This window comes from Bordetella sp. 02P26C-1, assembly GCF_009763255.1.
Taxonomy (GTDB): Bacteria; Pseudomonadota; Gammaproteobacteria; order Burkholderiales; family Burkholderiaceae_B; genus Bordetella_A.
The window spans coordinates 1-115,343 of record NZ_WSJB01000005.1 but is presented as its reverse complement, the minus strand read 5'-3'; the positions used below and the strand labels follow the sequence as shown (position 1 = coordinate 115,343).

93 protein-coding genes, 2 tRNA genes, 1 pseudogene and 2 riboswitches (1 of these 98 running past the window's edge) are annotated in these 115,343 nt (G+C 61.2%); of the genes and pseudogenes, 63 read left to right on the top strand and 33 right to left on the bottom strand.

The features are described from left to right. Window positions 1-56, bottom strand: the beginning of a protein-coding gene (locus GOQ28_RS03780; protein WP_160355484.1) for a 2Fe-2S iron-sulfur cluster-binding protein. 244 nt of this gene lie to the left of the window's left edge; the window shows 56 of its 300 coding nt (coding positions 1-56); it begins with the start codon at window positions 54-56; its stop codon lies off the left edge, out of view. Between the two features lie 256 nt (window positions 57-312). On the opposite strand from GOQ28_RS03780, the gene GOQ28_RS03775 reads away from it, so the two are divergent. The 4 genes from GOQ28_RS03775 (at window position 313) to GOQ28_RS03760 (ending at window position 4,131) form a co-directional block, all read left to right on the top strand. Further along, the gene (locus tag GOQ28_RS03775) at window positions 313-1,041 is read left to right on the top strand and encodes a TenA family transcriptional regulator (RefSeq protein WP_160348753.1); all 729 of its coding nucleotides are present in this window, start codon (window positions 313-315) and stop codon (window positions 1,039-1,041) included. A 94-nt stretch (window positions 1,042-1,135) separates the two neighbouring features. Next, the gene (locus GOQ28_RS03770) at window positions 1,136-2,593 is read left to right on the top strand and encodes an aldehyde dehydrogenase family protein (protein WP_160355483.1); all 1,458 of its coding nucleotides are present in this window, start codon (window positions 1,136-1,138) and stop codon (window positions 2,591-2,593) included. A 38-nt stretch (window positions 2,594-2,631) separates the two neighbouring features. Further along, entirely contained in the window at window positions 2,632-3,108 is a 477-nt protein-coding gene (locus GOQ28_RS03765; RefSeq protein WP_160348751.1) for a GlcG/HbpS family heme-binding protein, read from the top strand. Between the two features lie 27 nt (window positions 3,109-3,135). Next, entirely contained in the window at window positions 3,136-4,131 is a 996-nt protein-coding gene (locus GOQ28_RS03760) for a 2Fe-2S iron-sulfur cluster-binding protein (RefSeq protein WP_160355482.1), read from the top strand. A gap of 97 nt (window positions 4,132-4,228) precedes the next feature. On the opposite strand, the gene yghU is transcribed toward GOQ28_RS03760, so the two are convergent. From yghU to GOQ28_RS03735, 5 genes are all read right to left on the bottom strand, one after another. After that, window positions 4,229-5,107 carry a glutathione-dependent disulfide-bond oxidoreductase gene (gene yghU / locus GOQ28_RS03755; RefSeq protein WP_160355481.1) on the bottom strand — a complete coding sequence of 293 codons (879 nt, stop codon included), beginning with the start codon at window positions 5,105-5,107 and terminating at the stop codon, window positions 4,229-4,231. Between the two features lie 130 nt (window positions 5,108-5,237). After that, the gene (locus tag GOQ28_RS03750) at window positions 5,238-6,296 is read right to left on the bottom strand and encodes a phosphotransferase family protein (RefSeq protein ID WP_160355480.1); all 1,059 of its coding nucleotides are present in this window, start codon (window positions 6,294-6,296) and stop codon (window positions 5,238-5,240) included. After that, window positions 6,289-7,482 (bottom strand): acyl-CoA dehydrogenase family protein, encoded by a 1,194-nt coding sequence (locus tag GOQ28_RS03745; protein WP_160355479.1) that lies wholly within the window; start codon window positions 7,480-7,482, stop codon window positions 6,289-6,291. The genes GOQ28_RS03750 and GOQ28_RS03745 overlap by 8 nt, the downstream gene beginning before the upstream one ends. 10 nt (window positions 7,483-7,492) lie before the next feature. Then, window positions 7,493-8,239 carry an SDR family NAD(P)-dependent oxidoreductase gene (locus GOQ28_RS03740; protein ID WP_160355478.1) on the bottom strand — a complete coding sequence of 249 codons (747 nt, stop codon included), beginning with the start codon at window positions 8,237-8,239 and terminating at the stop codon, window positions 7,493-7,495. 137 nt (window positions 8,240-8,376) lie between these two features. Further along, a complete protein-coding gene (locus GOQ28_RS03735) occupies window positions 8,377-10,242 on the bottom strand; it encodes an ABC transporter ATP-binding protein (RefSeq protein ID WP_442862074.1) in 1,866 nt (621 codons plus the stop codon). Between the two features lie 127 nt (window positions 10,243-10,369). Between GOQ28_RS03735 and GOQ28_RS03730 the strand changes: the two genes are divergently transcribed. The 5 genes from GOQ28_RS03730 (at window position 10,370) to GOQ28_RS03710 (ending at window position 15,809) form a co-directional block, all read left to right on the top strand. After that, window positions 10,370-11,281, top strand: coding sequence for a dihydrodipicolinate synthase family protein (locus GOQ28_RS03730; protein WP_160355477.1), 912 nt, complete (start codon window positions 10,370-10,372; stop codon window positions 11,279-11,281). A gap of 27 nt (window positions 11,282-11,308) precedes the next feature. Beyond that, complete coding sequence (locus GOQ28_RS03725; RefSeq protein ID WP_160355476.1) at window positions 11,309-11,965, top strand: ABC transporter ATP-binding protein; 657 nt, start codon at window positions 11,309-11,311, stop codon at window positions 11,963-11,965. Continuing rightward, entirely contained in the window at window positions 11,962-12,762 is an 801-nt protein-coding gene (locus GOQ28_RS03720) for an ABC transporter permease (protein WP_160355475.1), read from the top strand. The genes GOQ28_RS03725 and GOQ28_RS03720 overlap by 4 nt, the downstream gene beginning before the upstream one ends. 167 nt (window positions 12,763-12,929) lie before the next feature. Continuing rightward, window positions 12,930-14,417 carry an amidase gene (locus GOQ28_RS03715; RefSeq protein ID WP_160355474.1) on the top strand — a complete coding sequence of 496 codons (1,488 nt, stop codon included), beginning with the start codon at window positions 12,930-12,932 and terminating at the stop codon, window positions 14,415-14,417. A gap of 72 nt (window positions 14,418-14,489) precedes the next feature. After that, window positions 14,490-15,809 (top strand): MFS transporter, encoded by a 1,320-nt coding sequence (locus GOQ28_RS03710; protein WP_160348740.1) that lies wholly within the window; start codon window positions 14,490-14,492, stop codon window positions 15,807-15,809. A 101-nt stretch (window positions 15,810-15,910) separates the two neighbouring features. On the opposite strand, the gene GOQ28_RS03705 is transcribed toward GOQ28_RS03710, so the two are convergent. Next, window positions 15,911-16,891, bottom strand: coding sequence for a tripartite tricarboxylate transporter substrate-binding protein (locus GOQ28_RS03705; protein ID WP_160355473.1), 981 nt, complete (start codon window positions 16,889-16,891; stop codon window positions 15,911-15,913). Between the two features lie 354 nt (window positions 16,892-17,245). Here GOQ28_RS03705 and tssA point away from each other — a divergent pair, with 354 nt between their 5' ends. From tssA to tssH, 10 genes are all read left to right on the top strand, one after another. Then, a complete protein-coding gene (gene tssA / locus GOQ28_RS03700) occupies window positions 17,246-18,313 on the top strand; it encodes a type VI secretion system protein TssA (RefSeq protein WP_160355472.1) in 1,068 nt (355 codons plus the stop codon). A 44-nt stretch (window positions 18,314-18,357) separates the two neighbouring features. Beyond that, complete coding sequence (gene tssB, locus GOQ28_RS03695; RefSeq protein WP_160355471.1) at window positions 18,358-18,912, top strand: type VI secretion system contractile sheath small subunit; 555 nt, start codon at window positions 18,358-18,360, stop codon at window positions 18,910-18,912. Between the two features lie 18 nt (window positions 18,913-18,930). Then, on the top strand, window positions 18,931-20,433 hold the full coding sequence (gene tssC / locus GOQ28_RS03690; protein WP_160355470.1) for a type VI secretion system contractile sheath large subunit: 1,503 nt from the start codon (window positions 18,931-18,933) through the stop codon (window positions 20,431-20,433). Between the two features lie 86 nt (window positions 20,434-20,519). Next, on the top strand, window positions 20,520-21,005 hold the full coding sequence (locus GOQ28_RS03685; RefSeq protein WP_160348735.1) for a type VI secretion system tube protein TssD: 486 nt from the start codon (window positions 20,520-20,522) through the stop codon (window positions 21,003-21,005). Between the two features lie 162 nt (window positions 21,006-21,167). Further along, on the top strand, window positions 21,168-21,983 hold the full coding sequence (locus tag GOQ28_RS03680) for a type VI secretion system accessory protein TagJ (protein ID WP_160355469.1): 816 nt from the start codon (window positions 21,168-21,170) through the stop codon (window positions 21,981-21,983). After that, window positions 21,983-22,543 carry a type VI secretion system baseplate subunit TssE gene (gene tssE / locus GOQ28_RS03675; protein ID WP_236844208.1) on the top strand — a complete coding sequence of 187 codons (561 nt, stop codon included), beginning with the start codon at window positions 21,983-21,985 and terminating at the stop codon, window positions 22,541-22,543. Before GOQ28_RS03680 ends, tssE begins: the two co-directional genes overlap by 1 nt. Continuing rightward, on the top strand, window positions 22,543-24,447 hold the full coding sequence (tssF, locus tag GOQ28_RS03670) for a type VI secretion system baseplate subunit TssF (RefSeq protein ID WP_160355468.1): 1,905 nt from the start codon (window positions 22,543-22,545) through the stop codon (window positions 24,445-24,447). The genes tssE and tssF overlap by 1 nt, the downstream gene beginning before the upstream one ends. Window positions 24,448-24,477: 30 nt before the next feature. Further along, the gene (locus GOQ28_RS03665; RefSeq protein WP_160355467.1) at window positions 24,478-25,134 is read left to right on the top strand and encodes a DUF3540 domain-containing protein; all 657 of its coding nucleotides are present in this window, start codon (window positions 24,478-24,480) and stop codon (window positions 25,132-25,134) included. Window positions 25,135-25,259: 125 nt separating this feature from the next. Then, the gene (tssG, locus tag GOQ28_RS03660; RefSeq protein ID WP_236844217.1) at window positions 25,260-26,279 is read left to right on the top strand and encodes a type VI secretion system baseplate subunit TssG; all 1,020 of its coding nucleotides are present in this window, start codon (window positions 25,260-25,262) and stop codon (window positions 26,277-26,279) included. Between the two features lie 15 nt (window positions 26,280-26,294). Next, window positions 26,295-28,955 (top strand): type VI secretion system ATPase TssH, encoded by a 2,661-nt coding sequence (gene tssH / locus GOQ28_RS03655; protein WP_160355465.1) that lies wholly within the window; start codon window positions 26,295-26,297, stop codon window positions 28,953-28,955. Window positions 28,956-28,968: 13 nt separating this feature from the next. Here tssH and GOQ28_RS18570 read toward each other — a convergent pair whose 3' ends face one another. Beyond that, the gene (locus GOQ28_RS18570; RefSeq protein WP_236844207.1) at window positions 28,969-30,093 is read right to left on the bottom strand and encodes an FHA domain-containing protein; all 1,125 of its coding nucleotides are present in this window, start codon (window positions 30,091-30,093) and stop codon (window positions 28,969-28,971) included. 200 nt (window positions 30,094-30,293) lie between these two features. On the opposite strand from GOQ28_RS18570, the gene tssJ reads away from it, so the two are divergent. Genes tssJ through GOQ28_RS03620 form a run of 6 tightly spaced genes read left to right on the top strand, consistent with a single transcriptional unit; the run spans window position 30,294 to window position 39,509 of the window. Further along, window positions 30,294-30,848, top strand: a complete 555-nt coding sequence (gene tssJ, locus GOQ28_RS03645; RefSeq protein WP_160355464.1) for a type VI secretion system lipoprotein TssJ — start codon at window positions 30,294-30,296, stop codon at window positions 30,846-30,848. Window positions 30,849-30,905: 57 nt separating this feature from the next. After that, the gene (gene tssK / locus GOQ28_RS03640; protein WP_160355463.1) at window positions 30,906-32,240 is read left to right on the top strand and encodes a type VI secretion system baseplate subunit TssK; all 1,335 of its coding nucleotides are present in this window, start codon (window positions 30,906-30,908) and stop codon (window positions 32,238-32,240) included. Window positions 32,241-32,261: 21 nt separating this feature from the next. Beyond that, window positions 32,262-33,545 (top strand): DotU family type VI secretion system protein, encoded by a 1,284-nt coding sequence (locus GOQ28_RS03635; protein ID WP_370519863.1) that lies wholly within the window; start codon window positions 32,262-32,264, stop codon window positions 33,543-33,545. Beyond that, entirely contained in the window at window positions 33,542-37,150 is a 3,609-nt protein-coding gene (gene tssM / locus GOQ28_RS03630) for a type VI secretion system membrane subunit TssM (protein ID WP_160355462.1), read from the top strand. Before GOQ28_RS03635 ends, tssM begins: the two co-directional genes overlap by 4 nt. A 12-nt stretch (window positions 37,151-37,162) precedes the next feature. Beyond that, complete coding sequence (tagF, locus tag GOQ28_RS03625) at window positions 37,163-37,870, top strand: type VI secretion system-associated protein TagF (protein ID WP_160348727.1); 708 nt, start codon at window positions 37,163-37,165, stop codon at window positions 37,868-37,870. A gap of 28 nt (window positions 37,871-37,898) precedes the next feature. Further along, the gene (locus tag GOQ28_RS03620; RefSeq protein ID WP_160355461.1) at window positions 37,899-39,509 is read left to right on the top strand and encodes a hypothetical protein; all 1,611 of its coding nucleotides are present in this window, start codon (window positions 37,899-37,901) and stop codon (window positions 39,507-39,509) included. A gap of 64 nt (window positions 39,510-39,573) precedes the next feature. On the opposite strand, the gene GOQ28_RS03615 is transcribed toward GOQ28_RS03620, so the two are convergent. Continuing rightward, window positions 39,574-40,401, bottom strand: a complete 828-nt coding sequence (locus tag GOQ28_RS03615) for a winged helix-turn-helix domain-containing protein (protein ID WP_160355460.1) — start codon at window positions 40,399-40,401, stop codon at window positions 39,574-39,576. Between the two features lie 284 nt (window positions 40,402-40,685). Between GOQ28_RS03615 and GOQ28_RS03610 the strand changes: the two genes are divergently transcribed. Both GOQ28_RS03610 and GOQ28_RS03605 read left to right on the top strand, forming a co-directional pair. Further along, window positions 40,686-41,207: an META domain-containing protein gene (locus GOQ28_RS03610; RefSeq protein ID WP_370519866.1), complete on the top strand. Its 522-nt coding sequence runs from the start codon at window positions 40,686-40,688 to the stop codon at window positions 41,205-41,207. Between the two features lie 71 nt (window positions 41,208-41,278). Beyond that, a complete protein-coding gene (locus tag GOQ28_RS03605; RefSeq protein WP_160355459.1) occupies window positions 41,279-42,034 on the top strand; it encodes a sulfurtransferase in 756 nt (251 codons plus the stop codon). 73 nt (window positions 42,035-42,107) lie between these two features. On the opposite strand, the gene metG is transcribed toward GOQ28_RS03605, so the two are convergent. Together metG and GOQ28_RS03595 are read right to left on the bottom strand one after the other, a co-directional pair. Beyond that, complete coding sequence (gene metG, locus GOQ28_RS03600) at window positions 42,108-44,183, bottom strand: methionine--tRNA ligase (RefSeq protein ID WP_160348722.1); 2,076 nt, start codon at window positions 44,181-44,183, stop codon at window positions 42,108-42,110. 182 nt (window positions 44,184-44,365) lie between these two features. Continuing rightward, window positions 44,366-44,653, bottom strand: coding sequence for a hypothetical protein (locus tag GOQ28_RS03595; RefSeq protein ID WP_160348721.1), 288 nt, complete (start codon window positions 44,651-44,653; stop codon window positions 44,366-44,368). Window positions 44,654-44,748: 95 nt separating this feature from the next. On the opposite strand from GOQ28_RS03595, the gene apbC reads away from it, so the two are divergent. The 11 genes from apbC (at window position 44,749) to gcvP (ending at window position 62,763) form a co-directional block, all read left to right on the top strand. Next, window positions 44,749-45,855 carry an iron-sulfur cluster carrier protein ApbC gene (gene apbC, locus GOQ28_RS03590; protein ID WP_160355458.1) on the top strand — a complete coding sequence of 369 codons (1,107 nt, stop codon included), beginning with the start codon at window positions 44,749-44,751 and terminating at the stop codon, window positions 45,853-45,855. 3 nt (window positions 45,856-45,858) lie between these two features. Then, a complete protein-coding gene (locus tag GOQ28_RS03585) occupies window positions 45,859-47,751 on the top strand; it encodes a BamA/TamA family outer membrane protein (RefSeq protein WP_160355457.1) in 1,893 nt (630 codons plus the stop codon). Further along, a complete protein-coding gene (locus GOQ28_RS03580) occupies window positions 47,748-51,605 on the top strand; it encodes a translocation/assembly module TamB domain-containing protein (protein WP_160355456.1) in 3,858 nt (1,285 codons plus the stop codon). Before GOQ28_RS03585 ends, GOQ28_RS03580 begins: the two co-directional genes overlap by 4 nt. 85 nt (window positions 51,606-51,690) lie before the next feature. Beyond that, window positions 51,691-52,254 (top strand): dCTP deaminase, encoded by a 564-nt coding sequence (dcd, locus tag GOQ28_RS03575; RefSeq protein ID WP_160348717.1) that lies wholly within the window; start codon window positions 51,691-51,693, stop codon window positions 52,252-52,254. A gap of 167 nt (window positions 52,255-52,421) precedes the next feature. Then, window positions 52,422-54,680, top strand: a complete 2,259-nt coding sequence (locus GOQ28_RS03570; RefSeq protein ID WP_160348716.1) for an arginine/lysine/ornithine decarboxylase — start codon at window positions 52,422-52,424, stop codon at window positions 54,678-54,680. A 90-nt stretch (window positions 54,681-54,770) separates the two neighbouring features. After that, window positions 54,771-55,973, top strand: a complete 1,203-nt coding sequence (locus tag GOQ28_RS03565; protein ID WP_160355455.1) for an NAD(P)/FAD-dependent oxidoreductase — start codon at window positions 54,771-54,773, stop codon at window positions 55,971-55,973. Window positions 55,974-56,296: 323 nt separating this feature from the next. Next, a complete protein-coding gene (locus GOQ28_RS03560) occupies window positions 56,297-56,911 on the top strand; it encodes a superoxide dismutase (RefSeq protein WP_160355454.1) in 615 nt (204 codons plus the stop codon). A gap of 37 nt (window positions 56,912-56,948) precedes the next feature. Continuing rightward, window positions 56,949-57,842 (top strand): ZIP family metal transporter, encoded by an 894-nt coding sequence (locus GOQ28_RS03555; RefSeq protein ID WP_160355453.1) that lies wholly within the window; start codon window positions 56,949-56,951, stop codon window positions 57,840-57,842. Window positions 57,843-57,959: 117 nt separating this feature from the next. Beyond that, a riboswitch (glycine riboswitch) is annotated at window positions 57,960-58,062 on the top strand. 32 nt (window positions 58,063-58,094) lie between these two features. Next, a riboswitch (glycine riboswitch) is annotated at window positions 58,095-58,207 on the top strand. Window positions 58,208-58,288: 81 nt separating this feature from the next. After that, complete coding sequence (gene gcvT / locus GOQ28_RS03550; protein ID WP_160355452.1) at window positions 58,289-59,389, top strand: glycine cleavage system aminomethyltransferase GcvT; 1,101 nt, start codon at window positions 58,289-58,291, stop codon at window positions 59,387-59,389. Window positions 59,390-59,451: 62 nt separating this feature from the next. Next, the gene (gene gcvH / locus GOQ28_RS03545) at window positions 59,452-59,829 is read left to right on the top strand and encodes a glycine cleavage system protein GcvH (protein WP_160348711.1); all 378 of its coding nucleotides are present in this window, start codon (window positions 59,452-59,454) and stop codon (window positions 59,827-59,829) included. A gap of 60 nt (window positions 59,830-59,889) precedes the next feature. After that, on the top strand, window positions 59,890-62,763 hold the full coding sequence (gcvP, locus tag GOQ28_RS03540; protein ID WP_160355451.1) for an aminomethyl-transferring glycine dehydrogenase: 2,874 nt from the start codon (window positions 59,890-59,892) through the stop codon (window positions 62,761-62,763). Between the two features lie 143 nt (window positions 62,764-62,906). Here gcvP and GOQ28_RS03535 read toward each other — a convergent pair whose 3' ends face one another. From GOQ28_RS03535 to dctP, 11 genes are all read right to left on the bottom strand, one after another. Beyond that, window positions 62,907-64,883, bottom strand: a complete 1,977-nt coding sequence (locus GOQ28_RS03535; RefSeq protein ID WP_160355450.1) for a DUF945 family protein — start codon at window positions 64,881-64,883, stop codon at window positions 62,907-62,909. Between the two features lie 226 nt (window positions 64,884-65,109). Beyond that, window positions 65,110-66,435: an aspartate aminotransferase family protein gene (locus tag GOQ28_RS03530; RefSeq protein ID WP_160355449.1), complete on the bottom strand. Its 1,326-nt coding sequence runs from the start codon at window positions 66,433-66,435 to the stop codon at window positions 65,110-65,112. A gap of 180 nt (window positions 66,436-66,615) precedes the next feature. Continuing rightward, the gene (locus tag GOQ28_RS03525; RefSeq protein ID WP_160355448.1) at window positions 66,616-67,290 is read right to left on the bottom strand and encodes a GntR family transcriptional regulator; all 675 of its coding nucleotides are present in this window, start codon (window positions 67,288-67,290) and stop codon (window positions 66,616-66,618) included. Between the two features lie 206 nt (window positions 67,291-67,496). Beyond that, window positions 67,497-68,495: an asparaginase gene (locus GOQ28_RS03520; RefSeq protein ID WP_160355447.1), complete on the bottom strand. Its 999-nt coding sequence runs from the start codon at window positions 68,493-68,495 to the stop codon at window positions 67,497-67,499. 17 nt (window positions 68,496-68,512) lie between these two features. Beyond that, complete coding sequence (locus GOQ28_RS03515) at window positions 68,513-69,487, bottom strand: CobW family GTP-binding protein (RefSeq protein WP_160355446.1); 975 nt, start codon at window positions 69,485-69,487, stop codon at window positions 68,513-68,515. After that, entirely contained in the window at window positions 69,484-69,804 is a 321-nt protein-coding gene (locus tag GOQ28_RS03510) for a hypothetical protein (protein ID WP_160355445.1), read from the bottom strand. Before GOQ28_RS03510 ends, GOQ28_RS03515 begins: the two co-directional genes overlap by 4 nt. A gap of 8 nt (window positions 69,805-69,812) precedes the next feature. Next, window positions 69,813-71,240 carry a dihydroorotase gene (locus GOQ28_RS03505; RefSeq protein WP_160355444.1) on the bottom strand — a complete coding sequence of 476 codons (1,428 nt, stop codon included), beginning with the start codon at window positions 71,238-71,240 and terminating at the stop codon, window positions 69,813-69,815. Window positions 71,241-71,325: 85 nt separating this feature from the next. Further along, on the bottom strand, window positions 71,326-72,225 hold the full coding sequence (locus GOQ28_RS03500; protein WP_160355443.1) for a polysaccharide deacetylase family protein: 900 nt from the start codon (window positions 72,223-72,225) through the stop codon (window positions 71,326-71,328). A 234-nt stretch (window positions 72,226-72,459) separates the two neighbouring features. Continuing rightward, window positions 72,460-73,770, bottom strand: a complete 1,311-nt coding sequence (locus GOQ28_RS03495) for a TRAP transporter large permease subunit (RefSeq protein ID WP_160355442.1) — start codon at window positions 73,768-73,770, stop codon at window positions 72,460-72,462. After that, window positions 73,763-74,326 (bottom strand): TRAP transporter small permease subunit, encoded by a 564-nt coding sequence (locus GOQ28_RS03490; protein ID WP_160348699.1) that lies wholly within the window; start codon window positions 74,324-74,326, stop codon window positions 73,763-73,765. The genes GOQ28_RS03495 and GOQ28_RS03490 overlap by 8 nt, the downstream gene beginning before the upstream one ends. Window positions 74,327-74,392: 66 nt before the next feature. Then, window positions 74,393-75,397: a TRAP transporter substrate-binding protein DctP gene (gene dctP, locus GOQ28_RS03485; RefSeq protein ID WP_160348698.1), complete on the bottom strand. Its 1,005-nt coding sequence runs from the start codon at window positions 75,395-75,397 to the stop codon at window positions 74,393-74,395. A 605-nt stretch (window positions 75,398-76,002) separates the two neighbouring features. On the opposite strand from dctP, the gene GOQ28_RS03480 reads away from it, so the two are divergent. Beyond that, the gene (locus GOQ28_RS03480; protein ID WP_160355441.1) at window positions 76,003-77,427 is read left to right on the top strand and encodes an aminotransferase-like domain-containing protein; all 1,425 of its coding nucleotides are present in this window, start codon (window positions 76,003-76,005) and stop codon (window positions 77,425-77,427) included. A gap of 17 nt (window positions 77,428-77,444) precedes the next feature. On the opposite strand, the gene GOQ28_RS03475 is transcribed toward GOQ28_RS03480, so the two are convergent. From GOQ28_RS03475 to GOQ28_RS03465, 3 genes are read right to left on the bottom strand one after another with little or no spacing between them, the layout of a single operon-like run. Then, on the bottom strand, window positions 77,445-77,933 hold the full coding sequence (locus tag GOQ28_RS03475) for a dihydrofolate reductase (protein WP_160348696.1): 489 nt from the start codon (window positions 77,931-77,933) through the stop codon (window positions 77,445-77,447). 34 nt (window positions 77,934-77,967) lie between these two features. Continuing rightward, window positions 77,968-78,939, bottom strand: a complete 972-nt coding sequence (locus GOQ28_RS03470) for a thymidylate synthase (RefSeq protein WP_160355440.1) — start codon at window positions 78,937-78,939, stop codon at window positions 77,968-77,970. Between the two features lie 43 nt (window positions 78,940-78,982). Further along, a complete protein-coding gene (locus GOQ28_RS03465; RefSeq protein ID WP_160355439.1) occupies window positions 78,983-79,423 on the bottom strand; it encodes an OsmC family protein in 441 nt (146 codons plus the stop codon). A gap of 189 nt (window positions 79,424-79,612) precedes the next feature. Between GOQ28_RS03465 and coq7 the strand changes: the two genes are divergently transcribed. The 10 genes from coq7 to GOQ28_RS03415 all read left to right on the top strand — a co-directional run bounded on the left by coq7 (window position 79,613) and on the right by GOQ28_RS03415 (window position 92,525). Next, on the top strand, window positions 79,613-80,290 hold the full coding sequence (gene coq7 / locus GOQ28_RS03460) for a 2-polyprenyl-3-methyl-6-methoxy-1,4-benzoquinone monooxygenase (protein WP_202109615.1): 678 nt from the start codon (window positions 79,613-79,615) through the stop codon (window positions 80,288-80,290). A gap of 779 nt (window positions 80,291-81,069) precedes the next feature. Continuing rightward, complete coding sequence (locus GOQ28_RS03455; RefSeq protein ID WP_160348693.1) at window positions 81,070-82,164, top strand: glycosyltransferase; 1,095 nt, start codon at window positions 81,070-81,072, stop codon at window positions 82,162-82,164. 82 nt (window positions 82,165-82,246) lie between these two features. Then, complete coding sequence (gene tviB / locus GOQ28_RS03450) at window positions 82,247-83,521, top strand: Vi polysaccharide biosynthesis UDP-N-acetylglucosamine C-6 dehydrogenase TviB (protein WP_160355438.1); 1,275 nt, start codon at window positions 82,247-82,249, stop codon at window positions 83,519-83,521. An 11-nt stretch (window positions 83,522-83,532) separates the two neighbouring features. Beyond that, on the top strand, window positions 83,533-84,558 hold the full coding sequence (locus tag GOQ28_RS03445; RefSeq protein ID WP_160355437.1) for an SDR family oxidoreductase: 1,026 nt from the start codon (window positions 83,533-83,535) through the stop codon (window positions 84,556-84,558). Window positions 84,559-84,570: 12 nt separating this feature from the next. Next, entirely contained in the window at window positions 84,571-85,932 is a 1,362-nt protein-coding gene (gene murJ / locus GOQ28_RS03440; protein WP_160355436.1) for a murein biosynthesis integral membrane protein MurJ, read from the top strand. Then, complete coding sequence (locus GOQ28_RS03435) at window positions 85,929-87,065, top strand: glycosyltransferase family 4 protein (RefSeq protein WP_160355435.1); 1,137 nt, start codon at window positions 85,929-85,931, stop codon at window positions 87,063-87,065. The genes murJ and GOQ28_RS03435 overlap by 4 nt, the downstream gene beginning before the upstream one ends. Before the next feature lie 45 nt (window positions 87,066-87,110). Beyond that, a complete protein-coding gene (gene asnB, locus GOQ28_RS03430; RefSeq protein ID WP_160355434.1) occupies window positions 87,111-89,039 on the top strand; it encodes an asparagine synthase (glutamine-hydrolyzing) in 1,929 nt (642 codons plus the stop codon). Then, complete coding sequence (locus GOQ28_RS03425) at window positions 89,036-90,160, top strand: glycosyltransferase family 4 protein (RefSeq protein WP_160355433.1); 1,125 nt, start codon at window positions 89,036-89,038, stop codon at window positions 90,158-90,160. Before asnB ends, GOQ28_RS03425 begins: the two co-directional genes overlap by 4 nt. After that, window positions 90,121-91,395 (top strand): glycosyltransferase family 4 protein, encoded by a 1,275-nt coding sequence (locus GOQ28_RS03420; protein ID WP_160355432.1) that lies wholly within the window; start codon window positions 90,121-90,123, stop codon window positions 91,393-91,395. Before GOQ28_RS03425 ends, GOQ28_RS03420 begins: the two co-directional genes overlap by 40 nt. Beyond that, window positions 91,392-92,525, top strand: a complete 1,134-nt coding sequence (locus GOQ28_RS03415) for a glycosyltransferase family 4 protein (protein ID WP_160355431.1) — start codon at window positions 91,392-91,394, stop codon at window positions 92,523-92,525. Before GOQ28_RS03420 ends, GOQ28_RS03415 begins: the two co-directional genes overlap by 4 nt. A gap of 108 nt (window positions 92,526-92,633) precedes the next feature. Here GOQ28_RS03415 and GOQ28_RS03410 read toward each other — a convergent pair whose 3' ends face one another. After that, window positions 92,634-94,034: a phosphomannomutase/phosphoglucomutase gene (locus tag GOQ28_RS03410; RefSeq protein ID WP_160355430.1), complete on the bottom strand. Its 1,401-nt coding sequence runs from the start codon at window positions 94,032-94,034 to the stop codon at window positions 92,634-92,636. 212 nt (window positions 94,035-94,246) lie between these two features. Here GOQ28_RS03410 and GOQ28_RS03405 point away from each other — a divergent pair, with 212 nt between their 5' ends. Then, window positions 94,247-95,662 carry an FAD-binding oxidoreductase gene (locus tag GOQ28_RS03405; RefSeq protein WP_160348684.1) on the top strand — a complete coding sequence of 472 codons (1,416 nt, stop codon included), beginning with the start codon at window positions 94,247-94,249 and terminating at the stop codon, window positions 95,660-95,662. 75 nt (window positions 95,663-95,737) lie between these two features. On the opposite strand, the gene fahA is transcribed toward GOQ28_RS03405, so the two are convergent. Further along, window positions 95,738-97,051 (bottom strand): fumarylacetoacetase, encoded by a 1,314-nt coding sequence (fahA, locus tag GOQ28_RS03400; protein WP_160355429.1) that lies wholly within the window; start codon window positions 97,049-97,051, stop codon window positions 95,738-95,740. A gap of 10 nt (window positions 97,052-97,061) precedes the next feature. Beyond that, entirely contained in the window at window positions 97,062-98,363 is a 1,302-nt protein-coding gene (hmgA, locus tag GOQ28_RS03395) for a homogentisate 1,2-dioxygenase (protein ID WP_160355428.1), read from the bottom strand. Between the two features lie 154 nt (window positions 98,364-98,517). Here hmgA and GOQ28_RS03390 point away from each other — a divergent pair, with 154 nt between their 5' ends. Further along, the gene (locus GOQ28_RS03390; protein WP_160355427.1) at window positions 98,518-99,426 is read left to right on the top strand and encodes a LysR family transcriptional regulator; all 909 of its coding nucleotides are present in this window, start codon (window positions 98,518-98,520) and stop codon (window positions 99,424-99,426) included. A 33-nt stretch (window positions 99,427-99,459) separates the two neighbouring features. Here GOQ28_RS03390 and GOQ28_RS03385 read toward each other — a convergent pair whose 3' ends face one another. The 4 genes from GOQ28_RS03385 to mutM all read right to left on the bottom strand — a co-directional run bounded on the left by GOQ28_RS03385 (window position 99,460) and on the right by mutM (window position 103,472). After that, complete coding sequence (locus tag GOQ28_RS03385; RefSeq protein WP_160348680.1) at window positions 99,460-99,657, bottom strand: DUF2783 domain-containing protein; 198 nt, start codon at window positions 99,655-99,657, stop codon at window positions 99,460-99,462. An 11-nt stretch (window positions 99,658-99,668) separates the two neighbouring features. Beyond that, window positions 99,669-101,354 carry an FAD-dependent oxidoreductase gene (locus GOQ28_RS03380; RefSeq protein WP_160355426.1) on the bottom strand — a complete coding sequence of 562 codons (1,686 nt, stop codon included), beginning with the start codon at window positions 101,352-101,354 and terminating at the stop codon, window positions 99,669-99,671. Between the two features lie 109 nt (window positions 101,355-101,463). Further along, window positions 101,464-102,417: an MBL fold metallo-hydrolase gene (locus tag GOQ28_RS03375; protein ID WP_160355425.1), complete on the bottom strand. Its 954-nt coding sequence runs from the start codon at window positions 102,415-102,417 to the stop codon at window positions 101,464-101,466. 227 nt (window positions 102,418-102,644) lie between these two features. Continuing rightward, a complete protein-coding gene (mutM, locus tag GOQ28_RS03370; RefSeq protein ID WP_160355424.1) occupies window positions 102,645-103,472 on the bottom strand; it encodes a bifunctional DNA-formamidopyrimidine glycosylase/DNA-(apurinic or apyrimidinic site) lyase in 828 nt (275 codons plus the stop codon). On the opposite strand from mutM, the pseudogene GOQ28_RS03365 reads away from it, so the two are divergent. The 9 genes and pseudogenes from GOQ28_RS03365 to GOQ28_RS03325 all read left to right on the top strand — a co-directional run bounded on the left by GOQ28_RS03365 (window position 103,471) and on the right by GOQ28_RS03325 (window position 111,333). Beyond that, window positions 103,471-105,368, top strand: a pseudogene (locus tag GOQ28_RS03365) (tetratricopeptide repeat protein). The gene mutM and the pseudogene GOQ28_RS03365 overlap by 2 nt on opposite strands. Continuing rightward, window positions 105,365-105,937 carry a lipoprotein insertase outer membrane protein LolB gene (gene lolB, locus GOQ28_RS03360; protein ID WP_160355423.1) on the top strand — a complete coding sequence of 191 codons (573 nt, stop codon included), beginning with the start codon at window positions 105,365-105,367 and terminating at the stop codon, window positions 105,935-105,937. Before GOQ28_RS03365 ends, lolB begins: the two are co-directional and overlap by 4 nt. Then, window positions 105,937-106,869: a 4-(cytidine 5'-diphospho)-2-C-methyl-D-erythritol kinase gene (gene ispE / locus GOQ28_RS03355; RefSeq protein ID WP_160355422.1), complete on the top strand. Its 933-nt coding sequence runs from the start codon at window positions 105,937-105,939 to the stop codon at window positions 106,867-106,869. Before lolB ends, ispE begins: the two co-directional genes overlap by 1 nt. Before the next feature lies 1 nt (window position 106,870). Further along, window positions 106,871-106,947 (top strand) — tRNA-Gln (locus GOQ28_RS03350). A 148-nt stretch (window positions 106,948-107,095) separates the two neighbouring features. Further along, window positions 107,096-108,046 (top strand): ribose-phosphate pyrophosphokinase, encoded by a 951-nt coding sequence (locus GOQ28_RS03345; protein WP_160348674.1) that lies wholly within the window; start codon window positions 107,096-107,098, stop codon window positions 108,044-108,046. Between the two features lie 127 nt (window positions 108,047-108,173). Then, on the top strand, window positions 108,174-108,779 hold the full coding sequence (locus tag GOQ28_RS03340; protein ID WP_160348673.1) for a 50S ribosomal protein L25/general stress protein Ctc: 606 nt from the start codon (window positions 108,174-108,176) through the stop codon (window positions 108,777-108,779). 117 nt (window positions 108,780-108,896) lie between these two features. Next, entirely contained in the window at window positions 108,897-109,493 is a 597-nt protein-coding gene (pth, locus tag GOQ28_RS03335) for an aminoacyl-tRNA hydrolase (protein WP_160355421.1), read from the top strand. A 5-nt stretch (window positions 109,494-109,498) separates the two neighbouring features. Further along, entirely contained in the window at window positions 109,499-110,248 is a 750-nt protein-coding gene (locus tag GOQ28_RS03330) for a CPBP family glutamic-type intramembrane protease (protein ID WP_160355420.1), read from the top strand. Between the two features lie 131 nt (window positions 110,249-110,379). Further along, window positions 110,380-111,333 (top strand): ABC transporter substrate-binding protein, encoded by a 954-nt coding sequence (locus GOQ28_RS03325; RefSeq protein WP_336603730.1) that lies wholly within the window; start codon window positions 110,380-110,382, stop codon window positions 111,331-111,333. An 80-nt stretch (window positions 111,334-111,413) separates the two neighbouring features. Here GOQ28_RS03325 and GOQ28_RS03320 read toward each other — a convergent pair whose 3' ends face one another. Then, window positions 111,414-112,097 carry a hypothetical protein gene (locus tag GOQ28_RS03320; protein WP_160348670.1) on the bottom strand — a complete coding sequence of 228 codons (684 nt, stop codon included), beginning with the start codon at window positions 112,095-112,097 and terminating at the stop codon, window positions 111,414-111,416. Between the two features lie 204 nt (window positions 112,098-112,301). Here GOQ28_RS03320 and GOQ28_RS03315 point away from each other — a divergent pair, with 204 nt between their 5' ends. The 3 genes from GOQ28_RS03315 (at window position 112,302) to GOQ28_RS03305 (ending at window position 115,184) form a co-directional block, all read left to right on the top strand. Beyond that, window positions 112,302-112,757 (top strand): YkgJ family cysteine cluster protein, encoded by a 456-nt coding sequence (locus GOQ28_RS03315; RefSeq protein WP_160355419.1) that lies wholly within the window; start codon window positions 112,302-112,304, stop codon window positions 112,755-112,757. A gap of 154 nt (window positions 112,758-112,911) precedes the next feature. Beyond that, window positions 112,912-115,017, top strand: a complete 2,106-nt coding sequence (locus GOQ28_RS03310) for an AsmA family protein (protein ID WP_160355418.1) — start codon at window positions 112,912-112,914, stop codon at window positions 115,015-115,017. 91 nt (window positions 115,018-115,108) lie between these two features. Then, window positions 115,109-115,184, top strand: a tRNA-Lys gene (locus tag GOQ28_RS03305). Window positions 115,185-115,343 lie beyond the last annotated feature (159 nt).

Here is a 115,343-nt window from a genome sequence, read left to right as displayed (position 1 = left end):
GTCTTGATTTCGTCTTCGAACGTCTGGCCGTTTTTGTGAAAGATGACTCGTGGCATGTGGTGACTCCCAGCCGATAAAGCGTGAACGTTTGGATACTGTATACTAAATCTAACGAGATCGCCAAGCGGTCCACGCGGCCCAGAATGTACAGGCCTGACGCCGCCTTGATTTATAGGGGATTTTGCTAGAAGTGGGGTTTTCCCCTAAACCCAAAGCGTTGACTGGCAGTCTATTTGGTATACAGTATTCACATCGTCGCATTCATCGGCATTCTGAACTTGCGGCGTCCTACCCACAACCGAGGTAATAGTCATGACTCAACTGTTGAACCGCGACGAATTCCGCACCGCTCTGGAAAACGCCATTACGGGCAAAAGCGCGAACAAGGCTCCCTTTAGCATCGCTTGGGCCGAAGGCAAGTTGACCCGTGCGCATCTGGCCCGCTGGGCAGAGAACCACTATCACTATGTCGGCCCCTTCGCCGACTATCTGGGCTACCTGTATGCACGTACGCCCGACCATATGACCGAGGCCAAGGACTTCCTGCTGGCCAATATGTATGAGGAAGAAATCGGCGGCGATCGCCATACCGATCTGCTGATCCGTTTCGCCGAGGCATGTGGCACGACGCGCGAGCGTGTGGTGAATCCGGACAATATGTCGCCGACCACGCGCGGTCTGCAAGCCTGGTGCTACACCGTTGCCATGCGCGAAGACCCGGTGGTAGCCGTCGCGGGTCTGGTGGTTGGCCTGGAATCGCAGGTGCCCGCCATCTATCGCAAGCAAACGCCCACGTTGCGCGAAAAGTACGGCTTTACCGACGAAGAAATCGAGTTCTTCGATCTGCACATCGTGTCCGACGAAATCCACGGTGAACGCGGCTACCAGATCGTACTGGAGCACGCCAACACACCGGAGCTGCAACAGAAATGTCTGCGCATCTGCGAGATCGGCGCGCAGATGCGTCTGCTCTATACGACGGCGCTGTACTACGACTACGTGGCCAACGACGTTTCGCGCGAAGAGCTCGCAGTGGCTTGAGCGATTGAGGCGCCAGCAGGCGCTTCGCTGAGAGCGTCCCGACGGTCATTTGCGCGGGACGCGACTCCCCATCCTTCTTTCTCCGAGCAGCGGCATGACTGATTCCATCAAGCATTACGACAACTACATTGACGGCCAGTGGCAGCCTTGCCAGTCCGGCCGGACGTTCGACAATATCAACCCCGCAGACACCGATATGGTGGTCGGGCGGTTTCAAGCGTCGGGCGCAGCAGATGCGGAACTCGCCGTATCCGCTGCGGCGCGGGCGTTTGCAAGCTGGCGCGCGACGCCGATTGGTAAGCGCGCGAAGATATTGAACGATGCCGCTGCGTACTTGGAAGCGCATGCCGCGCGCTTTGCGGAAGATCTGACCCTCGAAGAAGGCAAGGCGTTGAATCAAGCGCGCGATGAAGTGATGCGCAGCGCGCAAACGCTGCGGTTCTATGCGGTCGAGGGGCAGACGTTTGGCGGAGAAACGTATCCGCAAGATGACCCTTCGCAATATGTGTACAGCCATCGCGAGCCGCTGGGTGTTGTGACGGTCATATCCCCTTGGAACTTTCCGGCTTCCATTCCCGCGCGCAAGATCGCGCCGGCGTTGATCACGGGCAACACGGTGGTCTTCAAGCCTTCGTCGGATGCGCCGTTAAGCGGCCTGCACCTGGTCGAGGCGCTGGTGCATGCCGGCATTCCTGCGGGTGTCATCAATTGCGTGACGGGGCGGGCTGGCGATGTGGGGCCGGTCATCACCACGTCGGAAGCCGTGCGCGCGATTTCGTTTACCGGGTCGACCCAGGCTGGCGAACATATTCAGCGCAGCGTGCATCTGACGACGCGGCTGCAGATGGAATTGGGCGGCAAGAATCCGCTGATCGTGATGGAAGATGCGGACCTGGACGCCGCGGTCGATCTGGCGATCAAAGGGGGCTTCTCGCTGACCGGGCAAGCTTGCACGGGGACCAGCCGCATCATTGTGATCGCCGAGGTCAAGCAGGCTTTTACCGAGAAACTGCTCGAACGGGTCAAGACGCTGAAGATCGGGCCGGGGATGACCTCGGGCATGGACCTGGGGCCACTGGCCACGGCCAAACAACTCGATACGGTGCTGCGTTACATCGACATCGGGCGCGGTGAAGCCAAGCATTTATACGGCGGCGAACGGCTCAAGGGCGGTGATTATGACCGTGGCTATTATGTGTCGCCTGCTGTCTTTACCGATGTGACGCAGGATATGCGCATCGCGCGCGAAGAAATATTCGGCCCGGTGCTCGCCATTATCGAGGCACGCGATTTCACCGATGCCATGGCCAAGGCGAACGACACCGAGTATGGGCTGTCGGCCGCAATCGCGACGCAGAACCCGCGTTATATGCACCAGTTCGCTAATGACATCGAGGCGGGCACGGTGAAGATCAATCGCACGACGACAGGCAATCTTGTGAACGCGCCGTTCGGTGGTCTTAAACATTCCAGCACGTCGACCTTCCGGGAATCGGGACGTGCCGGCCTGGATTTCTTTACGCAGATCAAAACCATCTATCGCGGCATCTGAGCCGTCGGTCATCACTCTTATTCGAAACGGATCGATCCATGAAGAACGCATTGAAACTGGAACTGAGCGAGGCTCGCATCATGGCTGCCGCTGCGTTGAAAAAAGCGCAGGAGATCGGTGTGCCCGAAACCGTTTGCATTACCGACGAAGGTGGTTTTCCCCTCGTGATGGAGCGCATGGACGGCGCGCGCGTGACGGGGCCGCAAATCGCTTGGAACAAGGCATTCACCGCTGCGGGCCACAAGCGTTCGACGCACTTGTTCAATACGCCGCCTAACGGTCCGGCCTTGCCGGGCAACGAAGCCTTTGGCATTCAATGGAGTTTCGATGGCAAATTCGCGGTATTCGTGGGTGGTTATCCTATTGTGGTCAACGGTGAAGTGATTGGCGGCGTGGGTCTGTCGGGTGGCAACGGCGAACAGGACACGGCCTGCGGCGTGGCAGCGCTGGAGGCCCTGCGCGAGCATCTGCAAGGCACGGCCGAAGTCGTCGTGCAGGCGGACATCAAGAAGTAATCGCCGCAGGCAGACAGGAGAGCGCACATGGCACATCGCGTCTTGTGGCTGCAAAGCCAGCAGCAATTCGAGGTCGGCGACGGAGAGACGTTGTTGGAAGCAGCGAGCCGTCAGGGCGTGGAGTTGCCGCACGAGTGCACGTTTGGAGGTTGCGGTACCTGCCGCATTCAAGTCCTCGAAGGCAGGGTCGATTATGAAGAGCTGCCGCTGGCCTTGACGGAAGAGGAACACGCGCAGGGCGTGGGGCTGGCGTGCCAGGCCCGTGCGATGTCTGATCTCGTGATCAGCGTGGAGCGTTCGACTGGATGCTCCGACCCGACGCTGCTGGAAGCGGAAGTGGCCGATGTGCGACTGTTAAGCCATGATGTCTATCATCTGCAGCTGCGGTTGCCGGATGAGCACGGTATTGTTTACCGCCCCGGACAGTATCTCAATATTCATCTTGATGATGCGTCTCACCGTAGTTTTTCCATGGCGAATCCGCCCGATGCAGGACGAGTGGATTTGCAGATTCGGCGTATCGCGGGCGGCTACTTTACCGACAGGCTATTGAGCCAGATGCAGCCGGGGCATCGGCTCAGTGTGGAGATGCCGCATGGCGCGTTTTACTATCGGGCACAGGATTATCGGCCGATGGTGTTTGCCGCGACCGGCACGGGTATTGCACCCATCAAGGCGATTCTTGAATCGCTGCTCGACGACGATGATTGCCCGCCGGTGAGTTTGTATTGGGGCATGCGCAACGAGTTGGATCTTTATCTGGCAGAGCAAATCGAAAGCTGGCGAGATCGCCTCTATGAGTTCGAATTTGTTCCTGTGCTGTCGCGCCCGTCGGGGCAATGGCAAGGTCGCAAAGGCTATGTGCAGGACGCCGTGTTGCAAGACCTGCCTGACCTATCCGAGCATTCAATCTATCTTTGCGGATCGCCGCTTATGATTCAGGATGCGAAGACGCGGTTCGTGGGCGCGGGCGCCGAGGCAGCGCATTTGTACAGCGATAGCTTTATCTTTCAGTCGCGCTGAGGCGCGACGAACGGCACCGCCTAGGCAGATTTTTGTACAGGCCTATGCGGTGCAGTTCTAGGATCATTCTCGTTATCAGGCTGCGTAAAACATCCCGTTAGCCTTGATTGGCATCGAGTTTGTCCTGCGTCTTGGTGTCAAAATCGCTGGCGTCGTGGCGTTCGCGCAATTGCTCATGCGGCTCGCCGCTCAAGCGATTGACCATACGGCCACGCTTGACGGCGGGGCGGGCATAGATCTTCTCGGCCCAGCGTTGAACGTTCTTGTATTCGTGCACGCTCAGGAATTCCGCGGCACCATACTGCCATCCCATGACGAGCCCACCGTACCAGGGGAACACCGCGATGTCGGCAATGGTGTATTCGTCGCCGGCCAGATAAGGGGTTTCGCCTAGTCGGCGGTCGAGCACGTCGAGCTGGCGCTTGGCTTCCATGGCGAAGCGATCGATGGCGTATTCGATTTTCACCGGCGCGTAGGCGTAGAAATGGCCAAAGCCGCCGCCCAGATAGGGCGCGCTGCCCATTTGCCAGAAGAGCCAGTTCAGGGTTTCCGTCCGTTGCGCCAGATCCTTGGGCAGGAACGCGTCGAATTTCTCGGCCAGATACAGCAGGATCGAACCCGATTCGAACACGCGGATGGGCTTGTCGCCGCTGCGATCCATCAGAGCTGGGATCTTGGAGTTCGGGTTCACGTCGACAAAGCCGCTGCCGAACTGGTCGCCATCGCGAATGTTGATCAGCCAGGCGTCGTACTCGGCGCCCTTATGCCCTAATGCCAACAGCTCTTCGAGCATGATGGTGATCTTGATGCCATTAGGGGTGCCTAGTGAGTAGAGCTGCAGCGGGTGACGTCCGACCGGGAGTTCTTTTTCATGCGTGGGGCCCGCGATGGGGCGGTTGATGCTGGCGAAGTGTCCGCCGCTAGGCTGGGTCCAGGTCCATACTTTTGGGGGGGTATACTCGGGAGTATCTGCCATGCTGGTCTCCGTGTGGCCATAAGGTCGATCCGCGCACGCCGAAGCGTGCGCGCTTAGATGATCGATTCTAGTGGAATGTTCGCGGATGGCCGAGTGCGATGTGAGACCTGCTGCCGGTATAAAACCTCATTCACAAAGAGGTTACTTGAGACCAGGCAATGTCGGCGACGCGCGCAAATCGGTTGCCCATGTCCTCGGCATTCCCGTTGGCAGCCGTGCCTCGCAGCACGCGCCCTTTGATGCCATGCAAGATGGCCGCAAAGCGGAACATGTTGAAGACGATGTAGAAATCCAGGTTGGGGATTCTCGTGCGTTCTGTGCGCTCGCAGTAGGCCTGCACATACGCGCTCTCGTCGGGCAAGCCAGCCGCTTGCAGGTCCAGTCCGGCAATGCCACCCAGGATATCGGGTGGCATGCGAAACATCATTGCGTGGTAGGCGAAATCCGCCAACGGATCGCCTAGCGTGGACAGCTCCCAGTCCAGCACGGCTAATACACGCGGCTCCGTCGGATGAAAAATCATATTGTCCGCGCGAAAGTCGCCATGCGTGAGCGCGACGGATTCGGTATCGGGGAGATGGGCGGGTAACCACTCGATCAGCTTATCCATCGAGGGGTGACGTCCCGTCAACTCATCGTCGAGATATTGGCGGGTCCAGCGGTCGATCTGGCGCTTGATATAGCCGCCCGGACGTCCATAGTCGGACAGGCCGATGGCCTGGTAGTCCACGCGATGCAACGCGGCTAGCGTGGCGTTCATCGCATTCATGTATTGTGCGCGGTCCTCTCGCGGTACGTCGCAGAAGCTCGCGTCCCAGAATATCCGGCCCTCGACCATGTCCATGACGAAGAACCAGCTGCCAAGCACGCTCTCGTCGGTGCACAGGCCATGCACGCGTGGAACGGGATAGCCCACTTGGGCCAGTGCCTGCATCACGCGCGCCTCGCGTTCGATGGCGTGTGCGCCCTTGAGTAAAACGCCGGGAGGTTTGCGCCGCAGGACATAGTTGCGGCTTGGCGTGCGTAGGCGATAGGTGGGGTTGGATTGGCCGCCCTTGAATTGATCGATGCTTAGCGGGCCCTCGAAACCCGGGACATTGGCTTGCATCCAGGCGAGCAGGGCATGTGCATCGATGCGATGTTCGGCGCGCACCGGCATGGTGCCGGCATAGGTATTGGCGTCACCCATGCGTGGCTCCTTGCATTGCATCACGCTTGATTTTTTTGGCCAGGGACCATTTGTGTACTTCAGTGGGGCCGTCGTAGACGCGAAATGCCCGGACTTCGCGAAAGACTTGTTCCACGACCGTATCGCGCGACACGCCCGTGCCGCCCATGATCTGTACACACCGATCCGCGACGCGAAAGAGCGCGTCGGAGACAGCGACCTTGGCCATGGAGCTCTCTGTCGTGGCTTGCGACCCGGCATCCAACACATCGGCGCACCAATCGATCATGAGCGCCGCTTGCTGCAGATCGATCTGGTTATCCGCCAGCATGAAGCCCACGCCCTCGTGATCGATCAGCGCTTTGCCAAAGGCTTGTCGCTTGACGGCGTAAGCCGTGGCGATTTCGTTGGCGCGTACCGCGGCACCGAACCAGCGCATGCAATGCGATAGGCGCGCGGGCGCGAGGCGTACTTGCGCATAACGGAAGCCTTCGTGGGCTTGGCCCAAAACGTCTTCGTCCGGCACGATAAGATTGTCGATGGCGATCTGTGCGTGCCCGCCGGGCATTGAGCTATCGATGGTGTCGAGAACCCGCTCGATACGGATGGCGGGATGCGGTAGCGCGACGAGGAACATCGTGGCCTGAATCTTTTCGCCGGTGTTGCTGCGGGCCATCACGATGCCGACTTCCGCGCCGTCAGCTCCCGTGATGAACATCTTGCGCCCATTGACGACCCAATGCCCGTCTTGGCGGACAGCCGTGGTCTGCAGCATCGACGGATCGGATCCCGCGCCGCCTTCCGTAGCGGGCTCGGTCATGAAAAAGGCGGAGCGCGCGTGGCCGCTGACGAGTCGATTGAGATACTTCGCTTTCTGTTCGGGGGTGGCCACTTTGCCTAGCAGAAACATATTGCCCTCGTCGGGCGCCATGGTGTTGACGGCGATAGGGCCTAGCGGTGACAGCCCGGAGCGTTTGAGCACGGCGGCGGTTTCGCGCTGCGTCAGGTGAGTGCCATCGTCAAGAATATGCGGCGTCATGATGCCTGCCTCGCGCGCGCGCGACCGCAGTTCTTGCACCAGTGCCTGGGCGGGACCATGGCTGGTGCAGCGCGGGTCATTTTCGTAGGGCACGACCACGTTACGGACAAAAGCCTCGACGCGTTCTCCGATCTCGCGGCTGCGGTCGCTAGGGTAGGGCGTATACATGGCGATTCCCTTAAAGTGTATTGACCAGATGGCCACCATCGACTGCCAATACGGAGCCAGTCATATAACGCGACGCATCGCTGCACAGCAGGAGGATAGGCCCGTCGAGATCGGTGAGTTGTCCGAGCCGACGTTGCGGGATACGGTTAATGAGCGCCTGCCCGGCTTGCGTGGGCCAAAAATCCGCGTTGAATTCGGTTTCGATATACCCTGGCGCGAGGGTGTTGACCCGCACGCCATAGCGAGCCCATTCCAGGGCGAGTGTCTTGCTCAGCTGAATCACCCCGGCCTTGGAGACGGCGTACGAGACCACCCCGCCCGCTTGGCGCAGGCCCAGAATCGAGGCAATGTTGACGATGCTGCCGCTGCTTTGACGCAGTGCCGACAAGAGCGCCTGGGAGAGAAAGAATATGCCGTTCAGGTTGGTGTCCATCACGGCATTCCAGTCTTCGGCGCAGTGTTCGGCAGCTGGTCCCGGCCGCACAATCCCGGCGTTATTGATGAGTACGTCCAGACTATCGATACGGGCAGCGAGGTCCTGGCGGCTGGTCGCATCCGTGACATCGAATCGGATACAGACCGGCGCCACTTCGCCATCCAGCGTATCGGCAAAGGCTTGCAACCGGTCCAATCGGCGCGCCGCGAGGATGAGGTGAGCACCTTCGCCGGCGAGCAATCGCGCAAAATGCTGACCGAGTCCGCTGGAGGCCCCCGTGATGAGGATGCGCTTGCCTTTGACGGATAGATTTGACGCCATACCGCTAGTCTCCACTATTGATCACGGCGTCTGTAGTTAGCGGCCGTGGTTCGAATTTTTTTGGGGTAAGGCTGCGACTGCTTCATTGATTGTAGGATGCTTTGTCGGCACCCGCTTGCCCGCGCGCGCACGGCGATTTACGTGGCGGGCTCCTCCTCATCCTGACCTAGAAAGCCGCCACTCTGATGCTCCCACAGTCGCGCATACACGCCGTTTTTCTTCAACAGTTCGGCATGACTGCCCTCTTCGATGATGCGGCCCTGATCCAGCACGATCAATCTGTCCATCGCGGCGATGGTGGACAAGCGGTGGGCGATTGCGATGACGGTCTTGCCCTGCATCATTTCCGTCAGGCTTTCCTGGATAGCGGCTTCGACCTCGGAGTCAAGCGCGCTGGTGGCCTCATCCAACAGCAGGATGGGTGCGTTTTTCAGCATGACGCGAGCGATCGCGATGCGTTGACGCTGACCGCCCGAGAGCTTCGCGCCGCGCTCGCCCACCTGGGTGTCGTAGCCCGTGCGGCCTTGCAGATCGCTCAATCGCTGAATGAAATCATGGGCCTGCGCGTGCATGGCGGCGGCTTCGATATCCGCATCGGTCGCGTCGGGCAAGCCATAGGCGATGTTGTCGCGGATACTGCGATGTAGCAACGACGTGTCCTGGGTCACCATGCCGATGGCCTGACGCAGGCTGTCCTGGGTCACCTGCGCGATATTCTGCCCGTCGATACAAATGCGTCCGCCGTCCACGTCATAAAAGCGCAGCAGCAGGTTGACCAACGTGGATTTACCCGCGCCGGAACGCCCGACGAGGCCGATCTTTTCGCCCGGCTTGACGGTCAGGCTCAGGCCATCGAATACCTGACGCTTGCCGTTGTAGTTGAAGGTGATCTGGTCAAAGACGACTTCGCCCTTGGTGATCCGCAGCGGCACGGCGTCGGGGCGGTCCAGAACCTTGGCTTTGCGCGAGAACGTCGCGATACCATCGTGCACGGTGCCTATAGCCTCGAATAGCGAGGTCATCTGCCACATGATCCAGTGCGACATGCCGTTCACGCGCAAGGCCATCGCGGTGACGGCGGCCACGGCGCCGGGTCCCACCGCGCCGCCGTGCCACAGGTAAAGTGCATAGCCTCCGGCGGATAGGATCAGGCCCACCACGAGAATCTGGTTGACGACTTCGAACTGGCTGACCAGACGCATCTGGCGGTAGCCGGTGAGCTTGAAGTCTTCCATCGCGGCGCGAGCGAACTGGGCCTCGCGCTGCGTGTGCGAGAAGAGTTTGACCGTCATGATGTTGGCATAGGCGTCCGTGACGCGGCCGGTCATGGACGAACGCGCATGCGCCTGTTCCTGAGAGACTTTCGCCAGGCGTGGGATGAAATAGCGCATGGACAGACCGTAGAGAACGATCCATCCCAAGAATGGCAACATCAGCTTGGCATCGAAGCCGCCGGCCAGCGCGATGATCGTGACGAAGTAGATTCCGATGCCCAGCACGATCTCCGAGAAGGTGAACAACACTTCGCGCACGGCCAGCGCCGTCTGCATGACTTTGGTCGTCACGCGGCCGGCGAACTCGTCGGTGAAGAACGACAAGCTTTGCTGCAGCATCAGCCGGTGAAAATTCCATCTGAGACGCAGTGGCAGATTAATGGCCAGGATCTGATGCTGAATGATGGTGCGCGCGGCGACCAGGCCAATACTCGCCACCAGTACGATGCCGATGGTCCACAGCACGCGGCTTTCATCGGTCGTGATGGCGTCGCTCTGCCAATCGGACAGGAGATCGACGATCTGACCCAGGAAGGCGAATAACCATGCTTCGTAGATGGATACCGCCGCGCTAAAGAGCGCCAGTAGCGCTAAATAGCCCCTTGCGCCTTTTGAGCAGGCCCATAGAAAGCGCAACAGCCCCTTGGGCGCCGTGGCGGCAGAGGTGGCTGGGAAGGGATCAAGACGGTCTTCGATCATCGTGGGAGTTGCCGGTCGGCGGATCGGCATATGTGATTCAATTTTTATATCATTGCATACCTTCTTGGGATTGGACGCGCGGCGGCTGAACGTGTTCAATCTGACCGGAACCTGTCTGGCTGTCACAGACCGGTCGGCAACCTTAGTGAGAGAGACAATGAGTCAAGCCCCCACCGCGCTACGCAATGCGCTCAATGGAATTTCCGGTATTTTGGTCACCCCGTTCGATAACGAGGACAAGCTCGCGCCCGCAAGGCTCGCGCCTATCGTCGATCGCGCCGTCAATGCCGGCGTGCACGTGCTGGTGACCAATGGCAATACCAGCGAGTTTTATGGGCTGACCACGCAAGAGGCCGAACAGATGGTGCACGCCGCGGCTGAACAGGTCGGCGGACGGGTGCCGCTGGTGGCGGGCGTGGGACGCAGCTTGCATGACGCGCGCGCGCTGGCGCGGGCCTCGCGTGCGGCAGGTGCCAGCGCGCTGATGGTGCACCAGCCGCCAGATCCGTTTGTCGCTCCGCGCGGCGTGGTGGAATACGTCAAGCGCATCGCCGAAGCGGGCGACGGGCTGCCACTGGTGCTCTATCTGCGCGATGACGGTATTGGTTTCGATGCGATTGAGGCATTGTGCGCGATCCCGGGCGTGGTTGGGGTGAAGTGGGCCTCGCCCACGCCGCTACGCCTGGCCGAGATGATAGAGCGCACCCGCGAGCGCGATCTTGCATGGGTGGGGGGGCTGGCCGAACATTGGGCGCCGCCCTTCTATGCCGTGGGATCGCGCGGATTCACCTCGGGCTTGATCAATGTGCTGCCCGAACGTTCGGTGGCCATCCATGCCGCGCTGGAAGCGGGTGACTATCCCCAAGCCATGACGCTGATTCGCGGCATGGCGGAATTCGAGGCCCTGCGCGCGCTGGAGCGTAACGGTACGAACGTGACCGTGGTCAAACGCGCATTGCAGCTATTGGGCGATGACTGCGGCGCCGTGCGCGCGCCGGGCGCTTGGCCGCTGTCGTCCGAGGCCGACGAGACGCTGCGTCGACTGCTGAACCAATGGGGTCTGATCTGAGGGCGTCGCAAGGCGCTGATAGTTGCTATGCCCAAGTTGCCTGAGTCGTCGGTGTCCCGCTACGCGGGCGAGGTGGGGGACGGGAGTGAGCCTGTCTTAAGGCTGCGCGGGCTTGGCAGCGCGAGGCTCGCACCCGTGTCCTTGGAGATTGCCGCGGGCGAGTGTGTTGCGATCGTGGGGGCTTCCGGTTCCGGGAAGTCCCTGCTTTTGCGGCAGATCGCCGATCTGGATCCTGGCTCCGGGACGGCCGAGCTGAAAGGACGCGATCGCGCCGCGATGCGGGGATACGAATGGCGACGACACGTCGTGTACTGCCAGGCCGAGGCGGGCTGGTGGGACGAATCGGTGGCCGCCCATTTCGCGGACGTGCCGGCCGCGGGCATCATCGCTCAACGGCTGGATGTGTCCCCCGCGAAGTTGCAGGCTGCGGTGCGCGAACTATCCACGGGTGAGCGGCAACGTCTGGCGCTGGTACGCGCATTGACGCTCTCGCCCGCTATCCTCTTGCTGGACGAGCCCACGGCCGCGTTGGACGAGGCAGCCACACAACGGGTCGAACAGGAATTGCATCGGTTCCTCGAGCGAGGCGGTGCGATTGTGATGGTCACGCATAATCCGGCGCAGGCCGGGCGATTGGCGCAACGGATGTTCCGCATGCGCGCCGGTTCATTGGAGGTCGCATGAACGTGATCGCATTACATGCCTCGGACCTCGCGATTGCCTCTTGTCTGGTGCTGCTCTGCGCGGCAATTTCGTTGGTACTGCGTCTGAATCTTCAGAAACAGATCCTATGGTCGGCAACCCGCACGATTGTTCAGTTGTTGTTGGTCGGACAGTTGCTGCGGGTGGTGTTCACCCATGCCAGCGCGGGATTGACCTTGCTCATCATCACCGTGATGATGGCACTGGCCATCCGCGAGGTGGCAGTGCGTCCCAAAGCGCGTCTGCAGCGGCACGGCAATCTGGTGATCAGCGCGATGGCCGTTGCTTCGGCAACCTTGATCTGCGTATTCTTCATCACCAATACGGCAGTGGAGCCCACGCCTTGGTATGACCCGCGCTATGTGGTGGCACTGGTGGGCATTGTGTTGGGCAGCGCGTTAAACGCGGCGAGTCTGGCTTTAGATACCATGCTCACGGGCGCTACGCGCGAGCGTTTGGCGATCGAGGCGCGCATTTCGCTGGGCGCGCCGGCACGCCAGGCATTCGCGGGACTGCTGCGCGAGTCGGTGCGGCGCGGCATCGTGCCTAGCATTAATCAGATGGCCGCCGCGGGCATCATCACTTTGCCGGGCATTATGACGGGGCAAATCCTCGCGGGAATGGACCCGAGTGAGGCCGCGAAGTATCAGATCCTGTTGATGTTTTTATTGTGCGGCGCCAGTACCTTGGCTGCGATGGGGGCGGCTTTCGGGGCGATGCGTCATTTGAGCGATGAACGCGGCCGGCTGCGTTTGGATCGACTGCGAAACCCCTCTTGATCTCCGTTCTGACCAACGGCCTGTCGGGCACGCGTGGCCGCCGACGAACTTATCCTGCGATGTGTGGCAGGCATGGATTGTATACGGAGTTTCCCTAGTTAAGGCGTATAAAGCCACTTCTACCCCGTTATTTATGTATATAGTATACAAAACGGGAGGGAAGCAACGTGGCATTCGCAAGTCCGACGAGTGTGATCGAGGCGACAGCCGGGGTCGATGACGCCGAGTCGCTATGCTATTGGCCCCTATGGCGTTTAACGCAAGCGCTACAGACGCAAGCACTGTCGGCGCAGACGCTGTTGGATGCCTGCGAGGCCGCCTTCAAACGCGATCATGAGACCGTCCACGCGCTGGTGATACATGACCACGCCGCGGCGCGAGCCGAGGCTTGTCGCATCGACGCGGCGCGGCGCGCGGGCGAAGCGCTGGGCCCGCTGGCCGGGATTCCCTTTTCGATTAAAGAGTCATTCGATGTCGCGGGCTGGCCTACGACATGTGGCGATTCGGCGCATGCGCACAACATCGCTGATCAGGATGCAGCGGTCATCACGCGACTGCGTCGTGCGGGTGCGGTCTTGCTCGGCAAGAGCAATGTTCCGCTGCATTTGCGTGATTGGCAAAGCCATAACGCCGTGTATGGCACGACGCGCAATCCGCATGCTCCCACCCGCACCCCGGGGGGCTCGTCGGGCGGTAGCGCGGCAGCGGTCTGCGCGGGCATGAGCGTCTTCGATGTCGGTTCGGATATCGGTTCGTCGCTGCGCAATCCGGCGCACTACTGCGGCATTTTTTCGCATAAAAGCACGCATGGGCTGATCTCGCTGGCCGGTCATGGCATACGCAGTGATGATCCGACGCCCGATATCAATGTGGCCGGGCCGCTGGCGCGTTCCGCTAAAGACCTGGAAATCTTGCTGCGTGTGTTGGCGCAAGACGGCCGTGAGCTGCGCGCGCCGCGTCCGGTGCAATTGGATCACTGTCGTATTGGCGTGCTGTCCAGTCATCCGTTCGCGCCGGTCGATAGCGAAGTGTCCACGGTGATCGAATCATTGGCGCGCAGGCTGGAGCAAAGCGGCGCGAAAGTCACGATGCAGTCGATGCCGTCGATTGAGGCCGAGGAGCTGTGGCGCACGTATGTGCTCATGCTGCGTGCGGCGACCTCAATGTACATGAACGACAGCGCCTATGCGCAAGCGCAAGAGCGCGCGCGCGAATGCGATCCGCATGACTTGAGCTATGCGACCCTGCAGCATGTCGGGACGGTGTTGGATCATCGGGCCTGGCTGCAGCTGGCCCAAGCCCGTCGGCGTTTCGCGCGGGCTTGGGATGACTATTTTCAGTGGTACGACGTGCTGTTATGCCCGGCGGCGGCCACGCCTGCGTTCGAACTGAACCAGGCTGGCGAGCCTTGGCAGCGCATGTTGTCGGTCAATGGGCGGCCCCAGCCCATGACCACGCAGTTGTTTTGGGCTGGGTTCTCGGGTCTGTGCGGCTTGCCATCGACGGTGGCGCCAGCGGGGCTCAGCACAGAAGGGCTGCCGGTTGGCGTGCAGATTATCGCGGGGCATGGTGAAGATTTGACTTCCTTGCGCGTGGCGCAGTGGCTCGAGGACCTGGGCTATTGCTATCGACCGCCGCGTATGCGCAGGCAGTAGTAATGACACAGGGGCAGTGTCTCTTGACGCCCCGCCGATTTCCATAACGCAGCACAACTGAGGGGAAAACCGATGTTCAGTTGGTTTAAAGAGTTGACGAAGATGGAGCGCAAGGGGTTCTATGGCGCGTTCCTGGGACATGCTGTCGATGTATTCGACTTCATGATTTATTCGTTCCTGATTTCGACGCTGCTCACGCAGTGGAATATGAGCAAGTCGGAAGCCGGTGCGATTGTGACGTATACGTTGGTGTCGTCGCTGGTGGGCGCGATTGTGGCGGGTATGCTCGCCGACCGTTATGGTCGTGTGCGTGTATTGCGCTGGACGATTGTGGTCTTTGCCGGCGCTTGCTTTCTTTGCGGGCTGGCGACCTCACCCGAACAGTTGATGCTGTTTCGCATCATTCAGGGTCTGGGCTTTGGAGGCGAATCGTCGCTGTGTATGGTGCTGGTGACGGAGATGATCCGCAATCCCGCGCACCGTGGCAAATATTCAGGTTTTACCGCCAGCAGCTATTCGTTTGGCTGGGCGGCCGCGGCGCTGGCGTATGCGCTGATGTTCAGCATCTTGCCGCCGGAGCAGGCATGGCGCGCGTGTTTCTTCCTGGGCGTATTGCCGGCCTTTGTGGTGGTGTATCTGCGCCGCAATCTGGTTGAACCCGAGGTCTATCTGAAATCGCGCGATAAAGCACAGGCCGTGCCTCTGACCCAGAACCTGTCTCGCGTATTCAAGACGCCCTTGCTGGGCAAGACCATCCTGTGTAGTTTGCTGTCCGGCGGCATGTTGGGTGGCTATTACGCGATTGCCACTTGGTTGCCGACCTATCTGAAAACGGTGCGTGGTCTGTCGGTGTTTGGCACCAGCTCGTATCTGGTGGTGCTGATCCTAGGTTCGTTCCTGGGTTATGTCGCCGGCGCCTATGCCACTGACCGTCTGGGCCGTCGTGCAACGTATGCGGTGTTTGCGATCGGTGCGTTGACCATGGCGCTGTGCTACATGATGATCCCCATTTCCAACACCGCCATGCTGTTCCTGGGCTTGCCGTTGGGCATCCTGATGCAAGGCATGTTCTCCGGAATTGGCGCGACGATTTCCGAGTCGTATCCTAGCAGCGTGCGCGCGACAGGCTATGGCGTGTCGTATAACGTAGGCCGCGTGATTGGCTCGTTTTTCCCGCTGGCTGTGGGGGCTCTGAGCTCGGGCTCGTTGGGGCTGGGCATGTCCATCGCGGTCGTCGCCGGGGTGGGCTACGGCATGGTGATTATCGCCGCGATCTTGCTGCCCGAGACCAAGGGGCTGGATCTGAATCAGATCGAGGATACTGCGCCGGCTCCCGCCGCGTCGGGGGGGACGGCCTCCGTGGCGCCTGCCAATCCGGTGGCTGGGCAGTAAAACAAACGTCGCGGGTTCGAGAGGACGCGCGACGAGTTCTTTATTCAAAATTGCCGGTCCCTGAATCCAGGGGGCCGGCAAGTGTTTTATTGCTGCAGTACTTAATTGACGTTTATCCCTTCGGCTTTCAACACCGGGGTCCACTTATTGATTTCGGACTGGACCCAGTTCTGCAGGGATTCGGGTGTCTGCCTTTCTTCGGAAACGATTTCCGCACCGAGGTCAGCCATCTTCTGCTTGAACGCCGGCGAGTTCAATGCGGTCTTTAACGCGTTGTTGAATACCGCGACATCCTGAGCGGGAGTGCCCTTGGGCGCGTAAATCCCGTGCCAGACTTTGACGTCGAAATCCTTGAGCCCTTGCTCGTTAAGCGTAGGTGCATCGGGCAGTTTCGAGATGCGATCCTTCGTCGTCACGCCATAGAACTTCACGTTACCGGCCTGGATATGCGGAATGGTCTGCGTGGTCTGGTCGCACAAGACATCTACCTGGCTGCCCAGCAACGCTGTCATGGCCGGACCCGTGCCTTGGTAGGGAATAGTGGTGAACTTCAGACCGAGGGCCTGTTGCAGCAGGGATCCGCAAAGTTGTGACACGGCGCCGGGACCCGCGTTCGCGAGATTGATCTTATCGGCGTTCGCCTTCGCATACTCGATGAATTCCGCCATATTGTTGGGGGGGAAGTCTTTACGAGCCAACAGCGTCATGGGGACATCGACGACTTCGCCGACATACTCAAAGCTTTTCAGCGGATCGTATTTCAGCGAAGAATATAAGGCCGGGGCGGTCGCCATGCCGTTGTGGTGAATCAAATACGTGTATCCGTCCGGCTGCGCATTCGCGACATGAGCAGCGGCGACCGTGCCGCCAGCACCCGTGCGATTTTCCACGACGATAGGTTGTTTGAGTTCTTTGCCCAACTCTGCGCCTAATGAACGCGCCACGACATCGGTAGGTCCGCCCGCAGCGAAGGGCACAACAAGCGTGATGGGCCTTGAAGGATAGTCTGCTGCCATGGCGGCAGAGGCCATCGTCAGAGTCATGGTTGCGATAGCAACATATAGTGGGCGATGAGTAGCCATATTGTCTCCTGTTAGCACACGATATGGTTTCGCATTTGCCGGCAGAGAACAATTCGGCTTTGTGAAAGCGACGCTTCAAGCAATAGAAAGCAGGGGAAACCCTAGGGTTTGAGCTTCAAGCATTCGTCGTGGGTTTTTCCGAGGCTAGGCAGTATCTATGTTTCAAGTATTGTCGGCCACTAGGGAAAAGAATGTTGGTAAACATGAACGCATGTTAATCAACCGTAAAAAGAGACAGAGGCTGTTAGCGGTGATCGGATGCGCGCGTGGTATGCCTAGAATTCCGATTTCGATGGGTCTTGCTCGACGTTAGCCTGAATTGGCCATGGGTAAACCCGGCTATGACCGTAAAACATGGAATTTGCCGACATCCTGACCGCGCTCGATCCGCAGTTGCCTTGTGGCGAGGATCTCGAATACGACCTTGAGTTTCTGCAGTTGCAGCAAGCCGCGGTGGAGCGCAGCGAGCAGCAGTTCGGCTCGACGATCATTCCCGCGCAGCCTCCTGATTGGCGTGAAGTCGAGCGCCTGGCGCGCGGATTGTTAGAGCGCACGCGCGATATCCGCGTCATGGCGTACCTCACGCAGGCCTGGACCGAAGTGCGAGGGCTGCAGGGCTATGCGCAAGGCGTGACGCTGGTGGCCGATACGCTGGAGCGCTATTGGGAAGCGGTCCATCCGCGGCTCGACAGCGACGGCGATTACGACCCCATGCCGAGGATGAACGCATTGTCGTCATTGGGCGCACATGCGGGCTGCGCGCCTAGCGTCCGTTCGAGCCGACTTGTCAATGGCGTACATGGGCAGCTGACTTTACGCGATGCCGAATCCCTCTTGGATGGCAGTCGTGCCGACCCCGAGTTTTACCCGGGTGGCCGCGCGCGGTTGGTTGAGCATCTGCGTCAGGCATGGATGCAGCAAGACAGTGCGTTGGTGGCGATCGCCACAGCGGATGAGGGCTTGCGCCGTATTCAGCGCTTGGTGGCGGACAAGCTGGGGCGTGATTGGGTGCCCGACTATACGGCTATGTATCGCACGTTGAACGTGGTCTTGCAGGCACTGGGAGACAGCGTAGCCCAGCCGGCGCCGGTCGCACCCGGTACGGAAACGATACCGTCCGCGTCCGAGGTGAACGTTATGGATTCCCAGCATTCGCACACGGGGAACGTCGCTGCCCAGCCTGTCATGCGCTGGCAGGACGCGCAGATTCAATCGCGCGAGGAGGCATCGGCCATGTTGGCCAAAGTCTGCGCCTATTTCGAGGTGCATGAGCCTAGTCATCCCGCGCCGTATCTGATTCGTCGTGCTCAGCAACTGATTTCGATGAGCTTTCACGACATCATCAAGAACCTGGCGCCGCAAGGCCTGGAGCAATTCGAGACCTGGCTGCCCAAAGACGCCGATGGCGGCTCTGGCAACTGAGGTGACGACATGCTTGGCATAAATCGCAGCATAGGAGCGTAAACATGGCAACGACACTGAAGGGCAGCGGGCAGAAGTTCATCGCGCGCAATCGCGCCCCGCGCGTGCAGATCGAATACGACGTGGAAATCTATGGCGCTGAGCGCAAGATTCAGCTGCCCTTCGTCATGGGCGTGCTGGCGGATCTGGCGGGCCAATCGACGCAGGCCCAGCCGGATGTGGCCGAGCGCAAATTTCTGGATATCGACATCGATAATTTTGATGAACGCATGAAGTCGATCCAGCCGCGCGCGGCGTTTCACGTGCCCAATACGCTGACAGGCGAGGGCGAGCTCAACGTGGACATTACCTTCGAGAGCATCGATGACTTTTCGCCCGCTACCGTGGCGCGCAAGGTGGACGCCCTGAATCAACTGCTGCAGGCGCGCACACAGCTGGCGAATCTATTGACCTATATGGATGGCAAATCGGGTGCCGAAGAGCTGATCGGGAAAGTGCTCAACAACCCCGCGCTCATGAACGCATTGGCTGCAGCCCCCAATCCCGATGCATCCGCCGATGCACCCAATACGCCCGACTCGGATCCGGCCGCTAAATAACCGAACACGGAGGTCGCGATGACTGCAGTAGCCAAACACGAAGACGCGCAGAGTCCGCAAACGCTCGAAGCCGACGGCCTGTCGGCACTACTGAAAAAAGAGTTCAAGCCCAAGACTGAGCAGGCGCGCGAAGCGGTCGAGCATGCGGTGCGCACGTTGGCGCATCAAGCTCTGCAAAATAGTGGCGTGGCGGTGTCGACCGATGCCTATCGCACCATTCAAGCCATCATTGCAGAGATCGATCAAAAGCTATCGGATCAAATCAACCTGATTCTGCACCATTCCGCTTTCCAGCAGCTGGAAGGCGCGTGGCGCGGACTGCACTACCTCGTCACCAATACGGAAACAGACGAGCAGCTAAAGATCCGCGTGATGTGCATGTCGAAAAAGGAATTGGGCCGCACGCTCAAACGCCATAAGGGCGTGGGTTGGGATCAGAGCCCGATTTTCAAGCGCGTGTACGAAGAGGAATATGGTCAGTTCGGCGGTGAGCCGATAGGTTGTCTGGTGGGTGACTATCACTTCGATCACAGTCCACCGGATGTGGAGTTGCTGACCGAGATGGCGCGCATCGCGGCGGCCGCGCATTGCCCTTTTATCGCGGGTGCCTCGCCCAATGTCATGCAGATGGATTCATGGCAAGAGCTGGCCAATCCGCGCGACCTGACCAAGATCTTCACGAACACCGAGTATGCCGCCTGGCGCAGCCTGCGTGAGTCGGAGGATTCACGATATATCGGTCTGGCAATGCCGCGATTCCTCGGCCGGCTACCCTATGGCGCGCGCACGAGCCCCGTCGATGAATTCGATTTCGAGGAAGACACCGACGGTGCGAATCACGATCGCTACACCTGGGTCAATTCCGCGTATGCGATGGCGGCCAATATCAATCGCTCTTTCAAGCTCTATGGCTGGTGCACGTCGATACGTGGGGTGGAATCGGGCGGTGCGGTAGAGAATCTACCTTGTCACACGTTCCCGACCGACGATGGTGGTGTAGACATGAAGTGTCCCACCGAGATTGCCATCAGCGATCGCCGGGAGGCGGAGCTTGCCAAGAACGGCTTTATGCCGCTGGTGCATCGCAAGAACTCCGACTTCGCTGCGTTTATTGGCGCGCAGTCGCTGCAGAAACCGCATGAATACTACGACGCCGATGCGTCGGCCAACGCCAAGCTGTCGGCGCGCCTGCCCTATCTGTTCGCTTGCTGCCGCTTCGCGCATTACCTGAAGTGCATCGTCCGAGACAAGATCGGCTCGTTTCGCGAACGCGACGATATGGAGCGTTGGTTGAACGACTGGATCATGAATTACGTTGACGGGGATCCCGCCAACTCGTCCCAGGAGACCAAAGCGCGCAAGCCCCTGGCGGCCGCCGAGGTCCAAGTGCAGGAAATCGAGGACAACCCAGGGTACTACTCTGCGAAGTTTTTCCTGCGGCCGCATTATCAGCTCGAAGGGCTGACTGTGTCGCTGCGTCTGGTGTCCAAGCTGCCGTCGCTGAAAAAGAACGATGGTTGATGGACGTGTTGCCACCCGGCCGCAGTCAGGCAAGGAGGCATGGATCGCGGCACAGAGTGCCGTGACTGCAACTTAGGGAGAGCAAAGTGTCTGTAGACATGTTCATGAAAATCGATGGCGCCAATGGTGAGTCCAGGGATGCTAATCACAAGAACTGGACCGATATCATTTCGTTCTCGTGGGGCGCGACCCAGCCGGGCAATATGTCCAGCGGCGGCGGTCTGGGTGCCGGCAAGGCCAGTTTTAATGACCTGCATGTCGTGGCGCGCATCGACAAGGCCGCGCCCGCAGTGATGAAGCACTGCGCGAGCGGCAAGCACTTGAGCCGGATCGAACTGTCGGTGTGCAAGGCGGGTGGCCAACAAGTGGAATACACCAAGATCACGCTCGAGGATGTACTGGTTTCGTCTGTGCAGTTGTCTGGCGAAATGAATTCCGAGGCGGTGACCGTGAACTATGCGTTCCAGGCGGCCAAGGTCAAACAGCAATACTGGGAGCAAACCGAGCAAGGCGGCAAGGGTGCCGAAAGCCTGGTGGCCTGGGATATCAAACAGAACAAAGAGGTGGGCTGAGCCTGCTCTTGGCGGCGCGCGTCGATGGCGGCATCCTGGCCCGTTTTGCCGGGGCAGAGATGCTCAGGCGAGCCCGCCCGTCGTGACGCGAACCTCACCTCATGACGATGGGCGATGTGCGGGTCGGCCATCTGCTTTCGATTTACTCCGCGGGAATCGTTCATGAGCAAATCAGCTATCGCCTTGCGCGAAAGCAGCCTGGCCGAGCATTTGGAGGCTGTCCAGACCGAGATTCGCCGTCATCCCGCCGATGCGGATCTGCGCGCACAGCTGTTTCAACTGATGGCGGTGCAAGGCGATTGGGCACGCGCACTCGAGCAGATAAAGCTCGCCGCGCAGTTGAACCCGCAGGCGCAGCCGTCGGCCATTTTGTATGAACAGGTCATCGCCGGCGAAGCCCAGCGCGAACGCGTGTGGGCCGGGCTTGAGCCGCCCGCCGGCTTTGGCCATGCACCTGGCTGGTTCGAGGATCTGACGCTGGCCTTGCAGCGCGATGCCGATGCGCCTGAACAGGCGGCGGCATTGCGTGCGCAGGCCTATGAGGCGGCTCCGGCGACCGCTGGCGAGATCGGGGTGGCAGTCGAGGGCGTGGCCACTACGTTTGCCTGGATCAGTGATGGCGACAGCCGGCTGGGCCCCGTAATGGAGTTCATGATGGGTTCGCGCTATGGCTGGCTGCCCTTCGCGGCGTTGCGCAATGTGCGCATCCTGGCGCCGGAGGGTTTGGCAGATCTGGTGTGGGCGCAGGCCGAGATCACGACCACGGACGGACGCACGCACTACGGGGCGATTCCGGCGCGCTATCCGGCCTTGCCAGGGCAACAGTTCAGCGAATTGCCCGATGGCGTAAAGCTCGGCCGCATGACGGATTGGCACTGCTTGCATGAGGATATGTATGCGGGCATCGGCCAGAAGATGTGGATGACGGATCAAGGCGAATACGCCTTGCTGGATATCCGGACGGTGGAGATGGCTTGATGGCGGTTTACGAGTCGATGCGTCAGTCGCGGCAGGGGGATCCGCTGCCACGCAACGAACGCGTGGCGAAGGACCGCTTGCAGCCGTCGTTACTCGATCGTCTGATCGACCATGAACCCGCGAAAGGCGTTGAGCCGCGCGAAGCCTCGATGCTCACGCAGGCCGAGTTGCGCAACGCCGTGCTGCGCGACCTGCGCTGGTTGCTCAATACGGTGAACCTGCAGACCACGCACGATCTGTCGGCCTATCCACGCGTCATCGATTCCAGCTTGAATTTCGGACTGCATGCGATGGCCGGCAAACGCATGTCCGAGATCGATTGGATTGACGTGGAAGAGTCGATCCGCAATGCGATTGCCGCGTTCGAACCGCGCATCCTCGATTCCTCGGTGGAGGTCCGCTGTGTGACTGACACCGGCACGCTCGAGCACCACAACATCCTGAGTCTGGAAATCAAGGGCATGCTGTGGTGCGTGCCGCATCCGATGGAGTTCCTTTTTCGCACCGATATCGATCTGGAAAGCGGGCACATGGACCTGCGCGATCTGGGGGGCGGCTAATGGACGCGCGATTGCTGGACTACTACAACCGCGAGCTGGTGTATCTGCGTGAGCTGGGCGCCGAGTTTGCGCAGCAGTATCCCAAAGTCGCGGGCCGGCTGGGGATGAACAGTACCGAGGTCGCGGACCCGTATGTGGAACGGCTGCTAGAAGGCTTTAGCTTTTTGACGGCGCGCATTCACCTCAAGATGGATGCGGAGTTCCCGAGGTTTTCGCAGCGGCTGCTGGAAGTGGTGTACCCGAATTATCTGGCTCCCACGCCTGCCATGGCGGTGGTGCAGTTTGCACCCAGCATGAACGAGGGGACGTTAGCTCGCGGCTTCGATCTGCCGCGCGGCACCTTGCTGCGAGGTCGCATTCCGCGCGGCGAACAGACGGCTTGCGAGTTCATGACTGGACATGCCGTGCGATTGTGGCCGTTGCGGGTCACCGAGGCAGCCTTTACCGGCCCGCCACCCGACCTGCCTTTGACGCGATTGGGCTTGGGTGGGCGTAATGGCCGGGTGCTCAGTGCGTTGCGCGTGCGCATCGAGATCGGTGGCGGCGTGCGGCTCGAGGATATGGATCTGGACCAGTTGATGTTTCACCTGGCCGGTCCCGATCTGCAGATGCAGCGGCTGCTGGAAATTTTGATGGGCCATACGGTGGCGGTCCTAGGGCACGATACCGCGCGCCCGTTAAGCTGGATCAACAAGCTGCCGCCTTCAGCGGTGCGTCACGAAGGCTTTGACGACGACCAAGCTTTGTTGCCCGCCGATTCGCGTGTGTTTCAAGGGTATCGGCTACTGCAGGAGTATTTTGCGTTTCCTCGTCGCTTTCTTTTCTTCAGCGTGAATGATTTAAAGCGCGGGCTACGGTCGACGGTGCGCGCGGCCGATGCGCGACCCGATACACGCAGTTTTGAACTCACGTTCCTGTTTTCCGTGGCGGCGCCGGAACTCGAGGGCGCGGTTGCTGCCGAGCATCTGGCCTTGCATTGCGCGCCGGTCATCAACTTGTTTCCCAAGCGCGCCGACCGCATCGCGGTGACGCCTCGCACGAGCGAATACCACTTGGTCGTCGACCGGACCCGGCCCTTGGACTACGAGGTCTTCAGCGCGACGCAAGTCGTGGGGCATGCCTCGGCCGAGCGGCCTGAACAGGAGTTCCGACCTTTTTACGGCACACTGGGCAGCGACCCGGACGATTATGGGGCGTACTACTCCCTGCGCCGCGAGCCTCGCATGTTGTCGGAGCAAGCCAGACGTAACGGGACACGCACGGGCTATATCGGCAGCGAGGTGTTTATTTCCTTAGTGGATCGCAACGAGGCGCCGTTCTCGGGGCAACTGAGGCATCTGACGCTGCAGACCTTGTGTACGAACCGCGATCTGGCCATGTTGTTGCCATTGGGCACCGACACGGACTTTACGCTGCGGGTATCGGCGCCGGTGGGTGCGATCAAGGTATTGCATGGGCCGACGCGGCCGCATGCGGCCTTGGCCGAGAACGCGGCGACGTGGCATCTCATCAGTCATTTGGGCTTGAATTATTTAAGCCTCGTCGACCTGAACGCAGAGCAGGGCGCCCAGACGCTGCGCGAGATGTTGAATGTTTACGCCAAACTGGCCGACCCGGTGGTGCGTAAACATATCGCCGGTGTGCGGCATGTCAGCGCGGAACCCATGCATCATCGATTGCCCGTGCCAGGTCCCATCGTCTATGGCCGTGGTGTGCGTATCGGTCTACAAGTCGATGAGGCGGCGTTCTCGGGCATCAGTCCTTACCTGTTCGGCGCGGTGTTAGAGCAGTTTTTCGCGCGTCACGTCTCGATCAACATGATGTCCGAGCTGGTGTTGTCTACCCTGCAGCGTGGCGAAATTGCACGCTGGACGCCTCGCATGGGCGCGCGGCCCGCGGTGTAGGGCGATGAATTACGGAAAGAGGAATCTGTCATGAAACACGCGGCGAAACGTCAGTATCCTGCTTACGACCCGGTGCATCTGATCGGCACGGTGACGCAACGCGGCGAGGCGGGCGCGTACGTGGTCGAATGCGACGGCCGCCCGTGGACGGCGAGGCGGGCGGCAAGCTGCCTGCTGACGCCGCAGCTGGGCGACCAGGTGATGATCAGCGGCCCTGATGCGTCGCGCGTCTATCTCATCGCCGTCGTCGAACAAGCCGAGCCAGCCCATAGCGCGCTGGAAACCGCCGGGGATATGGTGCTGCGCGCCGGATCCGGCAATCTGACGCTGGAGGCGCCGCAAGCATTGCGGTTAAACGGCAAGGAGGAGGTAACGGTAGAGACCCCCAGCCTGCGACTGCAGGCGCAGGCTGCCGATTTCACGGCAAACACCTTGACCTACATTGGCAACGAGGTGGCCGCCACGGTGGGCTCGACGAGGCTGGTGGGCAAGGTCTACGAAGCCGTCATGGATCGCTTGTCGCTCTTGTCGCGCATCACTTTTCGCGTGGCCGAAGAGGTCGAGCATGTGCGCACGGGCTCGCTGGATTATCGCGCCGATAAAAGTGCGCGTGTGCACGGCGCCTATACGATGATCACGGCGGATAAGCTCGTCAAGGTAGACGGCAAGCAGATTCACATGGGATGAGCATGGCCGACACTGTGACGCATGACGGGGAACATGCCGCGCCATCGACCGCATCCACGGCGAAGGATGTGGGCGGGGCCCAAAATCAGTCCAAGGAAGGAGTTGCCATATCGGCGCGGCCGGCCATGCCAGCAGAGTTCTGGCATGCGCTCGCACAGAATCCCTATGCGCACGATCTGTTTCATACGCTGCGCTGGATCGATGCGCGTGCCCCGGGCCGTGTGCCGCTGGGCCGCGAATCCGTGCCACGCAACGAGCCAGTCCGGCTGCGGCAAGAACCCTCCATGGCGTTCGCGCCATCGACGCTGGCCTCCGTGGACGCCGGGCGCGACGGCCGTCCGCCCGAGATATCGATCTACAGCTTTGGGTTGTTTGGGCCTAATGGCCCGCTGCCGCTGCATTTGACGGAGTTCGTGCGCGAACGTATCCATCATTATGGGGATCGCACATTGGCCGGATTCGCCGATGTGTTCCATCACAGGTTGATACTGCTGTTCTACCGCGCTTGGGCCGACGCACAAAGCACGGCCAGTCTCGACCGCAAGGAGGCCAGCTTTACGCGGTATATCGCAAGCCTGCTCCATATGGGCATGCCGTCGCTCGCTCGACGCGACACGGTGATGGATCATGCGAAGTTCTTCATGGCCGGGCATCTGCTGCGTCAGACGCGCAATCCGGAAGGACTCAGGCACATTTTGCAGACGTTTTTCGCCGTTCGGGTGCGCATTGAGGAATACGTACCGCAATGGATACGGCTGGAGCCTGCGCAACGTTTAGGCTTATCCGGATCGATGGGGCTAGGTCGCGACACGATCCTGGGGCTTGCCGTGCGCGATGCGCAGCACAAGTTTCGCATTGAACTCGGGCCGCTCTCGCATGACCAATACACCAGTTTTCTGCCCGGGGGCCATCGTGCGCGGCAGCTGTTGCACTGGGTGCGAGATTACATCGGCGTGGAGTTTGCCTGGGACGTACGGCCGGTGCTCAAACACGATCAAGTGCAAGGCATCAGACTTGGCGCCGCGCAGCCGCTGGGATTGTCGTCCTGGGTGGGAAAACGGCGCGCGCGGCAGGGCGATGCGCGCGACTTGTTGCTCGATTATGAAAGCCGCGAGCGCCGCGCGCGCGCAAGCGCCTCACACTGAACCGTAGAACACAACATGTCCGACATCGGCCGCATCGATCTTTTTGGCAAACTCGATCCTCTGCTGTATCAGTCGCTCGAGGGGGCGACGGCGTTTTGTAAATTGCGCGGAAATCCCTATGTCGAGCTGGTGCATTGGATCCATCAGATCGTGCACATGCAGGACAGTGACCTGCACCGTATCGCGCAGAGATTCGATCTGGACATGGGCCGTCTGCAGGCCGACCTTACCGCCGCGCTGGATCAATTGCCGCGCGGGGCCAGCTCGGTATCGGACCTGTCGGAACATATCGATTCCGCGGTAGAACGAGCGTGGGTGTTGGGTTCCTTGCGCTATGGGGCCCAGCGCATCCGCGGCGGGCATTTGCTGGCAGGGCTGGTAAAGACCTATGCATTACGCAATGTGCTGGTGGGGATGTCGGATCAGTTCACCCGTATCGTGCCGGATCTGTTGCTAGAGCAACTGATGCAGATTGTGCAAGGCTCGCCTGAGGATGCTGATGCAACCGCTGTGGCGTCTGCTGCCGGGCAGGACCAGGCGGTGCCCGGTGGGCGTTCAGCACTGGCGCAGTATGCGGTCGATCTGACGGCGCGTGCGCGGGCGGGAGAGATCGATCCGGTTTCGGGCCGGGATGAGGAGATCCGCCAGATCGTCGATATCCTGATGCGGCGCCGGCAGAATAACCCTCTGCTCGCGGGCGAGGCGGGTGTCGGCAAGACGGCGGTCGTGGAAGGACTGGCATTGCGGCTGGCCTCGGGCGATGTGCCGCCGCCGCTACGAGAGGTGGCGCTATGGCTGCTGGATATCGGCCTGCTGCAGGCCGGTGCCGGGGTCAAGGGAGAATTCGAACAGCGGCTGCGCGCCGTGATCGACGAAGTGCAGTGCAGCCCGCGTCCTGTTGTATTGTTCATCGACGAGATTCATACCCTGATCGGCGCGGGCGGTGCGGCGGGTACGGGTGACGCCGCGAATTTGCTCAAGCCTGCATTGGCGCGCGGCCAGCTGCGCACGATCGGCGCGACAACTTGGTCCGAGTACAAAAAGTATATTGAGAAAGACCCCGCGTTGACGCGGCGGTTTCAGGTGGTGCAGATTCACGAACCGTCCGAGCCGCGCGCCGTCGGGATGCTGCGCGGTTTGGCCGCCACGCTGGAGACGCACCATCAAGTGTTGCTGCTGGACGAGGCGATCGAGGCGGCGGTGTCGCTATCGCACAGGTATATCCCGGCGCGTCAACTGCCGGACAAGGCCGTCGCCTTGCTGGACACGGCGTGCGCGCGCGTGGCCATCAGTCAGCATGCGGTGCCTGCGGAGCTGGAAGCGGTGCGCAAGCGTATCGAGGCCTTGGAGATCGAGCTGCGTATTGCGAAGCGCGAAGCACATATTGGCGTCGGAGAAAGCCTGCGTGTGGATCAGGTGATGGCCGATCTCGCACAGGCGCGCGATGCGCAAAGCCATCTCACGCAACGCTGGGAAAGCGAACGTGACCTGGTCGAGCGGGTGTATACGTTGCGTCGCGAGCTGGAGGACATCGCGGCCTCGTCTACGGCAGAGTCCTCCGACACGAGTGAGCAAGATGTCCAGCGCCTGCGCGGCGAACTTAAGCAGGCACAAGCCGAACTCTCGGAAAGGCAGGGCGAGCAGGCGTTGATCTATCCCGCTGTCGATGCGGCCGCCGTGGCGGCGGTCGTGGCCGATTGGACGGGTATCCCCGTGGGCCGCATGGTGCGCGACGAAGCTCAGTCGGTATTGCGATTGGCCGATACGCTGGAACAGCGGGTGATCGGTCAGCGCTATGCCCTGGAGACGATCGCGCGCCGTATTCAGACTTCGCGCGCCAAACTCACCGACCCGAATAAACCCGTAGGCGTGTTTTTGCTGTGTGGCCCGAGCGGCGTGGGGAAAACGGAAACGGCACTCAGCCTGGCTCAGGCACTGTTCGGCGGTGAACAGAATCTCATCTCCATCAATATGAGCGAGTTTCAGGAATCGCACACGGTGTCCACCCTGAAAGGGGCGCCTCCTGGATATGTTGGCTATGGCGAAGGCGGCGTATTGACCGAAGCGGTGCGCCGCCGCCCCTATAGCGTGGTGTTGCTCGACGAAGTCGAGAAAGCGCATCCCGATGTGCACGAGATATTTTTCCAGGTGTTCGACAAGGGTTGGATGGAGGATGGCGAGGGTCGCTACATTGATTTCCGCAACACGGTCATCATCCTGACTTCCAATGTCGGGACGGATCTGATCACTGCATTGTGCAAGGATCCCGCTTTGATGCCCGAGCCCGAGGCGTTGGCTACCGCACTGCGCGAGCCTTTGTTTAAGGTCTTTCCCCCGGCGCTGTTAGGACGGTTAGTTGCCGTGCCGTATATGCCGCTATCGGATGCGATGCTCGCGCGCATCGTTGAGCTGCAGTTCGACCGGATCGGTCAGCGTCTGCAGGACCAACATGGCATCGCATTCGAGGTCAGCCCCGAAGCGAACGCATTGGTGGTGGCGCGCTGCACAGAGGTGGAATCTGGTGGTCGCATGATTGACGCTATTTTGACCAACACCGTATTGCCTGAAATTAGCCGCGAGCTGTTGATGGCGGCGATGGACGGGCGGCGCATGCAGTCTGTGCGCGTGGGAGCCAACGGCGTGGAGTTTGATTATCACTACGACTACAGTGGTTGACGCTACGGCACGATTATTTGGTCCTGCCGGAGGGGGGGCGAGCCGGCGGTTGCTCGTGCTTGGCTTCCCGCGCGTGTTCGGGCGTTGCAGACTTGACGCGGCTGGGGCGCAGAAAGCCGCCGGTTTCACGGGTGTGATCGCGTGCGGTCCACTGGTCGTGCGCGGGCTCTTGTTTCGGATCGAACGTGTCACGCAACGGGTCCATGCGATGTGGCGCGAGCGGATCGTGCGCGGGCAAGGTCGAAGGGGTGGGGTCGGAAAATACATGCTCGACATCGGGCTCCTCGTGCGGGTCAAGCAGGTCCAGCGGATCGCGCGCGGGGCCGCTCACGTTCGCGTCGCCGCGGGGCAATTGTCGCAATGGGTCTTCGGGGTTACGTTCTCCGGCAGATTCCATGTCGAACGGATGCGTGCTCACATCTGGCACGCTGCCTACGGGCAGGGTACCGGGGCCGAACAGACCGCTGAAGACGTCGTCACTCTGCGCTGGTGTCTCGGTGTCGGATGCTTGAGACGATTCGGCTTGCGGCGCATAAGCCTCGACGCCTGCTCCGGCATTTTCGGCGAGCTCGATGTTCGGTATCTCGGCGACACGGTCTTGGGACAGCGTGTCGCTTTGTGCAGCGCGGTCGGTCACAGGTTCCGCGATCGCTTCGGGCACCTCTTCGGGCTGTGCGGTATCAGGCATTGCCGAGGCATGCTCGAACTCCGACCCCGGCGTTGCGGTGTCGAGCAAGGGGCTTTCCAGCAAAGGATCCGGCTCGGGCTGCAGCAACGGCGTAGTCGCGGCGGCGCTGACCGCCACGCCCGCCATCGCTTCAATGTCCGGGTCTTGCGCCAGTATGGTGTAGGGGCCGATTTGCAATTGATCCCCCGAGGTGAACGGCAGCTCTTGATCGCGCTCGATCTGACGTCCATTCAGTCGAACTTCGCTCATGCTGCTGAGGTTCACCAGATAGCACGCATCGTCGGTGATACGCACGGCCGCTTGCACTCTGCAGATACCGCGTTTCGGATCGGGCAGACGCAAAGCGTTATCAGGCGAGCGGCCGATAGTGCCACCCGGCGCGTGAAAGACGGTGGACCAGGGTGCGATCAAACCCGACTCATCCGGTCGTTGCTGCACGGTAAGTTTCATGCCGGCGCCTCCTATGCGAGATTCGATGATAACGACTGCGGGAGGTCGATACGATGACGGCTAGTTATGAAGTTTTATCTACGCGCCGGTTTTTCTCCGCACGGCGTAACAGTGGTAACTCTTTCTTTTTTCGCACGACAAGATTTTTGTTTTCCCTTGTCATAAGCGGTTTGTTACCCGCTAGAGGAGGTGCTGCGTAAATGGGGACTTTCCGTCATACCTTTATCGCGGTTGGCAAAGGCTTATGCCTCGGATGGTTGGCTCTGCTGATGCTCGTGATCGCAGGATGTTCCTCTACTGCACGCCGCGTCCCCGTGCCCTATGCGATCGAATTGGCTGCGGATAAGCAGGTGAATCCCGATGCGAACGGACGCCCCTCGCCCGTGCAAGTCACGATCTACGAGTTAAGTTCGTCGACGGCTTTTGGCTCGCGAGATTTCTTCGCCCTGCAATCCGATCCGCAGGCAGCGCTAGGGAAGGAATTGCTGAACACGGATCAGGTGGTGTTGCGTCCTGGTGAGACAAAGACGCTGCAATACCCTGGCAGCAGCGAAGCGCGCATGGTCGGCATCGTCGCCGCCTATCGCGATCTGGAGCACAGCCAGTGGCGGCTGGTAGTCGAACTGCCCGAAGCGCAGAACACCAATATCTTCAAGATATGGCAGTTCTCGCCGAACGAGGAAACCATCAAGGTCGCCGTCAAGAATCACGAGGTCATCGTGACTGATCGAGACCGATCATGGTGGCCATTTTGATAGCAACCTCCTCGCTGCCTCGGGACGACGCATCGAATCCTACACTCAAGCATAGCTATGGCAGAGAAGAATAAAGTCATCTGGTCGGAGGGGATGTTCCTGCGACCCCAGCATTTCCAGCAGTTCGAGCGCTATATCGAGAACACGCTGGCGCAGCGCACGGCCGCACTGCATGGGTTTTACTGGGGGTTTAGACATCTCGCTTTCGATCGTGAAGCGCTGGCTATCGGCAAACTCGTCGTGACCGAGGCACAAGGGGTACTGCCTGATGGGACCACGTTCGGCTTTGCCAACCCTGACGATGCGCCCGGCGCGCTGGAGGTGCCCGCGGCCGCGCAGGATGTGCGCGTGATGCTCGCGCTGCCTCGCGTGCGGCCCGGTGCGACGGAGGTGCAATACGAGGACGAGCCCGATTCCTTGGCGCGATATCTGGTGCGGGAGACCGAGGTCGAAGATTCGGGTGCGATTGGCATGGAGCCTGCGTTGTTGCAGGTAGGACGTTTGCGACTGCGTATGATGCTCGAAACCGATATGGGCGATGAGTGGGTCGGCATCGGCGTGGCGCGCGTGATCGAACGTCGTGCCGACAATCGCGTGGTGCTGGATGAACGCTATATCCCTCCTTCGCTATCGTTTGGCGAACAGCCTCTTTTGCTGGGCTTTGCGCAAGAGCTGTATGGCTTGCTGCAAGCCCGCAGCGAGGTGCTGGCCGCGCGATTGTCACAACCGGGGCGAGGCGGTGTGTCGGAGGTCGCTGACTTCATGCTGCTAGAGACTGTCAATCGCTACATCGGCGCGTTATGGCATATGCGTCAGGCTGGCTGGTTGCACCCGGAACGGCTCTTTCATGACTGGTTGATGCTGGCTTGCGATCTCGCCACCTATACATCGGCGAGCAGGCGCCCCGAAGTGTTGCCGGTATATGAGCATGATGATTTGCAGGCCACTTTTGGCGCTTTGATGGATGAGTTGCGCCGATCCCTTTCGGCTGTGCTGGAGCAGCACGCCTTGCAGATCCCGCTGCAGGATCGTGGCCAGGGCGTGCGGGTGGCGCAGATCCCGGATCTGGATCTCCTGCGTACAGCGGGTTTCGTGCTGGCCGTGCATGCGGATATGCCTTCGGACACGGTGCGCGCGCGCTTTCCCGCGCAGGTCAAGATTGGGCCGGTCGAGCGGATACGCGATCTGGTGCATCTGCAGCTGCCGGGGGTGAGGGTGCGCGCCTTGCCCGTGGCCCCCAGGCAGATCCCGTATAGCGCCGGGCATATATATTTCGAGCTGGATAAAGGTGGCGATTTCTGGAAGCAGCTGGAGCGTACCGGCGCGCTCGCGCTGCATCTGGCCGGTGAGTTCCCCGGCCTGACCATGGAGTTCTGGGCAATACGCGATTAACGGTGGCCCGCCAATCACGACATGCACGCATCTGACACCGCATTTCCCGGGCCCATGGGCACCGGTTTTCCAGAGGGAGGCGCGACGGCGTCGGACCGTTTGCGGCCGCACGAGTATGTGATCAGCGGCTCGAATCCCTTGGTGGCTGCAGCGAACCCTTTGTTGGATTTGATCCCGCAGATTCGTGCCACCACCTCGCATCCATCGCCGGCCATGTTGCGCGAGCATTTGCTCGACGAGATTCGTCAGTTCGAATTGCGCGCGCAGCAGGCCGGCATCCCGAACGAAACCATTTTGGGTGCCCGTTATTGCCTGTGCACGGCGCTGGACGAGGCCGCGGCGTTGACGCCATGGGGCGGCAATGGCGTATGGTCGGCGCATAGTCTGCTGGTGACGTTTCACAATGAGACCTGGGGCGGGGAGAAATTTTTCCAACTGTTGGCCAAGCTGTCGCAGAACCCGAGTCAGCATTTAGACCTGCTGGAACTGCTGTACTACTGTCTGGTCCTCGGATTCGAGGGGCGCTATCGCGTTCTGGACAATGGTCGCTCGCAACTGGAAACGCTGCGTCAGCGCTTGCTGCGTATTCTGCGCAGTGCGCGGGGCGAGTATCCGCGCGCATTGTCGCCGCATTGGCAGGATGTGCCCGCCCAAACACAGCTGCGGCGCTTGCCCGTGCCGTTATGGGTATTCGGTGCGCTGGCCGCGGTGCTGGCGCTGGCGATCTACTGGGCCTTGGCATGGCATCTGAGCCGTCAGTCTGACGCGGTGTTCGCAGCCATCAGCAATGTGAGTCCGCCCAAGGTGCAGATCGCGCCAACGCGCCAACCTGCCGCAGCCCCGCGTCTGGCGGTGTTCTTGTCGCCCGAAATCCGTGATGAATTGGTCTCCGTGCGCGATGAGGTCGACCGCAGCGTAATCGTGCTACGGGGCGACGGGCTGTTCGAGTCGGGCTCTGCCTCGGTGCGAGATCAGTACCTGCCTGTGTTGTCGCGCGTGGCCGACGCCCTGCGGCAAACGCAAGGCGAAATCCTCGTGCGTGGCTATTCCGACAATATCCCGATTCGTAGCGCTCGCTATCCGTCGAACTGGCATCTGTCGCAGGCACGGGCCGATGCGGTCAAAACACTGTTGGAGCAGCGACTCGATCAGCCGCAACGCGTGCGGGCAGAAGGACGGGGCGACGCCGATCCGGTGGCGCCCAATGATACGGCGGCTGGCCGCGCGCGCAATCGCCGTGTTGAGATCACATTAATGGTGCCGCCCGTCCCGAGAGGCGCAACCGTCGAGGGTGCGCAACAATGATTCATCGCCTGTTCAGTTTCATCTTTAGCCGCGGGTTGTGGAATTTCCTGGGCCTGGTGGCGATCGCCCTGCTGATCTGGATTGGCGGGCCCTTGCTCGCCATCGGCAACACACGTCCGTTGGAAAGCGAGACGACCCGCATCGTAGTCATCGCGGTGCTGTTCGCGTTATGGCTGTTACGCATCCTGTGGCGTAAATGGCGTGAGGGACGTCTCAATGCGCAACTGCTGGGGCAATTGCGCAAGCCCTCAACCAAGAAAAAGGTCGAGCCAGAGCCGCAAAATGGCGAAATACGCCAGCTGGAAGAGCGCTTTAACGAAGCCGTTGAACTGCTGCGAAAAACGCGTTTCGAGGGGGATAAACGCCGGCTGTCGCTATCGCGGTTTTCCAAGCAGCATCTCTATCAATTGCCGTGGTACGTCATCATCGGCGCTCCCGGCGCGGGCAAGACAACGGCCCTGGTGAATTCGGGGCTGAACTTTCCGCTGGCCGATCGTTTCGGCAAGGTGGCGCTGCGTGGGGTAGGGGGCACTCGCAACTGCGATTGGTGGTTCACCGACGATGCCGTGTTGTTAGATACGGCCGGACGTTACACCACGCATGAGAGCGACGCGATCGGTGACGAGCAGGAATGGAAAGGCTTTCTCGGTCTGCTCTCAAAATTCCGAGGCCGGCAACCCATTAACGGCGCGATGCTCACCATTAGCGTGGAGGACTTGCTCGCCGCCTCGGACGCCGAGCGCGCGCAGCACGCGGCCGTGTTGCGCCGGCGCCTGCAAGAGTTGCGCGAGCAGTTGGGCATCCAGTTCCCGGTCTATGTGCTGGTGACCAAGACCGACTTGTTATCGGGCTTTGAAGAATACTTTGCCTCTTTCAGCCGCGAAGATCTCTCGCAGGTCTGGGGCTTCACGCTGCCTTATACGCGCACGCAGGAAGCGGACTTCGACCTATACGAGGCGTTCCACGCGGAATACCGCCTGCTGCAGCGGCGTCTGGACGATGCGCTACCCGAAGTCATGGCGGCGGAGCCAGATGCCGCGCGTCGCGCGCGCGCCTATATGCTGCCGCAGCAGTTCGCCGGGCTGCAATCGTTGCTCGGTAACTTCCTGAGCGATGTGTTTGCCACCTCGAAGTTCGAAGCGCGGCTGGTGCCGCGCGGTGTGTACTTCACCAGCGGCACGCAAGGCGGCGAAACCTTCGATCAGGTCACAGGTCATCTGAAGCGTTATCTGCGCATCGACGGCGGCGCCTCGCAGGCCATCGCCGCTCGGGAAGAGGGCGGACGCAGTTACTTCCTCAAGGGCGTGCTGCAGGATGTGATCTTTCGCGAGGCGGGGCTTGCCGGACGCAATCTGCGTTGGGAGCGGCGCTACCGCCGTCTGCATTGGGCGGGTTATGGTTTGATTCTGGCGATCCTGACCGCGCTGCTGGTCGGCTGGTTCGTCAGCTATCGGAATAACGCCAACTATGTGGCAGACGTCGAGGGCCGTGTGCCCACGGTCGAAAAGCTGGCGCGAGATATCAAGATCACGCGAGCCGGGGATGTGCTGGGCCTGATGCCGTTCCTCGATAGCCTGTGGTATCTGCCACGCCATGCGGATTTCGAGCTCGATGCGCCGCCGCTGACCTATCAGTTCGGTCTGTATCAGGGGCAGAAGCTCAACGCCGCCGCACAGGGCGTCTATCGCGATACGCTCGAGCAAGTCTTGTTGCCTCAGGTCGCGCGCCGCGTAGAGAGCGCCCTGCGTACCGCTTCCCCGGATGATCTGGAATATTCCTATGAGGCGCTGCGGGCTTATCTGATGCTATACGAGGCCGATCATTACGACACGGAATTCATGCATGCGTGGCTGCTGTCCGATATGCAGAACACCTTGCCCGAGGGCTATACGCGCCGCCAATATGACCTGATGTCTCTGCATCTGCGCAACCTCGTGCAGGGGCGTGTGTTGTCCTCGCCATTTCCACGCGATGAGGAACTGGTGACGCAGATGCGCGAACGGCTCGCGCACTATACGCTGGCCCAGCGCGCGTACAGCCGCCTGCGCAGACTCTTATCCAATACTGATCAAGGGCCTGAGCAGACCGCCATCACGCTGGGCGGGCCGCAAGCCAGCTCGGTGTTCGTGCGCAAAAGTGGCAAGCCTCTCACGCAAGGCATCCCGGCGCTGTATAGCTACGACGGTTACTGGAAGGTCTTTAACCAGCGAGTGAATCGTGTCGCCGAGCTGCTGCGTCAGGACGATGCATGGGTGCTGGACATCGCGCCTCCCGGCGCGCTGGATCAGCCCGCGCAGCAGCAGTTGATCGTGGATATCAAGCGGCTGTACATGAACGACTATGTGCAGCAATGGGACGCGTATTTGAATGATCTCAAGCTCGCCCCCGCGACATCGCTTTTGGAAAACATTCAAATCGCACGCACTTTGTCCGCGCCGGATTCTCCCCTGGTCAAGCTCGTACAGGGGGTGGCGCGAGAGACCAATTTGTTGCGCGACACGAACGACGGGCGGTCCCTCATGGATCAGGCTCGCGAGCGCGTCAGTAGCACACGCGATGCGCTGGAGCAGATGTTCGGGCCGACGGGCCCCAACTCCGCAACGCGTGCCGATGCCAGTACCGAGAAACTCGAACGCATTGTGGATCAGCACTTCGAGCCCTATCGTCGGCTCGCGCAGAGCGAAGCGCAAGGCGGACAGCCCGTGATCGCGGCTACCACGGGGCTGATCAACGAGCTCTATACGTATCTGACCGCTGCCGACGCCGCACTGCGTAGTGCCAGCCCCGCGCCGAATTCCGAAGTCGTGACCAAGCTGCGCGCCGAGGCCGGGCGTTTGCCAGAGCCGTTGCGCGATGTGCTCAATACGATGTCGGTCAACGCCTCGGACGAGATCTCCGGCGCGGCGCGTCAGCGTATGGGCGAGACGATGACGGCTACCGTAGGGCTGTTTTGTCGTCAGTCCATCGCCGGCCGCTATCCCTTTGCGCGCAGTTCGCCGCGCGATGTGGCGCCCAACGACATGGCGCGCTTGTTCGGCCCCAACGGCATGATGGACGAGTTCTTTCAGAAGGAGTTGGCTCCGCATATTGACGTCTCGGGATCGCGTTGGCGGTTCAAGCCCGGCATTGACGGTGGCCGGGGCGACAGCGCGGCGTATCTGGATTCCTTTCAACGGGCCGGCGTGATTCGCGATGTGTATTTCATGGCGGGAAATCCTTTGCCCTCCTATCGGGTCGCGATCCGGCCGATAGAGATGGATGCACAAATCACGCAGTTCGTCCTCGACGTCGACGGCCAGGCGGTACGCTATGCACACGGACCACAAGTGGCGACCAATGTGCAATGGCCGGGGCCACGCGGATCCAATCAAGTGCGCATCGAACTCGAACCGCAAGCCGGCGGGGCAGGGTTGTCCGCATCGGGGCCTTGGGCGCTGAATCGCCTGCTGGACAAGGCTCAGCTGCGGCGCGGCGCATCGCCTGAGATCACCATCGCGACCTTTGATATCAACGGCAGGAAAGTCGTGTTGGAGATCACAGCCAGCAGCGTCAAGAGTCCTTTTCATCTTCCCGAAATGCAGGGCTTTTCCTGCCCCGGCCGTTAGGTGAGACTGGCGATGAATGACGTCACGGCGCAGCTCGGTTGGTACGGCAAGATCCCGGCATCGGGCGACTTCGTGCACCGTCGGTTGCCCCGTGAGCTGATCGCCTGGTGGGATCGCTGGCTGCAATTCGGTCTGGCCGCCGTCAAGCAAGCGCCGAATGACAGCGCAAGCCGCAGTTTTGCCACGGCGCCAATCTGGAATTTTGCTATTCCGTCCGGGCCTAGTGGCGGGGCTGTGCAGTTGGGCTGCCTCGCGCCAAGCCGCGATCGTGTGGGGCGCGCGTATCCGCTATGCGTGACATGGACGGTCGCCGCGGCGCACTACGATGCAGGGATGTTGGACGGGGCGACCGAGTTCTACCGCAAGATCGGCGCGGGCATTCTCTCGGCCGTGCGGCATGGCTGTGCGACCGAACAATTCGATCGTGAACTGCTGGCGGTGCCTTTACCGTGCGCGGCGCGGCCATCCGTGGCCTCCAGCAGCGGTAGTGACATTATGGATATTCTGAATGCTGGCCGCGACGCCGTGGCGGCACCGCTGTCATCGCGCGAGTTGGCAGCCTGGCCGGAGCTCTCGCTGTGCTTTAACCCCAGTTCGCATACAAGCTATTGGTGGACGAACCAGGCTGATGGCGCGTCGCATCAGACTTATATCCATGGCGGGGCGTTGAACGCCGCGCTGTTCACACGACTGTTCGCGTCGCTGCCCGCGTGGCGCTAGCGATGCCACCGGTGCACGGAGTCCCTGCATGAGTACGACATCCTTCACGCTACATCCTGACGCATCGACCTTGCGGCCGCTGAATTTGATCGCCGCCGTGGCCAGAGGCGGCGTGCCGCAAAAGCGTATCCAGCGCGTGCTTGCCGAATTGATCGAAGCGTTAGCACCCTTGCACGCAGAGGGTCGCGTGCATGGCGGCATCGCCACGAGTACGGTGGGGTTGGACGCATCGGGTCACGCGCATCTGATGCATGCGCCGTTGTCTCCTGCCCCGGACGCCGAGGAGGCAACGCGAATCGAAGGGTATGCCGCCTTCGAGCAGTACACCGATGACCCGGATTGGCAGTGTGGTCCATGGACCGATGTCTACGGGCTTAGCGCATTAGCCCATGCAATGGTGATGGGTGCCGCGCCGCCCGGCGCGCTGGCGCGTCGTGTCAAGGATCTCGCCACGCCGTTGGTGGAGATAAGCCCCGCCGGTTACGACCGCGAATTCCTGCAAACCATCGATAGCGGTTTGTCGTTAGCACCGGCGGGGCGACCCGCAACGCTACAGGCGTTCTGTGCGGCCGTCGGACTGGCGTGGCCGGGGCAGCTTGCGACAGAGACCGATCAAACGTCGTCTGTCGTCGACCGCGACGCTGCTACAGTGGCCGTAGCGCCGCAGACTGAGCATGCGGTGCAGGCGCAGGTCGCCCGTGAGGAGGCGGCCGCTGCGTTGCCCCCGGTGGCTGCCGCACCGGTGCGCCCGCGAGGCACGCGCGTGCCTTTGCTGTTGCTCCTCGGTGTGCTGGGCGCGATCGCGTTGGGCGTTTATATCTGGCTGCAGTCCGTGGCGCCGCCGCGCTCGGCCAATTACGCAGGCGCGACTCCCGAACACGAGGAAGCCGCGTCGATGCCGCCGAGCGTTCCCGAGCCGCCCGCGTTATCTCAACTTGAGCAGCGTGATGGCGAAGCAAACCGCGCGCAAACCGGAGCCGTATCGTCCGCTACATCCAGCCCAGAACAGTCAGAACCAGCCCCAGTCTCTGACTCTGCCTCACAACCGCCAACAAGGTCTGACGCTGCAGCGCCTCTGGCGGACACAGCTTCCGATGCGGCTTCTGACGAGGGCGATGCGACCCTGCATAGCACCCCTGACGCTCCCGCGTCGACTGCAGCGGTTGCTTCGTCCACCGCCGAGACCACCGCGAATCCAGACGTCGGGGCGTCGTCAGACTCTGTTGCTACGGCAACGACTGGGGTCCACCAACGTCCAGCGCCCGTCGGCGCCGATACTGATTCCGCAGGCAGCGCTGCGACAGCGCCACAGCCGCAGCCTTCCGCGTCCGAGACGTCGAACGAGCCAGAACCTACTGCTGCAGCTAACGACACCGTCGTTGGAACCCCGCCCGAGCCGTCTCCCTCCACGGAGAAGCCCCCCACCGCGACCCCTGTCGCCGTGCCGGTCCGGGTGCGCCCGTGGGGCGAAGTCCTGATCAACGGCCGCTCGCGTGGCGTCAGCCCTCCCTTAGGGCGGATCATGCTCACGCCGGGCAGCTATAACGTCACGATCCGCAATCCCGCCGCGGGAGAATATCGCGGCAGAATCACCGTGGCTCCCGGCGGGGGCGCTGCGATTTCTCACACTTTCGAGTAATGCGTTTCCACGCAAATGCCCCCGGTTACGCGCGCAGCGGGGGCATTCGGCGGGTAAAGGCCTATCAGCGGCTAGCGGTCACATCTTCCAAATCCGGGATGTCGGCATCCACCAAAAGGTCGCTGGTGAACATATAGCCCCAGCCATGTACCGCTTTAATGGGGAGGCGTACGCGTTGTGCCGCGGCTTTGCGGCGCATGCGACTGATCATGACGTCGATAAAACGGCCGCGCCGCTCGCTCTCGGGACCTTCGCCAGACGCCAGGTCGGCGCTGAGCGCATCGCGGCTGATGCGCTTATCGGGCTCGTGTGCGAATCGCAGCAGCAGGCTGCGCTCGGCGGTGGTCAAGGACAGCATTTGCCCCGTGGGGGCCATCAGCGCCCATCCTTTGCTGGTCAGGCGCCATTTCCCCGTGGAGGAAGCGGTCTCGAGCGGAACCGAGTAGCTGTGCGCAGCGTGCGTGGGCGTGGGTGTGGGGACATAGGTCTGCGGCGCGGGCTCCACCGCCGCAGCGTGTTGTGCCGCTTCAGCGATACGGCGCATCAACGATTGTAGAACCGCCGCCAGCTCCAGCCCCGAGGTGGTCGCGTCCAGGCAGGCGTCGGCGCCGCTCAACAGGGTTCTTACCCGCGAATCGCTATCCGGAAAATCCGCGATCGCCACAATGCCGACGGCAGGCAGCATGACGCGCAATTGCGCCGCGGCGATGTCGATCAGTGATAAACCGCCGGTTAGCACCACCAGAGGCACGGCATGCTGAGACAGATGCTCGTACAGTTGTGCCAGCTCGCCATAGTGGTGAACCTTGAACCCCAGGTGGGTAAGCTCGGTGATTTGAGAAACGGCGGGGTCGTCGCCAGTGAGGAAAAGAACGTCCGGCGATGTATTCATGGTTTTATTCCGAATAAGGCATCGAGACCATTGCATGGTCCGCGCCTAGTCTAACTCGGCCAGAGCCTGGAGTTTGTAAGGACTTACAAAGAGTCCGGCAAGGTTTGCGTAAGATGTTGGCCCTGGTTCTATCTGCGCGCGTCGAGGATAATCGACAGGGCGCGGCAAGTGAGCGGAAAGACGCATCTTGTGTGACGCAGTGTTTCATTCAGTGCGGTGGCGGAGAGTGTCCGCGCTACAGTCAGTCAGTGTACAAACATCTGGAGGTGAAGATGTTCAGGAAGTTGCGGGTAAGCCAATTCGTGTTAGCGGGCCTGGTACTAGGCGCGGCAGGATGTGCGGAAACCACCGTGCACACCCAGGCTCATGCCGAGGGCGCGGCCGCGACCCATGCCGCCACCAGCGCCGATTCGTTTGCGCAAACTGCATGGCAGCTGACCCGTTGGGTTGAAAAAGGTGGGGCGAGTCGGCCCATCGCCCTGGGACAGAACGCCCAGCCGGTTGAGCTGGTGTTCCTGGCTCAAGGCAAGGAATATCGGGTCAACGGCTACTCCGGGTGCAACCGCTATTTCGGTAATTATCGCTTGCAAGATGGGAAGCTGTCGATTTCTGTCCGGGGCAATACGCGAATGGCCTGCCCGGATCCTGCTCGAGCCGCGCTCGAAAACGCATATCTGAAGGCCTTGGGCGAGGTCTCGTCGTTTACGTTGGATAGCGGCAGCGCTCCGCGCCATCTGACCTTTAATCTGCGCGACGGCGACGTGCTGGAGTTCACGCGCACGCAGGATCCTCCGACGCCGCAGTAGGCACCACAGCCGGGCGATCGGCCCGGCTCGTTTACTATTACGCCGCTACATTCAACGCGGTACCGCTAGTCATGTCCAATGTCGTAAACATCGCTGCTTACAAATTCGTTCCCCTGGACGAGCTCCCCGTCTTGCGCGCCGAGATGCTCGCGCGCGCTCAGGCAGCCGAGCTAAAGGGAACGATCCTGCTTGCCGAAGAAGGCATCAATCTCTTTTTGGCAGGCTCGGCCACGGGAATCGAGTCCTGGCTGCAATGGTTGCAGTCCGACCCGCGCTTTGCCGAGCTGGAAGTCAAATACAGCTATTCGGATCATGTGCCGTTTCGCAAGATGCTGGTCAAGATCAAGCGCGAAATTATCCGTATGAATCACCCGGCGATTCAGCCGCGCGCCGGCCGTGCCCCTGCCGTGGCGCCGACCACGCTGGCGCGCTGGCTCGAGCAAGGCCAGGACGACGAAGGGCGGCCTATCGTCATGCTGGACACGCGCAACGCGTTCGAGGTGGATGAGGGCACGTTCGAAGGCGCGATAGATTGGCGCATCGACCGCTTCACCCAATTCCCCGAGGCGGTGCTGGCCAATCGGGACAGTCTGGAAGGCAAGACGGTGGTGAGCTTCTGTACGGGCGGAATACGCTGCGAGAAGGCAGCTATCTTCATGGCCGAAGCGGGTATCGATCACGTCTACCAGCTCGATGGCGGGATCCTCAAATACTTCGAGGAAACCGGCGGCCGCGGCTTTAAGGGCAACTGTTTTGTGTTTGACGAGCGCGTAGCGCTCGATCCGAGTCTGGCGCCCACGGCGGAACCGGGCGAGGCCAGTCAGTAACGACCCAGGGGCGCTGCGATATCGGCGTTCACGCGGCGCCTTGCCCGCCATGAACGCCGACTAGCATCGAGCGTTAGCGCACGCGCATACCCGGTTGCGCGCCAGGCCAGGGCTCCAGCACGTAGATGCCGGCGTCCACCTTGTCATCCGCGTGGCTGCCCGCCAGCACCATCCCTTCGGACACCCCGAACTTCATCTTGCGCGGCGCGAGGTTGGCCACCATGACGGTCAGCTTGCCGATCAGATCCTCGGGCTTATAGGCCGACTTGATGCCCGAGAACACATTGCGGTGACGGCCTTCGCCCACGTCCAGGGTCAGTTGCAGCAGCTTGGTCGAACCCTCGACATGCTGGCAGTCGACGATCTTGGCAATACGCAGGTCGATCTTGGCGAAATCGTCGATCGTGATCGTGTCGGCGATGGCTTCGCCACCGGGCGTCGGCGCGGCCGGTTCGGGCGCGGCCGGCGGCTCGAACAGCTGGTCCAGCATGGTCGGGTCCACGCGTTGCATCAGATGCTTGAAGGGCGCCACACGCTCGGGCAGTACGGCGGCATCGGCCCAGGTGTACGGTTGAGCGGCCCCAAACAGCTCGCACGCCACGCGCTCGGTCAGCGCCGGCAACACCGGCGTCAACATCACGGACAACGCCTTGAAACCCGCCAGCGTGCGCGAGCAGATGTCTTGCAGCGCGGCCTTTTGTGCGTCGTCCGCCGTGCTGATGCCTTTGGCCAGCACCCACGGCTGCGCGCTATCGAACGCCTGATTGATGCCGTCCGCATACGCCATGATCTCGCGGATCGCGCGGTTATATTCGCGCGCCTCGAAGGCGGCGCGGATCGACTCGGCCTGCGCGGCAAAGCTTGCCGACAAGGCTTCGGTGTCGCCCGTATAAGCCAGCGCCCCGTCAAAATGCTTGGTGATAAAGGTCGCCGCGCGGCTGGCGATATTGACGTACTTGCCGACCAGATCGCTATTGACGCGGGCGACAAAGTCTTCCGGGTTGAAATCGATATCCTCGACACGGGCGTTCAGTTTGGCGGCGATGTAATAGCGCAGCCATTCCGCGTTCATGCCGATGTCCAGATAGCGCAGCGGCGAAATCCCCGTGCCGCGGCTCTTGGACATTTTCTCGCCGCTGACAGTGATGAAGCCATGCACATTCAGCGCATCCGGCGTCTTGCGACCGGCGAATTTCAGCATGGCCGGCCAGAACAGCGCGTGGAAATAAATGATGTCCTTGCCGATAAAGTGCACCTGCTCGGTGTCGCTTTCCGGGTCGAGCAGCGCGTCGAAATCCAGGCCTTCCTTCTGGCAATAGGCCTTCAACGACGCCAGATACCCCACCGGTGCATCCAGCCACACGTAAAAATACTTGCCCGGCGCATCCGGAATCTCGATGCCGAAGTACGGCGCATCGCGCGAGATATCCCAGTCGCCGAGCTTGGCCTCGCCGTCATCGCCGCCCAGCCATTCGCGCGTCTTGGCCTGCACCTCGGCCTGCAAATGCTTGATCCCGCGCGCGTTGGCGCCGGTCGTCCATTGCTGCAGGAATTCCACGCAGCGCGGATCCGACAGCTTGAAGAAAAAGTGATCCGACGACTTCAGCACGGGCGTGGCGCCCGTCAGGGCCGAGTACGGGCTGATCAGCTCGGTCGGGGCGTAGACCGCGCCGCAGACCTCGCACGAATCGCCGTATTGATCCTTGGCATGGCATTTCGGGCATTCGCCCTTGATGTAACGGTCGGCCAGGAACATGCCCTTGACCGGATCGTAGAACTGTTCGATTGAACGCGTTTCGATCAGCCCCTGGGCCTTGAGCGCACGATAGATGTCTTGCGACAGGGCGACGTTTTCGTCGGAATCGGTCGAGTGCCAGTGATCGAAACGGATATGAAAGCCGTTCAGATAGCGCGGACGTTCGGCCGCATAGCGCGCCACCAGGTCACGCGGCGTGATGCCTTCTTTCTCGGCCTTGAGCATGATGGGCGCGCCGTGCGCGTCATCGGCCCCCACGAAGTGCACGGTATGGCCCGCCATGCGCATGGCGCGCACCCAGATATCGGCCTGAATGTATTCCATGATGTGACCGATATGGAAAGATCCGTTGGCGTAGGGCAGCGCGGTCGTGACGAACAGGGTGCGAGACATATCGTGGGATGAATGAGAGGAAAAAGTAACGTGTATTTTACCGGCCCGCGAAAGTCCCTTGCGGGGGCTTTAAGCCCGCCCCAAAAACAACACCCCCGCGCCGGGCAGGGCCGGAGCAGGGGATGGCGGCTAGGATGCTACGCGATCAGGCCGCCGGGGCCGGAACGGTCGGGCCCGTCTGATTAACGGATTTCGCGCGCTTCGACGTCGATCACGTCCTGACGCGGGGGCGTAAAGCCGCCGCCCGAGGCGGTCGCGCCCGCCGGCCGGAACGGATTCGGGCGCGCGGTCTGGCGCTGGCTCCAGTAGGCGCGCACGCCGAACGGCTTGCCTCGCACCTTGGCGACCAGGTACAGAATACCGACCGCGATAGCAGTGGAAATCATGAAGGCCAGGGCCATCGCCATGCCGAAAAGGGCCAGCACGGCGAATGCCACAGCTCGGAGAATTCGGGAAATTGTGTCGATCATGAGTGTCGGATGCAAAACAGGAGAAAAGGTTCCCGTGTATCCGCTATCCTTCGGGTAGCGGCAGGTGTAAGTCTCCTGCCTTTGGAATAAGAGTAATGAGTATAACGATAGCGCAAGTACGCAGCGCATTACGCACGGTAACAGATTCGCCGCAGGCTGGCGACGCCGGGGGCGGGCAGGCGCTGGATCGACTCGTGAAGGACGCCGATATCGTCATCGATGGCGAGGCGGTGTCCGTGTCCGTGGCGCTGGGGTATCCCGCCGGCTGGGCGGCGCCTTGCGTGGAGAAAGCGGCGCGAGACGCCCTGCACGCCGCCGGTATTGCGCGCGCCGAGGTCACAATCAGCTGGGCCGTGAAACCGCACGCCGTTCAGCGCGCACTTCGGCCCTTGTCCAATGTGCGCAATATCATCGCCGTCGCGTCCGGCAAGGGCGGCGTAGGCAAGAGCACGACGGCCGCCAACCTGGCGCTTGCCCTATCGGCCGATGGCGCCAAGGTCGGTCTGCTTGACGCAGACATTTACGGTCCGAGCGTGCCCGCCATGCTGGGCATCACCGGTCGCCCCGTCAGCCATGACAATAAAACCATGGAGCCCTTGCAAGGCCATGGCCTGCAGGCGAATTCGATCGGCTTTCTGATTGACGCCGATGCGCCGGCCATCTGGCGCGGCGCCATGGTCACACGGGCGTTCGAGCAGATGCTGCGCCAGACAAACTGGGGCGATCTGGATTATCTGATCGTCGATATGCCGCCCGGCACGGGCGACCTGGCGCTGACGCTGGCGCAGAAAGTGCCCGTCGTGGGCGCTGTGATCGTGACAACTCCCCAGGACCTGGCGCTCTTGGATGCGCGTAAGGGATTACGCATGTTTCAAAAGGTCGACGTCCCGGTGCTGGGGGTCATCGAAAATATGGCCGTCCATCTTTGCAGCCATTGCGGCCACGCGGAACACATCTTTGGCGAGGGAGGCGGTCAGCGCATGGCACAAGAGGTCAACGTGCCCTGGCTGGGCAGCCTGCCACTGGCAAAGACAATACGCGAGCAGGCCGATGCGGGTCGTCCCACGGTTATTGCGGACCCGGACAGCGAGGCCGCGCATCATTATCGCGACATTGCGCGCAGACTCGCCCGCGCCGTGGCCGCGTTGCCCCCGGATAGGGCCGGCAAGCTGCCGCCCGTCGTCGTTCAGGCGGCGGGGTGATACATGCGAGCAGTCATCGGTTTTGTTTTGTTGATGGCAGTGGGTCTGGGATGGATGGGAGCCGCGCGGGCCGAGGAGCCCGAGGTGATTATCGATCCCGGTGGCGTGCCGCCCGCGGCGCTGAGCTCCATTACCGAAGCGGTCGCCGCGATCACGCGGCTGGCCGAGGATCAGGATGGCGGCGAAATCGACCGGCTGCGCCGTCGCGCCCGCGACGCGGTGCTGGCCGCATTGGCCACGCAAGGCTATTTCACGCCCAAGGTCACCTTGCAGGCAGGCGAGGCGCTAGGCCGAGAGACCTGGGATATCTCGATCGAGCCTGGCAAACGCGCCACCGTGAGCGCGGTCGATCTGAAATTCACCGGTCGAGTGACTCGTCCTGAGTACGCCGAGCGTGTCGCGGAACTGCGTGAGTCCTGGTCCTTAAAAGTCGGGCAACCCTTTATCAACAGCGATTGGAACAAAGCCAAATCCACGCTGCTGGACGATTTGTCCTCGCGGGATTTCATGCTCGCTTATCTGGCCGAGTCCGACGCCGCCGTGTATGCCGAGACGGCCGAGGTGCGACTGTCCGTCACCTTCGATAGTGGCCCGCTGGTGCGCATGGGGCCCATGCATACGCAGGGGTTCAAGCGAGTGCCAGAGTCCTTAGCCAAGCGCTATGTCCGCTACGATGTTGACGAGCCCTATGATCAGAACAAGCTCAATGAATGGCAGCAGATGCTGCAGTCGACCTCGTTCTTTCGCGGCGCATTCGTCACGCTAGGTTCCCAGGAGCAGGACGAAAAGACCGACGCCGAGGAGGCGCCGATTTCTGAAACTGGCAAACTGCCCGCCGTGACGCCCGCTGGCGACCCGGAGGTCGCCAGCGCCGACGCGTCCAGCGCGGCGGACGGGCGCAATTCGGATGGCGTGATCACGCTGCCCGTCGATGTCCGCGTGGTCGAAGGCCCGGCGCGCCGGGTCAGTGCGTCCATCGGTCTGGACGACGAAGTCGGTGCACGGGCTCAGGCGGTGTACCAACAGAATGTGGTGTTCGACTGGCCGGTGATTTTTGAGAGTGGCATCAGCCTGGATCGCAAGGAGCAACGCGCCTACGCGGACTTCCATCTGCCGCCAGATGAAAAGGGGCAAAAGGATTCGTTCGGTTTTCTGGCCCGGCATAAATATATTCAGGGCCAGGATGAGCGCCGCGTGGCGGTCGGTGCCACCCGCGTACGCGAGCGCAAGGGCGCGGGCGACAGTCGCGTTGACTACGAGAACCGTTGGGGCGCGTTGCTGGCGTACGATCAGGTCAAACTTGATGGCGGTGACGCGTTCGACCTGCCCACGGCCACGCTGACGTCGGAATTCTTGCGCCGCGACGTCAACGACAAATACGATCCGCGTGAAGGCAATCTGATTTCGCTCGGGGGCGGTGTCGGGATGGTGCTTAACACCGGCAAACCCTTTTTCCGCACGCGCATACGCGCCCAGCAGTGGTGGCCCGTCGGCGAACGCGATGTGCTGACGGTGCGTGGCGAAGTCGGGCGTATCTGGTCCGATAAGAACACCCGCGTACCGGACGACTTCGGTTTTCGGACAGGCGGGGCGCGCTCGATCCGCGGCTATCGTTATCTGAGTATCGGCGAGCACCGCGATGACGCCGTGGTCGGGGCCGCGACGCTGGCCGTGGCCAGCATTGAATACGACCACTATTTCGATGAGCGCTGGGGGATGGGTGTCTTTGTCGACGCGGGCGATGCGGCGGAGTCATTCGGTGAGATGAAGCTTCACTTGGGTTACGGCGCGGGCTTGCGGGTGCGTACCCCCGCCGGGCCGATATTTCTGGACGTGGCTTACGGTCAGGAACGGCACGATCTGCGGCTGCATTTTTCGTTGGGGATCGCGTTTTGAAGTGGCTGCGAGGGTTATTACGTCTCCTGTTTGTCTGGGGATTCCCGCTATTACTCACGCTGTTCATTGCGTTGTGCGGCTTGGCGTTGTGGCTGACCGGGACGCAAACCGGCACCCGAACCTTGCTCAAGGTCGTGGCGCAGCAGTTCGACGGCGTCGTGGAAGACGTCAACGGCTCGATACTCGGCGGCCTAGAGGTGGGGCGCTTGCAAATCGTCCCACCCGGCGCGGCGGTGGACCTGACGGACTTGCGTTTGCGCGTGCGTTGGCGGGCGCTGCAGGATTATCAGCTGCATGTCGAGGAACTGTCGGCGGCCACGCTGCGCGTCGATGTCGTCACGAGTGACGATGACGCTGAGCAGGACGCCAACGAGCCGGTCGTCGTGCCCGAATTGCCGCTGACTGTCGCCGTGGACCGTTTTGCCGTCGGCGATCTGGCCGTGACGCTCAATGGCGAACCCTTGCCCGTCGCTGTCAGTGATCTGGCGGCCCAGCTCAGTACGCAGAAAGACGGTGCCCAGCTGGTCGTCAATAGCCTGCGTGTCGCACACGAGCAGATCCAGGCGAACCTGGACGGTCGTGTCGATTTGCGCCAGCTCAGCGAGCCGTGGCCGTTGCAAGCCAGCCTCAACATTGCCGCGCAGAGCACAGGCGTGGACTCGCCACTCTGCGCCACGCGAGCGTTGCATCTGCCGCCGGCTGACGCGCTCGCAAAAGGGAAAACCAGTCAGGCAGGCCGCGCGAAAAACGACGGCAAGGCGGGCAAGCCTGCGGCTGCAGCGAAAAAGGCCGGGAAACAAACCAAGGACGCTAAAGAATCGCACACGGCCGCCGAGGCTGCCAAGCCGCCTTCGCAACCGACCGCCGCCTCCGCTGTTGTCTGCGCGGCGACCGCACGTATCCAGGCCGAGGGCTCATTATCCGAAATGACCGTGCGGCTTGATGGCGCGACGGCGGATGGCGCGCTCAAGCTGGCCGCCCAGGCTGGGCTGGCGCTGGAGCAGGCCTTTCCGCTGCGTACCGCCAATCTGGACCTGCGCCTGGCCGATGATTCGGGAGCCACTATCACCCTGGATCGCCAGCCGCTGCCCGATAGCGTTGGGGTCGATCGCCTGGTTGCCACCCTTGACGCCCGGCGCCTCAATCTCGGGGCGCTCGCGGGCGATGCGTTGCCGCCTGGGCTGCTAAGCGCGCGCATGGCGCTCGAGGCGCAACTGGTCGATGTGTTCACGCTGCGTCAAGCGGACGTGCAACTGCAAATCGATAAAGATAGCCGCTGGAACCGCCAACCGCTGTTTGGAACCCTGAAAGGGCGCGTTGACGTGCCCGCGACCGGCGCGCAAGCCGCAGCGTCTGCCACTTCGCCGTCCATCACCCCGGGCTCGACACCTGCCGTAAAAGCGCCCACGCCGTCCGATGACCCGTTGGCGGGCTTTAAGCTGCACGATTTGGTGCTGGATCTCACCTTGGGTCCCAATCGAGTCAAAGCGCAAGGCGAACTGATCGAAGGGGCGGGTGCGCTGACGCTGGACGCCCAGGCGCCGAGGCTGGACGCTTTCTGGCCGGATCTGCCGGGTGGCGCCACCCTCAAAGGCAAATTGGCTGGCCGACTCGATCAGCACAAGGGTGAACTGTCGGCGCGCTATACCCCCGCTGACTCGCGGGCCGACACGCTGGGCCGTGCGCCCATGCAGGCCGACGTCGCTTTTACCGGCGGCTGGGGCGCCCCGGTCGTGCGCGCCCGTCAGGACGAGGCTGTGTCCGCCGCACCTGACGCCACGCAGCGACCCGATGACGCGAAAGCAGCGGCCGGCGCGACCACGTCAGCCGATTTGCGGGCGGCACTCACCGGATGGCGCGGCAAAATCGATCGCTTGACCGCGAGTTCGATGAATTTCAGCGCCAGTTTGCAACCCGTCACGCTCGCTTTTCTCCCGGATGCGCAGACTCCTCAATGGCAATGGGAGGTGGCCGCGACCCAGCTGACGTTGACACTACCGAACAAGCAACGCGCCGTGATTGCTCACCAGGGCTCGCGCGGTGGCCAGGGGCGCTGGCAGACGGCCGGCCGCGCCGATAACCTCGAAATCAACAGCGCGATGCTGCGCGAGATCATGCGCGCCCTGGACCCGGCTGCGGCCGAGGCGCAGCGCCAAAATCGCGTCAACGCGCGAGGCTCGCAGGCGTCGCGCCGCATTGCGCTGGATGCCGCCTGGGACCTGCAATTCGCCGGCGCATTGTCCGGCACAGCGCGAATCGCCCGTCGCGACGGCGATCTGCGTATCCCGGGCGATCCGCCTATCCCGCTTGGTCTGACGCGCCTGGTGGTGGATGTCAAAGCCACGCCGACCGGAGGGGGCGCGAGCCGCCTGGATGCTTCTTTAGACGTGCGCACCCAGAAAATGGGCGTGATGTCCGGGACGGCGACCGCCGTGCTGCTGGCTGACGCCCATGGCGGCTTTAGCCTGGATGAAAAGCGCCCGATACGCGCCGATCTCAACGCGAACATCGATGATCTGACCTGGGTCGATCTGTTCGTTGGCGATACGATGGAGATACGCGGCAAGCTTCAGGCCAATGTCAGCGCGCAAGGCACGCTCAACGGCAAATGGGCCACGAGCGGCACCGTGCGCGGTCGTGACCTGCGCGTGGTGCGCATCGATGACGGCGTGCGCTTGATCGATGGCACACTCGACGCACATTTGGACGGCACGCGGGTTGTGTTGGACTCGCTACGGTTCCCCGCATCGCTGCGCGTGATGCCCGACGAGTGGCGCACGCGCGAATGGATCACCCAGAATCCCGACGCCAAGGGCGGCTACGCCGAGGCGACCGGATGGTGGGATATCGAGACTTCGCAGGGCGCGATTCGCCTGAAGCTGTATCGATTCCCGGCGCTGCAACGCTCCGATCGTTACGCCATGGTGTCGGGTACGATCAATCTCGATGCCCAACTGCCGCGCTTATCGATTACCGGCGATCTGACGGCCGACGCCGGCTGGTTCAGCCTTGAAATTCTGCAGGGCGTGCCGACGCTGGATGACGATGTGCACGTGATCCGTCCGGGAGACAGCCAGACCACGCGCAGCTCGCCCCTGCAGATCACCATGGACCTGAAGTTCGATATGGGTCCGAGGTTCTACATCACGGGCATGGGTCTGGACGCCGGGCTGGTGGGATCACTGCAAATTCATATGGCCGATGGCCGATTGACGGGCATAGGCGCCTTGCGCACTCGCGCGGGCGGCATCGAAGCCTATGGACAGAAATTGCGGCTGCGCCGAGGCACCCTGACGTTCCAAGGCAGGCTGGACAACCCGATCCTGGATATCGAGGCCCTCCGTACCGGAGAGCAAGTCGAAGCCGGTGTCAGAGTCACGGGTACCGCCCAACGTCCGCGCATCGATCTGGTGTCTTACCCCGATGTCAGCGACGTAGAGAAACTATCGTGGCTGATCCTCGGGCGTGGCCCGGACGAAAATGGCAACGACGCGGCGCTGCTGTTGTCGGTGGGCACCGCGCTGCTGGGTGGGGGGCAGCCGTTCTATAAACAGTTCGGGCTGGATGACGTCAGTATCCGTTCGGGCAACATCGGCAGCTCTGGCAGTCTCCTGCCCGACCGGACGGTGGCCAGCCAGGTCAACTCGGGCAGCGACAGCGATCTCGCCACGCAGTTCCTGGTTGCGAGTAAGCGTTTCGCCAACGGCATCACGCTCAGCCTCGAACAGGCCATGGCGGGTTCGGAAACCGTGGGACGGGCCAGTTATCAACTGTCTCGACACTGGTCGGTGGATCTCAAGGGCGGCGCCGTTAATGGCATCGCATTGGTATACAAAACGTTCTTCGCCGATTAAGCGGTGCGCGCCTCAGAGCCTGCATTCCGGCTCTGAGGCGGCAGAGGCTAAAATACCTGTCAGTCAACCCGAACAAGCACTCATCATGAGCATTAAAAGCGACCGCTGGATCCGACGCGCGGCCGAGGCCGGCATGATCGAACCTTTCGAGCCGGGCCAGGTCCGCACGGCCAACGGCGGCCGTATCGTCAGCTATGGCACCAGCAGCTATGGTTACGATGTCCGTTGCGCCAACGAGTTCAAGATCTTCACGAACATCAACTCCACCATCGTCGACCCCAAGCAGTTCGACGAGAAGTCGTTCGTGGATTTCAAGGGCGATGTTTGCATCATTCCGCCGAACTCCTTCGCGCTGGCGCGCACGGTCGAATACTTCCGTATTCCGCGCAGCGTGCTGACGATTTGCCTGGGCAAGAGCACCTATGCGCGCTGCGGCATCATCGTCAACGTGACCCCGCTCGAACCCGAATGGGAAGGCCACGTGACCCTGGAATTCTCCAACACCACGCCTCTGCCGGCCAAGATCTACGCCGGCGAAGGCTGCGCGCAAATGCTGTTCTTGGAAAGCGACGAGGTCTGCGAGACCTCGTATCGTGATCGCGGCGGCAAATACCAGGGTCAGCGCGGCGTCACCTTGCCGCGTACCTGATTGGGGCACGCCGTCGGGGGCGCAATGACCTGCCCGGGTACGCATTTTGCCAACCCTCATTCGCATACGGTTGTAACCGTCCGCCGCAGGGCGCGCTTATGCGCCCCTGCACCGTCTTTATCGCAGTACACTCGCGTCCGTCTCGGCCTTGCCTCAGGAGCGCCCGCATGAAATTTCGCTTCCCCATTTTTATCATCGACGAAGACTACCGGTCCGAGAACGCCTCGGGTTTGGGGATTCGCGCCCTGGCAACGGCTATCGAAGCCGAGGGTGTGGAAGTCATTGGCGTGACGAGCTACGGCGATTTGAGCTCGTTTGCGCAACAGCAAAGCCGCGCCAGCTGCTTTATCTTGTCGATCGATGATGAGGAATTCGACGACTCGTCTCCCGAAGATGTGGCCAGCGCGATCAAGAATCTGCGCAGCTTCATCGGCGAACTGCGGTTTCGCAATGCCGATATCCCGATCTATCTGTATGGCGAGACCCGGACGTCCGAGCACATCCCGAACGATATCCTGCGCGAGCTGCACGGCTTTATTCATATGTTCGAGGACACGCCCGAGTTCGTGGCGCGTCACATCATCCGCGAAGCGCGCAGCTATGTGGATAGCCTGCCGCCGCCGTTCTTCCGCGAGCTGGTGAAGTACGCGCAAGACGGTTCGTACTCGTGGCATTGCCCGGGTCACTCCGGCGGTGTGGCGTTCCTGAAGAGCCCGGTGGGCCAGATGTTCCACCAGTTCTTCGGCGAGAACATGTTGCGCGCCGACGTGTGTAACGCCGTCGACGAGCTGGGTCAGTTGCTCGATCACACGGGTCCCGTTGCCGAGTCCGAACTCAATGCCGCGCGCATTTTCCACGCGGATCATTGCTTTTTCGTGACCAACGGTACGTCCACCTCCAACAAGGTCGTCTGGCACGCCAACGTGGCCGCCGACGATGTGGTGGTCGTGGATCGTAACTGCCACAAGTCGATCCTGCACGCGATCACCATGACGGGGGCGATCCCCGTGTTCCTGCGTCCGACGCGCAACCATCTGGGCATCATCGGGCCGATCCCGCTGGAGGAATTCGATCCCGAGAACATCCGGAAAAAGATCGAGGCCAACCCGTTTGCCCGCCAGGCGCGCAACAAAAAGCCGCGCATCCTGACGCTCACCCAGAGCACCTACGACGGCGTGATCTACAACGTCGAGATGATCAAGGAAAAGCTGGGCGACTACGTCGATACGCTGCACTTTGACGAAGCGTGGCTGCCGCATGCCTCGTTTCACAGCTACTACAAGGACATGCACGCCATTGGCCAGGGCCGCCCGCGCCCGGAAGGTCCGATGGTGTTCGCCACCCACTCGACGCACAAGCTGCTGGCTGGCATCTCGCAGGCCTCGCAAATCATTGTGCAGGAATCCGAGTCGCGCAAACTGGATCGCAACGTCTTTAACGAAGCGTACCTGATGCACACCTCGACCTCGCCGCAGTACGCGATCATCGCGTCCTGCGACGTGGCCGCTGCGATGATGGAGCCGCCGGGCGGCACCGCGCTGGTCGAGGAAAGCATCCGCGAGGCGATGGATTTCCGTCGCGCCATGCGCAAGGTGGAATCCGAGTTCGGCAAGAACGACTGGTGGTTCAAGGTCTGGGGCCCGAACCGTCTGGTCTCCGAGGGCATCGGCAATCGCGACGAATGGGTGCTGGAGGCCAACGATCACTGGCACGGCTTTGGCGAGCTGGCCGACGGCTTCAACATGCTCGACCCGATCAAGGCAACAGTGGTTACCCCGGGCCTGGATATGTCGGGCAGCTTTGGCGAAACCGGTATTCCCGCCGCGCTCGTCTCCAAGTATCTGGCTGAACATGGCGTCGTGATCGAAAAGACGGGCCTCTACTCGTTCTTCATCCTGTTTACGATTGGCATCACCAAGGGCCGTTGGAACACGCTGCTGACCGCGTTGCAGCAGTTCAAGGATGACTACGACCGCAATCAGCCCTTGTGGCGCATCCTGCCCGAGTTCAGCCGCGCGCATCGTCGTTACGAGCGCATGGGGTTGCGAGATCTGTGTCAGCAGATTCACGAAGCCTACCGCGAAAACGATGTCGCGCGACTGACGACCGAGATGTACCTCAGCGATATGGTTCCGGCGCTCAAGCCCTCGGACGCGTTTGCCCGCATGGCGCATCGCGAAGTCGAGCGCGTCGAGATCTCGCAACTCGAAGGCCGCGTCACCGGTGTGCTGCTCACGCCCTATCCGCCGGGCATTCCGCTGCTGATCCCGGGCGAGCGCTTCAACAAGACCATCGTGCAGTACCTGAAATTCGCGCGCGATTTCAACGCCCGGTTCCCCGGTTTCGAGACTTATATCCACGGCCTGGCCGAGGATCTCGGTCCGGACGGCACCAAGCGTTACTACGTGGACTGCCTGATCGAGTGAGCGCGGTTCATCCCCACCGCCGCGCGGTCGCGCGGCGTGTCAGCACGAGCAGGGCGGGCGGCGCGCTACGGCGCGCGCTCGTTTGTCCCCATGTTTGATGTCGCAATCATAGGTGCTGGCGCTGCCGGCATGATGTGTGCCGCCGTAGCCGGCCAGCGCGGCCTGCGCGTCGTGTTGATCGATCATGCCAAGCGGCTGGCTGAAAAAATCCGCATCTCTGGCGGCGGCCGCTGCAATTTCACCAATGTGGGTACGGGGCCGGGCAATTTCCTGTCTGAGAACCCGCATTTCTGCCGCTCGGCCCTGGCGGGCTATACGCCCAAAGACTTCCTCGGGCTGTTGCGCGAACACCGCGTGTCCTGGCACGAGAAGCACCGTGGACAGCTGTTTTGCGACGACAGCAGTGAGTCCATTATCCAGATGCTGCGCGCGGAATGCGAAACCGCCCGGGTGCAGTGGCGCATGCCTTGTCAGGTCCAAGAAATCAGTCGGTCGGATACCGGCTATCGACTCGGTACGAATCAGGGCGAAATTCACGCCGCCAAACTGGTCATCGCCACTGGCGGCATGGCAATTCCCCAGTTGGGCGCCACCGATTATGGGCTGAAGGTCGCCCGACAATTCGGTTTGAAAGTCGTTGAGCCACGGCCCGCGCTGGTGCCGCTGACCTTTGATCCGGCAGAGTGGAAACCCTTTGCAGAGCTCTCGGGCGTGGCCTTGGAGGTATCGCTGGCCACGGGCTCCGGCCGCGCGCGGGGCGAGTTCCTCGAGGACTTGCTGTTTACGCATCGGGGGCTTTCGGGACCGGCGATTCTGCAGATCTCTAGCTATTGGCGCCCGGGTGAACCCATCGTCATCGATCTGGCCGCCGGCCGCGATCTTGCCCATGAGCTCATTGAAGCAAAACCCGGCAACCGGCAGCAGCTGCAAACGGTGCTGGCCGGGCTGTGGCCGCGCCGTCTCGCCGATCAGTGGCTACAGGCAGCGGGCCAGAGGGCCGGCGCTGATTTGGCGACGATGCGTCTGGCCGACACGCCCGATAAAACGCTGCGCGCGTTGGCCGGCGGCATTCATGAATGGCGTCTCGTTCCCAGCGGCACCGCGGGATATAAGAAGGCCGAGGTCATGCGGGGCGGGGTCGATACACGCGCGCTGGATCAGAAATCGATGCAGGCGCGCGAGGTGCCTGGCCTCTACTTCATCGGCGAAACCGTCGATGTGACCGGCTGGCTGGGCGGCTACAACTTCCAGTGGGCCTGGGCCTCGGGCGTCGCTTGCGGCAGGGCGCTGTAGTCACGGCGGGGGAACTCGCGAGTCCCTGCTTCCGGGCACCTTGAAGATCCGGGCGCGCTGGGTCCAGAGCATGAAATCATGCGCAGTTGTGTGTATAAATAAAAATGAATATCATTTACGTGTAAGTGTGTCCGTGGGCGGCATCCGGTTGTCCCACTGCCATCCTCGACGCGCCCATCGCAGCAGCCACCCGACCCACTATGAGGCCAGGAGGGTAATCCCCTCAGTCCAGTGAACCTCCCCTTGGGCATACGAATTGCTGTATGAGCCCGCGTCGTTTGATTTGCTCCCCTCCTGGGAGCATGCAACCGAGGAGATCTGTCATGGCTTATACCCTCCCCAAGCTTCCCTATGCCTATGATGCTTTGGAGCCGCACATCGACGCGCAGACGATGGAGATTCACTACACCAAGCATCACCAGACCTATATCAACAACCTGAACGCCGCGCTGGAAGGGGCGGGTTTAGGCACCGATGAACCCGTGGAAACGCTGGTCGGCCGCATCGACGCGCTACCCGAGGCCGTGCGCGGCCCCGTGCGCAATAACGGTGGCGGGCATGCCAATCACAGCTTGTTCTGGACCGTCATGTCGCCAGAAGGCGGCGGCCAGCCTCAGGGCAGCGTGGCTGCTGCCATCGACAGCGATTTGAGCGGTTTTGACGCGTTCAAGGATGCCTTTACCAAGGCGGCGCTGACGCGTTTTGGCAGCGGCTGGGCGTGGCTCAGCGTCACGCCCGAGGGCAAGCTGGTGGTGGAAAGCACGGCCAATCAGGACAGTCCGCTTATGCACGGGAATACCCCAGTCCTGGGGCTGGATGTGTGGGAACACGCGTATTATTTGAAATATCAAAATCGCCGTCCCGAGTACATAGGCGCTTTCTTCAACGTGATTGATTGGGCCGAAGTGGCGCGTCGTTACGAAGCCGCCGTCGGTTGAGTCCAACAAGGTCTTGCCACCACTTCTTAGGTCGTTGATGAATACTTTTAGCCGCCATCGCGTTCGTCCACCGCTGACCAGCATCAGCATTTGGACTTTGGCCATTCTGGTGGCTTGTCTGGGCGCGCATGCGTTGTGGGACTATCTCGTTCCACGCGCCCCGCATGTGGCCGATGCGCTGGCGGGCGGGCTGCTGGCGGCCGCAGCGACTGCGCTGGGCACCTTGCCCGTGGTGTTTTCCCAGACCCTCTCGGAAAAAGTGCAGGACACGATGTTCGGGTTTGGCGCCGGCGTGATGTTGGCGGCTTGTGCCTTTTCGCTCGTGGTGCCCGGTTTAGCGGCGGCTGGCGAACTCGGGCATGGGCCGTGGGCGCGCGGCTTGATCGTGGGCGGTGCGTTGCTCGTCGGAGCCGCGGCGCTGCTCATTATGGACCGCACGTTGCCGCACGAGCATTTCATCAAAGGGCGCGAAGGCATCTCCATGCAGCGCGTGCGCCGAGCCTGGCTGTTTGTCATCGCGATCGCTCTACATAACGTCCCCGAAGGCCTCGCCATCGGGGTCAGTTATGTAGGCAACGACGCACTGCGCGGCAGCGCCTTGGCCACGGGGATCGCAATCCAGGACGTGCCGGAAGGGCTGGTGGTGGCCCTGGCGTTGCTGTCGGTGGGATATAGCCGCACATTCGCTGTCGCGTTAGGCATGCTATCCGGGCTGGTCGAGCCCGTAGGCGCGATTATCGGCGCGCTGGTAGTGGGCTGGTCGGCGGAGTTGCTGCCCTGGGGGCTGGGATTCGCCGCCGGCGCGATGCTCTTTGTCATCAGTCACGAGATCATCCCCGAGTCGCATCGCAAGGGCCACGAGGTCTGGGCGACTGGCGGCTTGATGATTGGTTTCGTCCTCATGATGCTGCTCGACACCGCGCTGGCATAACCCGGCCGCTGGCGTTTGCCGGCGCGGGCCGCGCGTATTACCTGTCGATCCAACACGCTGGCGCGCGTTGTCGCTAGGCGATGGTATGAATTTCGATGTATGCTTCACTCCGCTGTCATGTTAGTCGCGGGAGAGAGCGGTCCACCATCTTGGGGCAGGGCCGTCGCCGAAGGCGCAATTCGCCCGGAATCGCTCAGGTAACCCATACCGCGACGCACCAGTGTCCTGGCGCAGATCATGCGCCACACACTGAAACAGCACTCTGGAGAGACCTGGCACCGCGTTGACGCGAGCAGCTCAGGCGCCGAAGGTGCAAACCCGCCGCATGCGGGGCAACTCTCAGGCAAAAGGACAGAGGGGCGGAAAATCCAGCTGGCTCTGGCGCTTTCCGCATCCAGGCCGGCATTCCGTAACCCTAGGCGATGCCGCCGTACTGGAGCCTGTTCATGTCTGCTGTTCTAAAACGTACCCCCCTGGCTGAAACTCACGTCGCCGCTGGTGCGCGCATGGTCGATTTCGGCGGCTGGGATATGCCGCTGGCATACGGGTCGCAGCTGGAAGAACACCATGCCGTGCGCCGCGATGCCGGTATGTTCGACGTCTCGCACATGCTGAATGTGGACGTGGCCGGCGAGCAAGCGGCGGCTTTTTTGCAACGTCTTGTCGCCAACGATGTGGCCAAGCTGACCGTGCCCGGCAAGGCGTTGTATTCCTGCATGCTCAATCCCCAGGGCGGGATTATCGATGACCTGATTATCTATTTCTTTGCCGCCGACGCATGGCGCGTGGTCGTGAACGCCGGCACGGCCGACAAGGATGTCGCGTGGATGCGCCGCGTCGCCGCCGCGGGCCAGTTCGAGGTCACCATCACGCCGCGTCGCGATCTGGCGATGGTCGCCGTGCAAGGCCCGAACGCCCGCGCCAAAGTCTGGGCGGCTCGCCCGGCATGGCAGGCTGCGACCGAATCCCTGACCCCGTTTGTCGGCGCGCAAGTCGCCGACGACACCCTGGTTGCGCGTACCGGCTACACCGGCGAAGACGGCTTTGAAATCGTCCTGCCCGCCGACGATGTGGTTGCGCTGTGGAATGATTTGGCCGCCCAGGGCGTGCGCCCCTGCGGTCTGGGCGCGCGCGACACGCTGCGCCTGGAAGCCGGCATGAATCTGTACGGCCAGGACATGGACGAACTCACCCAGCCGGATCAGGCCGGCTTGGCCTGGACCGTGTCGCTCAAGGATCCCGCGCGCCGTTTCATCGGCCGTGATGCGCTGGAGCAAACCGCCACGCCGTGTGCTTTCCTCGGCTTGAAGCTGCAGGAACGCGGCGTGATGCGCGCCCATATGGCCGTGCGTACGCCCCAAAGCATGGGCGAAACCACCAGCGGCACCATGTCGCCCACGCTGGGCGTGTCGATTGCTTTTGCCCGCCTGCCGCTAGGCGTGACACCCGGCCAAACGGTCGAGGTAGACATTCGCGGTAAATGGGTGCCGGCTTTGGTAACCAAATTGCCCTTTGTCCGCCACGGCAAACCCGTCGAACACTCGTAAACTGCCGCCATGCGCCGGCAGGGGTGTCGGCGCAGGCGCGTCCAAACTACTAGGAGCTTTTCATGAGCCTGCCCACCGATCGTAAATACACCGAGTCCCATGAATGGGTGCTCGCCGATGGCGATGTCTACGCCGTTGGCATTACCGATACCGCCCAGGAACAGCTGGGCGATCTGGTCTTTGTCGGCGACGTGGTCGTCGGCGCCAAGCTCAAGGCCGGCGACACCGCTGGCGTGGTCGAATCGGTCAAGGCCGCTTCCGACATCTACGCCCCGGTCTCGGGCGAAATTGTCGCGTTCAACGAAGAGCTCGAAGGCACGCCCAACCTGATCAACGAAGCGGCATTCAACACCTGGATCTACAAGATCAAGCCGGACAACGCGGCTGATGTCGACCAGTTGCTCGACGCCGCCGGCTACGAAGCCGTCGCCAACAGCTGACCCGCTGACGTCATGCGGGCGATCGGCCCGCATGACGCTTTCTCCGTACCGAGATTCCTCATGTCGCGCGCTTTAGATACCCATTCCGATTTCGTTCCCCGCCATATTGGTCCGTCGACCGACGATCAGGCCAAGATGCTCGCCGCCGTGGGCTGCGATAGCCTGGACACCTTGCTTGCCGAAGTCGTGCCTCCCGCGATTCGCAGCAAAGGGCCGCTCAATCTGCCGGATTCGCTGAGCGAACCGGCCATGCTGGCCGAATTGAAGGCCATCGCCAGCCGCAACCAAGTTTTCCGCAACTATATCGGCCAGGGGTACTACGGCACGCAAACGCCCAACGTGGTGCTGCGCAATGTGCTGGAAAATCCGGCCTGGTATACCGCCTATACGCCGTATCAGCCCGAGATTTCCCAGGGCCGCCTGGAGGCCTTGCTGAACTACCAGACCATGGTGGCGGACCTGACCGGGCTGGATATCTCCAACGCCTCGTTGCTCGACGAAGGCACCGCCGCCGCTGAAGCCATGACTCTGGCTCGCCGCGGTTCCAAGTCGAAAAGCCCGGTGTTTTTCGTCTCGGTGCATTGCCATCCGCAAACCATCGAAGTCGTGCGTACGCGCGCCGAGGGCCTTGGTATCGAGATCACGGTGGCCGACGAAGCGCAAGGCTTGCCCGAATGCTTTGGCGTGTTGCTGCAATATCCCCACAGCTTGGGTTCGGTCGCCGACTATCGCGCGCTGGCTGAACAGGCGCACGCACAAGGCGCGGTCGTGGCCTGCGCCACCGACCTGCTGGCGCTCGCGCTGCTGACGTCGCCGGGAGAGTGGGGCGCCGACATCGCCATCGGTTCTTCGCAACGCTTTGGCGTGCCGTTCGGTTTTGGTGGCCCGCATGCCGGCTTCATGGCGTGCAAGGACGCGTACAAGCGTAATATGCCCGGCCGCCTGGTGGGCGTGTCGAAAGACGCCCAGGGCAACCCGGCGCTGCGGTTGGCCCTGCAAACGCGCGAACAACATATCCGTCGCGAGAAGGCGACCTCGAATATTTGTACCGCCCAGGTATTGCTGGCGGTCATGGCAGGCCTTTATGCGGTCTGGCACGGCCCCGAAGGCATTCGCCGCATCGCCAACCGTGTGCAGCGTTACACCGCCATCCTGCGCCACAGCCTGACGCAGATGGGTATCAAGGTCGTCAACGACACTTTCTTCGATACGTTGTTGCTTGAAACCGGCCCCGCGACGCCGGCGCTGGTGACGGCAGCCGAGTGCGCGCATATCAACCTGCGCCGTGTCGATGGCGCGCGTCTGGCCATCTCGTTGGACGAGACCGTCACCGCCGCCGATCTGCAGGCCCTCGTTAATGTGTTCGCCGCGGGCCTGGAAACCGACGAGGTCGCGTTGGACATCGCGGCGCTGGACGCCGTGGCGGCAGGCGGTATCCCGGCGTCTGTGCAACGCGAGAGCGCGATCCTGACGCACCCCGTGTTCTCGAGCGTGAAGTCGGAAACCGACATGCTGCGCTATCTGCGCAAGCTGGCCGACAAGGACCTGGCGCTGGATCGCACCATGATCCCGCTGGGCTCCTGCACGATGAAGCTCAACGCCACGGCCGAGATGATCCCCATCACGTGGCCCGAATTCGCGCAGATCCACCCATTTGCGCCGCAGAACCAGACCGAGGGCTATCGCGAACTGGTGCAGCGCTTGTCCGCGGCGCTGTGCGAAATCACCGGTTATGACGACATCAGCCTGCAGCCGAACTCCGGCGCCCAAGGCGAATATGCCGGCTTGCTGGCCATTCGCGGCTATCACCGCGCGCGTGGCCAGTCGCAACGCGACGTGTGCCTGATTCCGGCCTCCGCGCACGGCACCAACCCGGCCTCGGCGCAACTGGCGGGCATGAGCGTTGTCGTCGTGGCTTCGGACGATAACGGCAACGTCGATATCGCCGATCTGCGCGCCAAGCTCGAGCAGGTGGGTGATCGCCTCGCGGCGCTGATGATCACGTATCCTTCCACGCACGGCGTGTTCGAAGAAACGATCACCGAGATCTGCGACCTCGTGCATCAGGCAGGCGGCCAGGTGTATCTCGATGGCGCTAACATGAACGCGATGGTGGGCGTGGCGCAGCCGGGCAAGTTCGGCTCGGATGTGTCGCACCTGAACCTGCACAAGACCTTCTGCATTCCTCACGGCGGTGGTGGCCCGGGCGTGGGTCCCGTGGCGGTGCGCGAGCATCTGGCGCCCTATCTGCCGGGCGTGGTGAACGCACAGGGCAAGCTTGGCGCCGATGCGAATGTCGGTCCGGTGTCGGCCGCGCCCTATGGCTCGGCCAGCATTCTGCCTATCTCGTTTGCCTACATCGCCTTGATGGGCGCCGAGGGTTTGCGTCGCGCGACCGAAGTAGCGATCTTGAACGCGAACTATGTGGCATCGCGCCTGAGCGCGCATTATCCCGTGCTCTACTCCGGCCGTAACGGCCGCGTGGCGCACGAGTGCATCCTGGACGTGCGTCCGCTGAAAGAAACCAGCGGCGTGAGCGCCGAGGATATCGCCAAGCGTCTGATGGACTATGGCTTTCATGCGCCCACGATGAGCTTCCCGGTCGCTGGCACGTTGATGGTCGAGCCCACCGAATCGGAGGGCCTGGACGAGCTGGATCGCTTTGTCGATGCGATGATCGCCATCCGTGAAGAGATCGCGCAGATCGAACGCGGCGAACGCGACCGCGACGATAACGTGCTGAAGAACGCGCCGCACACGGCGCAGATGTTGCTCGCGGAAGAATGGCATCACGACTATCCGCGTCAGCAGGCCGCATATCCGGTCGCCTCGTTGCGCCAGACCAAGTACTGGCCGCCCGTCGCGCGCGTGGATAACGCGTATGGCGATCGCAATCTGGTTTGCGCGTGCCTGCCGATCGAGGCTTACCTATGATCTGATCGCACGCTGACGCAGCGATAGAAGGCTCGCTTTGTCACGCGGCCGCTTTCATCGCTGTGATCGTCGCTAAATAAAACGCCCGTCGAAATCGCTTTCGACGGGCGTTTTGCTAGGTCAGCCGGAAGGCTGGCGCCAGGTTACGACTTCTTGTCTGCCGCGGCGTTCATCGTGTCGGCGAAATCCGTCACGCTGGCCAAAAAGACGGCTAGCGAATACTGCACATTACTCGCACCGATACCGCCATAGGCGTTCACATCCATTTCCAGGACGGCGACTTTTTTGTCGGCATCCCAATAGGCGCGCGCCATGCGATTTTCCTGATTCCAATCATTCAGCGCACGCATCGACACTGCATGCGGCGTCTTGATCGTCGCGCGCAAGGACATGTCGCTGCACGCCGAGGAGGTTTCGCAGTCATTGAACGCGATCGTGATGCTCTCGGCGCCTTCGTCACTGCCATCGACCTTCACCACGGGCGCGCCGTCGTCGGTGGCGCCCAACTGGTAGTCGTAACCCATGCTCTCGATGATCTCGCCGATGACCGTGGGATCCAGCGTCTCGAGCATTGCGTTATCGTCGCCAACCATTTCCTCATCGTTGCTGCCCAGGCCCCCTAATAGATTTTCGAACAAATCTTCGACGGGGAATTCCTCGCCATTGAGGTCAGCCTTGCCTTCAGCGTAGCGGAACGTGCCCACCAGGTCTTCGCCTTGCACCTTGGCGATGCCGAACATCTCGGCCAGGCCGCCCAGCGAGTCGATCTGTCCGGCGGCTTCGTCCGCAGCGACCGCGGCGTCTTCGCCCTCGTTTTGCAGATACTGCGCCAGCACATCCTGCATCATGGGTTTAGACAGCTTGATCTTCAGATCGATGAGTGCAATGGCCTGTTGAACCAATTGACGATAATCGGACGGCAGCGCCTGGCCGGGGTTCAACCCTTCCGGCTTGGTCAGGTCCACGGCCAGGTCCAGGCGGCTTTGCCCCTTGGCAGTTTCCCAGATCACCGGCTCGATGCGCAGCGTAGGCTTGGCCGCCAACAGCTTGATGAGTTGATTGGTCGCCTCGGTGACTCGGGCCTCGTTGGGCGAGCTGGCAACAGTGTCATCCGAGGATTCGCTGAGCAGTTCGTTATAAAAATCGGTCAGGGCCTTGGAGGCCGGACCATCGACGCGATCTACTTTGATGCTGACAGACCCGTGGCCAAAATCGTTGCCATTGACCAAAACCTGGCCGATCTTGTAGTCGGCGGCGCCATGGAGCATATCGCCGGTCTCGCCTAACGAGCCTGTATAGCTCAGTTCCTTGATCACGACATTCGAGCCATGCTCCTCGGGGCCTTGCCCGGGCGTGGCAGCGTCCAGCGCGCGCGGCTTCGCGTCGAACGCCATGCGGTCGATCTTCATGCCGGAGGTGCCGACGCCCAGACCCCACTTACCCGCGCGGGTATCGATCTCCATGCTCAGGCCATCGATGTCGATCTGTACGGTCTCGTCTTCATCATTGATGTGCAAAAACAGCTTACCCATCGTCGAGGACCCGACGATATGCTGCGTGGCGCGGGTGTAAGTACCCTGCATTTGCGCGCCGCTGAACTTGATGCTTTGCTCGTCTTTCGCGAATTCGATGGGGACGATGGAGGAGGTGATTTCCGCATCGCCGTTGTACGCAAAGATCGTATCGCTAGTCACGGGCGAGGCACCCTGGGTCAACTCGAGCACGGGCTTGATGAACTCGTTTTCCGCCAGTTCGGTGTGCACAAAGGCGAGCTTGGGTAGCCAATGGCCACGTGCCAGCGAGCCCTTGGCGAATGGCCCGTGTTCGATTTTTCCCGCGATTTCCAGCAGGTTTTCAGGCAGCGTGTCGTCGTCGGCGGGTTCGCTCAGTTTGACCACATACCGAACATCGGTGGTAAAGAAATGGCGGTCGTAGGAGATCTGTTCGAACGACAGGCCGTGCCCCGTGCCGGCAAGCGCCTGAGCCAGCTCCTTATTGAGCCGCGTCACTTGCGCCGGTGCTTCGGCCTCGATGCGTTTGCCGGTGTACCAGGTCGCGCCGAGCCAACCAGCGACGGCGACAACGACCACTCCGGTGGTGATCCCTACTGCCTTTTTCATTTCGTTTTCCGTTATACGTTGCTTACCGCTGGATCGGCGCAAGCCAGCTATCCAGTCGAGGGCATCGTCAGCCCCGCGGGGAGTATAACGAGATGTGGGGAGCCGGTGTTTTCGCGGGAGTTACTGGCTGTATACGCGCACGTTGCATGCGGCTATAAGCACCGCGACCAGACTCGCGGTGAGGCGCGCAGCGGCATCGCTAGCGATGCCGCTGCGCCACTTCCTTTTATGCCACGCTGTGCAGCACGTCGTTGAGCTTGCTAAAGAGCTCCGTGATCTGCGTTTCGTCAATGATGAGCGGAGGCGACACGGCGATGATGTCACCGGTAAAGCGGACCATCAGACCATTATCAAAGCACTTCTGGAACACCTCGGTCGCGCGCGCGCCGGGGGCGCCCTCGCGCGGGGCGAGCTCAATGCCAGCCACCAGGCCGAGGTTGCGGATGTCGATGACATTGGGCGCCGAACGCAGGCCGTGCGCGGCCACTTCGAACGCCGCCGACATTTCGCGCGCGCGGGCAAACAGGCTTTCGCGCTTGTACAAGTCCAGCGTGGCGATAATCGCGGCCGCGGCCAGGGGGTGAGCCGAATACGTGTAGCCGTGGAAGAACTCGATTCCGCCCGCCACGCCATTGACGATCGCGTCATGGACCTCGCGCTTGACCGCCACCGCGCCCGCTGGGACTGCGGCGTTGCTCACGCCCTTGGCCATGCAGATCAGATCCGGCGTGATGCCGAAGAATTCGCTCGCGGTCGCGGCACCAAGGCGGCCGTAGCCCGTGATGACTTCGTCGAAAATCAGCAGAATCCCGTATTTCGCCGTGATCGCGCGCAGGCGTTCAAGGTAGCCCTTGGGCGGAATGAGCACGCCGGTGGAACCCGCCATGGGTTCGACGATGACCGCGGCAATCGTGGACGGATCGTGCAGGGCGACGAGTCGCTCGAGCTCATCGGCCAGATGCTCGCCCCAGGCCGGCTGACCCTTGGAGAAGGCGTTCTTCTCCAGGTTATGGGTGTGCGGCAGATGGTCCACCGCCGGCAGCAATGCGCCGGAGAACGTCTTGCGGTTGGGCGAGATCCCGCCCACCGAAATGCCGCCGAATCCCACGCCGTGATAGCCACGCTCGCGACCGATCAAGCGAGTACGTTGGCCCTCGCCGCGCGCGCGGTGGTAGGCCAGGGCGATCTTGAGCGCGGTATCGACCGATTCCGAACCGGAGTTCGTGAAAAATACGCGGTCCAGGCCTTCGGGCATGATCTCGGCCACGGCGGTCGCGGCTTGGAATGCCAGAGGGTGACCCAGCTGGAAGCCGGGTGCATAGTCCATCTCGCCTGCCTGCTGTGCAATGGCCTGGACGATTTCTTCGCGGCAATGCCCCGCGTTCACGCACCATAGCCCGGCCGTGCCGTCCATCACCTGGCGGCCATCGACCGAGGTGTAGTACATCCCTTTGGCGCCGGCCAGCATGCGCGGCTGGCTTTTGAATTGGCGGTTGGCGGTGAAGGGCATCCAAAGATGCGACAGATCGGGCAGCTCGGCGGGGGCGTTCATGGTCTTGCTCCAGGTTGATCAATGTGCCGCCACGCAATCGTCTGACGTGCGTGGTACAACGGCTTCCATTCTGGCCGGGCAACGGCAGGATGAAAATATACAGTCAACGTAATTCTTCCTAACTGTATTGGAAGATTAGCTAATACTGTACAGATACTGTCGCCGCTTTCACCGTCGAAATCAAGAGCCGACCATGGCGATCAGGCGCGAGGCGCCTACGACCACGGTATGTTCGGCTATCCGACGCGCCTCGGTCGCATCGTGGTTCTCCAGCGCCTGGAATAATTTCGAATAGCTTTGCTCGAGCTCTTCGTCGCGTGTGCGGAACCCATACATCAGGCGGAAAGAGGGCGCGGTGCGCAACCACAGGTCTTCGATCACGCGCACTAGCGCCGGCATCTTCGATGCCTCGTAGATCAAAAAGCGAAAGTCGCGGCTGGCCAAAAGCATTTTCTCGACTTCGTCGCTTTGCGAGGCTGCGAGAAAACCGTTCAGGGCGCGCTTGATCTGCGTTAACTCGCGCTTCGTGACGCGCAGGGCGGCGCGTTCGACGGCCAGACATTCGACGGCCAGACGGATGTCGCGCAGCTCTTCGTAGTGATGCGCGTCGAAGGCAGGCACCCGCGCGATCGCGCCGGGCACGAGTTCCAGCGCCTGCGCGGCGGCCAGGCGCGAGATCGCCTCGCGCACCGGCGTGACGCTGGTTCCGAGCGTCTCTGCGATCGAGATTAGCGAAATCCGGTCACCCGGCGCGAAATGACCCGCCAGCAGTGCTTGGCGGATATGACGCTCCACGTGTGTCGATAAGTTCTCGCGCAGGACTGTGTCGAGCTTTGCAACAGGGAACGTTCGCAATGAGCCACGGTTTTGCGTCGACGACCTTCGGGTCCTCGTCCCTGACTGCGCAGTTTTCACTTTATTTCCTCAATCGCGAGAGATCACACTAGAGATTCGGCTTTTAGCGATATCCGTTGAACATCGAAAGCCATCGATGTCGGTGGACGCCAAAGCGCCAGGCGGGTCCCACTACACCAAGAGGTCTTCACAAATCGTGCAGAGCTCTACAGCATTTCGAAAAACGCCTGAATCTTATCAGGATCATTGGTTTTGGTGAGCGCCAGCGCGAGCAGAATCCGGGCCTTTTGCGGGTTGAGATTGTCCGAACCCAACATGCCCTGATCACACAGATACTGACGGCGCGCGACACGGCCGCTGCCGGCGCGGCTGCATTGCACTACCAGCACGCCGGAGGCAGCCGCGCGTTCGAGTGCCTTGCGCTCCAGCGGGGCAGGTATCCCCGGGGCCAGACCGGCGGAGACAATGCCTTTTGCGCCGGCGGCGACAAAGGCGTCCACGGCCGTTGCGTCCGCGCCGGCGTACGAGTAAACGATGTCAACGCGCGGCAACACGGAGATCTCGCTGATGTCGAACGGGCTCTCCAAGGTGTGCTTGCGCACCGGCGAGCGATAGAACTCGATGCGGTCGCCATCCACATGACCCAGCAAGCCGAAATCATGGCTGCGGAACGTCTGAAGCCGGTAGGTCGAGGTCTTGGTCGCGTCACGGGCCGAATGAATTTCGTCATTCAACACGATCAATACGCCTTTCCCAATGGCTTGCTCGTCGATCGCCGTGCGCACGGCGGCCAGCACGTTCATATTGACGTCGCTGCTGACCGCGCTGGCCGGCCGTTGTGCGCCTACCAGCACGACGGGCTTGTCGGTCTTCAATACCAGGTTCAGGAAATACCCGGTCTCTTCGATCGTCGCTGTGCCGTGCAAAATGACAAAGCCGCGAATCTCGGGGCGCTCTTGCGCCGTACGCATGATCAACTGCGCGAGTTCGATCCAATCCGACGGCAAAATCGCCGAGCTGCCGACAGCGCGAAACGGCAGGGTCACATATTGGGCAAACCGCTCGGTTTCTTGAATACGCGCGATGGCCTCGGCCGAGTCCATCTTGCGGCTGATGTCCGGGTAGTTCAGCACATCCAGCGAATCATCCACCACCGAGGAAATTGTGCCACCCGTGCCGATTACGGCGACTAAAGGTTTATTCATCGTAGAACCATCCTGTTTTATATCGCTTGCTGAGTTGGATTGAGCCGCTCTTGGGTGACAACTTGCACCTCGGCTTCGAGCGCCTCTAGCAATAGTTCGGGCCAATCGGTCGGGAGATCGTGGCCGATGAGTACGATGCGCGTGCGTTGATCGTCGCTGGGCCATTGAGGCAGCCATTGCGGGCTGAACACCATATGCTGGACCGCATGCACGACCATCGGTTTATCGGGACATTCCGCCAGCGCGATAAAACCCTTCAGACGCAGCAGCTTGTCGCCTAAATGCGTGGCCAGTCCTTCCAGGAACAGCGGCACGACGGCGGCGCTCAAGGGCTTTTCGCGCACGAGGCTGATCGAGCGATAGCCATGCGTGTGCAGCGCTGGCGCGGCAGCGGGCCTGGCTCGTGGTTCGACGCGCTCAGGCGTTTGTCCCGACCAGCTCCGAGCATCCATCACGAGGGCGGTCGGATTCAGCGCCGACACCAGGGCGCGCACGCTCGTGGTGTCGTCCGCCAGATCGGTTTTGGACACGAGCACGATGTCGGCCATGCCGACCTGGCGTCGCGCTTCTTCGTATCCTTCCAACGTAGACAGTCCGGCCACGCCATCGATAACCGTCACCACGCGCGACAACACGAAGTTCATGGCCGAGACCAGATCGCTGCTTAATGCATGCAGCAAGGGCACCGGGTCGGCCAGACCCGAGGTCTCGATGATCACGCGTTGAAATGCGACCTCGCCCGCCTCGCGGCGGCGACGCAAATCGTCCAGGGCACGCGCCACATCCGACGACGAACGACAGCAGAGGCAGCCATTACCCAGGGTAATGACCGTCTCGTCGGCGCTACGGATCATCTCGTGGTCCAGGCTTACCTCGCCAAACTCGTTGACGATGACGGCCGTATCGCGAAAATCATCGCTGGACAACAGGCGCGACAACAACGTGGTTTTGCCACTGCCCAGGAATCCCGTTAAGAGCGTGACCGGCGTCATGCTGCGACTCCCATGACGCCCACGCGTAGCGGCACCCGTTGGCTTTGTGTGACGCCAAGCATCTCGCTCACCACGCTAACCACACCCAGCACCGAACTGCAAAGACGCGATGTGCCCAGCGAGCTTTTGACCGACCAGCGTGCGATGTCGCGCATGGCCGGCGGTGTCTGCGTGACACTCACCGTGAAGCCATCCGCGCGTCTGATCTCGATCGTGCCTTCGCCCGAGTCGGAGAGTTCGACATCGTCCAGATTCCACAACGCGACGCTGCCTGCCAGCAAGGCATGCAATCGACGCAAAAGCTCGCTTTCGTGCATCGCGCGCTCTACAGCTTCGTGCCGCCGTTGAGGATCGACGGATCGATCTTGCGGGGCAGATATTGACCGCTGGGGCGTGCATGGAACGCACCGTCTTCAACCGCGATTTGACCGCGCAACACGGTTAGCGAGGGCCATACCGCGACTTCACGGCCTTCCCACGGGGAATAGTCGGTTTCGTGCAGTTCCTTGGCATCGAGCTTGCGGCGCAGACCGGGGTCGAGCACCACGATGTCGGCATCACTGCCCGCGGCGATGGCGCCCTTGCGGGGATACAAGCCCAACACCTTGGCCGCGTTGGTGGACACCAGATCCACGAATTTCTCCAGACGATAGCCGCGCTTTTCGACCATCTCGGTGTACATCAGTGACACGCGCGGTTCGACCGCGGCATTACCGCCAGTCGTATCATCGATACGCACGCCCTGGGTCTTGGTGGCCAACGAGCAGCAGATCTCGTCGGTGGCGATGGCGTGGATCGTGTCATCCAACGTGCCTGCCCACAGTGCATCCTGATCCTGTTGCGACTTCAGTGACGGATAAGTGTGATACATCTGACCGTTCGGACGCTTGTAGTCTTCGCTGGTGTAGAGCATGTACTGATGCAGCGATTCGCCATAGATCGGCAGGCCCTTGGCGCGCGCTTCACGTATGGCGGCGGTGCCCGTGGCGGCACTGACGTGCATCATGTAGAGCGCCGTGCCGGGCACCTGCTCGGCCAAGCGGATGATCCGGCGAAACGACAGATCTTCAGACAACGTGTTGTGCACTTCGGCCATGTTCTCGAAGGCGACCCGCCCTTCGCGAATCAGCTTGTCGTACATGTGCATGACGATGTCGTTGTCTTCGGCGTGAATCACACCCATGCCGCCTTCGGCTGCAAGGACTTTGAAGACTTCCCAGATATCGCCGAAGTCCACCATCCGGCCACGCGTCGACGGGCGAATATCGGTGGTGAAGATCTTGATCGTCGGATAGCCCGCCTGAATGGTTTCGGCGATCTGCCCGAAGATATCCGGCGGCAATGCGCCTTCAACCATCACGTGGTAGGCGTAATCGCAGTATGTTTGGCCGATCCAATCCCGGTCGCGCTTTTCGATCGTGCCCTGGATGGTGTTGCCATGTGTCCAACGGGCAAAATCGATAATCGTGGTCGTGCCGCCATGCAGTGCCGCGCGACTCACCACGTCTGGGGGATCAGACAAACCGGCCGTGCCGTCGACATTGGGGACGTGCCATTTGCAATGCACGTGCGGGTCGATGCCGCCCGGAATCACAATCTTGCCCGATGCATCGATGAGCCGGCCGCCTTCTTTCGGAGACAAGCTGCCATACGCACCGACAGCGGCAATTTTCTCGCCTTGGATGGCGATGTCGTGTGCGCCAACGCCATGCGGCGTCACTACGCGATCTGAACGAATGATGAGATCAAACATTGATCAATTCTCAAAAAATACAACAGCCAGTCGCGGCCGGATCGTCGTCCGGCGCGACAGCGGGCTCGCAGGCTAAATGCCCACGTCAGTATTGGTCGCCGGGCACCGTGCCGGGGGGCAAGCTGGCCACATGGCGGTAGATATCGCCCGGGCGGGTCAGCCAGATCTGGTCGCGGTGCTTTTGAATGTGTTCGAACACACGGCGCAACTGCGGCAGGCGGTAGGGGCGGCCCACCACGAACGGATGCAGCGCAATCGGACACACCAAGGGCTGACGCTTGGACTGCTCCAACATCTCGTCGAACGCGTCGATGAGCATGTCCGCGTATTCTTTGGAGCTATAACGGAACCACACCAAGGCGCGGTTATCGTTGGACTCGATGGGGTAGGGCATCAAGAGGATCTTGCCATTCCGGGTCTTGGCCCAGATTGGCTGGTCGTCGGACGTCCAGTCCATCACGTATTTATAGCCAGCCTCTTGCAGCAGGTCGAGCGTCTGGTCGGAGTTGGAGAACCAGGGGCTCATCCAGCCCGTGGGAGCATGGCCTTCCTCTTTGGTGATGCGGGCCGTGCATTGTTCGATCAGCGCGCGCTCTTCCTCCACGGATACCGCGGCTTGCTCGTCCGAGTTGGTATGGCCGTGCCCCAGAATCTCGTCACCATGTGCGCGGATACGCTCGACGATGTCCGGATGCAGGTCGTACGCGGCGGTATTGAGCTGATGTTCGAGCGGGATATTCATCTCGCGGAACATATCCATCAGTCGCCAGAAGCCCACGCGGTTGCCATAATCGCGGTACGAGTAAATGCTGGGGCTTTGCGCCTGGTCGGGCGGAGCGATTGCTGCGCCCTTGCCCTTGCCAAATCGAAACACTTCAACGTTCATCGCCACGAAAACGGCCAGACGTGTGCCGTTCGGCCACTCGTAAGTCGGGCGCTGGTCGATGTTTCGATATTCATACCTTCCGTGATGTTCGAGCGTCATGTGTTTGCTTCTCCACGAATAAATTCAAACAATGCGCGCGCTTTCGTGGCGCTGCGCTGCCAGTCGTCTGCGTAATGTCGCTGCGGTCACCCCGGCGCCGTTGGGCGCAAATGGGCGTATCCACCGACTTGTAATGCATTGTCGGTCTCGATGTGTGAGCATCGAGACCGACGGGTTATCGCCTCGGCTTTAGAAGCGTCCGGATTCGGGCCTTCATATGCCTTTGGAACCTCGTTACGACATCATGTTGGGCAAGAACGTCACGATTTCCGGGAAAGCCACCAGCAATGCCAGCACCAGGAAATCCATCACCACGAACGGCGTGACCCCCGCGAACACGTTCTCCAGGCTCAGCGGCACCGGCGAGGCGCTGCGCACCACGTACACGTTCAAGCCCACGGGCGGCGTGCACAGCGAGATTTCCGCCAGCTTCACCGAGATAATGCCTAGCCAGATCGGGTCATAGCCCACGCCGATCAAGACCGGATACATCACCGGCATGGTCATCACCATGATCGCGATGGCTTCGATGAACATTCCCAGAATCAGGAAGACCACGATGAAGCAAAGCAGATAGGTGATCGGCGCGAGTTCCAGCGAGATCAAATAGTTCGTGACGTCGTTGACAATACCGGTGTAGGTCAGGAAACGCGCGAACAGCATGCCGCCGATAATGATGATGAAGATCGTCGTGCTGTTGATGCCTGCGTCTTTGACGATTTCAACTGCTGCCTGCTTGGTCAAGCGGCGCTTGCATACGACAATCACCAGTGCGCCAAACGCGCCTACCGCACCCGCGAAGGTCGGCGTAAACAAGCCTGCGTAAATGCCGCCGATCACCAGCGCGAACAGAACACAAATGCCCCACACACCGGACAGCGACTTGAAACGGTCACCCCAGGTGAAGGTTTCCTTCGGCATGGGCGCAAGCGAAGGCTTGAGCTTCACACGCACATAGATGCCGCCCATGAACACGAGCGCGGTCAGCAGTCCGGGGACCAGGCCGGCCAGCATGATCTTGCCGATCGATTGCTCCGTGATAATGGCGTAGACCACCATCAAGATACTCGGAGGAATCAGCGCGGCCAATGTGCCCGAGGCGGCGATACAGCCCGAGCTCAGCAGCTTGTCATAGCCCAGGCGGGTCATTTCCGGCAGCGCCATGCGCGTGAACACGGCTGCGTTCACTATGGTCGAGCCCGATGCCGCACCGAAGGCCGCCGAGGCCAAGGTCGTCGCGATCGCCATGCCACCGGGCAAGCGGCCCAGCCAGGTATAAGCGGCACGATAAAGGTCCGTCGTCAGGTTCGCCTGTGTCGCGAACGAGCCCATCAGGATGAATAGCGGAATCGTGGCCAACATAAAGGAGTTGGTCGTGGCGAACGGCACCATGGCCAGCTGCGCCCACGCAGCGTCCGGACCGATCGTCAGGTACATGCCCAGCACGCCGGCAATACCCAATGCCACGCCGATGTGCGCGCCGATCACCAGTAGGAGAAACAACAGTCCTACGCAAATCAAGCTAGTGGTTGCGGGATCAAGCACGGCGTTGTTCTCCTTCTTCCATGAGCGCCTTGATTTCGTCTGTGATGAGATCCTCTTTGCGACCGCCGACGCCGGTCAGCAATCGACCGATGTCTTCGAGCAAATCAAGAAACATCTGAATCAGGAAAAGCACCGAGCCGAACACCAGGACGAATCGGGCCGGGTATAACGGAAAACGAACCAGACCATTCGTCGCCTCATCGATCTCCCAGCTATAGAGCGCTTCATTCCAGCCTTGCCAGGCCAAGAGGGCAAAGAACACCAGCGCAGCCAGGTCAGCGACGATATCCATCGTCGACTGCACGCGGGGCGACATATGTTGGTAGAGCAATTCGACGCGGATGTGCTTGCGCTTGATCTGCGCGTACGCCAACCCACCAAAGACGACGAGCACCATCGTGCTCTCAGTAAGTTCATATGCGCCGGGCACGGGGTGTCCGACATAGGTGCCGACGACGTCGGCGACACCCAGGCACATGGACATCATCAGCCCCAGGCCGCCAACTACGACAGTGGCCCAAGCCAGTTTTTCTAATAACCGAGACAATGAGGACATGGGGTTCGCTTCAGGTTTGAAGTCGGCGTGGCCCGGCCGGGCCACGCCATCTAGGCCGCGACGGGCTTATTGGGCGAGCAGTTCGCGCCAACGAGCAGCGATCTTCGCGGCTTCGTCGCCTTGGCCACGCTTGGCCGACTCACGTACCCAACCCTCGATGAGGTCAGGCGCGGCGGCTTTCCACTTGGCCATGTCATCGGGGTTGAAGGGCACGATCTCGATACCCGCTTCATTGATCACGCCGATAGCCTTCTGGTTGTTGGCGTCAACCCACTCCAGATAACGCTGTTGAGCAGCGGCTGCTTCCTCGGCGATGATGTCCTGGTATTCCTTGGGCAGGCGCGTCCAGGTACGATCGCTGACGGCCATCATGTGGCCCGTGAACGTCATGATGGGGCCACAGATCTTGTTGCCCACTTCATACAGCTTCAACGAGGCCAGGTTGCCCACGTCGGCGTTGGCATAGTCCACCACGCCGCGTTGCAGGCCTTCGTACATTTCGGTCGTCGACAGGGTCACCGGCACGCCGCCGGCCGCGGAGACGATCTTGGGAATGTCTGCGCCGAACGCACGCACTTTCTTGCCGTTGATGCCAGCCAGCGTATCGCAGCCTGCCTGGTTGCCCAGGAAGTAGTACGAACCCAGCGGTTGCTGGAACAAGAAGCGGATACCCATCTTCTTCATTTCGGCGTCAAAGCTGGGGAACTCTTTGCGCAGCGTTTGCAGCGTTTCGATGGCCTGTTTGGGGCTCTCGAAGACGAAGGGCAATTGCGACGCCTTCCACAGCGGCAGGCGGTCCGGATAGTAGCCAGCGGGCGCCGTTGCGAAGTCCACCGCGCCACGGCCAGCCAGAGCCAAGATTTCGCTCACGTTGCCCAAGCCGCCAGCGTAGGTCGCGTTGATCTTGACCTTGCCGTTGGTGCGTTGTTCGACGTTCTTGGCGAACTGGTTTTCGACCTCGAGGAACGGGCCGTCAGGCAGATAGTGCGCCCAGCGCAGGTTGTACTCCGCCTGTGCCATGGACAAAGCGGGAAGCAGCGCGAACGCGGTCGCGGCCAAAAAGCGCTTCATGGAAACTCCTTTAGTGCTTGAGGGAAAAAAGGTTGTGGGTAAACAGAGTGTCGTTCGGGCCAGCCGGTCGCGCATTCATCTGCCTTAACCCTGGTTCACTGACCACCAGTCTGACGTGTGACCATCCTGACATTTTGGTCTCGGTCGTGCCAGGATTAAAAAGAGAATACGCATATATCGTATACGATAAAAAGCCTGTCGTCGCTGGGCGTAGTTGCTTCTAAAGCTGCAAAGTAGCGCCAAATATCCCCTTATTTCATGCCTTTATTGAAATTCAGGGGGGAATAGCCTCGTGTTGCTTTGCTTTTTTGGCGCGCGAATTATCGCCGATAATCCTATACGAAAACAAACTTTTTTACATTGGAACGGTAGGGCGGCCCCGCCGCACAAGCCTGGTGCAGATCGCACTTTGTCGGCGTGCGGTTTTGGCTCAACTTGGGGCGGAGATGCCTTATTGTGGTGCGCGAGAGCGCGCCATCACCCATTTGCTCAGCTAGCTACTTTTCACCCGATGGCGCCGCCCGACATATAAAATCAGCGCGAACGTTCATCGGTCTGCGCTCATCCTTCGTCGGCCGGACGCACCCTTGGGACTCGCAGTTGCCATGTTTGATTTTCAGCCGGTTCGCGCGCGCAATCAGGGATCTACGCTGGTCGATCAGGTGGTGGACGTGTATGCCGCCGCGATCCAGAACCGCCAGTTGCGCCCCGGCATGGCAGTGCCTTCGGTACGTGAGTTCGCGCGCAAGTACGGCGTCAGCACATTTACCGTCGCCAGCGCCTATGGTCGCCTGGTCAATCAGGGCTGGTTAACGGCGCGACCCGGCGCCGGATACCGCGTCGCGCCACAGGGGGATGCGCATGCGCCGAGCGAGCCTGCTTCCTGGGTGCCGCCGCGGTTGAATGCGAGCTGGCTGTTATCGGACATCTTTGCCGATCACTCCATCGCCATCAAGTCGGGCGGCGGCTGGTTGCCGGGTGAATGGTTAAACGAGGAAGGCCTGCATCAGGCGCTACGGCACTTGGGGCGCGTGCCCGCGTTGCGCATCGCGGGTTACGGGCATCCCTATGGTTATGCCCCCTTGCGCGACACCGTCGCGTCCGGGCTCGGCGCGCATGGCCTGGATGTAACGCTCGACCAGGTGGTGTTGACGCAAGGGGTGACCCATGGTTTGGACTTGGTCATACGTACTTTGCTGCGGCCGGGCGATACCGTGCTGGTCGAACATCCTTGTTATGCCAACCTGCTGCCCATGTTGCGGCTAGCTGGGGTTCGGATGGTCAGCGTACCTCGCACGGCAGACGGTCTGGATTGTGAGGCGCTGGCCCAAGCCGCGCAGACTCATCGTCCGCGCGCGTTATTCGTCAACACCGTGCTGCAAAATCCCTCTGGCGCCGTTATGAGCATGTCGAATGCCTTTCGCGTGCTTCAGCTCGCCGAGCAACAAGAGTTCTGGGTGATCGAGGACGATATATCACGTGAACTCGTGACCACCTCCGCGCCGATGCTCGCCGCGCTCGATGGAGCACGGCGTGTAGTGTATCTGGGCGGGTTCTCGAAAGTGATCAGCCCTTCGGTGCGCGTGGGTTATATCGCCGCGCATCGCGATCTGGTGCGCGACATCGCTCGCACCAAAATGGCGGTCGGCTTGACCTCGCCCGAAATCATGGAGCGTGTGGTGCATCAGGTCATCCGCGAGGGACGCTATCGCGCGCATATCGCGCGCACACGCGAGCGGCTGGCGCAGGCACACGCAGTGGTGGCGCAGCACATGGATGCACTGGGATTGACACTGTGGGCGCGCCCGCATGCGGGCTTATTTTTGTGGGCGCGGCTGCCGGACTCATGGGCGTGCAGCGCCAATACGTTGGCAGAGGCCGCGCTCAAAGATGGAATCTGGCTCGCCCCGGGATCGTATTTCGATCCCGACGAGGCCGACATTCCGTGGATGCGGTTCAACGTCGCCTATTCACAAGCGCCCCAACTGTGGCGCTTTCTTGAGCAGGTGCGGCAAAAGAAATCAGCCTAGCGTGCCGCCTGATCGCCTCAGTCGCGCCGCTCGTACACCACGAATTCGTAGTGGTAGCCGTTCTCTTCCGGCTGTGGCTCGCGCGAGGTTTCACGCCAATGCGCGGCGGCCAGTCCCGGGAAAAAGGCATCGCCTTCCACATGCGCACGCACTTCGGTGGCGATGACGCGTTGCGCGAGCGGGATGGCTTGCTCATAGATCTGCGCGCCGCCGATCACATACGCATGCGGCACGTTCCCACAGGCATCGATTGCCGCCTGCAAGGTCGTGGCCACCACGGCGCCCGGCGCCTCGTAATCCGCATTGCGAGTCACCACCACATTCGTGCGGCCCGGCAGCGGGCGTCCGAGCGATTCCCAGGTCTTGCGTCCCATGATGATGGGGCTGCCCAGCGTGGTGCGCTTGAAATGCGCGAGGTCGCCCGGCAGCTTCCAGGGCAACGCATTGTCGCGTCCAATGACGCGATTATCCGAATACGCGACAACAAGGGTCAGGGTAGGCGGCATAGGTTCGGCCTCGATGAAGTCAGCGTCGCAGTCGTTATACGGCCATGGGCGCGGTCAATGGCGGGTGATGCCTGTAGCCTTCCAACGCAAAATCACCCGGCTCCACGCACTCGAGCCAATCGGGTTCGTACTGACCCGTGACGGCATAGTCCGGGATGCGGTCCGACAGCACCAGGCGCGGCGATTCATACGGCTCGCGCTTGAGCTGTTCGCGCAGCATGGGCATATGATTCTCGTAAATATGCGCGTCGCCAATGAAATACGAGAACCAGCGCGGGCGATACCCCGTCAACCGGCCCACCAGATGCAGCAGCGCCGCGCCCTCGGTCAAATTGAACGGCGTGCCCAGCCCGACATCGTTGGACCGTATATATAGACACAGCGATATCTCGCGCGTGCTGGCGTTAGGCAGGAACTGATAGAGCAGGTGGCAAGGCGGCAGCGCCATTTCCTCGATCTGTGCCCAGTTCCAGCCATGAAAGAGAATGCGTCGGTCCTGCGGGTTGGTATGTATCGTGTCCAGGCACTGACGCAGTTGGTCCACCGCTTTGTACAGCAACACATGCGGCACGCCGGCTTCGTCTACCTCGGATACTTGGCGGTAGCCCCGACCCAACGCATCTTCGATCTGCGTGCTCTGCGTCCGAGGCAGCAGCTTGTACGCCGGCCAGCGTCGCCATTGAACGCCATAGACCGGCCCCAGATCGTCCGGGCCCTCGCGGTACGGGTTGGCGAGCCAGTTTGCGTTCTCGTTCGCATTCTGGTCCCAAACCTTGCAACCCAGCGCGCGAAACTCCGCCGCGCTGCGCGCCCCGCGTAGGAAACCGACCAGCTCGCCAATTGCCGATTTAAAAGCCAGCTTCTTGGTGGTGACCGCAGGGAAACCCTGTTGCAGGTCGAACCGCAACGCCGCGCCGGGCAGGGACAAGGTCCGGATGCCCGTGCGGTTTTCCTGCCACGCACCGTGATCCAGGATGGATTGAATTAGCGAAAGGTACTGTTTCATAGCAAAGCCAGGCGCCCACGAAGCAAGCGTGGTCCCGCAGCCGTCAGGCCGCGGGCGTTTCGTCGGTATCGACCACTTCTACCGAGAACGTGAGTTCAGCGGTTTTTTCCAGGATGGCCGACGCGGAGCAGTACTTCTCATGGGACAGTTGTACCGCGCGTTCCACGGCAGCGCGGGGCAATTTCTTACCAGTCACCGTGAACGCAAAATGAATGCGGGTAAACACTTTAGGGTCCGTTTCCGCGCGCTCGGCGGCCAGTTTGACCGAGCAGCCCGTCACGGCGTGACGTCCGCGCTTCAAGATCAGGACCACATCATAGGCCGTGCAGCCGCCGGTGCCGGCCAGCAGCATTTCCATGGGGCGCGGGGCCAGATTATGACCGCCACCTTCAACCGCGCCGTCCATGGCGGCGATATGGCCGCTGCCGGTCTGCGCGACGAACAGCATGCCGTCCGGGCCACCCCAGTTGATGGTGCATTCCATGAAAAATCCCTCGTTCGTAAGTCGCGAAGAAAACCTCCATGATAACCCGGGGTCAACTGTCCAAGACGCAGGGGCGGGAGCGGTTCATGCTAAAGCAGCGTTATAGAACGAGGAAGGCCGGCACTAGCCAATTTCCCTACAATTAGGGGGAACCCTAAATCACAGATGCAGATGCTCAGGAGTCCCAATATGCCCGATGCCACCATGAGTTCCGTTGCTGTCCCGTTTGCACGCCGGCGCGGTCCACTCGACGGTTTGATTGGTGAAGTCGACCGTGCTCTGCGCGTGCTCGCGGGTGCCGCGACAGCCTCGCGCGCGTATCCGGCACAAGCGGCAGAGCCGCAACCGCCCTTGACCGAGCAGGAAAAGCGGCATGCCGCCGGGCTGATGCGGGTGAATCACGTGGGTGAAGTCTGCGCACAGGCGCTGTACCGTGGTCAGGCCACCGCTTGCCGCGATGCGTCGGCGCGCCGTTTGCTGGAACAGGCCGCGGCCGAAGAGGTGGATCATTTGGTGTGGTGCGCCCAGCGCCTAGAAGAGCTCGGTAGCCGACCGAGTCTGTTGAACCCGCTTTGGTATGCCGGTTCATTTACGTTGGGGGCTTTGGCCAGCGTGGCCGGCGTGCCGCGCAATCTGGGCTTTATGGCCGAGACGGAGCGTCAGGTCGAGGAACATTTGGACGGTCACCTGCGCACCTTGCCGCCCACCGATCTTCGTTCCCGGGAGATCGTCGACAAGATGAAAGAAGACGAGGCTCAGCACCGGCATAACGCCGAAGAGGCGGGCGGCGTGCCACTGCCAGCACCCGTGCGCGGTTTGATGCGGCTGATGTCGCGCGTGATGACGACGACCGCCTACCGGATTTAAGTTGGACGCTCCGCTGGCGGGCAGTTGTGCAACGCACAATTACCGGGGTGGGCAGTAGTCATAGAGAGTCTCCGATCCGGTCTAAGCGCTTGAAAACTTTAGGGTAAGCCCGCAAGGGTTTACCCTTTCCGGAAACGCCCTGATGCACGTAGATGCTTGTTGTCAGCGCAGTCACGAGCCTCATTGCTGCGTAATCACAACAAAAATCACGGCCCTAAAAAATTTCCAAAAAACATCTTGCGTCGCACAAAACGATCGGCTAATATTCGTACATGGATGTTGAAAACGCAGCGGCGCGGTGAAAACCCCGAAGCGTAGCGGCAAGACCCTCAGGGTTGCCACAACATGCCACGGTTGTCTCCTCCACCCTCCTCCTTTGGTGGATTTAGCCCGAGATCTTGCGATCTCGGGCTTTTTTTTCGTTATGCGCTCGCTCGCCTGGTATTGTGAGCGCTGCCACCCATCACTGCCGTTCTCTGCATTCCCCGAAATCGCCGACCTCATCGCCCACTCCTGAGTGCCCAGGATTAAGACGATTGTGGCCGCAAAGCCACGCCCGGGTAAAAAGGCCCTCGCCCTGGGGGCGACACAGGGGCTGGGCGTATCGGAGCGGGGCAATAGGATTACAATTCCCTCACGCTGCGGGTGTTCTGCAGAGTACGCTTCAATTGTTACATCCTGAGGGGACACCTTTCACTTGTTCATGCCCCTCATATACGGGTGTTACACGCGGTGTCGATAATGTCGTGCTCCTTACCTCCACCTGCTAAGGTATTGTTGTGACTTGGTTATATATCTGTGTGGTGGCGTTCATGGTCGGGGGCCTAATCGTCGCCTCCGAGCGCTGGCATGGCGCGTTTACCGGTGACAGCGACCTAAATAAGCCTCAGGCGTCGCACTCGCGCGCCACGCCTCGCGTGGGCGGTCTTGCGGTGCTGGCTGGTTCCTTGGCGGGTTTGCTTGTACTCGGGCCCAGCAACATGACGCTGACGTGGCTATGGCCCGCGCTGTTTGTCGCGGCCTTGCCCGTGTTCGTCGCGGGGCTGCTCGAAGACATTACCAAGGACATTGGCGCCAGCAAGCGCCTGCTTGCCGCATTCTTATCAGCCGCGATTGCATGGTGGTTGCTGGGTGGCGTCAGCCGTGTCGGCATGGCTCCCGTGGATTGGGTGCTGTCTTTCTGGCCGGTATCTCTGCTTTTCACCATGTTTGCGGTGGGGGGGTGTACGCACGCACTCAACATCGTTGACGGGATGAACGGCTTAGCCGGGATGGTCGCCACGTTGATGTCGGTCTCGATTGCCCTGGTGGCCTTGCAAGTGGGCGATATGCCGATCTTTATGATCGCCGCGGCCCTGGCCTCTGCGACGCTCGGCTTTCTGGTGTGGAATTTTCCGTTCGGCCGCGTGTTCCTGGGCGACGGCGGCGCGTATTTTCTGGGTTTCATGCTCGCGGAACTGGCTGTCCTGCTAGTGGTGCGTAATCCTTCCGTATCGCCGTTCTATGCGCTGGCGGTACTGTTTTATCCGGTTTTTGAAACGGGGTTTTCAATCTGGCGCAGGCGCTTCAAACGCGGAGTGCCGGTGGATCAGCCGGATGCGTTGCACTTGCATCAGCTGGTCTTTCGCCGTCTGGTGCGTGTGACGTTCAGTCGTGATCGTCGCCATGCCGTGCCGGCCCTGTGCAACGCCCTAGCGTCCCCCTATATGTGGGTGCTGGCCCTGATCGGGCTGGTGCCGGCCACGATATGGTGGGATAACGCCTGGATACTCTGCCTGAGCCTGGTGGTGTTCGCAGCGGTTTATATCTGGCTGTACGTCCGGCTCGTGTCGTGGCGTCGCCCGTCCTGGCTATTGCTGCCACGGGCGCACTGAGCAGGCCGCTGCCTCGCCGTTGTTACAATTCCCGTTCCTATTTGCAATGCCGCGATCGTAAAGCGGCAAAGGGAGAGCGATCTTGCGTATCGATGAAGTGAAACTTGCCGTGGTGGGCCTTGGTTATGTCGGGCTGCCCCTGGCCGTGGAGTTCGGCAAAAAGCGTCCGGTGATCGGGTTCGACATCAATGTCAAACGCATCCAGGCGCTGCAGGCCGGCCATGATCACACGCTGGAGGTCGAAGACGACGAGCTCGCGCAAGCCAAGAATCTGACCTACACGTCCGATCGTGCCGAATTGGGCAAAGCCAACGTGTTCATCGTGACGGTGCCCACGCCGATCGACCAATATAAGAATCCGGATCTGACGCCGCTCATCAAGGCGAGCGAGACCATCGGTTCCGTGCTCAAGCGCGGCGATATCGTCATCTATGAATCGACCGTGTATCCCGGCGCGACCGAAGAAGACTGCGTGCCCGTACTCGAACGCGTGTCGGGTCTGAAGTTCAACGAAGATTTCTACGCCGGCTATAGCCCCGAGCGCATCAACCCGGGCGACAAGGCACACCGCGTGAACACGATCAAGAAAGTGACCTCCGGCTCGACGCCGGAAGTCGCCGATCTGGTCGATGCGCTCTACAACGAGATCATCACCGCCGGTACGCATAAAGCGTCCAGCATCCGCGTGGCCGAGGCCGCCAAGGTCATCGAAAACACCCAGCGCGACGTCAACATCGCGCTGATCAACGAGCTGGCGCTGATCTTTAACAAGATGGGCATCGACACCGAGGCGGTGTTGGAAGCGGCCGGCACGAAGTGGAACTTCCTTCCGTTCCGCCCCGGTCTGGTGGGCGGCCATTGCATTGGCGTGGACCCGTACTATCTGACGCATAAAGCGCAGTCGATCGGCTATCACCCCGAAATCATCCTGGCGGGTCGTCGCCTGAATGACTCCATGGGCGGCTATGTGGTGTCGCAGCTGGTCAAGTGCATGACCAAGCAACGCATCCATGTGCAGGGCGCGCGCGTGCTGGTGATGGGCCTGACGTTCAAGGAAAACTGCCCCGATCTGCGCAATACGCGCGTGGTGGACATCGTGCACGAGCTGGGCGAATACAACGTCGATGTGGACGTGTATGACCCGTGGGTCGATCCGCAAGAAGCCGTGCACGAGTACGGAATCGAGCCCATCGCCAAGCCCGAAGCTGGCAAGTACGACGCCATCATCCTGGCCGTCTCGCATGAGCAGTTCGTGAAAATGGGCGCCGCCGCGATTCGCGCGTTCGGCAAGCCGAAGCATGTCTTGTATGACCTGAAGTACGTGCTCAAGCCCAGCGAATCCGACCTGCGTCTGTAATGGAGGTATGAATGACTAATCGCTACGAGAGCATCCAGCGAGAACTGCAAGCGTCGCCGGTCAAATGGCTGGTGACCGGCTGCGCCGGATTCATCGGTTCTAACCTGCTGGAGACGCTGCTCAAGCTAAATCAGACCGTGGTCGGCCTGGATAATTTCGCGACGGGTTATCAGCGCAACCTGGATGAGGTACGCGATTCCGTCAGCGCCGAACAATGGGCGCGCTTTACGTTTATCGAAGGCGATATTCGCGAATTGGCGGATTGCCAGCGCGCCGTCGAAGGCGTCGATTATGTGTTGCATCAGGCAGCGCTAGGTTCTGTGCCGCGCTCGCTGGTCGATCCGATCACGACGAATGCGGTGAACATCAGCGGTTTTCTGAACATGCTGGTCGCCGCGCGCGATGCCAAGGTCAAGAACTTTGTGTACGCCGCATCGAGCTCAACCTATGGCGATCACCCGGCGCTGCCCAAGCTGGAAGAAAACATCGGCAATCCCTTGTCTCCCTACGCGGTGACCAAGTACGTCAACGAGCTGTACGCCAATGTGTTCGCGCGTTCGTATGGGTTCCGCAGCGTGGGTCTGCGTTATTTCAACGTGTTCGGCAAGCGACAGGATCCGGATGGCGCTTACGCCGCCGTGATTCCGAAATGGACGGCGGCGATGATCCTCAACGAGGACGTCAAGGTCAACGGCGATGGCGAGACGAGCCGTGATTTCTGCTTTGTCGATAACGCCGTGCAAGCCAATCTGTTGGCGGCGGTAGCCAGCGACGAGGCGCGCGATCAGGTCTATAACGTCGCCTTTGGCGGGCGTACCACGCTGAATCAGCTGTTCGACTATCTGGCGAAGACCTTGGGCCAGCAGGGCGTGCGGTATGAAAAGAAACCCGTGTACGGGGATTTCCGTCCCGGCGATGTGCGGCATTCGCAAGCCAATATTGGCAAGGCGGAAAAGCTGTTGGGTTACTCCCCAGCCTACGACATCCTGCGTGGGCTGGAGGTCGCCATGCCCTGGTATGTCAAATTCCTGCGCTGATCGTTCTTTATCTTGAAAGCGCTCATTCGCAGAGTCAATGCGATCCATCCTGATCACCAGCGCATTTTCAAGGCGGCGTTTCGGGTAGCGATCTTCTTGATCCTGGGTAAGGCCGCCGGCGCGGTCAAGGAAATGGCCGTCGCCTACCGCTACGGCGTGAGCGACGCCGTGGATGCCTACCAGTTCACGATGACGCTGGCGAGCTGGTTGCCATCGACCATCGTGGGCGTGTTGGGCGTGGTGCTGATCCCGGTCCTGGTGCGCCTAAAGCGCACTGGGGGCGCTGAACGCAATCAGTTCGTGCGCGAATTGCAGGGTTGGGTGCTGTTGGTCGGCGTTGTGCTAGCCGGGCTGACGGTCGCGGCCTGGCCGTGGGTGTTGCGCTGGGGCGGCAGCGGGTTGTCGGCCCAGGTGTCGAGCATGAGCACGGAGCTGCTGCTGGCATTCGCGCCCGTTGCGGCACTGCTCTTGATCGCCGGTATCAGTGGGGCCCGTCTGCGCTCGCACGAACGTCACGTCAATACACTGCTCGATAGTTTGCCCGCCATTGCTACGCTGGCTTGGGTAATGCTTGCCGCGCAGTCCGTTAATGACGTCGGCCCGCTGCTGTGGGGCACCTTGGTCGGCTATGCGATTCAGACCGCGTGGCTGGCGTGGCTGGCCGCGCGTGCGGATGGTGGATTCTGGGGCTCGCCTCGGTTGAGTCTGCAATCGCCGCATTGGCCCGAACTCGTTAGCGCCGCAGGCATCATGCTGGTGGGGCAGGTGGCGATGAGCTTCGTCGGGCCCTTGGATCAATATACCGCGGCGCAGTTAGGCGATAACGCCAACGCGACGCTGGGGTATGCAGCCCGGCTGCTGTCGCTGTTGATCGGCATTGGCGCGGTGTCGGTGGGCCGTGCCGCGTTACCCGTGCTGGCCGATGTGCAGGCCCGTGGCGACGCCGCGCGCGCGCGGACAATGGCGTTGAAGTGGTCGGCCCTGATGCTGGGCGCGGGGGCCGTCGCGGTGGCGATAGCCTGGGCATTGGCGCCGTGGGGCGTTGCGGTGTTGTTCCAGCGTGGTGAGTTCACCGCTCAAGATACGCAGATGGTGGCCGAGGTGTTCCGCTGGGGCCTGCTGCAATTGCCGTTTTATTTCGGTGTCCTGATCCTGGTGCAGCTGTTGGCGAGTCAAAATCGCTACCGTGTCATGGCTTTTATCGCCGTGGCGAACTTTCTGCTCAAGGCGGCGCTGAATGGTGTGCTGGCCGACCATATGGGGACGTCGGGCATCATGCTGGCCACGGCATTGATGTATGCCCTGTCGTTTGCCTGCTATCTCGTGGTGGCGCTAAAACGACCCGATCCGCCCGTGGCCAAGGAGGCGGTATGAACGATACGACGATGCCTGTGCCGCGTGTCCTGATCTTTATTCACTCGCTGCATGGCGGCGGCGCTGAGCGCGTGGCCGCGGATTTGAGCGCGCACTGGGCCGAGTCGGGCTGGCCGGTGATGGTGGTCACGCAGGCCGATGATCGCGATGATGCCTATACGCTGCACCCGAACGTGCAGCGGCGGATTCTTTACACCGCCGGCGAGGGCGGGGGACTGCGCGGCATCGTCGCGAATGTGCGCCGCGTGCGCGCGTTGCGCAAGGTGTTGCGCGAGTTTCAGCCCGACATCGTGTTGGGCATGATGACCACGGCCTCGGTGCTGGCGGTGTTGGCCGCGCGGGGTCTGCCCTGCCAGGTGATTGCGACCGAACATACCCATCCGCCGTCGCAGATGCTGTCTGGATTGTGGCAGCGTTTGCGCCGTCTGACGTATCCGCGCGCCGCGCGCGTGGTAGCGTTGACGCGCGGTACGGCGGATTGGCTGGATCAGCACGTGCCAGGCTCGCGGCTCGCGGTGATTCCGAACCCTGTGCATTGGCCTTTGACGCGAGGCGAGCCGGTGGTGATGCCGCCTGCCGCGAACGGGCGTCGCCGGCTGCTGGCGGTCGGGCGACTGCATACCGATAAAGGGTTCGATCTGCTATTGCAGGCTTTTGCGCGTGTCGCATCGGCGCATCCCGATTGGGATTTGATCATCCTTGGCGAGGGCAGTGAGCGGCAGTCCTTGCAAGCGCAGATCGACGAGATGGCCTTGCAGGCGCGGGTATCGATGCCCGGTCGGGTCGGCAATGTCGGAGACTGGTACGCGCAATCCGATCTTTATGTGCTGAGCTCCCGATTCGAGGGCTTGTCCAATACGCTGCTGGAATCGCTGGCCAGCGGTTTGACCGCGGTATGCTTTGACTGCGACACGGGACCGCGAGAGGTCGTGCGCGATGGCATAGACGGGGTGCTGGTACGACCCAACGGCGATGTGGCCGCGATGGCGGCGGCGCTATCGACGTTGATGCGTGACAGCGCGGCCCGCGAGGCCATGGCGGCGCGCGCCATCGAGGCACGCGAACGATTTTCCGCCCAGCGGGTGCTGGGTATGTGGCAACAACTTTTTGACGATGTGCGGCGCGCGGGCTAACTAGTTTGGCGCGGCCTCGTCCGGATGCACGCAAAAGAGACCATCATGTGTGGAATAGTCGGAATCTGGGGAGCCTTACCCGATAAGGCGCAGGTGCTGGCCGACAGCTGCCGGCGCATACAGCATCGCGGCCCGGATAGTCATGGTCTCTGGGAGGACCTGAACGCCGGCATCACGCTGGCGCATGTCCGACTGGCGATTCTGGATCTGTCTGAAGCGGGTCATCAGCCGATGGTGTCGGCGTGTGGCCGGTACGTGCTGGTGCTCAATGGCGAGGTGTACAACCATCTCGAACTGCGCGCGCAGTTGGAACAGGCCGGACAGGCGCCGCAGTGGCGCGGGCATTCCGACACCGAAACCGTGTTGGCGGGGTTCAGCGCCTGGGGCGTTGAGAAAACCCTGCAAGCGTCCGTGGGCATGTTCGCGATCGCGCTGTGGGATCGTGAACGGCGTAGCCTGACGCTGGCGCGAGACCGCATGGGCGAGAAGCCGCTCTACTACGGCTATACCGGGGGCAATCTCGTCTTTGCCTCGGAGCTGAAGGCGTTGATGCCCATCCCGGGTTTCGGTCGCGAACTGAACCGCTCAGCGATTGCGTCGCTGATGCGTCACAACTATATTCCGGCGCCGCAGTCCATCTACGAAGGCATTTACAAGCTGCCTCCCGGCACCTGGCTGGAAGTCAGCGAAGCCGATATGCAGGGAACTCGTGTTCCGCAGCATGTGGCCTACTGGTCCGCGATGCAGATGGCCGATGTCGGTTTGCAGACTCGCAGCAGCTTTGCGTCCGACGCGCACGCCACGGATGAACTGGAGGCCGTGCTGTCCAAAGCGGTGGGTGGGCAGATGCTGTCGGACGTCAGCCTGGGCGCGTTTCTTTCCGGTGGGATCGATTCGTCCACCATCGTGGCGCTGATGCAGGCGCAAAGCTCGCAACCGGTGCGCACCTTTGCCATTGGCTTTCACGAGAAGAAATACAACGAGGCCGAGCACGCCAAAGCGGTCGCCAAGCATTTGGGCACGGATCATACCGAGCTGTATGTGACGGCGGACGATGCGCTGGCCGTGGTGCCCACGCTGGCCGATATGTATGACGAGCCGTTCGCGGATTCATCGCAAATCCCCACGTCGCTAGTGACGCGCATGGCGCGCCAGCATGTGACGGTGGCATTGTCCGGCGATGGTGGCGACGAACTGTTTGGCGGCTACTCGCGGTATTTCCGGGTGCGTGACTGGTGGGCGAAATGCGAGCGATATCCGCGCCCATTGCGTCACATGATGGGTACGATGCTCAGTGCCTCGGCGTCTCTGCCTGGGCGTGGTGCGTGGCGCGGCAAGGTCGGCAAACTGGGTGAATTGCTGCGTACGGACCGTCACGGCGATTTCTATCGTCAGTTCGTGTCTTACTGGGCCGATCCCGCCCGTGTCGTCAAAGGCGGCGTCGAGCCGCCCTCGTTGTTCGAGCAACAATTGGAAGGATCGGTTTTCGACGCCATGATGAAGCTCGATACGGTGACTTATCTGCCCGACGACATCCTGGTGAAAGTCGATCGCGCCGCCATGGCGGTGAGTCTGGAGACGCGTGTGCCCATATTGGATCACCGTGTCTATGAGTTCGCCTGGCGCTTGCCTTTCGAGTACAAGGTCCGGGGCAACACTGGCAAATGGCTGCTGCGTCAGGTGCTTTACCGCCATGTGCCTCAAGCTCTGGTAGATCGTCCCAAGCGCGGGTTCGCGGTGCCCTTGGCCGCGTGGCTGCGCGGCCCGTTGCGCGACTGGGCAGAGTCCTTGCTACAGCCAGAGCGGCTGCGTCAGGAGGGCTGGTTCGAGCCGGAGCCGATTTTGCAGAAGTGGCGTGAGCACGTTTCCGGGCATCGCGACTGGAGCAGCCGTCTGTGGGGCGTGCTGATGATGCAGGCCTGGTTGGATCGCTATCACGCCGGTATGGTTGGACAAAAGGATACACGACGATGAAGATATTGCTGCTGGTCAGTTCCATGCACGCGGGCGGCGCCGAACGGGTGGCCGCCACATTGGTGAACGCCTGGACTGAGCGCGGCGATACCGTGACATTGGTGCCCACGTATTCTTCCAAGGGCACGTGTTTTTATCCCGTTTCGGATGCGGTGAACCTGATTTGGCTGGCCGATCGCGCGGGTACCCGCCAGGGCGGGCCGCTGGCGGCGTGGACGCGACTGCGGGCGCTGCGCCAACTCATCATCGAGCAAAAACCCGATGTGGTGGTGTCGTTTCTGACCAATGTCAACGTTGCGGCGATTCTCGCCACCAAGGTCCTCGGCAAGCTGGACGTGCCGTTGATTGTCTGCGAGCGCACGAATCCGGTCGCGGAGACGACGACGGGCCGTGTCTGGTCTCAGGCGCGGCGCTTTTTGTATCCGAAGGCCGACATGGTCACGGTGCAGGCCGACGACACCGTGGGGCCATTCTCCCGGCAGGTGCCCGGCATGCGCCGCCTGGAAGTGATTCCCAATCCCTTGCCACCCGCATTATTGGATGCCCCGCTAGTCGATGCGCAGGCAGAGACGCCGCGCAAGCGGCTCTTGGCGATGGGACGGCTCGTGCCCGCTAAACAGTTTGATCTGTTGATCGATGTCTTCGCTCAGTTGGCGACCGCATATCCGGATTGGGACTTGTGGATCTGGGGCGAGGGGCCCGATCGGGACAGCCTGCGGGCGCGCGTCGAGTCCGCGGGTTTGGTGGATCGTATTCAGCTGCCCGGACGCACCGATGCGCCTTGGGAAGCGTTATCCGGAGGTCATGCCTTTGTGTTGAGCTCCGCGGTTGAGGGGTTTCCTAACGTGTTGTTGGAGTCGATGGCGCTGGGTCTGCCTTGCGTCGCATTCGACTGCCCTAGCGGCCCGCGTGAGATGACCCGTGATGGTCAGGACGCGATCCTGGTGCCCGCGGGCGATCGGGACAAACTGCGCGATGGCATGCGCCGCGTGATGGCGGACGCGACGCTGCGTCATAGTCTGGGCCTGCGCGCCGCGCAATCCGTGCGCGATCGTTATGCGCTGCCTGCGGTGCTGGCGCAATGGGATCGTTTGTTCGAGACGGTGCGAGGCAAGGCATGACCACGGGCGAGCCGTTGCGCGTTACCCATGTGATCACCGGCCTGGGGCAGGGCGGCGCAGAGGCCGTGTTGTTCCGGCTGGCCACTTTTGCCGGGCAGCCCGTTGAGCACACCGTCATTTCGCTGACCGATGACGGTGTGTACGGTGAACGTTTGCGGGCTGCCGGCGTCACCGTTCACACCCTGGGCATGGCGCGGGGGCGCGTTAGTCTGAGTGGGTTCGCCAGATTGCGTCGCATGCTGATCGAGCAACGGCCGGATGCAGTGCAAACCTGGATGTACCACGCCGACCTGATCGGCGGCATCGCGGCGCGATTGGCGGGTGTGCGTGCCATCGCCTGGGGCATACGCAATTCGGGCGCGCACTTGCAGCGCAGCAGCCGTTCCGCACGACTGGTCTTGAAGCTATGCGCGATGCTCTCTGGTCAAATTCCCGCAGCGATCGTATGCGCAGCGCGCGATTCGGCGGTGCGTCACGAGCAATACGGCTATCGCGCGGATCGTATGACCGTGATCGCCAATGGCTACGATCTGTCGCGTTATCAGCCCGATGCGCAAGCCCGTCAACGTATGCGATTACGGTGGCAGGTGTCGGACACGACCCCGGTAATCGGATGTGTGGCGCGCTGGGATCCACTGAAGGACCATGGCAACCTGCTCGGTGCAATGGCGTTGTTGGTGCAGCGATATCAGCCCCGCGCGGATGACGGCGTGGGCGGGTCTATCACGACTCCCCATGCCGAAGCCCCTGGACACCTGTCTGCCGACATACACTGCGCGTTAATCGGACGGGGTATGACCCCCGACAATGCCGGGCTGCGTGCGATGATCGAACGCCTGGGATTGGGTGATCGGGTGCTATTGCTCGGCCCCAGTGATGATGTGCCGGCCGTCATGAATGCATTGGACATTCACGTCCTGTCGAGTTGCGCGGAAGGTTTTCCTAATGTGGTCGCGGAGGCCATGGCTTGTGGTACTCCTTGCGTCGTCACCGACGTGGGCGACGCCGCGCATATCGTGGGGCAGACTGCCCCGGTCGTTCCGCCGGAGAACGCGCAAGCCTTGGCTGACGGTATCGCCCGGGCGCTGGAGGACATCACGGTGCGCGGCCGCGATGCCGTGGGCGGCCCCGGACGCGCACGCGTGCTCGCCGAATTCGATCTGGCCCATATGGTCGCTCAGTACGAGTCAGTCTGGCGTCGCATCTCGCGCCGTGGTGCGAAGGAGTCATCATGAACTGTCCGCGTTTGCTGTTTGTGGTCAACAATCCGGCGTTCTTTTTATCGCACCGGCTGCCGCTGGCCCTGGCCGCCCAGCGCGAGGGCTATGAGGTGCATGTCGCGACCATGGACGGCGACAGCGTGGCGCGTATTCAGTCGTATGGTATGACGCACCACGTCATCCCCATGACGCGTAGCGGCAAGAATCCGCTTAGCGAACTGAAGACGATGCTTGCGTTGTATCGCCTGTTCAGGCGGGTCCGGCCCGACATCGTGCACCTGGTGACCATTAAACCGGTACTTTATGGTGGCGTTGCGGCAAGACTGGCCCGCGTACCGAGCATGGTCTCCGCGATATCGGGCTTAGGTTTCGTCTTCGTCTCGCGTGGGGCCAAGGCCGAACTCGTGCGCCGGGTGGTAACCGTGTTGTATCGCATCGCGCTTGGTCATCCGAATAGCCGCATCGTGTTTCAGAACGCCAGCGACCGTGATGTGCTGAGCAAGCTGGGGGCAGTGCGCGACGAGCAGGTGGTGATGATTCGAGGTTCCGGCGTGAACCTGTCGGAGTACGCCGCGGTTGCCGAGCCGCCCACGCCGGTCGTGGCCTTGATGGTCGCGCGTTTGCTGCGCGACAAGGGCGTGTTGGAGTTTGTCGAAGCGGCTCGCATTCTGCGCCGGCAGAATGTGCATGTTCGGATGTTGTTAGCCGGGGGCATTGATCCGGGCAATCCGGCCTCGGTAACTGCGGAGGATGTGCGGGCGTGGCAGGACGAGGGCATCATCGAGCCCTTGGGTGAGCGCAGCGATATCGCTCAGCTGTATGCGGCGTCCCATATCGCCGTGCTACCGTCCTATCGCGAGGGGCTTCCCCGCTCGCTGATCGAAGCGGCGGCCTGCGGCCGCGCCGTCGTCACCACCGATGTGCCGGGATGTCGTGACGCTATTGAGCCTGATGTGACGGGGTTGCTGGTGCCCTCGCACGATGCCGAGGCCCTGGCAGCCGCAATAGCGCGGCTGGCTCAGGACACGTTGCTACGGCAACGGATGGGTGCGGCGGGGCGTGCACTGGCCGAGCGCGAGTTCGCTATCGAGGACGTGTGCGCCAAGCACCTGGAGCTGTATCAAACGTTGCGGCAAGCGCGCTAAGAGCATTGCCGCGCCGTCAAGCTCTCTGTGATGCGTACACACACACGGCTTTGACAGCCCCGTCCTAAGCCCGCCGGGCGTAGCCAGCGAGCTTAGATCAGCCTCATATCAGAACGGCAGTTTGGCTTCGGGTGCCAGACGCAGCAGTTGTTGACGGAAATCTTCCTTGATGCGCGTCAAGGCTTCTTGCGTATCGGCTTCGAATCGCAAGACAACAACCGGCGTCGTATTTGACGGACGGGCCAGACCGAATCCATCGGGATACTCGGCGCGTACGCCGTCGATAGTCACCACGCGCAAGGCACCGTCGAACTTGCCTTCGGCTTGCAGGGCTTGGATCAATGCGAACGGTTGGCCTTCCTCCATCTCGATCTTGAGCTCGGGCGTGGATTCCGCCTGCGGCAGGCTTTCAAGGGGCTCGGAAGGATTGGCGTGGCGGGATATGATTTCCAGCAGGCGCGCACCGGTATAGAGGCCATCGTCAAAGCCATACCAACGCTCTTTGAAGAAGATATGGCCGCTCATCTCGCCCGCCAACGGCGCACCGGTTTCGGCGAGCTTGGCTTTGACCAGCGAATGGCCGGTCTGCCACATCAGCGGATTTCCGCCAGCGGCCTCGACGGCCAGACCCACATGGCGGCTGCACTTGACGTCATAGATGATGGTCTCGCCGGGGCAGCGTTCCAGCACGTCGCGCGCGAACAAGATCAGCTGACGATCGGGCCAGATGATCTGGCCGGACTTGGTCACCACACCGAGGCGGTCGCCGTCGCCGTCGAAGGCCAGGCCGATTTCACAATCGGTGGTGGCGAGGCAGTGAATCAGGTCTTCGAGGTTGTGGGGGTCCGCGGGATCGGGGTGGTGGTTGGGGAAGCGGCCGTCGACTTCGCAGAACAGCTCGGTAACCTCGCAGCCCATCGCGCGGAACAAACGGGGCGCCACGGCACCGGCCACGCCGTTGCCGCAATCGATAGCGATCTTCATGGGGCGCGCGAGTTTGACGTCGCCGATGATGCGCTGGATGTATTCCTCGATCAGGTCCAGCTCGCGACGCGTGCCCGGTTGCTCGGCCGCTGCGGGCGGGGTGACACGCGCGGCGTTCATCGCGTCGCGCAGGGCCAGGACATCGGGGCCATACAGGGCGCGCCCGCCCATCATCATCTTGAAACCGTTGTATTGCGGGGGGTTATGGCTGCCGGTGATAGCGATGCCAGAACCCGTTTTTTGCGTGTAGGCCGCGTAGTACACCAGGGGCGTGGGCACTTGGCCGATGTCCAGGGTGTCGATGCCGCCTTCCAGAATGCCGGCTTGCAGTGCCTCGGATAGCTCGGCGCTGCTCAGCCGTCCGTCCCGGCCCACGACCAGCGTGGAGACATTCTGGGCGCGCGCTTGCGCCGCGAGAGCGCGCCCGAGCGCGCGGGCAAAGTCCGGGTTCAGGGCGTCCGGTACGATGCCTCGAATGTCATAGGCCTTGAATACCGAATCGGGATAGCGTGCGACGTCGTTCAATTTGGCTCCTGGAGGTAGATAGCGAAAGCAGTACGCCTACCGTGACGGAACTGCTCGCACGGCGCGTGAATGGAGTGATTATCGTTGATTCCCGCCGCCTGCGGCGAGCCATGTGTGACGGGCAGCATCCGAGGTTACGGCGTCCTACAATAGCGGTTATCTTCCATGTCGCTGGGCGAGTGGCGCCGAGCGCTTTGACTGCGGTAATGTCTATGAGCTTATTGAACGCACTGGAATCGTTGCTGGGCCCGGAACATGTGCTGACCGGTGACGATGCCGAACCTTATCTGCACGACTGGCGCCGTCGTTATCGTGGTGCCGCGCTGGCGGTCATCCGGCCGGCTAGCGCCGAGCAGGTCGCGCAGGCCGTGCGGCTCTGCGCCGAGCACGGCGCGCCCGTGGTGCCTCAAGGCGGCAATACCGGTTTGTGCGGCGGGGCGACGCCGGATCAAAGCGGTCAGGCAGTACTGCTGTCCACGGCCCGATTGAATAAGATTCGTGCGATCGATACCGATAACGATACGATTACCGTCGAGGCGGGTTGCATTCTGCAAACGGTCCAGCAGGCCGCGGCCGATGCGGGCCGCCTGTTCCCCTTGAGCCTGGCGGCTGAGGGCAGCTGCACCATCGGCGGCAATCTGGCGACCAATGCAGGCGGCACCCAGGTGCTGCGTTATGGCAACGCCCGTGAGTTGGCGCTGGGGCTCGAAGTCGTGACCCCGCAGGGCGAGCTCTGGAACGGTCTGCGCGGTCTGCGCAAGGACAATACCGGCTACGATCTGCGCGACCTGTACATCGGTAGCGAAGGCACCCTGGGCATCATCACCGCGGCAACGCTCAAGCTCTATCCCAAGCCCGTGGCCTCGTGCACGGCGCTCTTGGCGTTGGATACGATCGATGCGGCCGTAGAACTGCTGTCACGTGCGCGCGCTGGGTTTGGCGCTTCGCTCACAGGCTTCGAGCTGATGGCGGGCGACTGTTTGCAAACCGTCGTGCAGCTCTTTCCACAACAGCGCTTGCCGTTCGAAGGCGATTCCGCGGCGTCGCCGTGGTTCGCGTTGCTGGAGCTTTCCGATAGCGAAAGCGAGGCGCATGCGCGCGAACGTTTCGAGAGTGTGCTGGGCGAGGCGATCGAGGCAGGCATCGTCACCGATGCCGCCATCGCGGCCAATGTCGCGCAAAGCCGCGCCCTGTGGCATTTGCGTGAAAGCATTCCGCTGGCCGAGGCCGAGCAAGGCAAGGGCGTCAAACACGACGTATCCATTCCGATCTCGCGCATCGCGCATTTCGTGCGCACGACCAATGCGCTGCTGCAAGCGCGGTTCCCCAATGTGCGCAATGTTGTGTTCGGCCATCTGGGCGATGGGAATCTGCACTATAACGTGGCGCGCGCGCCCGGACAGACCGAAGCCGACTTGCTTGCGCTGCAGCAGGACATCTATGACATCGTCCATCGTAGCGTGATGGAGCACGATGGCTCGATCAGCGCCGAGCATGGTGTCGGTCAGCTCAAGCGCGACGAACTCCCGCACTACAAGAGTGCACTGGAGCTGGAGTTGATGAAACGCATCAAGCGCGCGCTCGACCCGGTCGGGTTGATGAACCCGGGCAAGGTCCTGCAGGCTTGATGGCGATAGGCCGGCGGCAGAAGCCGCCGGCCCGAAGGCCCCGCAGCGCTGCGGGGCCGGAAGCGCAACGGCGAATTAACGGGCGGGCAGCACCGTGCCGGACGACTCGCCGAAAGCGATGCGGGGATAGCCCGGCTTGTGGCATTGCGCGCGGATGATGATTTGATCGCCATCCTGCAAGAACGTGCGCTGTTCGCCCCATGGCAGGGTGATCGGCGATTTGCCGCCCTGGGTCAGTTCGAGTAGCGAGCCTAACTCGCCCGGATTCGCGCCCGACAGCGTGCCCGTACCGATCAAGTCCCCTGGCTGCAGATTGCAGCCATTGACCGTGTGATGCGCGATCAACTGCGCCACATTCCAGTACGCGTCGCGGAAATTGCTGGTCGATAAATGCGCGGGCGCTTGCTGTGCGGCGCGCGAGGCTTCGGTGGTGATCAGCACTTCCATCTGTACGTCGTACGCGCCTTGGGCGCGATTGGTTTCGGACGACAGATAGGGCAACGGTTGAGGCTCTCCTTCGCCACGGATAAAGGGAATGCGGAACGGTTCCAGGGCCTCGAACGTCACCACCCAAGGCGAGATCGTCGAGGCGAAATTCTTGGCGAGGAAGGGGCCCAGCGGCTGATACTCCCACGCCTGAATGTCGCGCGCGGACCAGTCATTCAGAATGCACATGCCAAACACATGTTCATCGGCCTGATCCAAGGTTACGCGGTCGCCTTGCGCGTTACCCGTTCCCACAAAGATGCCTAGCTCCAGCTCATAATCCAGACGCTGGCACGGACCGAATTGCGGCACGCCGCCTTCGGCTGCCGGGCGCGTCTGGCCGAGCGGACGCGGGAACGCTTGATTGACGCCCACGCTGGAGGCGCGCCCGTGATAACCAATCGGCACCCATTTGTAATTCGGCAGAAGGGGATTGTCTGGGCGGAACTGTTTACCCACATTGGTTGCGTGATGCACCGAGATATAGAAATCGGTGTAGTCGCCGATGCGCGCCGGCGTGGTGAATTCGGCCTCGGCCTGCGCCACCAGCAGCGGCTCGATGGTCGCTTGCAGCGCCGAGCCGGTGCGTAATGCCCGTGACAGCGCCAATCGCAGCGCGCTCCAATGCGAACGACCCAGCGCCATCAAGGCATTGAGGCTATCGCCCTGGCAGGCTGCGAGCGCTTGGGCGGCCTGTCCTTCGAACACGCCGGCTTTTGCCAACGCTGCCAGATCCACGATGCGGTCGCCGATCGCCACACCTGGACGAAAGGCCTCTTGCGAGCCGCGCCGGCGGAACACGGCATACGGCAGATTCTGCACCGGGAATCCCGTGGCGTCATTGTTGGCACCGGCGACCCAGCTGGTCAGGGTGGCGTCGTGAGTTTCGTTCAGAGTCGTCATGGTTCGCGGTTCAGTTGGGCTTGGCCGGGTTGAAATGCTTTTGCAGGCCTTGCCAGCATTGGTAGTAGTCTTTCTGCAGTTGCTCGCTCGCCAGCGCTTGCGCGGTGGGACGGATCACGCGGCGTGTCTCGAACATGAACGCCATCGTATCCCGGATGTAGTGCGCTTGCGAGGTGTCTGCGGCGCTTGCCTTGGCGAACGTATCGGCGTCTGGGCCATGGCCGCTCATGCTGTTATGCAAGCTCGCGCCGCCAGGGGCAAAGCCCTCTGCCTTGGCGTCATACACGCCGTGAATCAGACCCATGAACTCGCTGGCCACATTACGGTGATACCAGGGAGGACGGAAAGTGTGTTCCATCGCCAGGATACGTGGCGGGAATATCGCGAAGTCCATATTGGCCGTGCCCGGGGTGTCGGAGGGCGCGGTCAACACCGTGAAAATCGACGGGTCGGGATGGTCGAAGCTGATGGAACCGATCGTGTTGAAGCGGCGCAGGTCGTACTTATAAGGCGCATGCGTGCCATGCCAGGCGACGACGTCCAACGGCGAGTGGTCGATCGACGCACGCCAGAAGCCACCGGTGAATTTCGCGATCAGTTCGAAGTCGCCCTCGACGTCCTCGTACCACGCTACAGGTGTTTGGAAATCCCGTGCATTGGCCAGACAGTTCGAGCCAATCGGTCCGAGCTCCGGCAGCCGTAGCGCGGCGCCGAAGTTTTCCAGCATATAGCCGCGCGCTTGCCCATCGGGCAGTTCGACGCGGAATCGCACGCCGCGCGGGATGACGGTAATTTCCTGCGGTTCGATTTCGATGATGCCGAGTTCGGTCGCCAGGCGCAGGCGCCCTTGCTGCGGCACGATCAACATTTCGCCATCGGCGTTATAGAAAAAACGGCCTTGCATGCTGCGGTTGGCCACATAGAGATGGATGCCGACACCGCTATGCTCGTCCGGTGCGCCGTTGCCGCCCCAGGTTTGCATCCCTTCGATGAAATCGGTGGGTGCTTCGGGAATGGGCAATGGGCTCCAGCGCAGCTGATTCGGGGTGACGGGGCCAGCGCCAAAATGACTGAGCCAACGCGCCGCGCCCTCGAACGGTTCGAACGGCAAGTGCTGCACGCCAGGACGGATGCGATAGAGCCATGAACGACGGTTCTCGGCCCGCGGCGCGGTGAAAGCCGTGCCCGACAATTGCTCCGCGTAAAGACCATAGGCGCAACGTTGCGGGGAATTCTGTCCGACGGGTAACGCGCCGGGCAGCGCCTCGCTGGCCCAGTCGTTGCCAAAGCCGGTTTGATATTGCAAAGACATAAGCTCGTCTCCTGTCGCGCCGAGAGTAGGCCGACGGCCCGTGCGCGCTGTACAGCAGCCATTTTCGACAAAAATCCACCCCTCGGCTATAGGAATAGGAAAATATCGACTATAAGTTTGGTGAATACCCGAACCGGATACAGGCCGACGCGTTATGGCGGAATTACGCAATATTGATTTGAATCTGCTTGTGGTCTTTCAGCATTTGCTGCAAGAGCGCAATATCTCTGCCGTGGCCAGGCGCCTGGACCTGTCGCAGCCCGCGGTGAGCAATGCGCTGCGGCGCTTACGCAGCGCGCTGGGCGATGAACTCTTCGTGCGTACGGCGCAAGGCATGCAACCCACGCCGCATGCGGAACGTCTGGGTGGCCCCGTGGGCGAGGCCTTGGCGCTGTTGTCCCATACCCTGGATGCCACGCATGACTTTCGGCCAGAGGAGAGCCGCCGGCGATTTCGGATCGCTATGACTGACGTAGGGGAAATTCATTTCATGCCACGTCTGGTCAAGGCTTGCAGCCGGCAGGCGCCCGGGGTGCGCATTGATTCACTGCGGCTCGCAGGCACCGATTTGCGGCGGGAGATGGACGCCGGGCACGTGGATCTGGCGATCGGCGCGTTCGACGACTTGGGCAGCGGGTTTATGCAACGCATGTTGTTTCGCCAGGGCTATGCCACGCTCTTTCGTCGCGGTCATCCGACGGCCCACGAGGGGATGAACGTCAAAGCCTTTCGCGCCGAGCGGCATCTCGTGGTGTCGCGCGCCGCGCCTCATGGGCAGGTGAATCAATCCCTGGAACGCGCAGGCGTGAAACTGGACGAGCATTTCAGCGTGCCGCATTTCTCGGCAGTGCCTTATATCGTCAGTACCACGGATCTGTTGGCGACGGTGCCGCGCAAATTGGCGGACACGGTGGCCGCGCAATTCCATTTAGGTCTGTTCGCGCCACCGATACGGATACCGGCCCTGCAGACGAATCTTTACTGGCATCGACGCTTCCATCGCGATAGCGGTAATCAGTGGCTGCGCGCGCTCATGGTCGATACGTTTGTCGAGGAGAACTGAAGCGGAATTTGTTTATCAGCTCTTCGGTTATTTCTACGGCAGGATCGCGCGCCTTGCGCGCGCTAGCGCGTCGTGAATGATCTCCATGTCACCAATGTGATTCGCTAGTAGCAACACCAGCGCGGCATTCATCTCGGCGCTTTGTTCATCACTGAGGCCCTGATGCGTTTCGATCAGCGTCTGATAGAACGCATCCGGCGATGCAAGATTCGGCTCTATGTTCAATGGCATAGCGGTCCTCTTTAGGCTTGGCCGAGTGCGCGTCGCAGCGCGCGGACGATGCGCTGCGAATCCGGTTCGCGTCCACGCGCGGCGATATGCTGATCGGGGCGTATCAGATACCAGGTGCCGGGGTGCGCGTCGTAGCGTTGCGCGAGACAGCCTTCATGGTCATGCACCGAGGTAAAGTCTGTCGCCGAGGAAGCGGCGACCGTTGCCGTGGCAACGAGTACTAGTTGAAGCGGCATGGGACTGTTTTGCGCGATCTCCCGCAACGCGTCGAGTGTGGACACGGGTAGAGCCTCGTCATGAAACAGCGCCAGCACGAAGCGCCCATCCAGCATCGATAACCACCAGGCGTCGTGATGCCGCGCGTCACGCACCGGCGCATCCGACGCTGGCGCTCCCGGCACCATGCGTCCGGCATATGATTCGTGTTCGCTATCCGGCGTATTCAGTGGCGAATCCGCATACACGCTTGGCAGGGATAAGCGCCCGCTATTGACCAGGCCGCGCGCAAAGGGGTGCTCTCGCGCCAGGCGCAGCGTGGCATTACGAAAATGCCGGCTCACCGCGCATTTAGGCGTAATAAAGTCGGTCGACCGCGTGGAGTTCAGCAGGTTTTCGTCGGCGGCGGCTTCGCGTTCCGAGGCATAGGTGTCCATGAGCGTATCGGGCGCAATGCCCTCGAGCACGGCGGCCAGCTTCCACGCCAGATTATCGGCATCTTGCACGCCGCTATTGGCGCCCCGCGCGCCGAACGGCGATACGCGATGCGCGGCATCCCCCGCGAACACCACGCGCTGATGCCGGAACGTGTCCATGCGTTCGCAGGCAAAGGTATAGACGCTTGCCCATTGCAACTCGAACGGGGTGTCCGCGCCTAGCAGTGCGCGAATACGCGGCAACACATTGGCGGGCTTTACCGCCTCGGCGGGATCCGCATTCCATCCCAGCTGAAAATCGATACGCCAAACGTTATCCGGCTGTCGGTGCAACAACACCGATTGATTCGGATGAAACGGCGGATCAAACCAAAACCAGCGTTCAGATGGAAAGCTTGCCGTCATCTTGACGTCGGCAATCAGGAACCGGTCTTTGAACACCCGGCCATGGGCTTCCTGGCCTAGCATCTTGCGGATGGGCGAGCGCGCCCCGTCGCAGGCGATCAGCCATTGTGCGCGCAGGCTATAGGTGCCATCCGGCGTGTCCACCCGTAGCGTCGCGCCATCTGGCTGCGGGCTGACATCAATGACCTTATTTTTCCAGCGCAGATCGATCAGCGGGTGTTGCGCTGCGGCTTCATACAGAAAACCTTCGGCGTAGTACTGCTGCAGATTCACAAAGGCTGGTCGGCGATGGCCGGGCTCGGGCAATAGATCGAATCGCCACACTTCCTCATCGCGGAAAAAGATTTTGCCGACGTTCCACGATACCCCCTTGCTGGTCATGCGTTCGCCCAGGCCCAGGCGGTCCCAAATTTCCAGCGTGCGCTTGGCGAAACAGATCGCTCGCGACCCCGTGGATAGCTTGTGATCGTCGTCGAGCAACACGACGCGCACGCCTCGCTGCGCCAGATCCAGTGCGGCGGTCAGGCCGACGGGGCCCGCGCCAACGACAACGACAGGATGGGTCGCGGGCGTGGCGCATTGTTGGTCCGCATGCGGACGATAGGCGAATTCCAGCGCCTGATAGTCGGTCTCGGTCACGCTAGTCTCCTGTGACGAGCGCCATGCTCGCCACAGGCCGTCGCCGGTCTCTCTGACGGAAACCGTACGCGGCCTTTAACGGGTCGAATTCAGAGTCGGGGCAGGGCGCTCAGCCCTCGAGCTGTTTCCACATCTCGATGTCACGTTTGTCGGTCCAGATTCGCGGGTCATCGTAGCCTGTCGCCTCATCATAGGCGCGCGACACGTCGAACGGCATGCAATGATCGAAAATCACCCAGTCGCTATAACGCGGCTGCATGAAGTCATAGACCTCCCGGTAAATCGTCTTCAGGTCCTTGCCCTCGGCGACACCGCGATTGACGGCGCCATAGAGGTCCGTCAAAAACGCCCGGGTGCCCGCCAGGCCTTGCCTGACTTCGGTGGCGCTCTTTAGCGCCGGGCCACGGCCGGGCACCATTTTCTCTGCTTCGAAGCGCGCCAACGCGTCCAAGGTCGTGGGCCAGTCGCGGAAATAGGCGTCGCCGCAATAGGGTGTGGATTGATATTCCACCAGGTCGCCCGCGAATAGGATTTTTTGCTCGGGCAGCCACGCAATGGTATCGCCCTTGGTATGGCCGCGACCGACTTGCAGCAGGTGCACCTCCAGGTTGCCGAGGTTCACCGTCATGGCGCCCTGGAACGTCATGGTTGGCCATACCAGCCCGGGCGGGATGGATTCGACATTGCGGAACAGGCGCGGGAAACGTCCGATTTCGCTGGCCTTGTCCTGCTCGCCGCGCTCGGCGATCAGATCATAGGTATCGCGGCTGGCGAGGATTTCTTGCGCGTTGTAGGCCGAGGCGCCAAATACCCGTACGGCATGGTAATGGGACAGCAAAATATATTTGATCGGCTTGTCGGTGACTTCGCGGATGCGGCGGATGACATCTTGCGCCATTACCGGAGTCGCCTGTGTGTCGATCACCATGACGGCGTCGTCGCCGATGATCACGCCGGTATTGGGATCGCCCTCGGCCGTATAGGCATAAGCGTTATCCGACAGCTTTTCAAAGGACACGACCTTGTCGCTCAGGTCGCCTTGCGAGGCGAATTGCTTGCTCATTTTGTCTCCGGACTTGTATTGGACGTCGGGCGTTCGCCCTGAAGCCCCCAATATAGACTCTGATTTGTTTTTGTGCAATACGTTCGTTATTAACGAATACCAGATGCACGCTGAGCGCGGGTAGGGCGTCCACTTCCTGGTGCGAGCGGCGATGATCCAGCGTTAATGAAGAGAGCGGTTATCGCACAGGCGCTCTGCAGTGCAGCCAGCGAACTATTGATCGGATATCAACGACGCTGGCAGCGCGGGCAGTAATACGTCGCGCGTTGGCCTTGCACCAGGCGCTTGATCGGCGTGCCGCAAACCCGGCAAGGTTGACCATGCCGTTCATACACCTTCGCGTGAATCTCGAAATAGCTGCCGGGCTGCCCGGTCGCGCCCACATAGTCGCGCAGCGTACTGCCACCCGAAGCCAAGGCGTCCGCCAAGGTGGCACGAATACTGTCGGCCAGCCGAGTGCAGCGCGCAAGCGAAACCCTCCCCGCAGGCGTGCGCGGGTCAATGCCCGCGCGAAACAAGCTTTCCGAAGCGTAAATATTGCCCACGCCGACCACGGCGTCACCCGCCAGCAACGCCTGCTTGACCGCGACGTTGCGGCCTCGAAATTGCTGATGCAGCCAGTGACCATCGAACCGGGGATCGAATGGCTCTATGCCCAGCTTGGCCAACAGAGGATGCGCGATGATGGGACCATCGCTGGCCGGATGCCATAGCACGGCGCCGAACCGGCGCGGGTCATGCAGCCTCAGGGCGGCGTGCTCGAACACCCAATCGACATGGTCATGCTTGCGAGGCGCCTCGTCCACAGGCACACTGCGCAGCGAGCCTGACATACCAAGATGCACAATCTGCGTGCCATGCTCGAAGCGCAACAGCAGGTATTTACCGCGGCGCGCGCATTCCAGCACGGTGCGGTTAGTGAGCAGCTCAGGCAGTTCGGCCGGAATGGGCCAGCGCATGCGGGACTCGCGCACCACCAGATGGCGCAGGGTCCTGCCAGTGATCACGGTATCGATACCGCGACGTGTAGTTTCAACTTCAGGGAGTTCCGGCATTAGCCAGTGTAAGATGGGCAAACGTGTACAGATGATTGTGCCATTAACCGGGCGGGTCGTGTGAAGTCGTCATTGAAATCAGTTTCTTTTCTCACTGCGGTGCTCGCGTTGACAGTCGTGGGGATGCAGCCGTTGGCGCTATCTGCGGCGGAAGTCGTTCCCGGCGACGCGACCGGACCGCGCATCGTCAAACAGCCGCGCGCACCCGAGACGCAGGTGATACGGCTGCGTGCCGGGCAACTGCCCTATGTGACCCTGACGGGCGATATTTTCTTTCGGCTGATGGCCTCCGAGATTGCCGCCCAGCGCGGGATGTACGACACGGCGGCCTCCACTTTGTTGAGCTTGTCCCAGGAAACCGGCGACCCCCGGCTAGCGCGCCGCGCGCTGGAATTCCAGCTGGCCGGCGGCGACTTGCGCGGAGCGCTGGAGGCTGCCCGCATGTGGTCGCGTCAGTCGCCTAGCGATGTCGAAGCCAGTTCCACCGAGCTGGCTCTGGCCGCCGCCAATGGTGAAACCGCCGGTTTGTCCGCTGCCCTGCGCAGCAGGATAGAGGCGGCCCCCAACAAGCCCGCTGCGATTGCCCAAGCCATGGGCGTGCTTAGCCGTCTGAACGATCGTCGCCTGGCGTTGCGGATTCTCGAAGAGTCCTTCAGCCCTGCCGTGCGCAAGCTGCCGGAAGCCCATATGGCGCTCGCCGATGTGGCGGCAGCCGCGGGCGACGACGCGCGTGCCGTCGCCGAAGCACGCCTGGCCTTGCGTGCCGATCCGAAGTCCGAGGCGGCCGCGCAGCGCGTGTTGGAATACGGCGCTCGCGTCGATGCGGATCGCGCTCAGAAAGACGCGCGGGCTTATCTGGCGAAGTATCCCGATGCCCGCAAACTCCAGCTGGCGTTAGCCGGCATGCTTGCGGACAAGGGCGACTACGATGGCGCGTTAAAAGAACTGCGGGCGATGTCGCGACGCGCGCCCGAGGATTTCGATCTGCTGTTCTTGCAGGCTCAGCTCGCCTACAAGGCCGATCGCAAGGACGAATCGCGCCGTCTGCTGCAGGAATATCTGGACGTCCAGAACCAGCGGCAGGAGTCTATCGCCGCGGGCGCCAGCGATGCGGGCGCGGCCGAGGCGGATGCCCGCATTCTGCTCGCGCGCATTGCCGAGGATGAAGGGCAACTCGACGAGGCCATCTCTCAACTCGCGCAGATCGACGATGCGTCGCTGCGTTATTCCTCGCAGATGCGCCAGGCCGTGCTGCGCGCAAAGCAAGGCCGTTTGCAGGAAGCGCTAGCGATGGTCGATAGCGCACAGCCCAATGACGAGGACGACCAGATTCAAGGCGTGCTCACCAAGGCGCAACTCTTGCGCGATGCGGATCGCCTGGACGAAGCGGTCAAGCTGCTCGAAGCGGCCAATCAAGCGCAGCCCGACACCGTCGAGATCAAGTACGAGCTTGCCATGCTGTACGAGCGGCAAGACCGCTATAAAGAACTGGAAAAGCTGCTGCGCGAGGTCATCGCGTTGGATCCCGATCATGCGCATGCCTTGAATGCACTGGGCTACACCATGGCGGACCGGAATGATCGTCTGCCAGAAGCGCTCGATCTGATCACTCAGGCGATGGAACTGCTGCCGAACAATCCGTTCATTCTGGATAGCATAGGCTGGGCGAAGTACCGCATGGGCGATATCCCGGCGGCCGCCGACTACCTGGGTCGCGCGTATGCGCTTTTGCCCGAACCCGATATCGCCGCGCATCTGGCCGAAGTGTTGTGGAAACAAGGACAACGCGAGCGCGCACGCGAACTGCTGCAGACGGGCTTTAAGAAAGACCCCAAGAATCGCACCTTGCTCGATACCGCTAAGCGTTTAGGCATCGCGCTGGGAGGCGATAAATGAGGGCAGTGTCCAAACTGTGGCGCGTGTGGCTGGCCACCGGCGTATGCGCGTTGACGGCGGCTTGCTCGAGCGTGCCTAAAGCGCCCGGGATGGCTGGCGATCAGACCTTTACGCGGCATGGCCGTTTTGCCATTACCGTCAACGAGACGACCGGCGAACAGCAGGCCGTGCAAGGCGGCTTCGATTGGCAAGACGATGGGCAACGGTATCGGCTGGATCTGATCAGCCCGTTGGGTTCCATTCAAGGGCGCGTCGAGGGCAGTCCTGGCATGGCGACCTTGACCAAGGCCGATGGTTCCGTGCTACAGGCCGATGGCCCGGACGCGCTGGCCGAAGAAGCCTTGGGTGGACCGGTGCCCGTGTCGTATCTGCGTGACTGGATGCGTGGACGCGTGTCCAATACGGCCACGCAGATCACGCGTGACGAAGCGGGGCGTCCCGCTTCGTTCGAACAAGACGATTGGCAGGCGCGGTTGTCGCGTTATGACGCGCAAGGGCCTGGGTTATTGGTATTGCAACGAGCGGAGCCGGGGCGCCGAATCACGGTGCGTTTAGCGGTCGATCAGTGATGATGTTGTATGACGTGCCGGCGCCGGCCAAGCTGAATCTTTTTCTGCATGTGGTCGGACGCCGTGAAGATGGATATCACCTGCTGCAGACGGCATTTCGCTTTATCGACCTCTGCGATACGCTGCATTTTGAATTGCGCCATGACGGACGCATCGAGCGCCTGACCGATTTGCCCGGCGTACCCGCCGAGCAAGACTTGGTGGTGCGTGCCGCGCGATCCTTGCAGCGCGCCACGGGCACCTCGTTGGGCGCCAATATCTCGCTGGAAAAACGCATTCCGCAGGGCGGAGGGCTGGGCGGCGGATCGAGCGATGCGGCTTCGACGTTGATCGCCTTGAATCGTCTGTGGAACACCGGCCTGTCGCGTCAGGATCTGATGGCCCTGGCATTGCCCTTGGGCGCGGATGTGCCCGTGTTCGTGTTTGGTCAGTCCGCCTTCGCCGAAGGTGTGGGCGAAAAATTGACCGCGCTGGGCTTGCCTGCGGCCAGCTATCTGGTGGCGCAACCGGACAGCAGTGTGCCCACCGCAAATATTTTCTCGGATCCTGACTTGACAAGGGATTCTTCTTTAGTCACAATAGCGGACTTTCTTGCTTCACAAAGTTTTGGTGCCGGTTACACCGAGCAGTCAGCACCAAGGTTTTTTGGCAGAAACGACTTGGAGCCGGTAGTTTATCGGCGCTACCCAGAGGTTTCTCAGGCGGCGCAGTGGCTAACGGCACGTGGTTGCCACGTGCGTATGTCCGGGTCTGGTGCGTGTCTTTTCGCCCAGTTCGCGACAACAGAACAAGCCGTTTTGAAAGAGCAAGAAATTCACGCTACAATGCGCGTCGCTAGTGAATTTGCTAGCGAAACGCAGAAAGGGTTTCGGTTGATTAGGGTATGTCCCGGATTAGTTGAACACCCGTTGCGGAACTGGATTGCAAGATAGTTGGGGAGTCGCCAAGCTGGTTAAGGCACCGGATTTTGATTCCGGCATGCGAAGGTTCGAATCCTTCCTCCCCAGCCAAAAATTCATAAAAAAGCTGTTGAACGCGCCTGTCAGACACTGGCCTCGGTTCAGCAGCTTTTTTTTATTTGCCGCATTTTTCGGCACGTCTGTACGCAAAGTAGTACACGTTTTCGCGTCCTAACCGACCATCGCAGCAGCTTCCATCATGGCAAACGACAGCTTCATGATCTTCACCGGCACGGCCAACACCCGTCTGGCCGTTGACGTAGTAAACCATCTTGATATGTCTCTCGGCAAAATGACCGTAGGCCGATTCTCCGATGGCGAGGTGATGGTCGAAATCAACGAGAACGTGCGCGGCAAGGATGTGTTCGTGCTGCAGCCGACCTGTGCACCGACCAACGACAACCTGATGGAAATCATGGTGATGGTCGATGCGTTGCGCCGTGCGTCGGCCGGCCGTATCACCGCCGCCATCCCGTATTTCGGTTACGCCCGCCAGGACCGCCGTCCGCGTTCGGCGCGCGTGGCGATCTCGGCCAAGGTGGTGGCCAATATGCTGCAGGTCGCAGGCGTCGATCGCGTTCTGACGATGGACCTGCACGCTGACCAGATCCAAGGTTTCTTCGATATTCCGGTCGATAACATCTACGCCGGTCCGATTTTGCTGGGCGATATCTGGCGCCGCAATTTCTCGAACCTGGTCGTGGTGTCTCCGGACATCGGCGGCGTGGTGCGTGCCCGTGCGCTGGCCAAACAGCTCGAAGCCGACCTGGCGATCATCGACAAGCGTCGTCCGCGCGCCAACGTCTCTGAAGTGATGAACATCATCGGTGAAGTCGACGGCCGTACCTGCATCATCATGGACGACATGGTCGACACCGCCGGCACGCTGTGCAAGGCCGCCCAGGCGCTGAAGGACCGTGGCGCCGGTGCGGTGTACGCCTATTGCACGCACCCCGTGTTGTCCGGCGGCGCCATCGATCGCATCGAGGCGTCCGAGCTGGACGAGCTGGTGGTGACCGACACCATTCCGCTGTCCGAACAGGGCCAAGCCAGCAAGAAGATCCGCCAGTTGTCCTGCGCGGCCTTGCTGGGCGAGACGATCCTGCGGATTTCCAACGCGGAATCGGTCAGCTCGCTGTTTACTGACTGATTTCTCAGTCCGAATCTGAATCCCCCCGTCTGCTGGTCGCGGCAGGCGGGCGATAACACGGTACGCATGTCGCGCACCGTGTAATTAACCGGTAGTTTCACGACTGCCTGATTGTCTGGAGTTATCCATGAAATTCAATGCCACTGCGCGTAGCGTCCAGGGTTCGAGTGCGAGCCGCCGCCTGCGCCGCGCGGGCCGCGTTCCCGCCATTGTTTATGGTGGTACGGCTGCCCCGCTGAACATCGAACTCGATCACAACGAAATCTTCCACGCCCTGCGCAAGGAAGAATTCCACGCTTCGATTCTGCAAATGGAATTGAACGGCAAGCAAGAACCCGTTCTGCTGCGTTCGGTTCAATGGCACGCCTACAAGCCGCAAGTCCTGCACGTTGACTTCCAGCGCGTGGACGCCAGCCAAGCGCTGACGACCAAGGTGCCCCTGCACTTCATCAACGGTGAGCAATCGCCCGCCGTGAAGCTGAGCGGTGCCATCATCAGCCAGATTCAAACCGAGCTGGAAATCACCTGCTTGCCGTCCGCTCTGCCGCAATTCATCGAAGTCGACCTGAGCAACCTGATCGGCGGTGCTTCGATTCACCTGGCCGACATCAAGCTGCCCAAGGGTGTGACCTACGTTGCACACGGTGGCGAGGCCAACCCCTTGCTGGCTACGGCCGTGACCAAGGGTGGCGCTGCTGACGCCGCTGAAGGCGACGCTGCAGCCGAAGCCTAAATTCGCGCCTCCGACGACAGTCGGATCGTGTCTAAACCCTGCGTGTGCGCGAGCATTCGCGGGGTTTTGTTTTTTGCGAGCGGCGGTGACGGCCCCGTTCCCCTATAGAATCCCACCATGTCTAACGCCATCCGTCTCATCGTGGGGCTCGGTAATCCGGGTCCCGACTACGAAAACACGCGCCACAATGCCGGCTTCTGGCTGGCTGACCATCTGGCCGATGATCTGCGCGCCAATTTCAATCTGGAAAAAAGCTTCTTTGGCTTTGTGGCCAAGGCGCGGCACAGCGGCGAGAACGTGCTGCTGGTCAAGCCGATTACCTATATGAACCGCTCGGGGCAGTCGGTGGGTGCGTTGGCGCGGTTCTACAAGTTGCTGCCTGAAGAGGTGCTCGTGTTGCACGACGAGCTCGACCTCTTGCCTGGTCAAGTTAAGTTGAAGCAGGGTGGCGGGCATGCGGGCCATAACGGTTTAAAAGATATTCAGGCGGCTCTGGGTAGCCCGAATTTCTGGCGGCTGCGCATGGGCATCGGGCATCCGCGCACATTGGGGCTGGCGCAACAGGTTGCGGATTTTGTGCTGCATCCGCCGCGCCGTGAGGAACAGACGCAGATCGATGAGGTCATCCGGCGTTGCCGCGTCGTGGTGCCTTTTATGCTGGACGGCGATTTCGAGCGCGCGACACGCGAGCTGCATAGCGGCAATATGGCCTGAGTACGATGCAGTCCTCTACCAGCAAGCCGACGTTTAAGCAGGAGTTCGCGGATTTCTGGCGCTTCATCAAGCGCCCCGATCTGCGACGCCTGCCGGGCCGACGCGCGGCCAGTGGGCTGGGCAGCGATTGGTGGCCTGGCGTGCCGCTGCGTCGTGTGCTGGCTTGGGCGGCGGTTCTGTGGCTGCTCAACTTTGTTTTGCTCGGCCCGTTGGCGGTGTTGGCTGCCACCTCGGGTGGCGCTTCGCATCGGATGGACCCCGCGATGTTGCCGTGGTTTACCGCGGTAGTGTGGGCGCCGTTTGTCGAGGAAATGCTGTTTCGCTATGGGCTGCGGCGACCGCGTCAGGCCTTGTGGCTGTGCCCGGCAATGCTGCCACCCTTGTTATGGGGCGCGCAGGGGTGGACTTTTGCCTGGTTGGCGGTGGTGCTGGCCTTGGCGTGTCTGCCATTGCGCGCGGGGCGTCTGAAACGCTCCGGCTGGCGCATGGACTGGCGGCGCTATTATCACTGGAAATTCCCGCTGGTATTTCATCTGTCGGCGATCACGTTTGCCGCTGTCCACTTACATAACTTCCGCCTCGCCGACACCGCGTATTGGATGCTGCCCCTGCTAGTGCTGCCGCAGTGGTCCGCGGGATTGGTGGTCGGCTGGATGCGCGTACGCCGTGGCATAGGCGCCGCGATTCTGCTGCACGGGTTTTTCAACGCCGGGCCCTTGCTAATCATCTCGCTGGTCTTAAGTCAGAACGCATAACTGCGGTGCGCATGGGAGAGCACCCAAACGCTCCCGGATCTGTCGCTATAATCGGTAGTAACAATCAATATCATTTATGTTTGAGTGGCGGTCCCTCGCCGTTTTTCCTCTGCACAAGGAGTACTACCGCTGTGAAATCCTGGATTCTGCTGGCCGGCTCGATCATGGCCTCGTTCTCGTCGCATGCCTTTGAATTGCGCCATGGGGAAGGAGCCTTGACGGATCCTGCCACGCCACGACTGGAGCTGCCTGCCACGCCGAAGAAGATAGTGACCTTCGATCTCGGCGTGCTCGACACCTTGCACACGCTGGCTATTCCCGTGATCGGTGTACCGAAATCCGCGTATGAAGGCGATCTGGCCGATTTCAACAAGACGACTGTCGTCGGCACCTTGTTCGAGCCGGATTATGACGTGCTCAAACAATTGCAGCCTGAGTTGATCTTCGCTGGCGGCCGCAGCGCCAAAGCCATCCCCGAGCTGGAAAAGATCGCACCGACTGTCAGCTACACGGCCGATCCGCGCGCTTTTCTAGATTCCGTTCGCGCGAGCGCTAAGGCGATCGGTACGGCGTTTGGCAAAGAGGCGCAAGCGCAGGCCGCGCTGGCCAAGCTCGATGGCACGGTGGAAAAACTGCACGCCGCCAACAAAGGCAAGAGTGGCTTGTTCCTGTTTACGATCAACGGCAACGTGATGACGCATGCACCCGGCGATCGTTTTGGCTATGCCTATGAATTGTCCGGTTTGAATTCGGTGCTGCCGCCGTCCGATCCGAATGCGCCGGCTCAGCCGCGTCCGGAACCGGGCTCGGAAGCCGCCAAGGCCGCTGCTGCCAAGCGTGCCGAAACGCTGGCCACTGCGTTAAAGGCTGATCCGGACTGGCTGATTGTGCTGGATCGCGGCGCCATTAACGGGGGCAAGAAGACCGCCGCCGAGACGCTGGCCAAGCATCCCGAGATCAGCCAAAGCCGTGCCTTCAAGGAAGGCCGTGTGTATTATGCCGATCCGAACGGCTGGTATGTGGTGACGACCGGGTTGGCGAATCTGCAAACCATCACGGACGATATGCTCAAGGCCATGAAGTAAGCGCATCTCGCGCGTGTGTCGGTGCCCCGGCATGAAAGGGCACCTAAAAAAACAGCGGACCGAGTGTCCGCTGTTTTTATTTAGAACGTGTAGACCAGCCCCAGGCTGATCACCGGGTACCAGCGTGCCTCGTTTGCCTTGTCACGAACCGCGCGTTCGTGATCGTCGATTTGTTCTTGGACTTTTGGAAAACGGGTAACGTCGATGGCGGTCCGTGGTTCCGCGCTGACCCGGGCGCTTCCTTGATACAGGACACCGAGGTCGGCGGCAAAACTAAAACCTTTCTCTGTCACCTTGTGGTATCCGATCCCGAGATAAGGGGCGAAGGGTGCGTATTTCACTCGCGTATTGAGATCCACATACGTCTCACCGTGAACGCGCCTCCCATGGTTGACCTTGGTCGAATATGTAATATCCATGGGACCGGCCGAGCGTATCTGATTGTCATTCCGATACAGACCGGCCGTGATATGAAAGCCGTTGTTCATCGGGTAGTAATCAAACAGAAGGCCGAGGGACCGCAGCTTGACATCGGCATCGTATTTCACTTTGTCGATGGTAAACGATGTATTGAAGCTAAATTGATTCCACGCGCCCCGCACGCTGAAATCATGGTCGCTGCGATAGCCTAGCTGACCGCTTAAACCCAATGTACTGACTTGGGGGGATACGAACCATGTCGACGCAGAGGTCGACAACGGAGACAGCGCGAGCGCCGTCAACGTTGCACAGCACCAACGCACACCACTCCTTGCGGTTTTCATCTGGACTATCCACAATTAGGTTAGAGCCAGTTAAGTGAAATTACTCGCCGGTAAGTTCCACAAAATTTCTCATTTTGTGAAATATATTTCTAGGTCAGGTGCTGGCGTCTACTGAGCCAGTCGACGCCAGCGCGATGCGCATGTGTTCTTGAAATCCGTGTCTCGGGTCGAAAAACTCTGCGCCCCTTCTCGCCATTTGCTCCTATGACCCGGCTACAGACGAACCCAGTCGAACTTGTCTCTCCGACTACCCTGGCCCCGGATGCGGCAAATCCCTGTCTGAGCTGCGGGGCCTGCTGCGCACATTTCCGCGTGTCTTTTTACTGTGGCGAAGTCGCCGGTGAAAATGGAGGAATCGTCCCATTCGAGCTGGTGCGGCCTATCAGTCCACTACGCGTCTGCATGGCTGGCACCGAAACGGGCGGCGGGCGATGCGTCGCGCTGCGCGGCGAATTGGGTCGTCCCGGCATTCACTGCGATATCTATAGCGTCAGGCCCACGCCTTGTCGGGAATTCGAAGTGTGGCAGCCAGACGGATCCGTCAACCCCGATTGCCAGCGCCTGCGCGCCAATATCGGCTTGCCACCTATTGCTCCGCGTCCCGACGCTGAAAATGACCCGAATGGGCCCGCCACGCCTGTGCAGCCTGCCGCGGCATAGAACTTGCCACTTACGCTCGACCCTGTTGTTGTCGCTATGGCGCCGTCGCGGGTAAAGTCGAAGCCTCCCCCATAATGGAATGGTTGGATGACTCCGGCGCCCGTGGCCGGGTGACGCATCGGCCCAGGCGGGTCCAGGCAAAGGAAGAGTGGTCATGACGCGTACAAAGAAGCTACTAATCGGTCTGGGCGCTGCAATCGTTGTGCTTGTGGCTGCGGTGGTCATTGCCGTTGCACTGTTCGATTGGAACTCCCTCAAGCCGACTATCAATGAAAAGGTGTCCAAGGCAATTGGCCGGCCCTTCGCCATCAATGGCGATCTGACTGTACAGTGGCGTCGCCCCGCCGATACGCCAGGGTGGCGCGGTTGGGTGCCATGGCCTTACGTCACAGCCAATGATGTCACGGTGGCCAATACCGACTGGGGCCAGCCGCCGCGGATGGCATCGTTAAAGCGCGCGGAATTCACGCTTTCTCCGCTGGCGCTCTTGAAGCGTTATGTCGTTATCCGACAAATCCAGCTCACGGGGGCGGATGTGCACCTGGAGCGGCTCAAGGACGGTCGCACGAACTGGGAATTCGCCTTTGATGAGGGCGACGGCGAGCCCTCGCCATGGCTGGTCGATATAGATCAAATCGGTTTCGATCAGGGGAACGTGTCCTATCGCGACGAGATTCTATCCGCAGATCTGCGCGTACAGATCGATCCTTTGGGCAAACCGATACCCTATGCAGCGATCGCGGGCGACCAACGCGCCGAAGGCAAAGGTGCGGCATCCGTCGCGAATGACGGCGCGCAGGTGCAAGAAGACTATGCCTTTGGGCTGAAAGTTGAGGGCAGCTATAAAAAACAAGCTGTAAAAGGCGAAGGGAAAATTGGCGGCGTGCTGGCGCTGCGCGACGCCACGCGCCCTTTCCCGGTGCAGGCCGATGTGTCCATTGGTCCGACGCGTATTGCTGGCACCGGCACATTGACCGACCCCGCCAGTTTGGGCGCCCTGGACCTGCGCCTGGAGCTATCGGGCAAGAGCATGTCGGACCTGTATCCGCTGATCGGCGTGACCTTGCCGGATACGCCTGCCTATGCGACCGATGGCCACTTGGTGGCGCTCTTGCAAGAGCCCGACGGCGCGGTGTATCACTATCGAGGGTTCAACGGCCGCGTGGGCCGCAGTGACCTGCATGGCGACTTGACCTATCGCGATAGCGAACCCCGGCCCAAACTCAGCGGCGAATTGACGTCGCGTCAGCTGCGCATGGTTGATCTCGGACCGCTGATCGGTGTCGACACTGACGATAAAAAGAATGCCGGAAAAAAGGACGAAGGCAAGAAAGGCCGGCAAGACAAAGTCCTGCCGACGCACGAATTCCGCACCAATCGCTGGCGCGATATGGACGCCAATGTCGCGCTGAAAGCCGAGCGCATTATCTACGACGAGAAATTGCCTATCACCAAAATGAATGTGCATTTCGTGCTCGAAAATGGCCATCTGACACTGGACCCATTGCGCTTCGGTTTCGCCGGCGGCACGATCGACGCCAACATCAAGCTCAATGGGGCGAAGACTCCGATGGACGGCCAGGCGAAAGTCGCCATACGGGGCTTGCGCCTGAAGCAACTGTTTCCCGATGTCGAAGCCATGCAACGCGCCTTGGGGCAGCTAAACGGCGATATCGCCTTGACTGGCACGGGCAACTCAGTCGCGGCCTTGCTGGGTACGGGTAATGGCGACACGCGATTGATCGTCAATGATGGCGTGATCAGTCGCGGCTTGATGGAAATTGCCGGCCTGAATGTGGGTAGCTACGTCGTCACTAAGCTGTTTGGCGACGAAGAGGTCAAAATCAATTGCGCGGCCGCCGATCTGCAAATGAAGCAGGGCGTCATGACGCCCCGGGTGTTTATCTTCGACACCGAGAATGCGATCGTGCAGGTACACGGCGACGTGAACTTCAAGAACGAAACGCTGGATCTGGATATCGATCCGGAGAGCAAAGGCATCCGGATCTTTTCGCTGCGTTCGCCGTTGTACGTCAAGGGCACGTTCGCGGACCCGGATGCAGGGGTGCAAGTGCTGCCACTGGCCGCACGTGGCGCGGGAGCCGTCGCGCTTGGTGTCCTGCTCACCCCAGTAGCCAGCCTGTTGGCGCTCGTCGCCCCTAGCTCAGGCGAAGACGACGCCAAGTGTGGCACTTTGATGAAACAGATGCGTGAGCCCGAAAAGAAACCGTCTGGAAAAGGGGAGCCTGCCAGGAAATAGGGGGCCGGCGACTGCGATTTGTGCAAATTTTCAGAACCTCGTATAATTCTTCCTCTCGATTGCTGGCGAGTATTTAAGCGCCTGGCGATACGGGCTGTTAGCTCAGTTGGTAGAGCAGCGGACTCTTAATCCGTAGGTCGAGTGTTCGAGCCACTCACAGCCCACCAGAATATCGAAAAAACACCGCGATTCGTCGCGGTGTTTTTTTTGCGCCGGCCTTTGGTTCTAGGCTCTACCCCATAAACGGGGGATGACCGTTCATCAGACCCGGTTAATCACACCGTTCCAACCGCACTGAGCCAAGACTCTCATGCGGTAATTCTCAA

Coding starts and splice junctions, on each gene's coding strand:
- hmgA (WP_160355428.1), bottom strand. CDS start 98,363: ATGTCTTTGCAATATCAAACCGGCTTTGGCAACGACTGGGCCAGCGAG.
- GOQ28_RS03745 (WP_160355479.1), bottom strand. CDS start 7,482: ATGTATACGCCCTACCCTAGCGACCGCAGCCGCGAGATCGGAGAACGC.
- yghU (WP_160355481.1), bottom strand. CDS start 5,107: ATGGCAGATACTCCCGAGTATACCCCCCCAAAAGTATGGACCTGGACC.
- GOQ28_RS03465 (WP_160355439.1), bottom strand. CDS start 79,423: ATGGAATGCACCATCAACTGGGGTGGCCCGGACGGCATGCTGTTCGTC.
- GOQ28_RS03710 (WP_160348740.1), top strand. CDS start 14,490: ATGTTCAGTTGGTTTAAAGAGTTGACGAAGATGGAGCGCAAGGGGTTC.
- GOQ28_RS03340 (WP_160348673.1), top strand. CDS start 108,174: ATGAAATTCAATGCCACTGCGCGTAGCGTCCAGGGTTCGAGTGCGAGC.
- tssH (WP_160355465.1), top strand. CDS start 26,295: ATGTCCGACATCGGCCGCATCGATCTTTTTGGCAAACTCGATCCTCTG.
- GOQ28_RS03390 (WP_160355427.1), top strand. CDS start 98,518: ATGGCGGAATTACGCAATATTGATTTGAATCTGCTTGTGGTCTTTCAG.
- pth (WP_160355421.1), top strand. CDS start 108,897: ATGTCTAACGCCATCCGTCTCATCGTGGGGCTCGGTAATCCGGGTCCC.
- GOQ28_RS03445 (WP_160355437.1), top strand. CDS start 83,533: ATGACTAATCGCTACGAGAGCATCCAGCGAGAACTGCAAGCGTCGCCG.
- GOQ28_RS03570 (WP_160348716.1), top strand. CDS start 52,422: ATGAAATTTCGCTTCCCCATTTTTATCATCGACGAAGACTACCGGTCC.
- GOQ28_RS03425 (WP_160355433.1), top strand. CDS start 89,036: ATGAAGATATTGCTGCTGGTCAGTTCCATGCACGCGGGCGGCGCCGAA.
- GOQ28_RS03760 (WP_160355482.1), top strand. CDS start 3,136: ATGGCACATCGCGTCTTGTGGCTGCAAAGCCAGCAGCAATTCGAGGTC.
- GOQ28_RS03420 (WP_160355432.1), top strand. CDS start 90,121: ATGGGATCGTTTGTTCGAGACGGTGCGAGGCAAGGCATGACCACGGGC.
- GOQ28_RS03605 (WP_160355459.1), top strand. CDS start 41,279: ATGTCCAATGTCGTAAACATCGCTGCTTACAAATTCGTTCCCCTGGAC.
- asnB (WP_160355434.1), top strand. CDS start 87,111: ATGTGTGGAATAGTCGGAATCTGGGGAGCCTTACCCGATAAGGCGCAG.
- GOQ28_RS03470 (WP_160355440.1), bottom strand. CDS start 78,939: ATGAAACAGTACCTTTCGCTAATTCAATCCATCCTGGATCACGGTGCG.
- GOQ28_RS03595 (WP_160348721.1), bottom strand. CDS start 44,653: ATGATCGACACAATTTCCCGAATTCTCCGAGCTGTGGCATTCGCCGTG.
- GOQ28_RS03330 (WP_160355420.1), top strand. CDS start 109,499: ATGCAGTCCTCTACCAGCAAGCCGACGTTTAAGCAGGAGTTCGCGGAT.
- tagF (WP_160348727.1), top strand. CDS start 37,163: ATGAATGACGTCACGGCGCAGCTCGGTTGGTACGGCAAGATCCCGGCA.
- GOQ28_RS03750 (WP_160355480.1), bottom strand. CDS start 6,296: ATGGGTGACGCCAATACCTATGCCGGCACCATGCCGGTGCGCGCCGAA.
- GOQ28_RS03475 (WP_160348696.1), bottom strand. CDS start 77,933: ATGCCGCCTACCCTGACCCTTGTTGTCGCGTATTCGGATAATCGCGTC.
- dcd (WP_160348717.1), top strand. CDS start 51,691: ATGAGCATTAAAAGCGACCGCTGGATCCGACGCGCGGCCGAGGCCGGC.
- GOQ28_RS03510 (WP_160355445.1), bottom strand. CDS start 69,804: ATGCACGAAAGCGAGCTTTTGCGTCGATTGCATGCCTTGCTGGCAGGC.
- gcvP (WP_160355451.1), top strand. CDS start 59,890: ATGTCGCGCGCTTTAGATACCCATTCCGATTTCGTTCCCCGCCATATT.
- GOQ28_RS03415 (WP_160355431.1), top strand. CDS start 91,392: ATGAACTGTCCGCGTTTGCTGTTTGTGGTCAACAATCCGGCGTTCTTT.
- GOQ28_RS03375 (WP_160355425.1), bottom strand. CDS start 102,417: ATGAGCAAGCAATTCGCCTCGCAAGGCGACCTGAGCGACAAGGTCGTG.
- GOQ28_RS03725 (WP_160355476.1), top strand. CDS start 11,309: ATGCCCAAGTTGCCTGAGTCGTCGGTGTCCCGCTACGCGGGCGAGGTG.
- GOQ28_RS03665 (WP_160355467.1), top strand. CDS start 24,478: ATGAAACACGCGGCGAAACGTCAGTATCCTGCTTACGACCCGGTGCAT.
- GOQ28_RS03735 (WP_442862074.1), bottom strand. CDS start 10,242: ATGCCGATCCGCCGACCGGCAACTCCCACGATGATCGAAGACCGTCTT.
- GOQ28_RS03435 (WP_160355435.1), top strand. CDS start 85,929: ATGAACGATACGACGATGCCTGTGCCGCGTGTCCTGATCTTTATTCAC.
- GOQ28_RS03740 (WP_160355478.1), bottom strand. CDS start 8,239: ATGGCGTCAAATCTATCCGTCAAAGGCAAGCGCATCCTCATCACGGGG.
- apbC (WP_160355458.1), top strand. CDS start 44,749: ATGAGTATAACGATAGCGCAAGTACGCAGCGCATTACGCACGGTAACA.
- tssE (WP_236844208.1), top strand. CDS start 21,983: ATGGCGGTTTACGAGTCGATGCGTCAGTCGCGGCAGGGGGATCCGCTG.
- fahA (WP_160355429.1), bottom strand. CDS start 97,051: ATGACGACTCTGAACGAAACTCACGACGCCACCCTGACCAGCTGGGTC.
- GOQ28_RS03615 (WP_160355460.1), bottom strand. CDS start 40,401: ATGAATACATCGCCGGACGTTCTTTTCCTCACTGGCGACGACCCCGCC.
- GOQ28_RS03520 (WP_160355447.1), bottom strand. CDS start 68,495: ATGAATAAACCTTTAGTCGCCGTAATCGGCACGGGTGGCACAATTTCC.
- GOQ28_RS03565 (WP_160355455.1), top strand. CDS start 54,771: ATGTTTGATGTCGCAATCATAGGTGCTGGCGCTGCCGGCATGATGTGT.
- GOQ28_RS03765 (WP_160348751.1), top strand. CDS start 2,632: ATGAAGAACGCATTGAAACTGGAACTGAGCGAGGCTCGCATCATGGCT.
- GOQ28_RS03530 (WP_160355449.1), bottom strand. CDS start 66,435: ATGAACGCCCCCGCCGAGCTGCCCGATCTGTCGCATCTTTGGATGCCC.
- tssA (WP_160355472.1), top strand. CDS start 17,246: ATGGAATTTGCCGACATCCTGACCGCGCTCGATCCGCAGTTGCCTTGT.
- GOQ28_RS03770 (WP_160355483.1), top strand. CDS start 1,136: ATGACTGATTCCATCAAGCATTACGACAACTACATTGACGGCCAGTGG.
- tssK (WP_160355463.1), top strand. CDS start 30,906: ATGGCAGAGAAGAATAAAGTCATCTGGTCGGAGGGGATGTTCCTGCGA.
- gcvH (WP_160348711.1), top strand. CDS start 59,452: ATGAGCCTGCCCACCGATCGTAAATACACCGAGTCCCATGAATGGGTG.
- tssM (WP_160355462.1), top strand. CDS start 33,542: ATGATTCATCGCCTGTTCAGTTTCATCTTTAGCCGCGGGTTGTGGAAT.
- tssG (WP_236844217.1), top strand. CDS start 25,260: ATGCCAGCAGAGTTCTGGCATGCGCTCGCACAGAATCCCTATGCGCAC.
- coq7 (WP_202109615.1), top strand. CDS start 79,613: ATGCCCGATGCCACCATGAGTTCCGTTGCTGTCCCGTTTGCACGCCGG.
- GOQ28_RS03705 (WP_160355473.1), bottom strand. CDS start 16,891: ATGGCTACTCATCGCCCACTATATGTTGCTATCGCAACCATGACTCTG.
- GOQ28_RS03490 (WP_160348699.1), bottom strand. CDS start 74,326: ATGTCCTCATTGTCTCGGTTATTAGAAAAACTGGCTTGGGCCACTGTC.
- dctP (WP_160348698.1), bottom strand. CDS start 75,397: ATGAAGCGCTTTTTGGCCGCGACCGCGTTCGCGCTGCTTCCCGCTTTG.
- tssC (WP_160355470.1), top strand. CDS start 18,931: ATGACTGCAGTAGCCAAACACGAAGACGCGCAGAGTCCGCAAACGCTC.
- GOQ28_RS03730 (WP_160355477.1), top strand. CDS start 10,370: ATGAGTCAAGCCCCCACCGCGCTACGCAATGCGCTCAATGGAATTTCC.
- GOQ28_RS03535 (WP_160355450.1), bottom strand. CDS start 64,883: ATGAAAAAGGCAGTAGGGATCACCACCGGAGTGGTCGTTGTCGCCGTC.
- GOQ28_RS03775 (WP_160348753.1), top strand. CDS start 313: ATGACTCAACTGTTGAACCGCGACGAATTCCGCACCGCTCTGGAAAAC.
- GOQ28_RS03315 (WP_160355419.1), top strand. CDS start 112,302: ATGACCCGGCTACAGACGAACCCAGTCGAACTTGTCTCTCCGACTACC.
- GOQ28_RS03385 (WP_160348680.1), bottom strand. CDS start 99,657: ATGCCATTGAACATAGAGCCGAATCTTGCATCGCCGGATGCGTTCTAT.
- gcvT (WP_160355452.1), top strand. CDS start 58,289: ATGTCTGCTGTTCTAAAACGTACCCCCCTGGCTGAAACTCACGTCGCC.
- tssB (WP_160355471.1), top strand. CDS start 18,358: ATGGCAACGACACTGAAGGGCAGCGGGCAGAAGTTCATCGCGCGCAAT.
- mutM (WP_160355424.1), bottom strand. CDS start 103,472: ATGCCGGAACTCCCTGAAGTTGAAACTACACGTCGCGGTATCGATACC.
- GOQ28_RS03680 (WP_160355469.1), top strand. CDS start 21,168: ATGAGCAAATCAGCTATCGCCTTGCGCGAAAGCAGCCTGGCCGAGCAT.
- GOQ28_RS03505 (WP_160355444.1), bottom strand. CDS start 71,240: ATGTTTGATCTCATCATTCGTTCAGATCGCGTAGTGACGCCGCATGGC.
- GOQ28_RS03480 (WP_160355441.1), top strand. CDS start 76,003: ATGTTTGATTTTCAGCCGGTTCGCGCGCGCAATCAGGGATCTACGCTG.
- tssF (WP_160355468.1), top strand. CDS start 22,543: ATGGACGCGCGATTGCTGGACTACTACAACCGCGAGCTGGTGTATCTG.
- GOQ28_RS03515 (WP_160355446.1), bottom strand. CDS start 69,487: ATGACGCCGGTCACGCTCTTAACGGGATTCCTGGGCAGTGGCAAAACC.
- lolB (WP_160355423.1), top strand. CDS start 105,365: ATGAGGGCAGTGTCCAAACTGTGGCGCGTGTGGCTGGCCACCGGCGTA.
- GOQ28_RS03560 (WP_160355454.1), top strand. CDS start 56,297: ATGGCTTATACCCTCCCCAAGCTTCCCTATGCCTATGATGCTTTGGAG.
- GOQ28_RS03720 (WP_160355475.1), top strand. CDS start 11,962: ATGAACGTGATCGCATTACATGCCTCGGACCTCGCGATTGCCTCTTGT.
- GOQ28_RS03555 (WP_160355453.1), top strand. CDS start 56,949: ATGAATACTTTTAGCCGCCATCGCGTTCGTCCACCGCTGACCAGCATC.
- tssJ (WP_160355464.1), top strand. CDS start 30,294: ATGGGGACTTTCCGTCATACCTTTATCGCGGTTGGCAAAGGCTTATGC.
- GOQ28_RS18570 (WP_236844207.1), bottom strand. CDS start 30,093: ATGAAACTTACCGTGCAGCAACGACCGGATGAGTCGGGTTTGATCGCA.
- ispE (WP_160355422.1), top strand. CDS start 105,937: ATGATGTTGTATGACGTGCCGGCGCCGGCCAAGCTGAATCTTTTTCTG.
- GOQ28_RS03345 (WP_160348674.1), top strand. CDS start 107,096: ATGGCAAACGACAGCTTCATGATCTTCACCGGCACGGCCAACACCCGT.
- GOQ28_RS03635 (WP_370519863.1), top strand. CDS start 32,262: ATGCACGCATCTGACACCGCATTTCCCGGGCCCATGGGCACCGGTTTT.
- GOQ28_RS03310 (WP_160355418.1), top strand. CDS start 112,912: ATGACGCGTACAAAGAAGCTACTAATCGGTCTGGGCGCTGCAATCGTT.
- GOQ28_RS03320 (WP_160348670.1), bottom strand. CDS start 112,097: ATGAAAACCGCAAGGAGTGGTGTGCGTTGGTGCTGTGCAACGTTGACG.
- GOQ28_RS03620 (WP_160355461.1), top strand. CDS start 37,899: ATGAGTACGACATCCTTCACGCTACATCCTGACGCATCGACCTTGCGG.
- GOQ28_RS03405 (WP_160348684.1), top strand. CDS start 94,247: ATGAGCTTATTGAACGCACTGGAATCGTTGCTGGGCCCGGAACATGTG.
- GOQ28_RS03500 (WP_160355443.1), bottom strand. CDS start 72,225: ATGACGCTCGAACATCACGGAAGGTATGAATATCGAAACATCGACCAG.
- metG (WP_160348722.1), bottom strand. CDS start 44,183: ATGTCTCGCACCCTGTTCGTCACGACCGCGCTGCCCTACGCCAACGGA.
- GOQ28_RS03585 (WP_160355457.1), top strand. CDS start 45,859: ATGCGAGCAGTCATCGGTTTTGTTTTGTTGATGGCAGTGGGTCTGGGA.